At 72.8% G+C, this 115,343-nt stretch carries 83 protein-coding genes, 1 pseudogene and 1 riboswitch (2 of these 85 cut by a window edge); of the genes and pseudogenes, 47 read left to right on the forward strand and 37 right to left on the reverse strand.

Annotated elements, in window-relative coordinates; translation table 11 throughout:
- Together PZB77_RS24605 and PZB77_RS24610 are read left to right on the forward strand one after the other, a co-directional pair.
- On the forward strand, positions 1–1,897 hold the 3' portion of the coding sequence (locus PZB77_RS24605; protein WP_275494797.1) for a phospholipase C, phosphocholine-specific. The gene continues 128 nt to the left of window position 1, outside the view; only the last 1,897 of its 2,025 coding nucleotides appear in the window; the start codon falls outside the window, past its left edge; its stop codon occupies positions 1,895–1,897.
- Positions 1,898–2,019: 122 nt separating this feature from the next.
- Positions 2,020–2,385 (forward strand): VOC family protein, encoded by a 366-nt coding sequence (locus PZB77_RS24610; RefSeq protein ID WP_275494798.1) that lies wholly within the window; start codon positions 2,020–2,022, stop codon positions 2,383–2,385.
- Positions 2,386–2,418: 33 nt separating this feature from the next.
- On the opposite strand, the gene PZB77_RS24615 is transcribed toward PZB77_RS24610, so the two are convergent.
- Entirely contained in the window at positions 2,419–3,567 is a 1,149-nt protein-coding gene (locus PZB77_RS24615; RefSeq protein ID WP_275494799.1) for a hypothetical protein, read from the reverse strand.
- A gap of 312 nt (positions 3,568–3,879) precedes the next feature.
- On the opposite strand from PZB77_RS24615, the gene dapD reads away from it, so the two are divergent.
- Together dapD and PZB77_RS24625 are read left to right on the forward strand one after the other, a co-directional pair.
- Positions 3,880–4,881, forward strand: coding sequence for a 2,3,4,5-tetrahydropyridine-2,6-dicarboxylate N-succinyltransferase (gene dapD, locus PZB77_RS24620; RefSeq protein ID WP_275494800.1), 1,002 nt, complete (start codon positions 3,880–3,882; stop codon positions 4,879–4,881).
- 148 nt (positions 4,882–5,029) lie between these two features.
- The gene (locus tag PZB77_RS24625; protein ID WP_275494801.1) at positions 5,030–6,220 is read left to right on the forward strand and encodes a zinc-dependent alcohol dehydrogenase; all 1,191 of its coding nucleotides are present in this window, start codon (positions 5,030–5,032) and stop codon (positions 6,218–6,220) included.
- Positions 6,221–6,246: 26 nt separating this feature from the next.
- Here PZB77_RS24625 and PZB77_RS24630 read toward each other — a convergent pair whose 3' ends face one another.
- The 4 genes from PZB77_RS24630 to dapA form a co-directional block, all read right to left on the reverse strand.
- Positions 6,247–7,437, reverse strand: coding sequence for a PP2C family protein-serine/threonine phosphatase (locus PZB77_RS24630; protein WP_275494802.1), 1,191 nt, complete (start codon positions 7,435–7,437; stop codon positions 6,247–6,249).
- Positions 7,438–7,679: 242 nt separating this feature from the next.
- Positions 7,680–8,435 (reverse strand): ZIP family zinc transporter, encoded by a 756-nt coding sequence (locus PZB77_RS24635; RefSeq protein WP_275494803.1) that lies wholly within the window; start codon positions 8,433–8,435, stop codon positions 7,680–7,682.
- A 58-nt stretch (positions 8,436–8,493) separates the two neighbouring features.
- Entirely contained in the window at positions 8,494–9,639 is a 1,146-nt protein-coding gene (locus PZB77_RS24640) for an aromatic acid exporter family protein (RefSeq protein ID WP_275494804.1), read from the reverse strand.
- Positions 9,640–9,754: 115 nt separating this feature from the next.
- Positions 9,755–10,642 (reverse strand): 4-hydroxy-tetrahydrodipicolinate synthase, encoded by an 888-nt coding sequence (dapA, locus tag PZB77_RS24645; protein WP_275494805.1) that lies wholly within the window; start codon positions 10,640–10,642, stop codon positions 9,755–9,757.
- Between the two features lie 256 nt (positions 10,643–10,898).
- Between dapA and PZB77_RS24650 the strand changes: the two genes are divergently transcribed.
- From PZB77_RS24650 to PZB77_RS24660, 3 genes are all read left to right on the forward strand, one after another.
- Positions 10,899–11,558, forward strand: coding sequence for a DUF4232 domain-containing protein (locus tag PZB77_RS24650; protein WP_275496204.1), 660 nt, complete (start codon positions 10,899–10,901; stop codon positions 11,556–11,558).
- A 140-nt stretch (positions 11,559–11,698) separates the two neighbouring features.
- Positions 11,699–13,183, forward strand: coding sequence for a hypothetical protein (locus PZB77_RS24655; protein ID WP_275494806.1), 1,485 nt, complete (start codon positions 11,699–11,701; stop codon positions 13,181–13,183).
- A 209-nt stretch (positions 13,184–13,392) separates the two neighbouring features.
- A complete protein-coding gene (locus PZB77_RS24660; protein WP_275494807.1) occupies positions 13,393–14,874 on the forward strand; it encodes an alkaline phosphatase PhoX in 1,482 nt (493 codons plus the stop codon).
- A 69-nt stretch (positions 14,875–14,943) separates the two neighbouring features.
- On the opposite strand, the gene PZB77_RS24665 is transcribed toward PZB77_RS24660, so the two are convergent.
- From PZB77_RS24665 to PZB77_RS24675, 3 genes are all read right to left on the reverse strand, one after another.
- A complete protein-coding gene (locus PZB77_RS24665; protein ID WP_275494808.1) occupies positions 14,944–18,285 on the reverse strand; it encodes an AAA family ATPase in 3,342 nt (1,113 codons plus the stop codon).
- An 84-nt stretch (positions 18,286–18,369) separates the two neighbouring features.
- A complete protein-coding gene (locus tag PZB77_RS24670; protein ID WP_275494809.1) occupies positions 18,370–21,324 on the reverse strand; it encodes an FG-GAP-like repeat-containing protein in 2,955 nt (984 codons plus the stop codon).
- Complete coding sequence (locus PZB77_RS24675; RefSeq protein WP_275494810.1) at positions 21,324–23,897, reverse strand: S8 family serine peptidase; 2,574 nt, start codon at positions 23,895–23,897, stop codon at positions 21,324–21,326. Before PZB77_RS24675 ends, PZB77_RS24670 begins: the two co-directional genes overlap by 1 nt.
- Positions 23,898–24,331: 434 nt before the next feature.
- Here PZB77_RS24675 and PZB77_RS24680 point away from each other — a divergent pair, with 434 nt between their 5' ends.
- A complete protein-coding gene (locus tag PZB77_RS24680) occupies positions 24,332–24,562 on the forward strand; it encodes a hypothetical protein (protein WP_266703095.1) in 231 nt (76 codons plus the stop codon).
- Positions 24,563–24,688: 126 nt separating this feature from the next.
- Here PZB77_RS24680 and PZB77_RS24685 read toward each other — a convergent pair whose 3' ends face one another.
- Both PZB77_RS24685 and PZB77_RS24690 read right to left on the reverse strand, forming a co-directional pair.
- On the reverse strand, positions 24,689–25,909 hold the full coding sequence (locus PZB77_RS24685; RefSeq protein WP_275494811.1) for a TerD family protein: 1,221 nt from the start codon (positions 25,907–25,909) through the stop codon (positions 24,689–24,691).
- Between the two features lie 143 nt (positions 25,910–26,052).
- Positions 26,053–26,862 carry an NAD(P)-dependent oxidoreductase gene (locus PZB77_RS24690; protein ID WP_275496205.1) on the reverse strand — a complete coding sequence of 270 codons (810 nt, stop codon included), beginning with the start codon at positions 26,860–26,862 and terminating at the stop codon, positions 26,053–26,055.
- A 252-nt stretch (positions 26,863–27,114) separates the two neighbouring features.
- Between PZB77_RS24690 and PZB77_RS24695 the strand changes: the two genes are divergently transcribed.
- The 14 genes from PZB77_RS24695 to PZB77_RS24760 all read left to right on the forward strand — a co-directional run bounded on the left by PZB77_RS24695 (position 27,115) and on the right by PZB77_RS24760 (position 44,202).
- Positions 27,115–28,074: a 5-dehydro-4-deoxyglucarate dehydratase gene (locus PZB77_RS24695; protein ID WP_275494812.1), complete on the forward strand. Its 960-nt coding sequence runs from the start codon at positions 27,115–27,117 to the stop codon at positions 28,072–28,074.
- Entirely contained in the window at positions 28,071–29,252 is a 1,182-nt protein-coding gene (locus tag PZB77_RS24700) for a hypothetical protein (RefSeq protein WP_275494813.1), read from the forward strand. Before PZB77_RS24695 ends, PZB77_RS24700 begins: the two co-directional genes overlap by 4 nt.
- Before the next feature lie 555 nt (positions 29,253–29,807).
- Positions 29,808–30,473, forward strand: a complete 666-nt coding sequence (locus PZB77_RS24705) for a GntR family transcriptional regulator (protein ID WP_275494814.1) — start codon at positions 29,808–29,810, stop codon at positions 30,471–30,473.
- A 26-nt stretch (positions 30,474–30,499) separates the two neighbouring features.
- Positions 30,500–31,402: a dihydrodipicolinate synthase family protein gene (locus PZB77_RS24710; RefSeq protein WP_275494815.1), complete on the forward strand. Its 903-nt coding sequence runs from the start codon at positions 30,500–30,502 to the stop codon at positions 31,400–31,402.
- A complete protein-coding gene (gene araD / locus PZB77_RS24715) occupies positions 31,399–33,126 on the forward strand; it encodes an L-arabinonate dehydratase (RefSeq protein WP_275494816.1) in 1,728 nt (575 codons plus the stop codon). Before PZB77_RS24710 ends, araD begins: the two co-directional genes overlap by 4 nt.
- A gap of 116 nt (positions 33,127–33,242) precedes the next feature.
- Entirely contained in the window at positions 33,243–34,172 is a 930-nt protein-coding gene (locus PZB77_RS24720; RefSeq protein ID WP_275494817.1) for a sugar ABC transporter permease, read from the forward strand.
- Positions 34,169–35,077: a carbohydrate ABC transporter permease gene (locus tag PZB77_RS24725; protein ID WP_275494818.1), complete on the forward strand. Its 909-nt coding sequence runs from the start codon at positions 34,169–34,171 to the stop codon at positions 35,075–35,077. Before PZB77_RS24720 ends, PZB77_RS24725 begins: the two co-directional genes overlap by 4 nt.
- A 6-nt stretch (positions 35,078–35,083) precedes the next feature.
- Positions 35,084–36,244 (forward strand): Gfo/Idh/MocA family oxidoreductase, encoded by a 1,161-nt coding sequence (locus PZB77_RS24730; RefSeq protein ID WP_275494819.1) that lies wholly within the window; start codon positions 35,084–35,086, stop codon positions 36,242–36,244.
- Complete coding sequence (locus tag PZB77_RS24735) at positions 36,241–37,068, forward strand: PmoA family protein (protein ID WP_275494820.1); 828 nt, start codon at positions 36,241–36,243, stop codon at positions 37,066–37,068. The genes PZB77_RS24730 and PZB77_RS24735 overlap by 4 nt, the downstream gene beginning before the upstream one ends.
- Positions 37,065–38,606 (forward strand): glycoside hydrolase 43 family protein, encoded by a 1,542-nt coding sequence (locus PZB77_RS24740; protein ID WP_275494821.1) that lies wholly within the window; start codon positions 37,065–37,067, stop codon positions 38,604–38,606. The genes PZB77_RS24735 and PZB77_RS24740 overlap by 4 nt, the downstream gene beginning before the upstream one ends.
- Positions 38,607–38,767: 161 nt before the next feature.
- On the forward strand, positions 38,768–40,450 hold the full coding sequence (locus tag PZB77_RS24745) for a pectinesterase family protein (RefSeq protein ID WP_275494822.1): 1,683 nt from the start codon (positions 38,768–38,770) through the stop codon (positions 40,448–40,450).
- A 68-nt stretch (positions 40,451–40,518) separates the two neighbouring features.
- Complete coding sequence (locus PZB77_RS24750) at positions 40,519–41,853, forward strand: sugar ABC transporter substrate-binding protein (RefSeq protein WP_275494823.1); 1,335 nt, start codon at positions 40,519–40,521, stop codon at positions 41,851–41,853.
- A gap of 121 nt (positions 41,854–41,974) precedes the next feature.
- Positions 41,975–42,799, forward strand: coding sequence for a rhamnogalacturonan acetylesterase (locus PZB77_RS24755; protein WP_275494824.1), 825 nt, complete (start codon positions 41,975–41,977; stop codon positions 42,797–42,799).
- A gap of 77 nt (positions 42,800–42,876) precedes the next feature.
- Positions 42,877–44,202, forward strand: coding sequence for a pectate lyase (locus PZB77_RS24760; RefSeq protein ID WP_275494825.1), 1,326 nt, complete (start codon positions 42,877–42,879; stop codon positions 44,200–44,202).
- 109 nt (positions 44,203–44,311) lie between these two features.
- Here PZB77_RS24760 and PZB77_RS24765 read toward each other — a convergent pair whose 3' ends face one another.
- Both PZB77_RS24765 and PZB77_RS24770 read right to left on the reverse strand, forming a co-directional pair.
- The gene (locus PZB77_RS24765) at positions 44,312–45,028 is read right to left on the reverse strand and encodes a hypothetical protein (RefSeq protein ID WP_275494826.1); all 717 of its coding nucleotides are present in this window, start codon (positions 45,026–45,028) and stop codon (positions 44,312–44,314) included.
- The gene (locus tag PZB77_RS24770; protein WP_275494827.1) at positions 45,025–45,597 is read right to left on the reverse strand and encodes a SigE family RNA polymerase sigma factor; all 573 of its coding nucleotides are present in this window, start codon (positions 45,595–45,597) and stop codon (positions 45,025–45,027) included. Before PZB77_RS24770 ends, PZB77_RS24765 begins: the two co-directional genes overlap by 4 nt.
- 233 nt (positions 45,598–45,830) lie before the next feature.
- Here PZB77_RS24770 and PZB77_RS24775 point away from each other — a divergent pair, with 233 nt between their 5' ends.
- Entirely contained in the window at positions 45,831–47,324 is a 1,494-nt protein-coding gene (locus tag PZB77_RS24775) for an NCS2 family permease (RefSeq protein ID WP_275494828.1), read from the forward strand.
- A 191-nt stretch (positions 47,325–47,515) separates the two neighbouring features.
- A complete protein-coding gene (locus tag PZB77_RS24780) occupies positions 47,516–48,346 on the forward strand; it encodes a glycoside hydrolase domain-containing protein (protein WP_275494829.1) in 831 nt (276 codons plus the stop codon).
- Between the two features lie 177 nt (positions 48,347–48,523).
- Here PZB77_RS24780 and PZB77_RS24785 read toward each other — a convergent pair whose 3' ends face one another.
- Positions 48,524–49,294, reverse strand: coding sequence for an IclR family transcriptional regulator (locus tag PZB77_RS24785; RefSeq protein WP_275494830.1), 771 nt, complete (start codon positions 49,292–49,294; stop codon positions 48,524–48,526).
- 180 nt (positions 49,295–49,474) lie between these two features.
- On the opposite strand from PZB77_RS24785, the gene PZB77_RS24790 reads away from it, so the two are divergent.
- From PZB77_RS24790 to PZB77_RS24800, 3 genes are all read left to right on the forward strand, one after another.
- On the forward strand, positions 49,475–50,986 hold the full coding sequence (locus tag PZB77_RS24790; protein ID WP_275494831.1) for an aldehyde dehydrogenase (NADP(+)): 1,512 nt from the start codon (positions 49,475–49,477) through the stop codon (positions 50,984–50,986).
- Positions 50,987–50,990: 4 nt separating this feature from the next.
- Positions 50,991–51,602 carry a DUF1349 domain-containing protein gene (locus PZB77_RS24795; RefSeq protein ID WP_275494832.1) on the forward strand — a complete coding sequence of 204 codons (612 nt, stop codon included), beginning with the start codon at positions 50,991–50,993 and terminating at the stop codon, positions 51,600–51,602.
- Positions 51,603–51,735: 133 nt separating this feature from the next.
- On the forward strand, positions 51,736–52,305 hold the full coding sequence (locus PZB77_RS24800) for a DinB family protein (RefSeq protein ID WP_275494833.1): 570 nt from the start codon (positions 51,736–51,738) through the stop codon (positions 52,303–52,305).
- A gap of 51 nt (positions 52,306–52,356) precedes the next feature.
- Here PZB77_RS24800 and PZB77_RS24805 read toward each other — a convergent pair whose 3' ends face one another.
- Entirely contained in the window at positions 52,357–52,893 is a 537-nt protein-coding gene (locus tag PZB77_RS24805) for a kinase (protein WP_275494834.1), read from the reverse strand.
- Positions 52,894–53,115: 222 nt separating this feature from the next.
- A complete protein-coding gene (locus tag PZB77_RS24810; RefSeq protein WP_275494835.1) occupies positions 53,116–53,817 on the reverse strand; it encodes a 2-phosphosulfolactate phosphatase in 702 nt (233 codons plus the stop codon).
- A gap of 214 nt (positions 53,818–54,031) precedes the next feature.
- Between PZB77_RS24810 and PZB77_RS24815 the strand changes: the two genes are divergently transcribed.
- Positions 54,032–54,763 (forward strand): DsbA family oxidoreductase, encoded by a 732-nt coding sequence (locus PZB77_RS24815; protein ID WP_275494836.1) that lies wholly within the window; start codon positions 54,032–54,034, stop codon positions 54,761–54,763.
- A 334-nt stretch (positions 54,764–55,097) separates the two neighbouring features.
- Here the strand turns inward: PZB77_RS24815 and PZB77_RS24820 are convergent, their stop codons facing one another.
- Positions 55,098–56,165, reverse strand: coding sequence for a hypothetical protein (locus tag PZB77_RS24820; RefSeq protein WP_275494837.1), 1,068 nt, complete (start codon positions 56,163–56,165; stop codon positions 55,098–55,100).
- Between the two features lie 446 nt (positions 56,166–56,611).
- Between PZB77_RS24820 and PZB77_RS24825 the strand changes: the two genes are divergently transcribed.
- Positions 56,612–57,520: a DUF4394 domain-containing protein gene (locus PZB77_RS24825; protein ID WP_275494838.1), complete on the forward strand. Its 909-nt coding sequence runs from the start codon at positions 56,612–56,614 to the stop codon at positions 57,518–57,520.
- A gap of 370 nt (positions 57,521–57,890) precedes the next feature.
- Here PZB77_RS24825 and PZB77_RS24830 read toward each other — a convergent pair whose 3' ends face one another.
- The gene (locus tag PZB77_RS24830) at positions 57,891–58,208 is read right to left on the reverse strand and encodes a chaplin (protein ID WP_275494839.1); all 318 of its coding nucleotides are present in this window, start codon (positions 58,206–58,208) and stop codon (positions 57,891–57,893) included.
- 553 nt (positions 58,209–58,761) lie between these two features.
- Between PZB77_RS24830 and PZB77_RS24835 the strand changes: the two genes are divergently transcribed.
- Entirely contained in the window at positions 58,762–60,390 is a 1,629-nt protein-coding gene (locus PZB77_RS24835; protein WP_275494840.1) for a hypothetical protein, read from the forward strand.
- 201 nt (positions 60,391–60,591) lie between these two features.
- Positions 60,592–61,686: an aminotransferase class V-fold PLP-dependent enzyme gene (locus PZB77_RS24840; RefSeq protein WP_275494841.1), complete on the forward strand. Its 1,095-nt coding sequence runs from the start codon at positions 60,592–60,594 to the stop codon at positions 61,684–61,686.
- 59 nt (positions 61,687–61,745) lie between these two features.
- Here PZB77_RS24840 and PZB77_RS24845 read toward each other — a convergent pair whose 3' ends face one another.
- The 4 genes from PZB77_RS24845 to PZB77_RS24860 form a co-directional block, all read right to left on the reverse strand.
- A complete protein-coding gene (locus tag PZB77_RS24845) occupies positions 61,746–62,798 on the reverse strand; it encodes a LacI family DNA-binding transcriptional regulator (protein WP_275494842.1) in 1,053 nt (350 codons plus the stop codon).
- 68 nt (positions 62,799–62,866) lie between these two features.
- Positions 62,867–63,769: a carbohydrate ABC transporter permease gene (locus PZB77_RS24850; RefSeq protein WP_275494843.1), complete on the reverse strand. Its 903-nt coding sequence runs from the start codon at positions 63,767–63,769 to the stop codon at positions 62,867–62,869.
- Positions 63,766–64,692, reverse strand: coding sequence for a sugar ABC transporter permease (locus tag PZB77_RS24855; RefSeq protein ID WP_275494844.1), 927 nt, complete (start codon positions 64,690–64,692; stop codon positions 63,766–63,768). Before PZB77_RS24855 ends, PZB77_RS24850 begins: the two co-directional genes overlap by 4 nt.
- Positions 64,689–66,008 (reverse strand): extracellular solute-binding protein, encoded by a 1,320-nt coding sequence (locus PZB77_RS24860; protein WP_275494845.1) that lies wholly within the window; start codon positions 66,006–66,008, stop codon positions 64,689–64,691. Before PZB77_RS24860 ends, PZB77_RS24855 begins: the two co-directional genes overlap by 4 nt.
- Positions 66,009–66,313: 305 nt before the next feature.
- Between PZB77_RS24860 and PZB77_RS24865 the strand changes: the two genes are divergently transcribed.
- The 3 genes from PZB77_RS24865 (at position 66,314) to PZB77_RS24875 (ending at position 71,092) form a co-directional block, all read left to right on the forward strand.
- On the forward strand, positions 66,314–68,335 hold the full coding sequence (locus PZB77_RS24865; RefSeq protein ID WP_275494846.1) for a beta-galactosidase: 2,022 nt from the start codon (positions 66,314–66,316) through the stop codon (positions 68,333–68,335).
- 75 nt (positions 68,336–68,410) lie between these two features.
- A complete protein-coding gene (locus PZB77_RS24870; RefSeq protein WP_275494847.1) occupies positions 68,411–70,024 on the forward strand; it encodes an arabinogalactan endo-1,4-beta-galactosidase in 1,614 nt (537 codons plus the stop codon).
- A gap of 84 nt (positions 70,025–70,108) precedes the next feature.
- Positions 70,109–71,092: a tetratricopeptide repeat protein gene (locus PZB77_RS24875; protein WP_275494848.1), complete on the forward strand. Its 984-nt coding sequence runs from the start codon at positions 70,109–70,111 to the stop codon at positions 71,090–71,092.
- Between the two features lie 94 nt (positions 71,093–71,186).
- Here the strand turns inward: PZB77_RS24875 and PZB77_RS24880 are convergent, their stop codons facing one another.
- The 3 genes from PZB77_RS24880 to eccCa all read right to left on the reverse strand — a co-directional run bounded on the left by PZB77_RS24880 (position 71,187) and on the right by eccCa (position 79,719).
- Entirely contained in the window at positions 71,187–72,413 is a 1,227-nt protein-coding gene (locus tag PZB77_RS24880; RefSeq protein ID WP_275494849.1) for a S8 family serine peptidase, read from the reverse strand.
- The gene (locus PZB77_RS24885) at positions 72,407–75,685 is read right to left on the reverse strand and encodes an AAA family ATPase (protein ID WP_275494850.1); all 3,279 of its coding nucleotides are present in this window, start codon (positions 75,683–75,685) and stop codon (positions 72,407–72,409) included. The genes PZB77_RS24880 and PZB77_RS24885 overlap by 7 nt, the downstream gene beginning before the upstream one ends.
- Positions 75,686–75,750: 65 nt before the next feature.
- Positions 75,751–79,719, reverse strand: a complete 3,969-nt coding sequence (gene eccCa, locus PZB77_RS24890; protein ID WP_275494851.1) for a type VII secretion protein EccCa — start codon at positions 79,717–79,719, stop codon at positions 75,751–75,753.
- A 180-nt stretch (positions 79,720–79,899) separates the two neighbouring features.
- On the opposite strand from eccCa, the gene eccD reads away from it, so the two are divergent.
- The 11 genes from eccD (at position 79,900) to PZB77_RS24945 (ending at position 98,075) form a co-directional block, all read left to right on the forward strand.
- The gene (gene eccD / locus PZB77_RS24895) at positions 79,900–81,288 is read left to right on the forward strand and encodes a type VII secretion integral membrane protein EccD (protein ID WP_275494852.1); all 1,389 of its coding nucleotides are present in this window, start codon (positions 79,900–79,902) and stop codon (positions 81,286–81,288) included.
- Positions 81,289–81,295: 7 nt separating this feature from the next.
- Entirely contained in the window at positions 81,296–82,795 is a 1,500-nt protein-coding gene (gene eccB, locus PZB77_RS24900) for a type VII secretion protein EccB (protein WP_275494853.1), read from the forward strand.
- 114 nt (positions 82,796–82,909) lie between these two features.
- The gene (locus PZB77_RS24905) at positions 82,910–83,296 is read left to right on the forward strand and encodes a hypothetical protein (protein ID WP_275494854.1); all 387 of its coding nucleotides are present in this window, start codon (positions 82,910–82,912) and stop codon (positions 83,294–83,296) included.
- 86 nt (positions 83,297–83,382) lie between these two features.
- A complete protein-coding gene (locus PZB77_RS24910; RefSeq protein ID WP_275494855.1) occupies positions 83,383–83,676 on the forward strand; it encodes a hypothetical protein in 294 nt (97 codons plus the stop codon).
- Positions 83,673–84,128, forward strand: a complete 456-nt coding sequence (locus PZB77_RS24915; protein ID WP_275494856.1) for a hypothetical protein — start codon at positions 83,673–83,675, stop codon at positions 84,126–84,128. Before PZB77_RS24910 ends, PZB77_RS24915 begins: the two co-directional genes overlap by 4 nt.
- A gap of 47 nt (positions 84,129–84,175) precedes the next feature.
- Positions 84,176–86,131 (forward strand): hypothetical protein, encoded by a 1,956-nt coding sequence (locus PZB77_RS24920; RefSeq protein ID WP_275494857.1) that lies wholly within the window; start codon positions 84,176–84,178, stop codon positions 86,129–86,131.
- Complete coding sequence (locus PZB77_RS24925; RefSeq protein ID WP_275494858.1) at positions 86,131–86,613, forward strand: YbaB/EbfC family nucleoid-associated protein; 483 nt, start codon at positions 86,131–86,133, stop codon at positions 86,611–86,613. The genes PZB77_RS24920 and PZB77_RS24925 overlap by 1 nt, the downstream gene beginning before the upstream one ends.
- Positions 86,606–86,932 carry a hypothetical protein gene (locus tag PZB77_RS24930; protein WP_275494859.1) on the forward strand — a complete coding sequence of 109 codons (327 nt, stop codon included), beginning with the start codon at positions 86,606–86,608 and terminating at the stop codon, positions 86,930–86,932. The genes PZB77_RS24925 and PZB77_RS24930 overlap by 8 nt, the downstream gene beginning before the upstream one ends.
- A gap of 24 nt (positions 86,933–86,956) precedes the next feature.
- Entirely contained in the window at positions 86,957–95,326 is an 8,370-nt protein-coding gene (locus PZB77_RS24935; protein ID WP_275494860.1) for a hypothetical protein, read from the forward strand.
- Positions 95,327–96,073: 747 nt separating this feature from the next.
- A complete protein-coding gene (locus PZB77_RS24940; protein ID WP_275494861.1) occupies positions 96,074–97,066 on the forward strand; it encodes a hypothetical protein in 993 nt (330 codons plus the stop codon).
- Positions 97,067–97,220: 154 nt separating this feature from the next.
- Positions 97,221–98,075 (forward strand): sulfurtransferase, encoded by an 855-nt coding sequence (locus PZB77_RS24945; protein ID WP_275494862.1) that lies wholly within the window; start codon positions 97,221–97,223, stop codon positions 98,073–98,075.
- 93 nt (positions 98,076–98,168) lie between these two features.
- Here the strand turns inward: PZB77_RS24945 and thpD are convergent, their stop codons facing one another.
- From thpD to PZB77_RS24970, 5 genes and pseudogenes are all read right to left on the reverse strand, one after another.
- Positions 98,169–99,062: an ectoine hydroxylase gene (gene thpD / locus PZB77_RS24950; protein ID WP_275494863.1), complete on the reverse strand. Its 894-nt coding sequence runs from the start codon at positions 99,060–99,062 to the stop codon at positions 98,169–98,171.
- Between the two features lie 3 nt (positions 99,063–99,065).
- On the reverse strand, positions 99,066–99,464 hold the full coding sequence (locus PZB77_RS24955) for an ectoine synthase (protein WP_275494864.1): 399 nt from the start codon (positions 99,462–99,464) through the stop codon (positions 99,066–99,068).
- A gap of 166 nt (positions 99,465–99,630) precedes the next feature.
- Positions 99,631–100,890: pseudogene (ectB, locus tag PZB77_RS24960) on the reverse strand (diaminobutyrate--2-oxoglutarate transaminase); the annotation flags it as partial.
- A gap of 123 nt (positions 100,891–101,013) precedes the next feature.
- Positions 101,014–101,478, reverse strand: a complete 465-nt coding sequence (gene ectA, locus PZB77_RS24965; RefSeq protein WP_327270709.1) for a diaminobutyrate acetyltransferase — start codon at positions 101,476–101,478, stop codon at positions 101,014–101,016.
- Positions 101,479–101,941: 463 nt separating this feature from the next.
- Positions 101,942–103,048: an aminotransferase class V-fold PLP-dependent enzyme gene (locus tag PZB77_RS24970; protein WP_275496207.1), complete on the reverse strand. Its 1,107-nt coding sequence runs from the start codon at positions 103,046–103,048 to the stop codon at positions 101,942–101,944.
- Between the two features lie 95 nt (positions 103,049–103,143).
- Here PZB77_RS24970 and PZB77_RS24975 point away from each other — a divergent pair, with 95 nt between their 5' ends.
- Complete coding sequence (locus tag PZB77_RS24975; protein WP_275494866.1) at positions 103,144–104,271, forward strand: amidohydrolase family protein; 1,128 nt, start codon at positions 103,144–103,146, stop codon at positions 104,269–104,271.
- A 371-nt stretch (positions 104,272–104,642) separates the two neighbouring features.
- Here PZB77_RS24975 and cobC read toward each other — a convergent pair whose 3' ends face one another.
- Positions 104,643–106,232, reverse strand: a complete 1,590-nt coding sequence (cobC, locus tag PZB77_RS24980) for an Rv2231c family pyridoxal phosphate-dependent protein CobC (protein ID WP_275494867.1) — start codon at positions 106,230–106,232, stop codon at positions 104,643–104,645.
- Between the two features lie 110 nt (positions 106,233–106,342).
- Here cobC and PZB77_RS24985 point away from each other — a divergent pair, with 110 nt between their 5' ends.
- Positions 106,343–107,065: a ZIP family metal transporter gene (locus PZB77_RS24985; protein ID WP_275494868.1), complete on the forward strand. Its 723-nt coding sequence runs from the start codon at positions 106,343–106,345 to the stop codon at positions 107,063–107,065.
- 57 nt (positions 107,066–107,122) lie between these two features.
- Here PZB77_RS24985 and PZB77_RS24990 read toward each other — a convergent pair whose 3' ends face one another.
- The 7 genes from PZB77_RS24990 to PZB77_RS25020 all read right to left on the reverse strand — a co-directional run.
- Positions 107,123–108,484: a cobyrinate a,c-diamide synthase gene (locus tag PZB77_RS24990; RefSeq protein WP_275494869.1), complete on the reverse strand. Its 1,362-nt coding sequence runs from the start codon at positions 108,482–108,484 to the stop codon at positions 107,123–107,125.
- Entirely contained in the window at positions 108,481–109,095 is a 615-nt protein-coding gene (gene cobO / locus PZB77_RS24995) for a cob(I)yrinic acid a,c-diamide adenosyltransferase (RefSeq protein WP_275494870.1), read from the reverse strand. Before cobO ends, PZB77_RS24990 begins: the two co-directional genes overlap by 4 nt.
- Positions 109,095–111,185 carry a putative cobaltochelatase gene (locus PZB77_RS25000; protein ID WP_275494871.1) on the reverse strand — a complete coding sequence of 697 codons (2,091 nt, stop codon included), beginning with the start codon at positions 111,183–111,185 and terminating at the stop codon, positions 109,095–109,097. The genes cobO and PZB77_RS25000 overlap by 1 nt, the downstream gene beginning before the upstream one ends.
- Positions 111,182–112,867 carry a cobyric acid synthase gene (locus tag PZB77_RS25005; RefSeq protein WP_275494872.1) on the reverse strand — a complete coding sequence of 562 codons (1,686 nt, stop codon included), beginning with the start codon at positions 112,865–112,867 and terminating at the stop codon, positions 111,182–111,184. The genes PZB77_RS25000 and PZB77_RS25005 overlap by 4 nt, the downstream gene beginning before the upstream one ends.
- Complete coding sequence (locus PZB77_RS25010; RefSeq protein WP_275494873.1) at positions 112,864–113,856, reverse strand: cobalamin biosynthesis protein; 993 nt, start codon at positions 113,854–113,856, stop codon at positions 112,864–112,866. Before PZB77_RS25010 ends, PZB77_RS25005 begins: the two co-directional genes overlap by 4 nt.
- Before the next feature lie 124 nt (positions 113,857–113,980).
- Positions 113,981–114,115: riboswitch (cobalamin riboswitch) on the reverse strand.
- Positions 114,116–114,276: 161 nt separating this feature from the next.
- Positions 114,277–114,507 carry a hypothetical protein gene (locus tag PZB77_RS25015; RefSeq protein WP_275494874.1) on the reverse strand — a complete coding sequence of 77 codons (231 nt, stop codon included), beginning with the start codon at positions 114,505–114,507 and terminating at the stop codon, positions 114,277–114,279.
- Positions 114,508–114,519: 12 nt separating this feature from the next.
- Positions 114,520–115,343, reverse strand: partial view of an inorganic phosphate transporter gene (locus PZB77_RS25020; protein WP_275494875.1) — the 3' portion only. The gene runs 457 nt beyond the window's last position; 824 of the gene's 1,281 nt are visible here — the last part of the coding sequence; its start codon lies beyond the right edge, outside the window; it ends in the stop codon at positions 114,520–114,522.

Genomic DNA, 115,343 nt, shown 5'->3' on the forward strand with positions numbered 1-115,343 from the left:
GCGGCACGTGGTGATCCTGATGCAGGAGAACCGCAGCTTCGACCACTACTTCGGACGGCTGAGGGGGGTCCGCGGCTTCGACGACCGCAGCGGTATCACCCTCGCGGGCAACCGCTCCGTCTTCGACCAGCCCAACGGCACGGGCCGCCAGTACCCCTGGAAGCTGAGCGCGACCCCGGCCGCGGGCGGGCAGGACGGCAGGACGCTGGCCCAGTGCACCGGAGACCTGCCGCACTCCTGGTCCTCCCAGCACTCCGCGTGGAACAAGGGCCGCTTGGACAACTGGGTCCCGGCCGTCGGCAGCGTCCGCTCCCTGGGCTACCTCGACCGCTCGGACCTGCCCTTCCACTACGCGCTCGCCGACGCCTACACGGTGTGCGACGCCTACTTCTCCTCCACCCTCAGCGCCACCGGGCCGAACCGCACCTACCTGTGGAGCGGCAAGGTCGACGCCGCCAGCTACGACGGTGGCGACGAGTCCGGCCTGACCTGGCAGAACTACGCCCAGGCGCTCCAGAGCGCCGGAGTGAGCTGGAAGGTCTACCAGAACGCGCAGGACAACTACGGCGACAACGGCTGCGCCTACTTCAAGGCCTTCACGAGCGCCAGGGCCGGAGACCCGCTGTACGACCGGGGCATGTCCTCCGTCCCCAGGCGCACGGGCTCCACACCGGACGACATCGCTGCCGCCATCAGGGCCGACGTCGTCGCCGGCACCCTGCCGCAGGTCTCCTGGGTCGTCCCGAACCAGGCGTTCTCCGAGCACCCGTACGCCCCGCCCGGCGACGGAGCGCACTTCGTCGACCTGGTCTACCGGGCCCTCGCGGCGGACCCGGACGTCTTCGACTCCACCGTGCTCTTCCTCACCTACGACGAGAACGACGGCTTCTTCGACCACGTGCCCCCTCCGGCCCCGCCCGCCGGAACCCCCGGCGAGTTCCTCGACGGCGTGCCGTACGGCTTCGGCTTCCGCGTCCCGATGACGGTCGTCTCGCCGTGGACACGCGGAGGCTGGGTCTCCTCGGAGGTCTTCGAGCACACGTCCGTCCTGCGATTCCTGGAGACCTGGACGACCGCCCTCGGCAAGCCCGCCCGCTGCGCCAACATCAGCGAGTGGCGGCGCAAGGTCAGCGGGGACCTGACCGGTGTCTTCGACTTCGCCCACCCCGTTCCCGGCGCGGTCACCCTGCCGGCCACGAGCGTGATCGGCCTCTCGACGTGCGGCCCGCTGCCCAACCCCGTCCCCACGAACAACGCCCTGCCCGCGCAGGAGAGCGGTACCCGCCCGTCCCGGGCGCTGCCCTACCAGCCGGGCGGGAACCTGGACCGGCTGGAGTTCGGGAGCTCTGGAAAGATCCTCGCCTGGTTCACGATGACCAACCAGGGCGCACCCGCCACCCGGGCGGCCCACTTCTCCCTCCACCCGAACGCCTACCGCGACACCACGCCGTGGCAGTACACGGTGGACGCGGGGGGCAGCGCCACGGACTACTTCAACATCGGCTCGGGGTACGGCTCCGGCGCGTACGACTTCACCATGACCGGCCCTCACCGCTTCCTGCGCCGCTTCCGGGGCGACGCCACGAAGGCGGGCAGGACGGCGGAGGCCGGCACCCGCTACGCCACCGAGCCCGGCACGGGCAAGCTCGCCCTCTACTTCTCGCTGGCCAACTCCGGTACCGCGCCGGTGAAGTTCACCATCGCCCCGAACCAGTACCGCGGTGACGGCCCGTGGACCCACACCGTCGCGGCGGGGTCCGCCGCGGAGACCTTCTTCAACGTGGTCGCCCACCAGAACGGCTGGTACGACTTCACCGTCACGGTCGATTCCGACACCACGTGGTCCCGCAGGTTCACCGGACGCCTGGAGACGGGTTCGGCCGGCGTCAGCGGCTGACCCGGGCCGCCCGCGCCGACCGTCGTGACGAAGCGCCAACTCCCGTCGGTCCGGCACCCTTTACCGGGGCCCGGCCGGGAATGTCCTGGAGACGGCCCGCTCCGTCTGGCAGAGTCGCGGCCATGGCCTCTTCTTGGTACACCCTCGTCGTGGACGCCCACGACATGTCCTCGCTCGCCCGCTTCTGGTGCGGGGTGCTGGACTGGAAGGTCGTCTACGAGGACGAGAACGAGGTGACGATCGGGGCGGACGCACGGGCCCTGCCCGGCCTCTGCTTCGTCTCCGTACCCGACTCCAAGACCGTCAAGAACCGCCTGCACATCGACCTCAGCCCCGACGACCAGGCGGCCGAGGTCGAGCGGATCGTCGCACTCGGTGCCACCCGGGCCGACGTCGGCCAGACGGACGACGTCGGCTGGGTGGTGCTGGCCGACCCCGAGGGCAACGAGTTCTGCGTACTCCGCCCGAAGGGGACGCTCCTGGACTGAGAGCCGGTCCCCCCGGGGGGCGTTCACACCGGGTCAGGGCGCCGTGTCGCCGCCGTCACGGGGGGAGTCTTCCCCGGGCGGCTGCGGCTGCGGCGCCGGTCCGGCCGGTGGCGTGGGAGCGGGACCCGGGGCGCCGTGGTACGGGGGAGCCGGAGGACCGTACGGCGCCGGCCCGTACCCGCGGGAAGGCCCGTACCCGTAGGAAGGCCCGTACCCGTAGGAAGGCATCGTCAGCCCCGCCGCCTCCGTCAGACCCTGGGCGAGGTTCTCCGTGCGCATGCGGCGGTCGACGTAGACCAGTCCCAGCAGCAGCGGTGGGAAGGTGCCCACGAAGGTCTGCCCGATCAGCTGACCGGCGATCACGATGCCGGCGACGCTGCCGAGGGTGACGAGAACGGAAGTGAGGGTCGGGTTGCTGCCGAGGTCCCCGGTGGTCAGCGCGGAGGAGAACACGCCGAGGAGCGAGAAGGGGAGCTGGACGAAGTAGGAGGCCACCCCGGCGACCAGGTAGCCCAGCATCCCTATGCCGAAGACGCGCCACCAGTCGCCGCGCACCAGGTGCGAGGAGCGGCGCAGCGCGTCGACCGGACCCTGATCCTCCAGGACCACCGCCGTCGGCGCCAGCGAGAACTTCACCCAGAGCCAGAGGGCGAGCGGTGCGGACGCGAGCAGCAGCAGGATGCTGAGCGCCATGGCCACCGCGGCACCGCCCCGGTGCCCGTCCGACAGGACGAGCAGGAGCGCCGTCGCCTCGCCGACCGCCATCAGGACGACGGGCACCACTCCGATCAGGCTGGTCAGGAGCACGGTGCCCACCATGGCCCTCAGCCGGGAGCCGGCGGTCCGCCCGACCGAGCGGAACGTCACCGGGCGGCCCAGCACGGCTTCCCGGAGCACCGCGGGCACCGCCGCCTGCACCAGGGCCATGGCGACGACGGCGACGACCATCCCGACCAGCGTCACGGCACCGAGCGCCACGATCACCGGGGTGATGTCGTCCCCGTCCACGGTGTCCGTGTCCAGGGAGGACGCCTTGATGCGTTCGAGCTGTTCGTGGACGGCGGAGAGGGCGACGAGCAGGGCGGCCACGACCACGACCGCCGCCGTGCCGTAAACCGCGGCGGTGAAGCCGAACAGCTGCTTCCAGTAACGGCCCATCGTGGTGAAGGCGCCGTTGAACATGTCCGAGAGCCGCAGGGGAGCGAGGGGTATGACCCCCGGTTCCGGGGGTGGCGGGACCCGCCGGCCGCCCCACCCCCCGTAGGCTCCCCCGCCGTACGGTGCGCCACCGTGCGCCCCGCCGCCCCACCCCGTGCCGTGCGCCACTGTCGCTCCGTGAAGTCGTCCGGTCGTCCGGCCGACGAGGCCGGACCGGCACACGGTAGCGTCCCGTCCACCGCGCTCCCCGGGGCGGTGCCCCGAAGAGCGCGACCCATCCGGCCGGTTGCTGAGACCGGTTCGCCCGGGCGGGTCCCGGCCGGTTAGGTTTCGGTCATGACCGACACGACTTCCCAGGGCTCGTCCCGCACCACCGGCGCCGTCGCCGCCGGCCTCGCCACCATCGCCGGGAACGGCGCCGTCCTCGACACGTGGTTCCCCGCTCCCGGGCTCGCCGCCGACGAGGCCGGCCCGGCCGGCACCCGGCGGCTCACCGCCGACGAGGCCGTCAACCTCCTCGGCGAAGGCGCCGCCAAGGCCGTCGGCGTGGACGCCCGGCGCGGGGTCGAGGTCGTCGCCGTCCGCACGGTCATCTCCTCGCTCGACGACAAGCCGCTGGACGCGCACGACGCCTACCTGCGTCTGCACCTGCTCTCGCACCGGCTCGTCCAGCCGCACGGCCAGAACCTCGACGGGATCTTCGGCCTCCTCGCCAACGTCGCCTGGACCTCGCTCGGCCCGGTCGCCGTGGACGATCTGGAGAAGGTCCGGCTGAACGCCCGGGCCGAGGGCCTGCACCTCCAGGTCACGTCGGTCGACAAGTTCCCGCGGATGACCGATTACGTCGCCCCCCAGGGCGTCCGCATCGCCGACGCCGACCGGGTCCGCCTCGGTGCGCACCTGGCGTCCGGCACGACCGTCATGCACGAGGGATTCGTCAACTTCAACGCCGGGACGCTCGGCACCTCGATGGTCGAGGGCCGCATCTCCGCCGGTGTCGTGGTCGGCGACGGCTCGGACATCGGCGGCGGCGCCTCCACGATGGGCACCCTCTCCGGCGGCGGCAAGGAGCGCATCGTGATCGGTGAGCGCTGCCTCATCGGCGCGGAGGCGGGCATCGGCATCGCGCTCGGCGACGAGTGCGTCGTCGAAGCCGGCCTGTACGTCACCGCCGGCACCCGCGTCACGCTGCCGGACGGCCAGATCGTCAAGGCCCGCGACCTCTCGGGCGCCTCGCACATCCTCTTCCGCCGCAACTCCGTCACGGGCGCCGTCGAGGCCCGCCCGAACAACGCGGTCTGGGGCGGGCTCAACGACATCCTGCACGCGCACAACTGAAGCCCCCACGAACCCAGCGAACAGCCCCCGGCGCCCCCGGGGGCTGTTCCGGTTCCGGGCCGGCCGCGCCGGGGGCCGACGCGACAGGGGCGCGCGGAGCGCGGAGAGTGGAAGGGGAACCTGCCCGTCCACTGGAAGGGGATGCGTCGTGCGCGCGCTCACGTACCACGGGAAGCGGGATGTCCGGGTCGAGACGGTGCCCGATCCGCGGATCGAGAAGCCGGACGACGTGATCGTCCGCATCACCTCGACCGGGATCTGTGGCTCCGACCTCCATCTCTACGAGGTGCTCGGCCCCTACCTCGACGCGGGCGACATCCTGGGACACGAACCGATGGGGATCGTCGAGGAGACCGGCCCCGAGGTCACCTCGGTGTCGCCGGGCGACCGGGTGGTCGTCCCGTTCAACATCAACTGCGGCCACTGCTTCATGTGCGGGCAGGGCCTCCAGTCCCAGTGCGAGACGACCCAGGTGCGCTCCCGCGGCATGGGTGCCTCGCTCTTCGGCTACACCAAGCTGTACGGCCAAGTCCCCGGTGGGCAGGCCGAATTCCTCCGGGTCCCGTTCGGGAACACCCTGCCGATCAAGGTCCCGCAGGGGCCGGCGGACGACCGGTTCGTCTACCTCTCCGACGTCCTGCCCACCGCGTGGCAGGCGGTGGAGTACGCGGCGATCCCTCCCGGCGGCACGGTCACCGTCCTCGGCCTCGGCCCGATCGGCGCGATGGCCGCCCGCATCGCGCGCCACCGGGGCGCCGAGCTGGTCGTGGGCGTGGACCTGGTCCCCGACCGCCTGTCCCGTGCGAGCGCCCACGGCGCCACCTGCCTGGATCTGCGCCGGTACGACAAGGGTCCCGGCGACGCGATCCGTGACCTCACCCAGGGCCGCGGCACGGACGCGGTCATCGACGCCGTCGGCATGGAGGCGCACGGTGCCCCGACGGCCAAGGCGGCCCACTGGGCGGTCGGGCTGCTGCCGGACGCCGTGGCCGAACGCCTCATGGAGACCGCGGGCATCGACCGGCTGGCGGCGGTGTACACCGCCGTCGACGTGGTGCGCCGCGGGGGCACGGTCTCCCTCTCCGGTGTCTACGGCGGCGCCGTCGACCCGCTGCCCCTGCTGAAGATGTTCGACAAGCAGATCCAGCTCCGGATGGGCCAGGCGAACGTGTGGCGCTGGGTCGAGGACATCCTGCCGCTGCTCACGGACGCGGACCCGCTCGGCGTCGACTCCTTCGCCACGCACCACCTGCCGCTGGAGGAGGGGCCGCAGGCGTACCGCACCTTCCAGCAGAAGGAGGACGGGATGATCAAGACGCTGCTGACGCCCCAGCGGTGACACCCCTCCGCCGCGTCAGCCGCCCGTCACACGCGGTGCGGCTGACGCCACTCGATCATGAGGATGGTGGCGTCGTCCGTCAGCTTGTCGTTCTGGTGGTCGAGGAGGGCGTGGATGAGCTGCCGGAGCGCCTCGGAGGCGAGCTCTCCGGCGGCGGTGGCGCGGATGATGGAGGTGGTGAAGCCGTCGAGGCCGAACTGCGAGCCACCGGGCATCCGCGCCTCCGTCACGCCGTCGGTGTAGAGGATCACGCGGTCCCCCGGCCGCAACGACACCTCGTGCACCGTCCGGGGGTGGCCGCCGAGCGTTCCGGGCGTTCCCATGGGGGGCTCGCCCGGATGTTCGAGGGCGTTCTCCAGGACCTGGTCGTCGCGGATCAGGAGGGGCGGCGGATGACCGCTGTTGACCCAGCTCAGGATGCCGCTGGCCAGGTCGAGTTGCATGGCGACGCCGGTGCAGAACTGCTCGGGGAGCCACTCCGCCAGCGCCTCGTCGATGGTCCTGACCATCTCCCTGAGGCCCGAGCCCCTGCGCCGGGCACTCCGGCAGCCGGCCATCGCGATCGCCGTGGTCAGCCCGGACGCCAGGTTGTGCCCCATCGCGTCGAGGATGACGGCGTGCAGGGTCGACTCCGTCAGCGCGTGGTCGAAGGCGTCCCCGCCGAGTGCGTAGGCCGGTTCGAGGACCGCGGTGGAGACGGCCCGGTCGTCGCCGATGGTGCGGGGCGGCAGCAGGGCCCGCAGCATCTCCGCGGGCAGTGTCATCGTGCCGGTACGAGCCTGCTGCACGAGCCGGTCACTGAACGCGCGCTTGGAGGTGATGGCCATGGCGAGGACGGAGGCGAGCGTCCTGCAGCGCTCCAGCCGGGTGCTGTCCAGCGTCTCCATGTGGATGCCGACCACGCCCAGCCGCTCCTCGCCGTCGATGAGGGGGAGCCAGACGATCAGCGTGCGGGCATCGGTGTTCTGCACCCGCAGGGACATCGCGCGGTAGGCCCACCCCGCCAGGGACCCGTCCACCGGCAGCCGGTCCTCACCGGAGAGGAGCGTCAGCTGTCGTTGCTGGAGATCCACCAGGTAGATCTCCGCGTGGCCGAGGCCGAGCCGCACGGCGTACCGGTTGACGAGGACGGACAGGTTGGTCGGGGCCGTGGTGTGCACCTCGGCGAGGAGCGCGTGCAGGACGTGTTCGCTGTCGCTGCCGGTGACGTCCTTCACCGGACTCTCCTCCGCGCCACCGGTCCGCGCGCCCCCGGGGCGCCGGTGCGGGGTGCTGTGCCGCAGGACATGGCAGGACTCCAAGGCTGGGGAAGTGCACCGGCCCGCGCGGCACCGGGCCGGAGCGGGCGGTCGTCCGTCCAGCCAAACCCCGGGGCGGCGCCCCCGCCACTTCTCCGCGCCGTCCGGTGCGGCGGACGGCGCGCCCGACGGGGCCCGCCCGTGCGCGGCCCGGCCGCGGTTCACCCGTGCGAGAGGGCGAACGACAGCAGGAAGCCGCTGGTGGTGACCAGGCCGCTCGCCAGGTGGGCGTCCTCGAACGCCTCCGGGATCATCGTGTCCGCGATCATCGCCAGGATGGCTCCGGCCGCCACGGCGGTGACGTACGCCGTCACCAGGGGGGAGAGCCCGCCGACCACGACGTAGCCGATGACCGCCGACACGGTGCAGGCCGCGGCGATGGCGCTCCACACCCCGAAGACGTACGTCCTGCCGCGGCCCGCCTCGCGCATCCCGGCCGAACTCGACAGGCCCTCCGGGATGTTGCTGATGAAGACGGCGGCCACGGTCACCAGGCTCACCGTCCCGCCGTCCGTCAGCCCGACGCCGATGACCGCCGACTCCGGTACGCCGTCCAGCAGCGCACCGAGCGCCAGCGCCATGCCGGAGCCGGCCTGCTGGGACTCGCCCGGTTGGGAGCGGACGAGCCCGGACCGCTTGCGGTGCCGGGCTCCCCGCCGGGCCAGCGCGATGTTCCCCACCGTGTAGAGCACCGCCCCCGCGGCGGTCCCGAGCACGGCCGGCGTCAGCCCCGACTGCTCGTACGCCTCGCCCACCAGCTCGAAGGAGACGGCGGACAGGAGAACCCCGGCCCCGAACGCCATCACCGAGGCGACCAGCCAGTGCGGCAACCGCCACGCGTACCCGACCCCGGCTCCCAGGAGGAGCGCCGAACCGGCCAGGAGACCCCAGCCACCTGCTTCCACGACTTCGATCATGACCCGCGCCTACCCGGTCCCGTCGCGCCGTACGACCATGGGCGCGTAAAGCGGGTCCTCAGGGCGACCGGGTCAGTTCGTTGAGCAACTGCCGTGTCTCCACCAGGAGTTCCCCGCTCACGGCTGCCGCCTCGCCCTTCTGGAGGTGGAAGGTGCCGGCCAGGGAGCGCATGGAGTCCCACGCCCCGTCGGCCGCCGTCGTGTCGCGCTCGCCGGCGCGGCCGCTGCCCGGGAAGAGCGGCGCGGCCGCCTGTTCGCAGACCCGCGCCGTACCGTCCAGCACGTCCGCCAGGTCGGCGAGGTAGCGCGGGGACGGACCCGGGAGCTCCGCGTCGTCGCCACCGACGCCGCTCAGCGTCCGCGTGACGGCGAGGACGCGCGAGGACACCCGCCCCCACCGCATGTCCTCCGAGACGGGCGGAGGCGGTGGGCCCGTGCGCCGCAGTCGCCTGGCGGGATTCAGCCGGGCTCCCTCCATCGCCCAGGAGCGGGCCTCCGCCACCCCCTGGAGGGACAGCGCGAGGCGCGTGGCCTCGCCGTGCCAGCTCGCCGCCCCGTCGAGTCCGTCCTCCTCGCGCAGACCGCGCGCCATGGTGTCGAGCAGCTCCGAGGTGCCCCGGGCGAAGCGGCCGAGCCGGTCGCGGACGCTGCGCAGATGGACGGGAGGCAGCACCAGCGCGTTGACCGAGATGCCCACCACCGCTCCGATCACGGTCTCCAGCAGCCGGTGTCCCACCGTGGCGGCACTGGACGAACCGGCGGTGATCACGAAGAGCGCCGTGGTGGCCCCGAAGAGGCCCTGCTCGCCGAACCGGCGGTAGGTCCCGATCAGGGTCATGAACGGCACGGTGAGCAGCATCGCCGCCATGGTCTGGTCCCGGGTGATCGCCATCGCCGCCGACGCCCACACCGTGCCGAGGGCGATGACCGCGCACTGCTGCAGACCCGTCCGCAGCGACCGGTACACCGTGCCGCAGACCAGGGCGACCGCCGTCCAGGGGGCCAGCAGGGCCATCGGGGCGTGCAGCCACCACCCCGTCAGCGCCCAGGCGACGATGGCCGCCCCGGCGGCCTTGAGGGACCGGACGAGTGTGTCCCGCTCCGGCCCCGCCTCCTCGAACGCGCTGTGCACGGACCGGCGCACCGCCGCCCACTCCCGGCCCGCCCACCGCCCCGCCGCCGACCTCCGTACGTCCCACGCCAACGGGTCCACTCTCCCCTCGGGCCGGCCGCCCCGGGGCCGTCCCGGGGCTCGTGCCTCTCGCTTCCGGAGCGTTGCCCCGGGAGTGAGGAGGAAACCCGTGCCCGCCGCTCCGGGTTCAGCCGTGCGGGAGCCGGAGCCCGGCGAGGGCCTTCCGCAGCTCGTCGACGGTGCCGCGGTCCGCGGCGAGCAGCGGTTCCCGCACCGGGCCCAGGTCGAGCAGCGCCTTGGCCGTGACGGTGCCCGGCAGCCCGGACGCCATCATCAGCGCGGTCAGCCGCGCGGTACGGGCGTTCAGCCGGGCGGCCTCACCGGTGCGCCCCGCGTCGAAGGCGTCGAGCGGCGCCCGCATCGGACGGGGCGCCACGTTGGCGACCGTGCTCACGTACCCGGCGCCCCCGATCGCGTACAGGGGCAGGTTGAGCTCCTCGCAGCCGGAGTAGTACGCCAGCCCCGTGCGCGAGAGCACCTCGGTGGTGCCGAGCATGTCGTACGCGCAGTCCTTCACCGCCACCACGCGGGGATGCTCCGCGAGCCGGAGCAGACTCCCGGTCCCGATCCTGGTGCCGGTGCGACCGGGGATGTCGTACAGCATCAGCGGCAGCCCGGTCGACTCGGCGACGCGCAGGAAGTGCGCCTCCACGGCCTCCCGCGGGGGCCTGCTGTAGTAGGGGGTCACGACGAGCAGTCCGTCCGCGCCCGCCTTCTCGGCGTCGCGGGCCAGCTCCACGGTGTGGCGGGTGTCGGCGCTGCCCACGCCCGCCAGGACCGGCACCCCCTCGCCCACCGCCTCCCGCACGGCCCGCACCAGCGCCGACTTCTCGGCGTCCGTCGTGGTGGGTGACTCCCCGGTGGTACCGCTGAGGACGAGACCGTCGCACCCCTCGCGGACCAGGGCGGCGGCGTGGGCGCCGGCCGCGTCCGGATCGAGGGCGCCGGAAGCCGTGAACGGGGTGACCATCGCGCAGAGCGCACGGCCGAAGGGCCGGATCGTGTCGGTCGTCATGGTGGCAGTCTCGGGAGCTCCCGCCGCCGGGTCCAGCACGGAGTGCTTGCCGCGACGATGTAGCGGAGCTGAACGATGGGCGGCACCGGCCGTGCAGGCGCCGCACCCGCGCGGTGGCGCCCCGTCCCGGGGGCGCCGAACCAGCGGGGGCGTGGCTGCGTCTCACCTGGTCCGGAAGGATCGCGGCAGACCGTCGGGGGAGTGCGTGCGCACACGTGCGGGTGAACGGATACGGCGGGGGAGCGGCGCGGCGGCGCTGCTCGGGGCGGGGACCTGGGTCCTGGCGGGGGCGTGCGCCCTGACCGGGTGCGCGGGGGCTTTCGTACCTGCGGGGGAGGGCGAGCCGGGACGGCCGCCGGCCGCCACCCGCGCGCCGGAGACGGGGCAGCCGTCGGGTGGGCCCGTCGCGGCTGAGACCCCCGGCCCCTCCGCCGTCCCGTACGGCGCCACACCGTCCTCCGCCACGCCGCCCTCCGCCACGCCGGCCCCGGCCGGCGACTGCCCCGCCTCCGGCGGCCGGGTGGAGATGGGGCCGGTGGAGACCGCCCTGTTCGCCCGGGCCGTCGTGCTGACCCTCGTCAACTGCGGTACCGCGCCCTACCCGGTCGACGGATACCCCTCGGTCCGGGTGCTGGACGAGGACGGCGACCGGCTGCCGGTACCGGTCAACCCGGGCCGTTCGATGTTCGGAGACGACCTCGGACCCGAGGCGGTGACGCTGGAGCCCGGCGGGACCCTGAAGGCCGTCCTCGCCTGGGTGTCGACCGCGGAGGGCGGCGAGCTGATCGAGAGCGACGCACTGGAACTCGCCGCCGCCCCGGACGCCGGAGCGCGCACCTTCCCACTGGTGGGACACGACCTCCGGCTGATGGACGAGCTGAACATGACCGCCTGGCGCCGGACCGTACCGGGCTGAGCGAAGGGGGCTCCCCCTGCGTGAGGCGCCCGGCGGGGGCGGTGAAGCGTCCGAGGGCCGTCCCGGACACCCCTTAGGCTTGGGCGGCCTGAACCGTGTACGCACCCGTACACCCGAGCACGCGCCGAGGAGAACCCCCGATGTCCGCAGAGCGTCCCACCCTGCCGCCGGTGCGGCTCCCCGCCGAGGCCGAACTGGCCAGGGACGCCCTGGTCGCGCCGCTGCTCGTGCGGGCCGTACGCCTCGCCCGCTGGGCCGGGCCCGCCACGCGCGTCGGCGCCGGGGGCGAGCTCGCCGAGGCGCAGCTCCCCGAGGCCGCCGCTCACCTCGGCCTCCCCGCCGACGAGGACGGGGCCGCCCTCGCCAGCGAGGCCTGGCGCCTCGCCGTCGACACCGGACTGGTGGAGGTCACCGACCCCGCGGACGGTGACGGTGAGGCCGCGGAGGGCACGGACACGGCCGAGGGCACGGCCACCCAGGGGGAGAGCCTCGCCCTGCTGACCGCGGGATCCCCCGGGGACGTCCTCGCCATCTGGCTCGACGGCCTGGAGGCCGCCTTCGCCGACGCCACCGCCCCGGTCTTCGACGACTTCGCCGACCTGGTCGGGGAGGACGGATCGGTCGACTTCGGCGCCCTGGACTGGGACCCCGAGGCGGAGGCCGAGTTCCTCGAGGGCGTTCTGGGCAACCTCTACCTGCTCACCCTCTCCGAGGGGGGACCGGGGGACGGGCCCGTCCCGCTGCCCGCCCTCGCCGCCTCCATGATCGTCCCGGACGACATGGGCGAGCCCACCGACGACATCCTGGAGCAGGTGTCGGAGGCGATGATGCGGTTGGACGACCAGTTCCGGGTGCTGGAGCCGATCGGCCTCGTGGAGTACCACCCGGTCGACGAGACGCTGATGACCGAGGAGGGCGAGACGACGGCCGCCGGTCCCGGGGACGAGGAGGACGTCAGCCGGTACGGCATGGTCAGGCTCACCCCGCTCGGCCTGTACGGCATCCGGTCCCGGATGCTGGAGGCGGGCGTGGACGCGCCCGCCGTCGGCGACCTCGCGGACAAGGACGCCGCCACCCTCCTGGACGGCATCGCGTACTACCCCGAAGCCGCCGCCCAGACGGAGATCGGGCTGTGGATCGCCGGACGCGGGGACGCGGACACCGTCGCCACCGCCGCCGACCTCCTCGCCGCGGCCCGGGGCGGCGATCAGGGCGCCCCGCTGCGCCGGCTCCACTGCCAGCAGGCGCTCGCCCTGACCGGCCCCGGATCGGAACCGGCCCTGCGCGCGGTGCTCGACGACCCTGAGCTGGGCGGACTCGCCCGGGTCTGGCTCGCGGAGCACGGCGCCGAAGACGTCCCGGCGCCGCCGGAGTCCATGATCTTCTGGCTGGCCGTGGACACGCTCGCCGCCCAGTTGGACGCGGACGGCGAGCTGGCGGAGCTGCAAGGGCTCGTGGAAGGCCTCTCCGGCCGGCACAGCGGTTTCTTCGACGAGGTCTGGCGGGTCGACCACCCGGCGACCGCCGAGGTGCTGGACGCCATGGGCCGGCTGCACAGTGACAAGAAGAAGGCGAAGGAGGCGCGCAAGGCCGCCTTCAAGGCCCGCTCCCGCGCGTACTCCTGACGGACCGTCGGATGCCGTCCCGCCGTGGGGACGGCATCCGACGAGGCCGCGGGGGGTGCGCCCGGTGTGCGGAGCGGCCGGCCGGGGCGAGCGGTGCCGTCCGTTGCACCGCAAGGATGTGGCTGTACGTCGCCCGGAGTTCACCTGCCGTTGTCCCTGGCCCGCGACGGTGGGCGCGCCAACCACAGGACACCGCGCAGGAGCCCGCCATGTCGTTCACCCGCAGGGAATTCACCCGACAGTCCGCCCTCACCGGCGCCGGAATCGCCCTCACCGGCGTGGTCGGGACCCTCGCCACCGCCCCCGGCGCTCTCGCCGCCGAGCACGACGGGCAGCGTCACGGCGGACACGACGACCACGACGGCCGTGGTGACCACGGCCACCACCACTCCAAGGCCCCCGGCTACGGCCCGCTGATCGCCGACCCGAAGGGCATCCTGGCGCTGCCCGCCGGATTCTCGTACCGGATCATCACGCACAGCGGTGTCACCAAGCTGGAGTCCGGGGAGACCACCCCCTCCAACCACGACGGCACCGCCGCCTTCGCGGGCCCGCGCGGCGTCACCCTCCTCGTCAACAACCACGAGCTGAGCGGTACCCGTGCCGGCTGGGCGCACCCCGTCCCGCTCACCGAGGGCCTCGTCTACGACCCGGTCGCCGCCGGTGGCTGCACCGTCGTCGAGACCCGCACCGGCGGCCACACCGCCGAGTGGGTCGGCATCGCCGGCACCTCCACCAACTGCGCGGGCGGCGCGACCCCGTGGGGGACCTGGCTGACCTGCGAGGAGACCGAGGACCGGGCGGGCAAGAACGGCCTCCTCAAGGACCACGGCTACGTCTTCGAGGTCGACCCGTACGACAAGCGCGCCAACCGCGACCCGCGCCCGATCAAGGCATTCGGCCGGTACGCCCACGAGGCGGTCGTCATCGACCCGCAGCGCGGCCACGCCTACCTCACCGAGGACGCCTCCACCCCCAACGGGCTGCTCTACCGCTGGGTGCCGCCGCAGGGCTTCAAGCACGGCCGCGGCAAGCTGCGCACCCTCGCCGACGACGCCGGTGTCCTCCAGGCCACCAAGTGCTTCGACAAGAACGGCGTCTTCGTCGACGACCTCTCCCGCGCCACCAGGATCGGCACCGTGTACGGCGTCGACTGGGTCGACGTGCCGGACCGTGACGCCAGGACCGTCTCCGTGCGCAAGCAGTTCACCGACACCGAGGTCACCCGCGCCCGCAAGCTCGAAGGCATGTGGTGGAGCGACGGCGGCGTCTACATCGTCTCCTCGTTCGCCCGCTCGGAGAGCCCCGTCCAGCACGACGGCCAGGTCTGGTTCTACGACACCAAGCGCCGCACGCTGACGCTGAAGGTGCTCCTCGGCGTCAACGCCGACCCCTCGAAGGACGGCGCCTTCGACGGCCCGGACAACATCACCGTCTCGCCCTACGGCGGCCTCGTCATCGCCGAGGACGGCGAGGGGGTCCAGCACCTCTTCGGGGCGACCGACAGCGGGGTCACCTACCCCATCGCCCGCAACGAGCTGAACGACGGCACCCCCGAGGCGCCGGTGTACAGCGAGTTCACCGGGGTCACCTTCTCGCCCGACGGCAAGACCCTCTTCGCCAACATCCAGACCCCCGGCATCATGCTCGCCATCACGGGCCCCTGGAAGCGTCAGCCGAACAAGCACTGACCCCGGCGCCGAGCCCGTCACCCCTCCGGGGGCGCCGACCGTTCCGGCGCCCCCGTGCGGCCCGGCCCGTCACCCGCGTCCCGCCTCGCGCAGCAACGCCCGCGCCCGCTCCGCCCGGCGTGCACCCGCCGGGTACGGCAGGGTCCCGGCGAGGGTTTCGGCGCGGGCGAGCTCCCTGGCACCCTCCCTCTCCAGGGCGAGGCGGGAGAGGGAGACGCCGAGGGCGATCCGGGCCTCCACCTCGGCGAGGCGCTCTCCGGTGCGCTCGGACCGTGCCACCTCGGCGCGGGCGAGGCGCAGCGCGCTCTCGGGGCGGCCCGACAGGAGTTCGGCCCAGGCCACCAGGACCGGGGCGTCGCCGGTGTGGCCGGAGAGGGCGCGCAACGCGTCGTCGGGGCGGCGGGCGCGCAGGGCGAACTCGGCGCGGGCGGTGCGTACCTCGTACGCGGCCTGGCGGTCGCCGCCCGCGGCGGCGGCCGCCCCCGCGCGGTCCAGCAGCGCCGTCGCCTCCGCCGGGTGGCCGAGGAACGCCCGTACCCGGGCCATCGTGGCCAGCGCGTACGGAAGACACCAGGCTTCGTACGCCTCCGCGCCCGCCACGGCCTGTTCGGCGAGGGCGCGGGCCTGTTCGGGTTCTTCGAGGAGCAGACGCAGTTCGGCGAGGTTCCCCCGTTCGAACGCGGCGGCCGTGGGATCGCCGGACTGCTTGGCCAGCCCGAGGGCGCGGGAGCCGATCTCGACGGCCTCGCGCAGCCGGCCGGCCCGCCGTGCGTTCTCCCGCAGCGTCGACAGGACCGTACCGAGCAGCGTGGGGTCCCCGTAGGCCTCGGCCGGTGCCAGGGCCCGGTCGCCCGCCGCGCGCGCCCGGTCGAGGTGGCCGGCGAGCCCGAGGTTGGCGGCCCGCAGGCCGAACGCGCGGGCCGCCAGGCCCTGTCCGCGGATCCCGGTCACGTTCCGGGCGGCCGACAGAGCGTCGAGGGCGGCCTGGGCTCCCGCCGTGTACCGGCCCTGGACGCAGCGGACGAGGGCCAGGGCGAGGAAGTGGCCGGCTGCCGGCTCCGGCGCGGTGTCCGCCGCCACCGGATGGTCCCGCAGGGTACGCAGGGCGGTGTCCGGGCCGCTCGTCTTCGCCAGCGTCTCGGCGAGCAGCGCCGCCGCGAGGACCGCGTCGTCGTGATCGCCGCGCCGCTCGAACTCGGCCAGGGCGAGCCGTACCGCGTCGGCGGCCTGTTCGAAGTGACCCATCCTGCGCAGGACGCGGGCGTGCGCGACCCGGGCGCGGGCCGCGTCGACGTCCAGGCGGGCCACCAGGTCGCGGTAGTAGCGGTCGGCGGCGTCGTTGGCGTACAGCGCGGCGGCCCGCTCGGCTGCCCGGCGCAGGTACTCGGCGGCGCGCGGGTCGTCGGCGCGCGCGAAGTGGGAGGCGAGGGTGTCGACGGCGTCGGGCCGCCGCCGCTGGACCGCCTGCGCGAACGCGGCGTGCAACTGCCTGCGCCGGACCACGGCCAACTGCTCGTAACAGGTCAGCCGGACGAGCGGATGGCGGAAGGCGACCCCTGCCTCGGGGCGTCCGGCCACCACCACCTGGCGTTCCTCGACGAGCGAGGCGGCGATGGCGCGCTCCAGGGCGTCCGCCGCCGCAGCGCCGGAGACCGGCGGATTCAGTCCGTGCCCGGCGACGTCGAGCAGTTCGGAGAGGGCGGTGTCACCGCCGGCCACCGAGAGCGCCTCGACCACGCGGCGCGCGTCCGTGTCGAGCCGTTCGAGCCGCTCGGCCACCAGGTCCCGCACCCCCTCGGGGGCGAAGTCACCGCTGTTGCCACGAGGCAGGTCGCGGGCGAGTTCGAGGGCGAAGAGCGGATTGCCGAGGGAGAGTTCCCACACCCGGTGCGCTCCACCGTCCTGCTGCGCCCCGCCACCGGCGTCCCGTACCACCGCCAGGCACGCTTCCTTGTCCAAGCGCCCCAACTCCTCCCGCACGGCCAGACGCTGGCGTGTCAGTGAGGCGACGGACGAGCGGCGCGCGTCGCCGTCGAGAAGCTCCTCCTCGCGATAGGTCGCCAGGAAGCGCAGCGCCGTACCCCGCTGTACGGCCCGCCGGGCCAGATGGCCGAGGAGTTGGTAGGAACCGGAGTCGGCGCTGTGCAGATCGTCCAGCACCACCAGCACCGGGCGGACCGCCGCCAGATCGCCGAGGAGAGCCGTGCTCGCCCGGAACAATCGGTCCCGCTCCTCCTCGGGACTGCGTTCCCCCGTCGGCCCCACCTGCCCCAGGGACGGCAGGAACGCGGCCAGTTCCGGGTACTCGGCGCCGACCCGGGCCCGCTCCGCCGGGCTGTGCTCGGCGAGCCAGCCGTCGAGCGCCTCCGCGAACACCCCGTACGGCGTGTGCGCTCCGGCGTCCTGGCCGCCGCCCCAGAGCACGGCCGTACCCGCTGAGGTGGCCCGCCGCGCCACCTCGCCGACCAGGCGGGTCTTCCCCACCCCCGCCTCGCCGGTGAGCAGGACGACCGGTGGTCCCTGAGCCGCGAGGAGGCGGCCGAGCACCGCGTCCCGGCCCCGCAACGGGGGCGCGGCCGCGGCCCGCAGCGGGGCCGGCAGGAGGGGGGTGGCGGGTACGGGCGCGGGTGCGGCGGCCAGCGCGGCCCGGTGCAGACGCTCCGTCTCCGGCGCTGGACGCACTCCGAGTTCGGTGTCGAGCGCCTCGCGGCACACGTGGTACTGGTGCACGGCCCGACGCCGGAGCCCTTGGCGCAGCCACGCCTCGATGAGGACGCGGTGGGCCAGTTCCTCGGCAGGGCTGCCGGCGAGCACCTGCTCGGCGGCGGCCGCCGCGTCGGCCGCCGCGCCCCGTTCCAGGTGTTGCCGGGCGAGCCGGAGCAGCAGTTGTTCGCGCAGCAGGGTGAGTCGTCCGCGCCGGTCGTCGGCCCAGCGCGCGTACCTGTCCTCCGGAAGCAGTTCGCCGGTGAACCTGCGGAGCGCGGCGGACAGTTCGTTCACCCCGCCGTCGCCGAGGGCGGTGCGGGCCGAGGACTCCGCCTCGTCGGCGTCGATCCACACGGTGGCCGGATCGAGATGGAGGAGCGCCCCGTCGGAGACCAGGTAGGAGGAGGTGGAGCGCGGGGCGAGTTCGGGTTCCAGGGCGCGGCGGGCGGCGTGCAGGGCGACGCGCAGGCTGCCGGCGGCGGCCTTCTGATCGGCGTCGGGCCAGCAGACGGCCACGGCCTCCTCGCGGTGGAGACGGTGGCCGGGGACGACGGCGAGCAGCTTCACCAGCGCGCGGGCGCCGGGGCGCGGCCACCGGTCGGCGAGCGCGGGACCGCCGTCGCGGGTGACCCTGAACCCGCCGAGCAGGTGCAGGCGCAGCAACGGCGCCGCGGAAGCGGTGCTGTCCGGTCGTCGCGCGTTCATCAGGATGCACTGTAATCGAACACGTTGTGGACCCCCCGGGCGAGGCCCGGGGGGTCCGTGCACGTCAGGGCGTCAGCCCGTGGGTCAGGAGAGCTTGTACGTGGCGACCTGGTGGATGCCGTTGTCGTCGACCAGGTAGCGACCGCCGAGGTCCTCGGCGAGCCGGTCCGAGCCGTAGTCGTCACCCTGGAGCGAGAGCACCTCGTCGGTGCCGTCGCCGTCGAGGTCGGCCGCGAGGAAGTTCCGGGCGCCGATCAGGTCCGCGTCGCCGAGGGACGACTGGAAGGACTGGCCGCTCTCGAAGAAGTACGCGTCCCCGGCGTAGGCGGCGATGGAGCCCTCACTGCCGGCGATCAGCAGCTTCCGGCCACCGGGTCCGGTGGCGAACGCGCCGTTGTAGGTCTGCCCGATCACCGAGGCCAGAGCGTCCTCGGTGCCCTCGCCGGAGAACCTCCGGAAGGACGAGGTGCCCGCCTGGTAGAGGCTGCCGTTGTCGGTGAAGAAGCCGCCGTGCGTCCACAGGCCGCCCATGGTCGTGGCGTGCACGACCTTGCCGGTACGGCCGTCGCGGATCTCCATGTAGGTGTGCGGGGAGCTGGAATCGGTGGAGCCGACGCCGGCCTGCGACTGGATGTCCCAGGTGTAGACGACCGCGTGGCCGTCCGCGTACGGGATCTCCGGGGAGGCGAAGGTGCCCTTGTACGTCAGCGCGGCGTGGATGACCCCGTCGGTCGACACGGCCGGTACCTCCGGAGCGATGCTCCACTTGGTCCTGCCGGTCTTGGCGTTGAGCGCGACCGCGTTCGCCCCCGGGTCGGCCAGGCCGAGCGAGCCGGCCTTGGAGTACGAGGTGTAGACCTTGCCGTCCTGGACCGACGCATCGGAGAAGACCACGTCGCCCAGGTCCTTGGGCGCTGTGTAGGACCAGATCCTGTGCCCGTCGCCGTAGTAGGCGTTCAGGGTGTTCGTCGGGACGACGATGTCCTGCTCGCCGTCACCGTCGAGGTCGGCGAGCTTCACCGAGTGGACGAACCGGCCGCCGCTGTCGATCGTGGCCAGCGTCTTGCCGGTCCTGGCGTTGAGGACGACCACGGCGGAGTCGGCGGCGACGACGATCTCGTCCTTGCCGTCCCCGTCGACGTCACCCTTCTGCATGTCGTGCACCGCACCGGGAACCGTGGCACGCCACAGCTTCTCGGGCTTGCCGGAGACGAGCGACGGACCGGAGTAGGCCCACACGCCGTTCGACGAACCGGCCATCACCACGTCGGACGTGCCGTCCTTGTCCACGTCGGCGGTCTGTGCGTAGGAGATGTCCGCCCGGAGCGGCGTGATGCTCTGCTGGTTGCCGTTGCCGAGCTTGAACGTACGGATGTTCTGGCTCTGGTCGACGACACGGACGTGGGTGCCCGTGGCGTCGGTGAAGACGTCCTGGTACATCGGCGCGCCGGCGAGACCCTTGTTCTGCCAGACGAGGGCACCCTTGCCCGAGTACACGGTCGTCGAGGCGAAGCGTCCGCCACCGGCGTTCTGCGACCCGGCGATCATGCGGTCGTCGTCACCCGCGACGACGAGCTTGCCGTCGGCGACCTGGAGACGCCAGACGCTCGGCCCGTCCTGGTTGTTCCCGGCGTCGCGCTTGGTCGTCTGCGACCAGAGCGGCTTGCCGGGGGCGTCCCCGCTCACCACACGTACCGTGTTGGCGTTCACCTGGAGGTAGTTGTCCAGGGAGGACTCGGCGACCGCGTACTCGTCGCCCGCCTTGGCGGTGAGGTCACCGACCGTCAGGGCGGTGGGCAGCACGTTGACCCGGCTGTCCAGCGTCGTACGGTTGCCGGTCTTCAGGTCGTACGCGGCGACCTCGTACGTCACCGCGTCGTTGACGTCGGACTGCTCGACGGCGACGAGCCGCTTGCGGCCGGCGTCGACGCGCAGCTGACGGCTGTAGAGCAGGCTGTCGGTCCGCCAGGTGACCGAGCCGTCCGCCACGTTCAGGGCGAGGGTGTGACCCCGGCCCTCCACCGTGCTGGACATCGCGCGGTCCCAGGAGACGGCGACCTTGCCCTTGCCGAGGTCCTGGATGTCGCCCCAGGCGGCGTCGCCCGCCTCACCGGTGTCGTACGTCCACGTGGACGACGGGGTCAGCTTGCCGTCCGCCGGGGAGAAGCGGATGCCGTACAGCTTCGCCGTGTCGGACGCCGGCGCGTTCATGTTCATCCGGGGCGCGTCGGCGACGAGCAGCGTACCGTCGACGATCTTGACCATGGTCGCGTAGTCGTACAGCTTCGACCACACCGTCCTGCCGGTCTTTCCGTCGAGGATGGTCACGAAAGTGCCGTTGGGCAGCGACGAGCCCGGCGAGGTGAACGGCCGGTAGGACGCGATGCCGACGCTTGCCGAGAAGACGATGTCGTCGACGCCGTCACCCGTCAGGTCACCCGTGGAGTAACCGGAGTCGGACGACGGAGTGAACGGCGAGACCGCGTTGTACCCCATCATGATCCGCACCGGGAACGGCTCGGGCTGCCACGGTCGCAGCGGCTTGACCTGCCAGTCCGCGTAGTACGAGGTGTTGGTGCGCTCCCACACGGACTCGCCGTCGGCGGCGTGCAGCTGCACGTTGCCCCGGCTGTGGACGGTGAAGTAGTCGCCGTTCTCGCCGACGGGCACGGTCGCGCCCATGCCCCGTACGCCCTCCAGGGAGGAGGTGCCGGTGAAGGTGACCGGGGCGACGGAGTCGGTGGCGGCGTCGGTGGACGCGCCGTCCAGCGAGGAACCGGAGCCGGAGGGCGTCGCGTCCGTGCCGGCGCCGGACGCGGGCGCGTCCTCGGCCTGGGGGCTGACCTGGTTCCCGGCCGCGTCACCGTACGGGTCGAGGGCGACATCGGCGGTCAGCTGCTGCGCCTGGGCGGCCGTCAGCTTCAGGACGCCGTCGCCGTCGTCGGCGGCCAGGGCCTGCGGGGCGATGCTCAGGCAGAGCCCGGCGGCGACCAGGGCGGAGGCGAGCTGGACGCCCCGCCGCGAGTGGAGGGTTCTCATCACTTGGCTCCCTGCGTGAAGCGGATGGCCGAACCGGCGGTGAGGACCGACTGGTTGCAGGCGTACTGGAGGGCGTCGGTGCCGGCCTGGTTCTGGATGCCGACGGTGGCACCCGCACCCAGGTCCGCGACCGACTTGTACTGGAGGGTCACCGCGCCGGTGGCCTCGTCGAAGACCGCCTCGAAGGTGGCGCGCCCGGTGGTGCCGTTCGCGTAGGCCGCGTCGTTCCAGACGACGGCGAACCTGCGGCTGCCCCTGGTGCCGGTGGTGGCGGTCTGGACGGACGACTTCCTGTCGAGCGTCAGGTCGTCCCAGAGCGGGGCGATGAAGCCGTTGGGGTTGTACTCGGTCGGCAGCGTGGTGTTCGCGTAGTCACCGATGCGCGGAGCCAGGAAGTTGAGCATGCCGTCGGTGGTGACGGAGGTCGTGGAGTACGAGACCCCGTACAGCTTCACCGGGAAGGGCAGCGGAATCGTCGCGGCGTCCTCGTCACCGGTCAGGGCGACTTTCTTCGCACCGGCGATCCACGAGTACGCGACCGGGGCGCAGCTGTTGCCGGCGGCGTCGGTACGGGCCGGGACCCGGACGTCCTTGGTCAGGTCGGCGGCGGCGACGGTGGCGGAGCCGGTGAAGACGCCGTTGCACAGGACCGGAGCGGTCGGCTTCACGGTCAGGGTGTAGGAGCCCTCGGCGACCTTCGGCAGGGTGTACGTGCCCTTGGCGTTGGTGACCACCGAGGGGACCGGGGAACCGGTCAGCTCGACGGTCGCGCCGGGCAGGGCCTTGCCGGTGACGTCCAGGACGGTACCGGTGACCTTGTGCGAGGCGACGGCGGAGAGCGAGACGTCCTGCGCCAGGGTCTGGTTCTCGGTGATCCCGACACCGGCGACGTGGGCGGTCGCGTAGCCGTAACCGCTGAGCGCGAAGTCGTAACGGCCCGGGTTGAGCGACAGGCGGTACGTGCCCTCGGGGCCGGTGGTGACCGTGCGGGTGCCGTAGGTGGCGTTGGTGGCCTTGACGACCACGCCGGAGAGCGCGGCGCCGGTTGCCTTGTCGGTGACCTTGCCGCTGACGGTGCCGGCGGTGTGCGGGGCCCTGTCGACGGAGGCGAGGATGTCGAGCTTGCCCTCGCCCCAGACGTTGTTCATGCCGGCGGTGCCACCGCAGTGGGTGTCGTCGACGTCACGGGCGCCCTGGTCGAGCAGGTCCCGCGTGCCCTGGATGTCACCGATCAGCGAGGGTGCCGCCGACCAGAGCAGGGCGGCCGCCCCCGCGACGTGCGGAGTGGCCATCGAGGTGCCGTTCTCCGTGTTGTACGAGGAACCCGGCCACGTCGACTCGACGTTCACGCCCGGCGCCGAGATGTTCGGCTTCTGCGACCCGTCGACCAGCGACGGGCCGAAGCCGGAGAAGGACGCGATCCTGCCCTGAGCGTCGTAGGCGCCGACGCCGTAGGAGGTCACCTGGGAACCGGGGGCGTGCGCGGTGGAGCAGGTGGTGCCGTCGCCGTCGTTGCCGGCCGCGAACGCCTCGAAGATGCCCGCGGAGTTCCAGGCCTCGACGATGTCCTGGTAGAACGTCGTGTCGTCGCCGCCCCAGGAGTTGTTGACGATGTTCGGCGCCATGTCCGGGCGAGGGTTCTGCCCGTTGTGGTCGGTCGGGGCGAGAATCCACTGACCGGCGGCGAGCAGGTACTCGTCCGAGCACTGGCTCGACTCGCACCCCTTGGCGGCGATCCACGTGGCGTCCGGTGCGACGCCGATGCCGTTCTTGCCGACCATCGTGCCCATGGTGTGGGTGCCGTGGCCGTTGTTGTCGCACGGGGTGCCGTCGGCGGCGCACGTCCCGGAGGGGTCGTAGAAGTTGTAGTCGTGCGTGAACGTGCCGTCGCCGTTGTTGCCCCGGTACTGGGCTACCAGGTCGGGGTGGTCGTACTGCACGCCCGAGTCGACGCTGGCGATGACGATGCCCTCGCCCCGGTCGCCGTACTGGTTCCACACGTCGTCGGCGTTGATGTCGGCGACGCCCCACTCGGGCGCGGTGTCACCGTTCGCGGAGGAGTCCGTGGCGCCCTTGACCGAGGAGCCGGTGCGCGCCTCGGTGATCTTCGCGTCCGACGTCTCGGTGTCGTCCAGCCGGTAGTGCCGCTCCGGGACGATGCTCGCGACGTCCGAGCGCTCGGCCAGCTGATTGATCAGGTTCTGGTCACCGGTGACCTTGACGGTGTTCGCGATCCAGTAACCTTCGTGGCTCACCTTTTCCTCGTCGAGGAAAGAGCTGAGCGACTTCTGGCTGGACTTGGCGTGCGCGCGCAGCTTGCCGTAGGCGGCCTCGGCCCGAGCGGCGTGGGACTTCTGCTTCTTGGCGGAGGACAGGTCCGCCCGGTCCTTCAGCATGACGAAGAAGGTCGCCTCGCCACCACCGTCGACGGCGTTCAGCAGGGCGGAGTCGATCTTCGGGGACGGCGCGGCGTCGGCGGCGGCCGCCGGGGGGCCGATCAGCAGACCGGCGGTGGTGAGCGCGGCGGCCACCAGCGCGGCGGATCTGCGCCGGGACGATCGGGGCAGGTGCATCGGGGGTGCTCCTCCAAGGACGGTACGGGGGAGCCCGGACGTTAGAGAGGCACCGTTACTCAGGCATTACAGCTCGCGGTGGCGTCCGGCCGGGCGTGACACCGGGCAGGGCGCGGCGCCCGGCCGGGTGGGCACCGCGCGAGGGGCGGCACGCCCGACCGGGTACGCGCGGCCGGGCGTTCTCGCGGGCCGCCGGCCGTCTGCCCGGACCCGGTGCCCCTGCCGCCGGCGATCCGCCGGACGCACCCGGGCGCGGGCGAACCGCCACACCTTCGGGTTCGTTTCGGGCCCGGTCTCCGGAGCCGCGGGGCGCTCGGAAGCGCGCCGCGGCGGCTACCGGCCCTGGTCGCGGCCGCATCACGAATGCGGCACTACTCGGCCGAGGGCGGGAACGGGCATGGCGCCGGGCGGCCGGGTGGCGCATACTCAAGGTAATGAAACAGTCAGCCGGATCCCGGCGTCACCTGCCTTCCAGTCCCTTCAACCGCCCGGCCCAGGCGGCCCCACCGGTCGAATGCTTCGACGTGGGCGACCGGGTGTCACACGACCAGTTCGGCCTCGGACGGGTTCTCGCTGTCGAGGGCGACAACGACGCAGTCCTCATCGACTTCGCCGGGCGTCAGGGGAGGATCCTGAGCCCGTACTCCAAGCTGACCAAGCTCTGAGGGTGCCAGGGCGTGTCGGACGGACATGCCCTCGGGCACGAGCCGCCGTCCCGCCGGAGGGCATCCGGAACCGGGGCACCTGAGAGTCTCAGGTGCCCCGGAGCCGTGTCCGGGGCGGGACAGGGGTCAGAGAGCGGCGGAGGCCGGCTTCACCATGCCGCGCACGGTGCGTGACTTCACGTACTCGCCCATGGCGGTCATCTCCCACTCGCCGGAGAACTGCCGGATGAGCTTGGCCATCATCACGCCGGTCTGCGGCTCCGTGTTGCTGAGCTCGAACCGGACCAGCTCCTCGCCCGTCGCCGCGTCGATGAGGCGGCAGTACGCCTTCGCCACCTCGGTGAACTTCTGGCCGGTGAAGCTGTTCACCGTGAAGACGAGTCCCGAGGCTTCGGCGGGGATACGGCCGAGGTCGACGACGATCACCTCGTCGTCCCCGGCGCCCTCACCGGTGAGGTTGTCCCCGGAGTGCTTGATCGCTCCGTTGAGGATGGAGAGCTTGCCGAAGTAGCAGCTGTCCAGGTGCTTGCGGTCGGGGCCGTAGGCGATCACCGAGGCGTCCAGGTCGATGTCCTTGCCCCGGAACGCGGGCTCCCAGCCGAGGCCCATCTTGACCTGGGAGAGCAGCGGGCGGCCGCCCTTGACCAGCGAGACCGTCTGGTTCTTCTGGAGGCTGACCCGGCCCTTGTCGAGGTTGATCTTGCCGGAGGACGCCGCGGGCGCCGCTGCGGGCGGGGCGGGCGGCATCGGCGGGAGCGGAGGCGCGGTCCTCGGGTCCACCGCCGCCGGCTGCGGGTGGGCCCGCGGGGTCTGCCGGGCCGGCGGGGCGGCCCGGGCGGCGGGCTCCTCCTCCACCGTCACACCGAAGTCCGTGGCGATGCCCGCCAGGCCGTTGGCGTACCCCTGGCCGACCGCACGGGCCTTCCAGGCGCCCTGCCGGCGGTAGACCTCGATGACCACGAGTGCCGTCTCGGAGCCGAGACGCGGCGGGGTGAAGGTCGCGAGGGGGCTGCCGGTGTCGGCGTCCCGCACGGTGGCGGTGGGCTCGATTCCCTGGAAGGACTGGCCCGCCGCGTCGGGGCTCGCGGTGACGACGATCTTCTCGATGCCCGGCGGTACCGCGGAGGTGTCCACCACGATCGCGTCCGGCGCCGTGCCGCCACCGGAGCGGTAGGTCACACCGGGGCCCGAGGGCTGGTTGTAGAAGATGAAGTCGTCGTCGGAACGGACCTTGCCGTCGGCGGAGAGCAGCAGGCCCGAGACGTCGAGCCGCACCGGGGCGGTGACGTCCACCGCCACGCGGACGGCGGAGAGAGGGATGTTCGAGCCGGGGGTCATTGCGGTCATGACCGGGGTAACGAACGACCCCGCTTTGCCGTTCCCTTACCTTCCGCGGCCGTTCACCCGTCCGGGGGAGCGCATCGGGCAGGCCCTTCGCGTGCCCCTCCCCGGCGGAGGCCCACCGGGGAGGGGAGGGGGCCTGCGGGCCCTCAGTACGGCCAGATCGGCGGGTCGTTGACGAAGGGGCCGCCGACGTGCGTCTGGGCGGGGTCGTCCGGGTCCAGCTCGCCGAATTCGGCGATCAGCTTCTCCGCGAACCGTTCCGAATCGTCCCTGGGCTCGTATCCCAGCGCCCGCGCGCTCGACAGGTCCCACCAGAGGCGGGTGTTGGCGGAGGAGCCGTAGACCACGGTGTGGGCGACGTCGGGGGCGGTGAGGGCCGCGTGGAAGAGGCGGGCGCCGTCCTCGGGGCTCATCCAGACCGACAGCATCCGTACCGAGGTCGGCTCGCGGAAGCAGGAGCCGATGCGGACCGACACGGTCTCGATGCCGTGCTGGTCCTGGTAGAGCTGGGCCAGGTCCTCGCCGAAGGACTTGGAGAGGCCGTAGAAGGTGTCGGGGCGCCGGGGGGTGGAAACCGGGATGAGCGGCTCGCCGGCGGCCGGGGCGGGGGTCCAGCCGATCGCGTGGTTGGAGGAGGCGAACACGATCCGGCGCACCCCCTCCTCCCGGGCCGCCTCGTAGAGGTGGTGGGTCCCCTCGATGTTGGCGCGCAGGATCTTCTCGAAGGAGGACTCCAGCGAGATGCCCGCGAGGTGGATGATCGCGTCGACCCCGCGTACCGCTTCGCGCAGCGCCTCCCGGTCGGCGAGGTCGGCGACGATCGCGTCCGGCTCGCCCTCGATCGGGTGGAGGTCGAAGAGGCGCAGTTCGTAGCCGTACGCGGGGAGCAGTTCACGCATCAGGGTGCCGAGGCCGCCGGCGGCTCCGGTGAGCAGGACGGTGCGGGGAGCGGTCATACCGGACATAAGGTCTCCTCGGCGCGCGGGCTGAGCCACGAAACGCCAGGTCCATGGACGACATTCACATGCGTGGACAAGCTAGGGAAGGGGGGTGGTTCGCGTCAAGGGGAGTGGCGCGGGGCGAACTCCCGCGGGGCGACACGACCTTCGCCTTGACCCGCCCCGCCGGGCTGCCCTAGCGTGACCCCGTTCATGAATATGGACATCGATCAGAATTGTGTACGCCTGGACCTCGCTCAGGGAGCGCCCGTGACCTCAGCCCCCCTCGCCGCCCGGCTCACCGAAGTCGCCGGGCCGCTCTTCTTCCCCGTCACCGCGTACGGCCCGGACGGCGACGTGGACCTCGTCGCGTTCCGCCGGCACGTCCGGACCGGCATCGACGCCGGTGCCGCCGCGGTCTTCGCCTGCTGCGGCACCGGCGAGTTCCACGCACTGACGCCCGCCGAATTCGGACGGGTCGTCGCGGCCGCGGTCGAGGAGACCGCCGGAGCGGTGCCGGTCGTCGCCGGGGCCGGTTACGGCACGGCGCTCGCGGTGGAGTACGCCCGGATCGCCGAGGAGGCGGGTGCGGACGGGCTCCTCGCCATGCCCCCGTACCTCGTCGTCGCCGACCAGCGGGGACTGCTGGCCCACTACACCGCGCTCGCCGCGGCGACCGGCCTGGAGACGATCGTCTACCAGCGCGACAACGCCGTCTTCACTCCCGAGACCGTCGTCGCCCTGGCGCGGACGCCCGGCATCATCGGCCTCAAGGACGGCGTCGGCGACCTCGACCTGATGCAGCGCATCGTCAGCGCCGTCCGCACCGCGCAGCCCGGCAGCGACTTCCTCTACTTCAACGGACTGCCCACCGCCGAACTCACCGGGCTCGCCTACCGGGGCATCGGCATCACGCTCTACTCCTCCGCCGTCTTCGCCTTCGCCCCCGACATCGCGCTCGCCTTCTACCGGGCGCTCGCATCGGGGGACGACGCGCTGGCCGACGCCCTGCTGGACCGCTTCTACCGACCGCTGGTCGAACTGCGCGCCAAGGGCCGCGGTTACGCCGTCTCCCTGGTCAAGGCCGCCGTACGGCTCCAGGGGCTCGACGTCGGCGAGGTCCGCACCCCGCTCACCGAGCCGCCCGCCGCGCACGTCGAGGAGCTGGCGCGGATCATCGACGACGGCCGGGCCCTGCTGGCCGAGCGCGCCGCGGGGGGTGGGGAGTGAAGACCTCGGCCTTCCTCTACCCCTGGGACGTCGTCGGCGACCCGGACGCCGCCGGCCGGATCGCGGGACTCGGTGTCCAGCAGGTGACCCTCGCCTCGGCGTACCACTCCACCCGCGCACTCACCCCCCGCCACCCCACGACCCGGATCGTCACCGCCCCGTACGCGGCGGTGCTCTATCCGCCCGACGAGAAGCGCTGGTCCGGGCGGGAGAGGGCGCCCCGGGTGCAGAACTGGACGCCCGGGGCGGACCCTTGGGCGGTCGCCGCCGAAGCGCTGGCGGACGCCGGTCTCCAGGTGCACAGTTGGGTCGTCCTCGCCCACGACTCGCGTACGGGGGAGGAGTTCCCCGGCCTATCGGTGGTCAACGCCTACGGTGACCGCTATCCGTGGGCGCCGTGCATCGGACGGCCCGACGTCCGTGCCCACCTCGTGGAGCTGGCGGCCGAGGCGGCGACGCGTCCCGGGGCGGCCGGCACGGAGCTGGAGAGCTGCGGCTGGTACGGCTTCGCGCACCTGCACGGCCACGACAAGGTCCAGGGGGTACCCCTCGGCGAGGCGGCCCAGTACCTCATGTCGCTCTGCTTCTGCGCGGAGTGCGCCGAGGGGTACGCCCGGCACGGCCTTGACCCGGACGGACTGCGCGCGGCCGTGCGCCGCGCGCTGGAACCCGTGTGGGCGGGCGGCGGACCCGGCGCGGCCGGCTGGGCCGGGGTGGAGGAACTGCTCGGCGCGGAGCGGGCGGCGGCCACCCTGACATGGCGCCGTGAAGCCGCCCGCACTCTCCAGGAAGCGGTCGTCACGGCCGTGCGGGAAGAGGCCGCGGCCCCCGGCTTCCAGGTCCTGCTCCACGCGGACCCGGCGTTCCACCGCACCGGCGCCAACGTCGGCGTCGACCCCGGGCACATCCTCTCCGTCGCCGACGGGGTGGTGCTGCCGTGCACCGGCGGCGACACGGCGAGGGAGGCGGTCCTCGGGCCGTTCGGCGGCCGCGGGGGCGTGGTGGCCGCCAACTTCGGCGTGGTCTCCGGCATGGGTGGCAGCCCCACCACGCTGGAGCGCGACGCCGCCCACGCGGCGTCCCTGGGCGCCACCGAACTCCGGCTCTACCACGCGGGTCTGGCCTCGGACGCCGACCTGACCGCGGTCTCGGACGCGCTGGGCCGTATCGCGGGATGAGATGAGGCGTACCGGGACTTGAGACGACCCGTACCGGACTCCGGTACGGGCAGCACCGCCCGGACTCCGGTACGGGCGGCACCGGCGACGGCCGGGGCGCGACGACCGGCGGGAGATCCCACACCTCCCGCCGGTCGTCGCCGTGCCCGCCACCCAGGCCGTCCGCTCTCCTGCCTCCGCCCGCCGACAGCCCTTCCCGGCCCGCCGACGCCGCCGGTGCGGCCGGTGCGGCCCGCTGCCGGGGCCCCGGCCCGGAACCTGCCCGCCTCCGGTCCCTGCCCGGCCCGGGGTCCCGCGCCCCCTCCCCGGGCGGTCTCCGGGCGCACTCCGATGGATCAGGACGGGGCCGCGACGACCGGTCCCACCTGCGCCGCAGGGGTCGGCGGCTTCCCGCACCGCCCCCGCCCCCGCCCTCCGTGCGGCACGGCGCCGGGCAAGCCGAACGAACTTCTTCTGTCCGAAGCGTTGACGAAACATCGCGCCCGCTCTAGCTTCATCGCGTCGTACTTCGTACGTCATATATGAGACGCGATACGCGAGATGCGAGAGCCCTTCATGACGTTTGCGCCCACCCCGATCCCGTCCAGGACGCAGTTCGTGCTGGAAGCGGTCAAGCACGCCATCCTGACGGGTCAGTTGCTGCCGGGGCAGGCGCTGGTGGAGACGGAACTCGCGGCACGGTTCGGGGTGTCGAAGACGCCGGTGCGCGAGGCGCTCAAGACCCTCGCGGGCACCGGGCTGGTGGTCATGAGCCAGTACAAGGGCGCCGCCGTCCGGCTGGTGGACGCGGAGATGGCGCGCGAGGTCTACGACGTGCGCCTGCTGCTGGAGCCGGAGGCGCTGCGCCGCACGATCACCTGCGGGGCCTCCCTGGACGCGGCGCGGGAGGCGCTGGAGCGGGCGGACTCGTCCACCGACAAGGCCGACCGCTCGCTCGCCAACCGGGACTTCCACCGGGCCCTTTACCTGCCCTGCGGGAACCCGCTGCTGGGCCGGATGCTCGACGAGGTCCGCGACCAGGCGGCTCTCGTCTCCACCGTGGCCTGGGCGGCCGACCCGTCCTGGGAACGGGAGGCCGCCGAGCACCGGGAGATCCTGCGGCTCGCACTCGCCCCGGACCCGGCCGGCGCGGCGGCGGCCCTCCACGACCACATCGCGTCCTTCCTCCGCCGCGCCTTCCCTGACGGCTCCGCCGGCACCGCCGAGGGCGGTCAGGCGTGAACCACATCGACGAAAGGCCAGTTGGCATGGACCTCATCCCGCTCAAGGCGGCCCTCGCCGACGTCGTGGCGATCCCCGTGACGCCGTTCGCACCGGACGGGACGATCGACAAGGACACCCACCGGGCGCTGCTGCGGCGGCTCCTCGACGGCGGAGTCCGCATCGTCACCCCCAACGGCAACACCGGGGAGTTCTACGCGCTCACCCCCAAGGAGCGGCGCGCGGTCACCGAGCTGACCATCGACGAGGTGCGGGGCCGGGCCACCGTCCTGGTGGGCGTCGGACACGACGTGCCCACCGCCGTCGCCGCCGCCGAGCACGCCCGGGAGTCGGGCGCCGAGCTGGTGATGGTGCACCAGCCGGTCCACCCGTACGTCTCCCAGGACGGCTGGATCGACTACCACCGGGCGATCGCCGAGGCCGTGCCGGAGCTCGGCGTCGTGCCCTACATCCGCAACCCGCTGCTCGCCGGTGAGAAGCTCGCCGAACTCGCCGATCTCTGCCCCAACGTCATCGGCGTCAAGTACGCCGTACCGGACGCCGCCCGTTTCGGCGCCTTCGCCCGGGACGCGGGACTCGACCGGTTCGTCTGGATCGCCGGCCTCGCCGAGCTGTACGCGCCCTCCTACTTCGCGACCGGCGCCACCGGGTTCACCTCCGGCCTGGTCAATGTCGCCCCCGCCGTCTCGCTCGCCATGCTGGAGGCGCTGCGGGCCGGTGACTACACCGCCGCCATGAAGGTCTGGGAGCGCATCCGCCGCTTCGAGGAGCTGCGCGCCGACCGGCAGTCCGCCAACAACGTCACCGTGGTGAAGGAAGCCCTCGCGGTCCTCGGCCTCTGCCGCCGCGACGTCCGCGCGCCCAGCCGGGTGCTGCCGGAGGCGCAGCGCGCCGAGGTCGCCGACGAGATCGCCGGGTGGTCGGTGTGAACGCCCGCATCGCCCCGGAGGAGCTCCGCAGCCACCAGTGGTACGGCACCGACGGACTCCGCTCCTTCAGCCACAAGGCGCGTACCCGGCAGCTCGGTTACCTCCCCGAGGAGCACCTCGGCAAGCCGGTGATCGCGATCCTCAACACCTGGTCCGACATCAACCCCTGCCACGTCCACCTCCGGGACCGGGCGCAGGCCGTCAAGCGCGGGGTCTGGCAGGCGGGCGGCTTCCCGCTGGAGTTCCCCGTCTCCACCCTGTCGGAGACGTTCCAGAAGCCGACCCCGATGCTCTACCGCAACATGCTCGCCATGGAGACCGAGGAGCTGCTGCGCTCCTATCCGGTCGACGGGGCCGTGCTGATGGGCGGCTGCGACAAGTCGACGCCGGCCCTGCTGATGGGCGCCGCCTCCGTCGACCTGCCGGCCGTCTTCGTGCCGGCCGGGCCGATGCTGCCGGGCCACTGGCGCAACGAGGTCCTCGGCTCCGGCACCGACATGTGGAAGTACTGGGACGACAAGCGGGCGGGACTCATCGGCGACTGCGAGATGGCCGAACTGGAGAATGGGCTCGCCCGCTCACCCGGCCACTGCATGACGATGGGCACCGCCTCCACCCTGACGGCCGCCGCCGAGGCGCTGGGCGTCACCGTCCCCGGTGCCTCCTCGATCCCGGCCGTCGACTCCGGCCACGACCGGATGGCCGCGCAGTCCGGTCTCCGTATCGTCGAACTGGTGTGGCAGCAACGAACGTTGTCGCAGATCCTCACCCCGGACGCGTACGAGGACGCCGTCGCCACCGTGCTCGCGCTCGGCGGCTCCACCAACGCGGTCATCCACCTCATCGCGATGGCCGGCCGCTCCGGCATCAAGCTCACCCTCGACGACTTCGACCGGATCGCCCGCACCGTGCCGGTGCTCGCCAACCTCCGCCCCGGCGGGAAGTACCTCATGGAGGACTTCCACTTCGCCGGCGGGCTCCCCGGGTTCCTCTCCCGGCTCACCGACGTCCTCCACCTGGACCGGCCCACCGTCGGCCACGACACCCTGCGCGAACAGCTCGACGGGGCGCTCGTGCACAACGACGACGTCATCCGCGACCGGGAGAAACCGCTTGCCGACGAGGGTGGCGTGGCGGTGCTGCGCGGCAACCTCTGCCCGGACGGCGCGGTCATCAAGCACATCGCGGCCGAACCCCGGCTGCTGCGCCACACCGGCCCCGCCGTCGTCTTCGACGACTACCGGGAGATGCAGCGCACCATCAACGACCCGGCCCTGGCCCTCACCCCGGACCACGTGCTGGTGCTCCGCAACGCCGGCCCCAAGGGCGGCCCCGGGATGCCCGAGTACGGCATGCTGCCGATCCCGGACTACCTGCTCAAGCAGGGCGTCCGCGACATGGTCCGGATCTCCGACGCCCGGATGAGCGGCACGAGTTACGGGGCGTGCGTCCTGCACATCGCGCCCGAGTCGTTCGTCGGCGGCCCGCTCGCCCTCGTCCGCACCGGTGACACGATCACCCTGGACGTGGCGGCCCGCCGCCTCACCCTCGACGTGGACGACGAGGAACTGGAGCGGCGCCGGGCCGCCTGGACCCCGCCGCCGCCCCGGTACGGCCGCGGCTACGGGGCCCTCTACCAGGACCAGATCACGCAGGCCGACACCGGCTGCGACTTCGCCTTCCTGGCCCGCGAGGGTGACGTGCCCGATCCGTACGCCGGCTGACACCGGCACCCAGGCATTCCGGCGCACCCGCCTCGTCCGGCCTTGTCGAACGCCGCGGGGAAAGCGCTTGCAGTACACGCAACACGACCGGAAACACGAGAGAACGGAGAGGTGTCATGGCCCAAGCCGCCGCCGTGGCCAAACCGCCCAAGGTGCCCAGGCGCCGTTCGGCGACCCCCCGCAAGCTGCCGTATCTGCTGATCGCGCCCGCCGGTCTGCTGATGGTGGGGTTCATCGCCTATCCGGTCATCAGCGTCTTCTACTACAGCCTGCAGAACTACAACGTCACCAAGCCCTGGCGGAACGGCTTCGCCGGCTTCGACAACTACACCAAGATCTTCACCGACGACGACCAGTTCTGGTCGACCCTCGGTTTCAGCGCCCAGTGGGTCGTCACCCAGGTCAGCCTCCAGCTCGTGCTGGGCCTCGCCCTGGCGCTGATCGTCAACCAGTCCTTCATCGGCCGCGGCATCTCCCGCGCCATGGTCTTCTCGCCCTGGGCCGTCTCGGGTGTGCTGACCAGCACCATCTGGATCCTGCTCTACAACTCCTCGACCGGATTCAGCCGCTACCTCGCGGACGCGGGGATCGGCGACTACGGCACCTCGGTCCTTTCCGACACCGGCACCGTCTTCTGGGCCGCCACCGTCTCCGAACTCTGGCGCGGCGTCCCCTTCTTCGCCATCCTCATCCTCGCCGACCTCCAGTCCGTCTCCAAGGAGCTCTACGAGGCGGCCTCGGTGGACGGCGCCGGACGGATGCGGCAGTTCTTCCACATCACCCTGCCCCACCTGCGGGACGCGATCATCCTCTCCACGCTGCTCCGCGCGGTCTGGGAGTTCAACAACGTGGACCTGCTCTACACCCTCACGGGCGGCGGTCCGGCGGGCGTGACCACCACACTCCCGCTCTACGTCGCCAACACCGGCATCGAGGGCCACGACTTCGGGTACGCGTCCGCGCTCACCACCGTCGCCTTCGCGATCCTGCTCTTCTGCTCGATCGTCTATCTGCGCCTGAGCAAGTTCGGAGGCGACCACAAGTGACTGCCGCACTCGCCGAGAAGACCCCCGCCACCCCGCCTCCGGCCGCGGACGTCAGGCCCCCGGCCCGCAACCGCCGGCCCGGACGCGAGCGTTCGTTCGACGACGTACCGCGCTGGCAGATCTACCTGCCGCTCGGCGTCTACCTCCTCTTCACCCTCATCCCGTTCTACTGGATGTTCCTCTTCGCCGTCCGCCCCGCGGGCTCCACCTCGCTGGTGCCCTGGCCGATGACCGGTGAGCACTTCGACAAGGTGTGGACGGAACGCAGCTTCGCCGTCTTCTTCCAGAACAGCATGATCGTCGGCGTCGGCACCCTGATCGCCACGACCACCGTCGCCCTGGCCGGCGGCTACGCCCTGGCCCGCTTCGACTTCAAGATCAAGGGCGCCTTCATGCTGGCGCTGCTCTGCTCGCAGTTCATCCCGGGCGCGCTGATGCTCGTACCGCTCTTCGAGATCTTCAAGAACCTCCAGATGATCAACTCGCTGGGCAGCGTGGTCATCGCGGAGACCGTCTTCCAGCTCCCCCTGTCGATCATCCTCATCAGCGGGTTCATCAAGAATGTGCCCGTCACGCTGGAGGAAGCCGCCTGGGTGGACGGATGCTCGCGCTTCCGCGCCTTCTGCGCCGTCGTCCTCCCGCTCCTGCGGCCCGGGCTGATCGCCGTCGGTTCCTTCGCCTTCGTGCACAGCTGGAACCACTTCCTCTTCGCCCTGATGTTCCTCAGCGAGCAGGACAAGCAGACGATCCCGGTCGGCCTGAACACCCTCATCGGCGCGGACAGCGTCGACCTGGGCGCACTGGCCGCGGGCGGAGTCATCGCCGCGGTCCCCGTGGTGATCGTCTTCGCCTTCATCCAGAAGTGGCTGATCACCGGCTTCAGCGCCGGTGCGGTGAAGGGCTGACCCGCGATGACCACCCCCCTCCCGATCGTCCTGGCCGGTGCCCGGGGCCACGGCCGCTGGCACCTCGCCAACATCGAACGTCTCCAGCGCAAGGGGATCGTCCGGCTCGCCGGGATCTGCGAACTGACCCCGCTCGACCAGAGCGAACTCGCCCCCTTCACCGGTGAACTCCCCGAGCAGTCGTCCGACTTCGGCGCGCTGCTCGACTCCACCGGCGCCCGTGCGGCCGTCGTCTGCACCCCGATCCCGACCCACACCGATCTCGCCCTGACCGCCGCCCGGCGCGGCGTCCACCTCCTCCTGGAGAAGCCCCCGGCGGCCACCTTCGCCGACTTCACCCGGATGAGCGACGGCGTACGGGAAGCGGGCACCGCCTGCCAGATCGGCTTCCAGTCCTTCGGCTCGCACGCCGTGCCCGCCATCCGCGAGCTCGTCGCGGACGGTGCCGTCGGCGCGCTCCGCGGGATCGGCGCGGCCGGCGCCTGGGTGCGCGAGGAGGCCTACTTCCGGCGCGCACCCTGGGCCGGGCGCCGCAGGCTCGGCGGCACCGACGTGGTCGACGGGGTGCTCACCAACCCGCTCGCCCACGCCGTGGCCACCTCCCTCGAACTCGCCGGCAGCGGTACCGCCGAGGACGTCGCCCGCATCGAGACCGAGCTCTTCCGGGCCCACGACATCGAGGCCGACGACACCAGCAGCCTCCGGGTGACCACCACCGACGGCCTCCCCGTCGCGGTCTGCGTCACCCTCTGCGCCGAGCGGGCCGCCGAACCCTACGTCGTCGTGCACGGCGACCGGGGGCGCATCACCTTCTGGTACAAGCAGGACCGCGTCCTGCTCCAGCGCGCCGGACACGGCCCCGAGGAGACCGTGCACGGCCGTACCGACCTGCTGGAGAACCTCGCCGACCACCTCACCGACGGCACCCCCCTACTGGTGCCCCCGCACCGCACCGGCGCCTTCATGCGCGTGGTCGAAGCGGTACGCACCGGAGCCGAGCCCACCGCGCTGCCCGCCGACGCCTGGTACAGCGAGGCCGCCACCCAGGGGTCCCGGCGGGTGGTCAAGGGGATCGACGCCGTGGTCGACGCGGGAGCCGAATCCCTCGCCCTCTTCTCCGAACTCGGCGCCCCCTGGGCCCGCTCCCGCGAGGTGAGCGCCTCGTGAACGAGCTCCGCCTCAGCTGCGCGGGCCGCCCCGTCGGCCGCTACGGCTACCTCCCCGACGACCGGGCGGGCCGCCCGTGCCTGCATCCCCTCACCACCCTCGCCGGCACCCCCGTCACCGAGCTGCGCCCCGCCGACCACCCGCACCACCTCGGCGCCGCCGTGGCCGTGCCCGACGTCGCCGGGTACAACTTCTGGGGCGGGCGCACCTTCGTCCGCGGTCAGGGGCCCACCGCGCTCGACAACCACGGAGTCCAGCGCCACCTCGGCTGGAAGCTCCGCGACCCCGACGGCTTCGTGGAGGAGCTCGCCTGGGAGGCGGGCGGAACCGAACTGCTCCGCGAGCACCGCACGGTGGCCGTCATCCCGCTGACGGGTACCGCCTGGGCCCTCGACTTCTCCTTCTCGCTGACCAACCGGGCCACCACCGGCCTGTCCATCGGCAGCCCGGCCACCAACGGGCGGCCGGGGGCCGGGTACGGCGGCTTCTTCTGGCGGGCACCCAAGGAGGACCGGGCGCCCGAGGTGTTCAGCGCCGGCGGCGAGGGTGAGCGGGCCGTACACGGAGACCGGGCCGACTGGCTGGCGATGGCCGGCGACGGCTGGACCCTGGTCTTCGCCGGGGCCACCGGGGACACCCGGCAGGACCCCTGGTTCGTCCGCGCCGAGGAGTACCCGGGCGTCGGCTCGTCCCTCGCGGCCGAGGAACGGCTCCCGGTGCCGGCCGGTGCCACCGTCGTCCGGCGGGTCGTCACCATCGTCGCGGACGGACGGCTGGACCGCGACGAGGCCGCCGCCCTGGTCCGCAAGGTGGTGACCGCGTGAACAGGCCCTGGACCGCCGACCTCGGCGACGGCACCTACCGCAACCCGGTGCTGAACGCCGACTGGTCCGACCCCGACGTCGTACGTGTCGGCGGCGACGACTACTACCTCACCGCGTCCAGCTTCGGCCGCGCCCCCGGGCTGCCGCTGCTGCACTCCCGGGACCTGGTCAACTGGTCGCTGATCGGCCACGCCCTCGACACCCTGGAACCCGCCGCCGACTTCGCGGTCCCACGCCACGACCGGGGCGTCTGGGCACCCTCGATCCGCCACCACGCGGGCCGGTTCTGGATCTTCTGGGGCGACCCCGACCACGGCATCCAGCAGGTCAACGCCGAGGACGTACGCGGTCCGTGGAGCGCACCGCACCTGGTGAAGGGCGGCCAGGGCCTGATCGACGCCTGTCCGCTGTGGGACGAGCAGACCGGCGAGGCCTATCTCGTCCACGCCTGGGCGAAGTCCCGCTCCGGGATCAAGAACCGGCTCACCGGCCACCGGATGAGCGCGGACGGCCGCGAACTGCTCGACGAGGGAACGACCCTGGTCGACGGGGACCTGATCCCCGGCTGGTTCACCCTCGAAGGGCCCAAGGTCTACCGGCACGAGGGCGAGTTCTGGATCTTCGCCCCGGCGGGCGGGGTGACCACGGGCTGGCAGGGCGCGTTCCGGGCGAAGGAGTTCACCGGCCCGTACGAGGAGCGCGTGGTCCTGGCCCAGGGCCGCACCGGGGTCAACGGCCCCCACCAGGGCGGCTGGGTGCGCACCCCGGCGGGCGAGGACTGGTTCCTGCACTTCCAGGAGCGGGGCGCGTACGGGAGGGTGGTCCACCTCCAGCCGATGCGCTGGGACGAGGAGGGGTGGCCCGTCCTCGGTGACCGGGGCGAACCCGTCGCGGTGCACGCCAAGCCCGTCGCGCCCGAACAGCCGGTGGACGCGCCGGCGTTCGCGGACGGCTTCGCCGGCGGCCGGTACGGCAGGCAGTGGCAGTGGACCGCCAACCCGCGCCCGGGATGGACCGTCGAGCACGCCGGGGACGGGCTGCGGCTCGCCTGCGTCCGCACCTCGCACGCGCACGACCTGCGGACCCTGCCGAACGTGCTGGTCCAGCGGCTGCCGGCCGAGGAGTTCACCGTGGAGGTGTCACTCGCCCTCGGCAGCGACGTACCCGGGGCGAAGGCCGGACTGGCCGTGCTCGGCGACGCGTTCAGCTGGATCGGCCTCGAACGGGGCGAGGACGGGGGCGTGTCGCTCGTGCACCGGTACGCGGAAGGCGTCGCCGAGCACGAACGGGACGCGGCACCGGGGCGTCCCGCCCCCGACGCGTCGGCCACGCTCCGCATCGAGGTGAGCGCGGGCGCCCGGTGCCGCTTCCACGCCGACACCGGGGACGGATTCCGTCCCTCGGGCCAGGTCTTCGCCGCGGAACCGTGGCGCTGGGTCGGCGCGCTGCTCGGCCTCTTCGCCACGGCACCCGCCGGGACGGGGCCGGCGGGCACCGCCGGGTTCACCGCCTTCCACTCCCCGCCGGGGCCCGGGTAACCGCCCGCACCACCGCCCCGCCCGCCCCGTACGCGCACCGCCGCCCGTACGGACACCCGCCCCGCACGTCACGCACCGCCCGCACGGCCACACCTGTACCGCACGCACGGCACGTCGCACCGCAGCACGGACACATCTGTACCGCTCGTATGGGAGCCGCAATGACGCACCTCCGTACCCCGCGCACCCGGAGAAGCACGCCGGTCGCGGCACTCGCCCTGGCCGGGGCCTTCCTCCTGCCCACGGGCCCCGCCGCCGGCGCGGCCGGGCCCTTCGACCCGCCCACCGCCACGGTGGTGGAGTCCGGCTCGCACGCCACCCGGTCCGACACCCCGTACGGCGCCGCCGCCCTGGCCGGCGGGACCACCGGGGGCGCCGGCGGCCGTGTCGTCACCGTCACCACCCGGGCCGGCCTGGCCGCGTACGCCGGCGCCGAGGGGCCCTGGATCATCCGGGTCGCCGGAGTCCTGGCGGCGGACCCCGTCGCCGGCGCCGTCACCGTGACCTCCGACAAGACCGTCGTCGGCGTCGGCGACACCGCCGGCATCGCCGGGGGCGGCCTCCGCCTGGACCCGGGCACCCACAACGTGATCGTCCGCAACCTGACCCTCCGGGGCACGGATGCGGCCGCCCTCCGGGCGGACGCCGCCGACCACGTCTGGATTGACCACAACCGCTTCACGGGTACGGGCACCGGGCTCGACCTCGGTGGCGGCAGCCGGTACGTCACCGTCTCCCACAACCTGCTCGGGTACCGCGACGGGGCGTCGGGCCCCCGCGGGACGGCAGGCACCTTTGACCGGATCACCTACGACCACAACCGGTCCGCCGGTGACCGGCCCGGACCGGCCGGCGGCCTCGCCGGTCCGCGGAAGGAGATCGGCACCGACACCGTGCTGCGGGTCCCCGCCGAGTACCCCACCGTGCAGGCGGCCGTCGACGCGGTGCCCCAGGGCAACGACGGCCGGATCACCGTGCGCCTGGCGCCCGGCACGTACCGCGAACACGTGCGCATCGGCAAGAGCCAGCCGTACGTCTCCCTCGTCGGCACCGGCCGGCGGCGCTCGGACACCCTGATCGTCTTCAACACCCCGCAGGGCGAGCCCAAGCCCGACGGCACGGGGACGCAGGGGTCCACCGGCAGCGCCACCGTCCTCGTGGAGGGCCACGACTTCACGGCCCGTAACCTCACCTTCTCCAACGACTTCGACGAGGCCGCCGTGGAGATCAGCGGTGAGCAGGCGCTCGCCGTGAAGACCACCGGCGACCGGCTGACCTTCGAGAACACCGGATTCCTCGGCAACCAGGACACCCTGATGACCGACACCCCGGCCCTCACCCAGAAGGCCCGCGTCTACGTCACCGGCTCCTACATCGAAGGTGACGTCGACTTCCTCTACGGCCGCGCCACCACCGTCGTCGAAAAGTCCGTGATCAAGGCGCTCAGCCGCGGCTCGGACACCAACAACGGCTACATCACGGCCGCTTCGACCTGGAAGGAGAACCCGTACGGCATCCTGATCACCCGCAGCCGGATCATCAGCGACGCTCCCGCGGACACCTTCCACCTCGGCCGCCCCTGGCACCCGAGCGGCAACCCCGACGCCATCGGCCAGGTCCTGGTCCGCGAGACGTCGCTGCCCGCCGCCGTCAAGGCGAGCCCCTGGTCCGACATGAGCGGCTTCCCCTGGCGGGAAGCCCGGTTCAGCGAGTACCGGACCTACGGTCCCGGCGCCGCGGCCACTGCGGACCGCCCCCAGATGTCCCCGGCCGACGCCGCGCTCCACGAGGTGGGCGACTACCTCGCGGGCGAGGACGGCTGGGCACCGCACCGCCGGCACTGACGCCCCCCACATACACGGCGTACACGGCACATCCACACCCCTCTCCATCCACAGAGAAGAGCCGAACCATGACCATCTCCAAGAAGTCCCGGGGGCGTACCGCCGCGGCGGTCTCGCTGACCGCGATGCTCGCCCTGACCGCCACCGCCTGCGGCGACGACGGCAGCGGCTCCGGCACCGAGGGCAGCGGCAAGGGCGAGATCACCTTCTGGGACAACAACGGTGGCCCGCGCACCGAGGTCTGGACCGAGATCATCAAGGATTTCGAGAAGGAGAACCCGAACATCAAGGTCAAGTACGTCCCGATCCCGATCGCCGACGTGCAGTCCAAGTACGACACCGCCATCGCGGGCGGCGGCCTGCCGGACGTCGGGGGTGTCGGCACCGCGTACCTCGCCAACATCGTCTCCCAGGAGGCGCTGGAGCCGGTCCAGGACCGGATCGAGAAGTCCTCGCTGAAGGGCAAGCTCGTCGAGGGCATGGTCGCGAGCGTCAAGGACGCCGGCGGCCGGGGCGACGACATGTACTCCGTCCCGACCTCCGCGAACAACGGAACGCTCTGGTACCGCACCGACCTGTTCAAGGCCGCGGGCCTCCAGGCGCCCTCGACCTGGGCGCAGTTCTACGAGGCGGCCGAGAAGCTGACCGACTCCAAGCACAACGAGTTCGGCTACACCATCAGGGGCGGCGCGGGCTCCATAGCCCAGGCGCTGGACGCCTCCTACGGGCAGTCGGGCATCACGGAGTTCTGGAACGGCGACACCACCACGGTCAACGACCCGAAGAACGTGGCCGCGCTGGAGAAGTACGTCGGCCTCTTCAAGAAGGCGACACCCTCCGCCGACGTCAACAACGACTTCACCAAGATGGTCGCGCAGTGGGACACCGGCACGATCGGGATGCTGAGCCACAACCTCGGCTCCTACCAGGACCACGTGAAGGCGCTCGGCGACGACAAGTTCGCCGGCATCCCGAACCCGATCGGTGACAGCGGCACCCGCGTCCAGGTCTCCAACCCGGTCGACGGACTCGGGCTCTTCCGCAGCAGCAAGAACAAGACCGCCGCCTGGAAGTTCATCGAGTTCGCCGCCTCGCACGCCTCGAACAGCAAGTGGAACGAGTCGGCCGGCGCCATCCCCGCCAACACCGAGGCGGCCGCGGACCCGTGGATCACCGCGTCCGAGCCGACCGCGCTCGCGGCCAAGGCCCTCACCGACGGCTCCACCAAGATCGTGAACCTGCCCTACTACCTGCCCGACTGGAACAACATCAGCAAGGCCGACAACGAGCCGGAGTTCCAGAAGCTGCTGCTCGGCAAGGTCTCCGCGAAGGACTTCCTGGACAAGATCGCCGGCGAGCTGAACGCCGCCCAGAAGGAGTGGAAGGAGCTGGGCAACGGCTGACCGGCCGGACACCAGCCACTCCACCCGCACCACCGGCGACGACCGGGAGCCGGCGGCGGCACGGAACGCGCCCCGCCGCCGGCTCCCCTCCACCCCGTACGACCTGGGAGGCAGGTACCTCGTGTCACTCACCCGCAGACGAACCGTGGCCGCGCTCGCGGCCCTGCCCCTCGCCCTCGCCGCCACCCCGGCGGTGGCGAAGGACGGGGGGCGGCGGCCCCGTCCTCGCACCGTGCACATCGCGGGCGACTCGACGGCCGCCCAGAAGTACGCCGACGCGGCACCCGAAACGGGGTGGGGGACGGCCCTGCCCTTCTTCCTCGGCCGAGGGCTGCGGGTCGCCAACCACGCGATGAACGGGCGCAGTTCGAAGAGCTTCATCGACGAAGGACTCCTCGCCGCCCTGCTCCCCGACGTCCGCGCCGGCGACCTCCTGCTCATCCAGTTCGGGCACAACGACGAGAAGACGGCCGATCCGCTCCGCGGCACCGACCCCTGGACGACCTACCAGGACCACCTGCGCCGTTACGTCACGGCGGCCCGCGCACGCCACGCCCGGCCCGTCCTGCTCACCCCCGTCGAGCGCCGCCGCTTCGCCGAGGACGGCACCGCCCGACCGAGCCACGGTGAGTACCCGGCCGCGATGCGCGCCCTGGCGGCCGAGGAGCGCGTACCGCTGATCGACACCCAGGCGCTCACCCTCGCCCGCTGGCAGCAGCTGGGACCGGTCGCCACCCAGGGGTACTTCAACTGGCTGCCGCCGGGGGAGTCCCCCAACTACCCGGACGGAGTGCAGGACAACACGCACTTCCAGCCGCGCGGCGCGATCGACGTCGCCCGGACGACCGCCCGCGCCCTGGTGGACGCCCGCGTGCTCGCCCCGGGCGAGACGCGCCGGCTCACCACCCCCGTTCCGGCCGAGTGGATCACCTGGCCGCGGGCCTGAGGCCGGCCCGGAACCAGCCCGCCCGAACCCCCGCGCCCCCGCTCTCCCCTTCCGACGCAACGAACCGAAGGAACCCCATGTCCGCACGCATGCGCCACCTCCGTGCCATCACCGTGGTGATGGGCTGCGCCTCCGTCGCCCTCGCCGTGTCGCTGCCCGCCCAGGCGGCCCCCCGGCCGCACGCCAAGCCGATCGAGCGCGCCGTGCTGCCCGCCCACGACGGCTGGGCCTCCGCGGACGGCTCGACCACCGGCGGCGCCGCGGCCACCCGCGACCACGTCTACACGGTCACCAACCGCGCCGAGCTGATCGCCGCCTTCGAGGACGCCGGCGACGCTCCCAAGATCGTCCGGATCGTGGGGACCGTCCACGGCAACTCCGACGTCAACGGCACCCCCATCGGCTGCGAGGACTACTACACCGGCGGCTACACCCTCGAGAAGTACCTCGCCGCCTACGACCCGGCGGTCTGGGGCACCGACGCGGTGCCCAGCGGCCCGCTGGAGGACGCCCGCGCCGCCTCCGCCGCCCTCCAGGCGGCGGCCGTCAACGTGCCGGTCCCCTCGAACACCACCCTGATCGGTGTCGGCGACGACGCCACCGTCATCGGTGCCAGCCTCCAGGTCAAGAACGTCTCGAACGTCATCGTCCGCAACCTGAGCTTCGAGGACACCTACGACTGCTTCCCGCAGTGGGACCCGACCGACACCGCGACCGGGGCCTGGAACTCCGAGTACGACAACCTCGTGGTCACCAACTCCACCCACGTCTGGGTCGACCACAACACCTTCAGCGACGGGGACCGCCCCGACGCCGCCCAGCCGCACTACTTCGGCACGGTCTACCAGCAGCACGACGGGCTCTTCGACATCGTGCGCGGCGCCGACCTGGTCACCGTCTCGTGGAACGTCCTCAAGGACCACGACAAGACGATGCTCATCGGCAACAGCGACAGCGCGGGCGCGACCGACCGCGGCAAGCTCCGGGTGACCCTGCACCACAACCTCTTCCAGGACGTTAAGGAGCGTGCCCCGCGCGTCCGCTTCGGCCAGGTCGACTCGTACAACAACCACTTCGTGGTGAAGGCCGGCAGCGCGTACGGGTACACCTACGGCATCGGCATCGAGTCCCGGCTCGTCGCCGAGCACAACGCGTTCACGCTCCCGGCGGGGTACGACCCGGCGCTCATCCTGAAGAAGTGGAAGGAGTCCCCGCTGACGGCCGCCGACAACTACGTCAACGGCAAGAAGACCGACCTGATCGCCGTGCACAACGCCGGCGTCCCCGCCGAGCAGCTCACGTCGGGCGCCGGCTGGACCCCGGTGCTGCGGACCAAGGTCGACTCCCCGCGTGCCGTTCCGGCGCTCGTGGACCGCCGGGCCGGAGCCGGCGGCCACTGCTGACCCCGTCCGCCCTCCCGCGGGGGCGGACCTCCACGGGCGGGAGAGGGTGCGGACTGTGCGGGTCCGCGCCCTCTCCCGCTCCCTTTCCGTCCCGTGCCACCGCGCCGGCTCAGCCGGCGGACGAGAAGTCGCCGCCGCTCGCGGACACACCGCCCTCGAAGGCGCTGCGCACGGTGAAGTCGTCGCCGCTCACGTCCCGCTCGCCCTCCGCGTGGTTGTACTGCCCCGCGAAGGTGAGGGTGGCCGCCGGAACGGTGCGGCCCGGCAGCAGCGTCCACCGGAACACGAGGAAACCGCCCTCCTCGCGCACGGCGACCGCGTAGTCCTCCGTGTGGCCGGACGTCCACGAACCGGTCTGGCTCACCCCGTCGGTCCGGGCGATCCGCAGCTCCACCGTGAGGGCGGAGAGCGGCCGCGCCGCGGTCACCAGCACCTGGCTCTGCGCCCAGAAGGCGTTGCCGCCCGGGTCCACCACACCGTCCGTGGAGACCGGGCCGTTCGAGGCGGGCAGCCGGCTGCCGCGCTCCCCGGAGAGAGCGGGCACCGTCGGGGTACGACTCGGCGAGGCCGCGACCGGATCGCCGGTGCCACCGCCTCGGCCCGTCATCGCGACGCCGAGCGAGACGGCCACGAGCACCCCGCAGACCGCCACCGTCGCCGCCGCGATCCGCAGCCTCGGCATCGGCGCGCGCGGCGGGCGTGCCGCACGTGGGGGCGGCGTGTCCCGCGCCATCCCGCGCTCGACCCGGGCCCACATCCGTTCGCGGTCCGGGCGGTGCTCCAGCGCCGCACCGCGAAGGCGCTCCCGCAGCTCTTCGTCCATCATTGCCTTCCTCCGCCGGGCTGCCCCGCCACGGCCACCCGTGCCGGAGCCGGGCCCGCCCCGGGACCGAGCAGCCGCTGCAACTCCGCCAAGCCCCGGGAAGTCTGGCTCTTGACCGTGCCGACCGATATCCCGAGGACCAGCGACGTGTCCCGCTCGGACAGATCGAACGCGTGCCGCAGCACCACGCAGGCCCGTTTCCTGAACGGCAGCTTACGCAGGGCCTCTTGCACGTCCACCACGGTCGGTACGTCGGGATCGTCGACGGCGAACCCGTCGCCGCCGGAACGTGGAGCCCAGAAGAGCGCGACCCTGCGGCGCTCGCGCACCGCACCGCGGATCCGGGTGCGCGCCAGGTTGGCGACGACCCCGCGCGCGTACGCGACGGGATGATCGGCCTCCCTCATCCGGTCCCAGCGGTGCCACAGAGCCATCAGAGCGTCGGCGGCCAGATCATCGGCCGCATCCGCCTCGCCCGTCAACAGGTAGGCGAGGCGCGCCAGTTCGGCGTAGTGCGCTTCGAAGAACTGATGGAACTCGGCGGCAGCGGCAGCGTCGACCACAGTGCCCACGGGTACCTCTCCCTGCTCTCGAATCCCTGTACGCGAACCGCGGCGGCTGTGTACGTTCCCTCAGCGGCACCCAGGGGTGCGAGCGGTGCGAGAGCGTACCAGCGCACCGCGGCAGCGCCGCGAATCGGGTGTCACCCCAAGTAAGGCGTAACACGGCGAAAACCTGAACCCCCCTTCCACGGGGGAACATGCAGTCACCCGCCCCGCAGATCACACACTTCCCCAGGAGCGTCATGCCCGACACACCGGAAGCACCGGAAGCACCAGAGACGGCGAAGGCCGCGCCGGACGCCGTACCGGATACCGCCCCGGCCGCGGCCCACCGGAACGCGCTGGACCGCTACTTCGCCATCAGCGCCCGCGGATCGAACCTCGGCCGCGAGATACGCGGCGGCTTCGCGACCTTCTTCACGATGGCGTACATCCTGGTCCTCAACCCCATCATCCTGGGCTCGGCCGAGGACAAGTTCGGCGCCCACCTCTCCACCCCCCAACTCGTCACCGTCACCGCGCTGGTGGCCGCCGTGATGACAGCGATCATGGGACTGGGCGGCAACCTCCCGCTCGCCATCGCGGCCGGCCTCGGCCTCAACGCGGTCGTCGCCTTCCAGATCGCGCCGCTGATGAGCTGGCCCGACGCGATGGGCCTGGTCGTCCTCGAAGGGCTCATCATCTGCGTCCTGGTCGTCACCGGACTGCGCGAGGCGGTGATGCGCGCGATCCCGCCCGCCCTCAAGCAGGCCATCAGTGTCGGCATCGGGCTCTTCATCGCGTTCATCGGCTTCGTCGACGCCGGTTTCGTCACCCGCATCCCCGGTGAGACCGGCTCGACGCCCGTACAGCTCGGCTCGACGGGCCACCTCACCGGCTGGCCGGTGCTGGTCTTCTGCGTCGGCGTGCTGCTCACCGTCGCCCTGATGGTCCGCAAGGTGAAGGGCGCCATCCTCATCAGCATCGTGGTCAGCACCGTGCTGGCGATCGTCGTCAACGAGATCGCCGACATCGCGCCGGCCGCCTGGGGCCTGACCGTCCCGTCCGTCCCCGACGACATCGTCGCCGCCCCCGACTTCGGGCTCGTCGGCTCCTTCAGCCTCTTCGGCGCCTTCCAGCAGGTCGGCGTGGTGACCATCGTCCTGCTGATCTTCACCCTGATCCTCAGCGACTTCTTCGACACCATGGGCACGGTCGTCGGTGTCTCCCAGGAGGCCGGACTCCTCGACGAGAAGGGCGACGTGCCGAACATCGGGCGTGTCCTCCTCATCGACGGAGCGGCCGCCGCCGTGGGCGGAGCCGCCTCGGCCAGCTCCAACACCGCCTACATCGAGTCGGCGGCAGGCGTCGGCGAGGGCGCCCGCACCGGCTTCGCCTCCCTGGTCACCGGCGCCCTCTTCGCCGTCGCGCTCTTCCTCACCCCGCTGGCCACCGTCGTCCCGGCCCAGGCCGCCGCGCCCGCGCTCATCGCGGTCGGCTTCCTGCTCATGTCCCAGGTCCGCCACATCGAGTGGGAGAGCTGGGAGATCGCCATCCCGGCGTTCCTGACGATCGCCGTCATGCCGTTCACGTACTCGATCACCAACGGCATCGGCGCGGGGTTCCTCGCCTACGTCGTGATCAAGGCCGCCCTCGGCAAGGCACGGGAGGTGCACTGGCTGCTCTGGGGCACCTCGGCCCTCTTCGCCGTCTACTTCGCGATCGACCCGATCGAGCAGGTGCTCGGCGTGAAGTGAGGACCGCCCGCTGACCGGGCGGGTGTACGGGCACCGCCCCGGGCACCCGCCCGCCGCAGGAGCCGGCGGAGTCGGATAGGGTGCCACCCGCTCCGGACGCCCGTCCACGGGCGCCGTCCTCCGTGCCACCGCCGCGCTCCGACCGAGCCGGGCACGGCAGCGGCCGGAGGCAAGATCCGAACGGGGTGGGGATGTCCAGACACCGGTTGTCCAAGAAGGGCCGCTACATCGCGTGGGGGACGGCGGCCGCGGTCGCCGTCGTGAGTTCGGGGGTGGTGGCCCAGACGTCGATGGCGGCCACCACCTGGCCCGCGCAGAAGACCTTCACCGGGCAGGCGTTCGACACCTGCACCGCGCCGTCGCTCGCCGCGATGAAGGCGTGGAAGTCCGACGCGTTCTACGGCGGCGCCGCCGTCTACATCGGGGGCAAGAACCGGGGCTGCGCCCAGCCCAACCTGACCTCGTCCTGGGTGAAGTCGGTCAACTCCGCCGGCTGGAAGCTCATTCCGCTCTACGTCGGTGCCCAGCCGCCGTGCCAGAAGAGCGCGAACCCCGAGAAGCTGACCGCCTCCACGGCGGCCTCCCTCGGCGTCAAGGACGGCAACGACGCGGTGGCCAGGGCCGCGGCGCTGGGCATGAAGGCCGGCAGCCCGGTCTACCTCGACATCGAGCCGTACACGATCACGGACAAGGCGTGCAACGACGCGGTCCTGAGTTACGTCCGCTCGTTCACCAGGACGTTGCGCGCCAAGACCTACCGGGCCGGGTTCTACGGCTTCAGCAGCTCCAGCGCCAAGGCCGTCGCCACGGCGGTGAACAGGACCGACCTGCCGGGCAACCTCTGGTACGCGCTCTGGGACGGCAAGCCCACCACCACGACCGACTGGCCGTGGAGCAAGACGCTCTACACCGACCACAGCCGGGCCCACCAGTACAAGGTCAACAGCAAGGAGACGCGCGGGGGACACACCCTCACCGTCGACCGCGACGCCTGGGACGCCCCCGTCGCCCTCGTCGGCTGACCCGCGCGCAGTCGCGGGCACGGGCCGGCTTCCCCTTCCCGGGAGCCGGCCCTCTCGCATTACGCGAGCGCCGCCTCCATCATCTTCCGCGCGACCGGCGCTGCCGGGCCGTTGCCGCCGACCTCGGAGCGGGCCGCGCCGGAGTCCTCCACGACCTCGCGGCCGCCCGGCACGCGGTCAGAGGCGGCGGGTCGCCAGCGTCAGCCGGTCGCGGGCGTCGAAGAGGGCGTCCTTCACCGTCTGCTCGTGGGCGGGGGTGAGCCGGGCGACCGGCACCGAGCAGCTGATGGCGTCGCGCGAGGGCGTGCGGTACGGGATCGCCACGCCGAAACAGCGCAGCCCCAGGGTGTTCTCCTCGCGGTCCACCGCGTACCCCTGCTCGCGGATGGTGTGCAGCTCCTCGATGAGCTGCTCGCGGTCGGTCAGGGTGTGCTCGGTCAGCGCCGGAAGCGTCTCGGGCAGCAACTTGCGCACCTGCTCGTCGCTGCAGGTCGCCAGCAGCGCCTTGCCGAGCGAGGTCGAGTGGGCGGGCAGGCGGCGGCCGACCCGGGTGAAGGGGCGCAGGTAGTGCTGGGACTGCCGGGTCGCGAGGTAGACCACGTTGGTGCCGTCGAGCCGGGCCAGGTGGATGGTCTCCGTGGTGTCGTCGGAGAGCCGGTCGAGGGTGGGGCGGGCGGCGGCCACCACCTCGTCGCCGTCGATGTACGAGGTGCCGACCAGCAGGGCGCGCACCCCGATGCCGTACCGCGTGCCGGTGGCGTCGGTCTCCACCCAGCCGAGCTCGACGAGGGTGCGCAGCAGCATGTAGAGGCTGGACTTGGGGTACCCCACCGCCTCCTGCACCGCCGCGAGGGAGTGCATCCCGGGGCGCCCCGCGAAGTATTCGAGGAGCTCCACCGTCCGCACCGCGGACTTGACCTGTGCCCCACCAGACTCGGCAGCCGACATCGCCCTCGCCCCTTCCAACCTTCTCCGGAAACCCGTGACTTCGCTGTGACTTCTTGCCAGTGACTTCTTGCCAACGCGGAACGCCCGGAAATAGAGTTCCAGGACATTCACGATGAGGAACGTTGTTCAGAATACCGAACAACGTCCTGACGTGTGGCAGAGAGTACGGAAGGGAAAACGGTGGCAGCAGCACCAGTCTGGAGCGTCGACCCCCGCACCGGGAACCCGCGCGAGCAGGTTGCGGTGGAGGCTACAGCGCAGGACGTCGACCGTGTGGTCCGGGCGGCGCACGCCGTCCGCGACGCACTCGCCGACCGCACCGTGCGCGCCGCCTTCCTGCGCACCGCGGCCGACCTGCTCGCCGGGGCCGAGGAATCCGTCGTGGCGACCGCCGATGCCGAGACCGCGCTCGGTACAGCCCGCCTGACCGGCGAACTCGCCCGCACGGCGGCCCAGTTGCGGGCCTTCGCGGAGGTCGTCGAGGAGGGTGCCTTCCTCGACATCCACATCGACCACGAGGACGGCAGCCGCACCCCCCCGTGGCCGGACCTGCGCCGCTGGAAGATCCCGCTCGGCGTCGTCGCCGTCTACGCAGCCAGCAACTTCCCGCTCGCCTTCTCCGTACCCGGCGGCGACACCGCGAGCGCGCTGGCCGCGGGCTGCCCGGTCGTCGTCAAGTCGCACCCCGCCCACCCGGCCACCTCCGAGCTGAGCGCCTCCCTGCTCCGCCGGGCCGCCGCCGAGCACGGACTGCCCGAGGAGATCATCGGCCTGGTGCACGGCTTCGAGGCCGGCGTGGAACTGGTCCGCCACCCGCTGATCTCCGCCGCGGGCTTCACCGGCTCGATCCGCGGCGGCCGCGCCCTCTTCGACGCGGCCGCGGCCCGTCCCGCCCCCATCCCGTTCCACGGCGAGCTGGGCTCCCTCAACCCCGTCGTCGTCACCGAGGCCGCCGCCGCCGAGCGCGGCGAACAGATCGGCGCCGGACTCGGCGCCTCCATGACGATGGGCGCCGGACAGTTCTGCACCAAGCCCGGACTGGTCCTGGTCCCGGCGGGCGAGCCCGGTGACGGACTGGTCAAGACCCTCACCGCGACCGTCGGCGACACCACGCCCGCCGTCATGCTCGACCACCGGATGCGGGACGCCTTCGTCGCCGGCGTACGCGAGCGCGCCGCCCTCCCCGACGTGGAAGCGCCCGTCACCCCCGGCGACGGCGGCGAACACGCCGTCGCCCCCGGCTTCCTCACCGTCCCCGCCTCCCGCCTCGCCGAGGACGGCCCGCACGAGGCGCTCCTGGAGGAGTGCTTCGGCCCGGTCACCGTCGTCGCCCGGTACGGCTCCCCGGACGAGGTCGCCGCCGTGCTCGGCCGCCTCCCCGGCAACCTCACCGCCGCCCTGCACATCTCGGGCGAGGAAGCGGCGGGCGGTGCCGCCGGGCTCCTCGCCTCCCTCATCCCGCTCGCCGGGCGCGTACTCGTCAACGGCTGGCCGACCGGTGTCGCCGTCGCCCCCGCCCAGCACCACGGCGGCCCGTACCCGTCGACCACGTCCACCTCGACCTCGGTCGGCGCCACCGCCATCGAACGCTGGCTGCGCCCGGTGACGTACCAGTCGACCCCCGAAGGCCTCCTCCCTCCCGAACTGCGCGACGACAACCCGCTGGGCCTGCCCCGCCGGGTGAACGGATGACGACATGACCGTGCGACTTCCCGAACTCCCCTTCGAGCTGGAGCCGTTCGGCCCCGAAGGCAAGTGGACCTACGAGGGCGGTGTTCTGACCGGCCGCGCCGGGGCCCGGCAGGACCGCTTCGTGCCCCCGGGCGGCGACTCCCTCGAACCGGCGAGCGACGCCCCCCGCCTGCTGGGCACCCCGCCCCCCGGCGACTTCCAGCTCCTCGCCCGGGTGAAGGTCGGCTTCGCGGGCGCTTACGACGCCGGCGTCCTCTACCTCCACGTCGGGGAGCGCGACTGGGCGAAGGTCTGCCTGGAGCTCTCACCGGCCGTGCCCACCGTCTGCACGGTGGTCACCCGGGGCGTCTCCGACGACGTCAACTCCTTCACCGTGGACGGCGACACCTTCTGGCTGCGGCTCAGCCGCACCGGGGGCGCCTTCGCCTTCCATGCCTCGCCGGACGGCGTCACCTGGACCTTCGTCCGGGTCTTCGCCCTCGGTGACGCGGAGGCCGCGGCGTCGGCCTCGGCCGGCTTCCTCGTCCAGGCACCCGTCGGCGACGGCTGCGAGGCCGCCTTCGACCGGATCGCCTTCCGCCAGGAAGGCGTTGCCGACCTGCGCGACGGCAGCTGAGGACCGCGCCCCGCGCCTGCCCCGCCCGCCATCTCCGTCCGGCGGGCGGGGTGGGCCCGGTCCAACGACGTACCGGCCCGGTGCCGCGCACTCCGTGAGAAAGCCGTTGCGCGTCGGGGCCGCTTCTCCGATCATGCGGTCCATGAGCGACGAACCCGAGCGATGGACCCAGGCCACCGTCTACCCCGACATGTGGACCGACCCGGACAAGGACCCCCGCGAGAACGAGGGAGCGAGCCCGGAGGGCGAGCTCGCCACGCTGGTCGACTACCTGACGAACTACCGCCTCACCCTCACCATGAAGTGCGAGGGTCTGGGACCGGAGCAGCTCGCCCGCCGCGCCGTCCCGCCGTCGACGATGTCGCTGCTCGGCCTGGTCCGCCACCTCGCCGAGGTCGAGCGCGACTGGCGCAATTGGATCAGCGACGGCGAACCGCTGCCGAAGCTCTACGGCGTGCGGGACGGCGACTTCGACGGAGCCCTCGCCGAACAGGCCGCGGTGGACGGTGCGTACCAGGACCTCGCCCGCGAACAGGCGGCCACCGACGCCGCGTTGGCACGCCACACCGACCTCGGCGAGCGCCTCGGAAAGGACGGCATCGCGGTCCGGGAGCTGCTGGTGCACCGGATCGAGGAGTACGCCCGCCACTGCGGCCACGCCGACCTGCTGCGCGAGTGCGTCGACGGCCGGGTGGGACAGTGAGGCGCGCCTGAGGACCCCCGCCCCCACGGGGGAGCCCCCCCGTGCGGCCGGTCAGCGGTCCATGGCCGGGAGCCGGTCCAGGCCCGTCTCCCGCAGGACCCGCGCGACGGTGTCGGCGAGGGCGCTGTCCGCCCCGATCACGGTCTCGGTGCCGCCGGGCAGCAGATCGAGAGGGCGGTACCAGGAGCGCAGGTCGTCCTCCCCGACCACCTCGGCGATCGGCTTGGTCGCGTGCCGCAGCAGCGTCTCTTCGAACGGCACGTCCAGGTAGTAGCCGTACGTCGGACCGCGGTGGTCCGCGCGGAGCCGGGCCAGCATGTCGCCGTAGTGGTCGGCGTACAGGATGCCTTCCAGCACGACGTGGAAGCCGGCGTCGAGGGAGTAGCGGGCGACGGTGTCGATCAGACCGATGTTCGCCGCCCCCGGGCGGTCCCGGTCGCGCAACACGGTCCGCCGCAGGTTGTCCTGCCCCACCAATGCCACCCCGCGGCCGAAGCCGTCCCGCACCCCGGACGCGACGGCCGACTTGCCGGAAGCGGAGTTGCCGCGCACCACGACGAGACGGGTCTGGGCGGTGCCGGTTCTCATCCCGGGAGCCTACGGGGCGCGGCACCCCGACGCGCGGTGGTACCGCGAGGCGTACGGCGGCCCGGCGCGCCGGCGTCCGGCGCCGGTGCGCGCCCGCGCGGAACCGGACCCCCGCGTCCCCGCGTCCCCTCCGTCACGTCCCTCCGTTCTACGCCCACCACGGCTGGACCGCCGACCCGGACACCCCGCGCCGCGCCACCCGCCTGGTGCTGTGCCTCGTGGTCAGCGACGACGACTGAGGTCCGTCGGAGGCACGGTGCGCGGACGCAGGACCATGAGCGAGCCCTCCGGGGCCGCCACCATCGCGAACGGGAACCGGTCGAGTTCGAGGCAGAGCGCCACGTCGTCGGGGTGCACGCCTTCGCGCACCCCTTCCCTCAGCTCGGTGGCGGCGAGCGACTCGTCTCCCCGGCGCAGGAACTCGGCAGCGTCCGTCCCGGAGCCCGCCGCCCGCTGGGCGATGTACTGCGCGCACGCCAGGTCCTCGTCGGCCTTGCCGTCCTCGCCGGTGACCACGAAGGTGACGCTGCCGCTCCCACCGGCCCGCAGCACGTCGGCCGTCGCCTGCGCCACCACGAAGCTCGCGCACAGCACCAGCGGCGCGTCCTTCACGGCGAGGGCGCCGACGGTGCCCGCCGTGGTCTTCTGCACCACGGTCCGCCCGCCGAGGTCGACCGAGCGCAGCAGGCCCGGCGAGTTGACGGCGTCGAACCCGGGAGCGGGCGGACCGTCCTTCAGCGTCACCCACTCGGGGTGCCGGGCCTTGAGCGCCAGGGACTCGTCCAGCGACCCGGAGAGCACGATCTTCTCCGCCCCGCGGGCGAAGGCCCACGCGGCCACGGTGAAGGCGCGCATCACGTCGACCACGACCGCCACCTGCGGGGTCCGGGTCACGTCATCGATACCGAGAAATGAGGCGTCCATGGCGGTCATGATCGTGCATGCCCGTACCGCGGCGCCCGAGGAGTGGCGTGGATCACGCGCACCGACGGAGCGCGACCGCCGACGGGCCGGGGCCGGTCGCCCCGGCGGGAATCCGCGCGGGCCCTCCCGTGTTGTCCCGCTCGGGTGCGGAGGGTCCTCCGCGCGACTCACCGAGCCCGTGCCCGTCACGGGAAGAGCTGGAGAGAAGCAAGACATGCGCGTCGAGATCTGGTCGGACATCGCTTGTCCCTGGTGCTACATAGGGAAGGCCCGCTTCGAGAAGGGGCTGGCGGGGTTCGCCCACCGTGATCAGGTCGAGGTGGTTCACCGCTCCTTCGAGCTGGATCCGGGGCGCGCCAAGGGCGACACCGACCTGGTCGTGGACATGCTCGCGCAGAAGTACGGCCGCACCCGCGAGGAGGCCGTCGCGATGGAGGGCAACGTCGCCGCGAACGCGCAGGCCGAAGGGCTCGGCTACCGAAGTGAGGGCCGCGACCACGGCAGCACCTTCGACATCCACCGGCTGCTCCACCTCGCCAAGGCCCGCGGCCGCCAGGACGAGCTGCTGACCCTCGCCTACCGGGCCAACTTCGCCGAGGAGCGCTCCGTCTACGACGACGCGGTGCTCGTCGAGCTGGCGGTCGAGGCCGGTCTCGACGAGGCGGAGGCCCGCTCGGTGCTCGCCGACCCGGCCGCCTACGCCGACGACGTACGCGCCGACGAGCGCGAGGCGTCCGAACTCGGCGCCAACGCCGTCCCGTTCTTCGTCCTCGACCGGCGGTACGGCATCTCCGGCGGCCAGCCCTCCGAGGTCTTCGCGCAGGCGCTGGAGCAGGCGTGGAAGGACCGCGAGGTCACCGCCCTCACCCCGATCGGCGACGACGCGGCGGCGTGCGACGCCGACGGCGCCTGCGAGGTCCCGCAGCCGGGCGCCGCGACCGCCTGACCTCCGTAGGGCGCCGACCGTACGGCCCGGAGCCCTCGGGCTTCCTCCCACCCGGGCCGTACGAGGGACACGCCCCGCACCCCCGACGCCGACGTATGGCGTCGGAAGGTGCGGGGCGTGTCCGGTCTCCCCGTCCGGGAGGGGGAGCGGTCTTCGACCTCCCGCGCCCCGGCTCCCTCCCCGCTCCGGCCCTCTGTACGGACGCGACGACGGCGGAGAGTGCGAACGGCCCCGACACCGCGCCTCCTGAGGCCGTTCCGCGTGTTGCCCGCACCGTCCCCGTGGCGTCCGTGGCCGTTCGTCCCCGAGGCGGTGTCCGATCTGCCGGCGTCATTCAGTTGATGCGTTTGCCCACGATGGAGTTGTCGGGGAAGGCTCCGCTCCGTGTTCCGTCCCATCTGATGTTGATGGTGAAGGAGTTGGCCGTGGCGTTGACGGCCGGCGTCACCTGGGAGGGTGCCGGGGAGCCCGCCGGACGTGTCCACGCGCCGAAGTGGAGGCCGCCGTCGGTGGAGAGGCTCTCCCAGACGTATCCGTCACTTCCGATGCAGGAAATCAACACGCGTTGCTGACCGGCGTACCCGGACTGACCCGGAGAGACGACGGTGTTGGGGTTGCCCTGCCGGGCGGCACCGACGCCGCTGTCGCAGACGGCGGCTCCGTCCACCTGTGTCACGGTGGTATTGCCGCCGCTCGCGTCACTCGTGATCATCCACACGTGATGGTCGGTTCCCGTGATGAAGGAGCGCATCACGGTGTTGTACCGCTCCGTGCCGTAGACGGCGATCTGACTGTCGCCCTCGATGTCCCGCGCGTTCGTGGAAAGTACGGCATGGCTGCTCACCCTCCAGCCGCCGACAGGCGTCACCACGCCGTTCGCCATGTACAGCGACAGGACGCTGATCTGCCGGTACTGGTTCGGTGTGTCGATGAAGAGACCCCCCGCGACGACAGTCGGCAGCGGAGCGCCGATGGCGGCGGCGCCGGCCGGGAGACGTACCCAGGGTGCCCAGAAGTTGGCGGACCCGCTGTTGACCTGGCTGTACCAGATCTCGCCGTCAAGCCCCCTGACGAGCACCATGGCACGTCCTGCGGGCCATTCGATGATGCGCGGTGGGGACGTGGTCCTGCTCGACTGGTCGCCACCGAGGGGATTCCAGTTTCCGCCGTTGTAGCGGAACCACACGTTGTTGTCGGTGCCCCTGGTGACCTCGTACGTAGCGCCATTGATGGTCACCGAGTAAATGCCGGAATAGGCTCTGGCGCTGCCGCCGACGTTCGACCAGTCCGTTTCGGCGGCCGCCGCAGGACTGGCCGTTCCCGCCAGGAGGACGAGGCTTCCGATGATGGCGGCGAGGGTCGCACCCCAGCCGCGGGCAAGTCGCCCGATGGTGAATAGCAAGGTGACTCTTTCTCTCACGCGAGCGGTGTGCGGAAGGAGCCGCATCGACAAAGTGCGAAGATCCCGCGCTCCGGTGCTTCCGTGACAGCTCGCAGGCCTCTGTCGGAGAAGAATTCGATCTCTGCGTACGCGGGTCAACGTATCGACCACGCGGCAGGCCCTCTTGACTCAGCGTGCACGGCCCCTGGCCCGTGCGTGCTCATCCCTCTCCGCCCGGGCCGGGGCCCCGCTCCGGCTCCCGGCTTCGGGTGGGGCGGCCGGGCAGGTGCGGCCGAGGGCCTCACCCGATGCCCCACATTCGCAGCTGCCGCGCCTCGGCGGGCCACGGGGCAGAAACGCCGGCTGCTCCAATGGCTTCCGCGACGTGCTGTGGCAGGGGTGCCGTGTTTGGGTCACAGGGTGACGCCCTGGCGTTCGGTCCGGGCGTGTCCCTCTGGGAGAATCGTATGCGTACAGCCATGCTCGTCCCCGCCCTCGCGCTCACGCTGACCGGAGTCTGCGGGTCCGCCGCTGCGGCGGACGAGAAGTACTCCGACGGCCTGCGGGCCGTCGGTCTCACGATCGACCAGCAGCTCGTCAGCTTCTCCGTGGACGCGCCGTCATCGACGCGCTCGGCCGCCCGGGTGCGGGGTCTCGACGGTGACCGTGCGCTGGTCGGGATCGACTTCCGGGTCCAGAACGGCACGTTGTACGGCGTCGGCGACAAGGGGGGCATCTACGCCCTCGGCGGTGACGCGAAGGCGAGCAAGGTCTCCCAGCTGACGGTGGCGCTGCAGGGCGAGAACTTCGGGGTCGACTTCAACCCTGCCGCCAACCGGCTCCGCGTCATCAGCGACACCGGTCAGAACCTGCGCCACAACATCGACGACCCCGCGGCCCCGCGCACCACCACCGTCGACGGCACGCTGACCAACCCCGCCGTCCCGCCGGCCACCACGCCCACCACCGCCCTGGGCGTCACCGGCGCCGCGTACACCAACAACGACCTCGACACGACGACCGCGACGACGCTGTTCGACATCGACACCACCAACGACCGTGTCTCCCTGCAGTCTCCCGCCAACGCCGGCACCCTCGCCCCCACCGGCGCCCTCGGTGTCAACGCCGGCCCGTCCGCCGGCTTCGACATCTACTACTCGCCCAAGGCGGGAACCAACCAGGGCTTTGCCGCCCTCAGGACCAACAGCGCTTACGGCCTGTACCGCGTCAACGTCCTGAACGGAGCAACCGAGCGCCTGGGCGCCTTCCCCGGCAGCCGGCAGGTCTTCGACATCGCCCTTCCCCTCGACCAGGGCGGTACCGCCCCGCGCGGCGGCATGGACACCGGCGGCGGCACGACCGGCAGCCGCAAGTAGGTCAGGCGCGGTCCGACGGCCTCGTCGGACCGAAACCGGGGGAGTCCTCGCGCACGTGAGGGCAGGGACGCACGGGGACGGGCGGTGGTGCCCGTGGTCACCACCGCCCCGCCCACCAGCATCGTCCTCGCTCGCCGACTCGTTCACGGTCTGCCGCCAGGTCGTCGACGTCGCACTGCGGCAGAACGGCAACCGAGCCCGACTGCGCCGGGGCCGACAGGAAAACCTGTCGGCACCGGCGCAGTCGGGCTCGGCCACGGACGGATCCTCGGGGCCGAGGATGCGGATCACCGCTGCCCCGGCCAGGCGCGTGCGGTCGGCACCACCTGACCGGGGCCCCCGAGCACCTCGGCCCGTCAAAGCCGGGGACCTACTTGCCGTAGTCGCCCATGTGGCCCTCGTGGCCGTTCTGCTTCTCGTCGTGGCCGCCGTAACCGCGGTCGTAGCCGCCGCCGTTGACGCAGGTGTTCCCGAAGCTCGGGTTCAGCAGGCCGACGATGTTGAGGGAGTTCCCGCACGCGTTGACGGGGATGTGGATCGGGATCTGGACGACGTTGCCTGACAGCACCCCCGGCGAGCCGAAGGCGGCGCCCTGCGCTCCGGCGTCCGCGCCGGCCGTGCCCGCACCGGCGAACATCAGCGCGCCCGCGGCCGCTGCCAGAACCACCGTGCTTCTCAGCTTCAACATTGAGCTCTCCGCACTTCCAGTGCCGCCGCTCGGTCGCGACAGCTCCTTCCACGATGCGGGCCCGCCGGCCGCCTGCCCGCCGACACGCCTGGCCACCGCTCGGAGCCCCCCGTACGGCCGCCCTCCCGTGCGCCGTCGGACTCGGCCGGCTACCCCGCGGCACTTCCGCCCGGCGCTGTGCGAAGCCCTCGACGGCATGACGACCCCCAGGAGCGCCATCCGGCCCTCACCCTCGAACGTGCTGCGGACGCGGAGCGGCGGGGTGGACACCGGCGGCCGACCACCTGACGACGTGGACGGCCCGTCGGACGCGACGGGGCCCCGGTGACGGGCCGCGCGCGGGACCACGGCGCGACGCCCGGTGCACGAGGCTCACCGGCGCGATGCTGGTGCCGCCCGCACGGGGCGCTCGGCCCCCTCGACCCGTGCGCCCACCGGCAGGACCGGTGGCCATGGCACGAATGTGCGGCGCGGGCACAACCTTCTGTCGGACCGGCTCGTCACACCAGGCAACCGGAGCCACAACTCCGGCTGACGAAAGGGAAAACCACCGATGTCATCCGCCTTCCGGCGTTCCTGGCCGGCGGCTCTCACCGCCGCGCTCACCGTGGTGCTCGGCACCGTCGTGGTGAGTCCGTCCGCCCACGCCGAGGACGCGCCCACGCTGAAGCTGTCGGTCGCCCGCAGCGAGGTCGGGTTGCCGCTGCCCCCCTATCCCGAGGACTCCCAGCAGATCAGCTGGGGAGTGGAGAACACGGCGGCCGACGTCGCGGCCGAGGACGTCGTCGTCAGCTTCGACATCTCCGGTGTCAGTGCGTTCGCCGACTTCGACTCCACCTGCGTCGACGACCTGTGCGCCTGGGATCCCAAGGAGATCGTCCCCGGTGACGAGGCCCGCGGGCTCCTCGACCTGGACGCCAAGCCGGACGCCGCGCTCGGCGCCACGGGCACCGTCCGCTTCTTCGTCACCTCGTCGAACGCCGCTCCGGCGGAGATGACCGTCAAGGTCACCGTCGGAGCGCTGGGGCTGGGCGTCACCAGGATTCCGGACTTGAAGGGAGCCGAACCCGGCTCGACGCTGGACGCGCCGATCGCGGTGTACAACGCCGGTTCGCTCACCGCGGACGGCGTCGACCTGACCCTTGCCGCCACTCCCGGCCTGGATTTCGCCCAGCAGTTCGCCAACTGCACCTATGAACAAACGACCGGCGTTCCCTCGTCGGGCGGCCAGCCGCTGGCCGGCGCGGTCTGCCACCTCGCCACTCCGGTCGCACCGGGCAAGCGCTACCGGCTCTCCACCCCCGTGGGCGTGACCGTGAAGTCCACGGCTCTCTACGAGTTCGTCGACTACAGGGTCGCGGCGGCCACCGCCTCCGCACCCGCGGACCCCTCCGGCGGACAGGTACTGGGACTCGTCGAGGACGGAAGCGCGCCGAAGCCGGCGAACGATCACGCGGCGTGGCAGATCGAGGCGGACAACACCGCCGACACCGTGCTCACCGGCGCCACCGCGGACGCCACCCCCGGTCATGAGGCCGTGCTGGCCGCGAAGGTGCGCAACGACGGGCCCGCCGTCTTCAATCTGCTGAACTCGGACGCGCAGGTCGGCGTCCTGGTCGAGATCCCCGAGGGCACCACGGCGGTGAAGATCCCCCCGAAGTGCGGGGTGTGGACGGGCGGCGGTACGAACGGCTCCGAACCCGGCGCACCGGCGTACATGTGCGCGGTGGAGTCGCCGTTCACCGTCGGGGAGACGGTGACGTTCCCGTTCACCGTGAAGGTCGAGCAGGGCGCTCCCGCCACCACCTCGGGCGAGCTCACCGTGGGCACGGTGTGGGGAAGTGAGCTGGACGCCGACGCCCACCGGGCGAACAACACCGCACGGTTCACGGTGCGGACGACCTCCTCGGCCGACGGTGCCGCACCGACACCGACACCGACGGCGACGGCATCGGACGCGGACCCGGACGCGGGTAAGGCCGGGGGACGGGCCACGTCCGTACAGACCGGAACCGGAGCCCCGGCCGCGGGGCCGACCACCTCGGGAACCATGGCCGCGACGGGGAGCGGCGCCACACCGGCCATCGCCGCGGCCGGCGCCCTGGCCCTGGTGGCCGGCGGAGGGGTCGCGTTCCTGGCCCGCAGGCGGCGTACCCGTACCGGCACCGGCGGCACGGCCTGATCCGCCGGTCCGATGCGCCGGTCCGATGCGCGCGCCGTGACCCGTCGGCCGTGATTCGCGAGCAGTGATCGGCCCGCCCGGGCGGCCCCCGGGCGGGCCCTGGCGCACCCCGGGCGCACGCCGGGCGGGCCCTGGCGCACCCCGGGCGCGCGCTGGCCCCGCCTCATTGACGCGGCGGGGCGGGCGGCCGAGGGTGGACGTATGGAGACCACGCCGCTGATCCCGACCGCTCCCGTGACCGACTTCGCCACGCTGCGCCGCGCGGCCGCCGACGAGTTCGCGCCGTCCACCACCTACCTGAACACCGCCTTCGCGGGTCTGCTGCCCCGCCGCACCGTCGACGCGGTCACCGGACTGGCCCGGGCCAACGCCGAGGGCGGACCGCTCGGCGCCGGTGACTTGGAGGTGGTGGACTCCGCGCGGGCCGGGTACGCCCGGCTCGTCGGCGTCGGCGCCGACCGGGTCGCCGTCGGGAGCGCGGTCGCGGTGCACGTGGGGCTGATCGCCGCCTCGCTGCCCGCCGGTTCCGAAGTGCTCTGCCCGGAGGGCGATTTCAGCTCGGTCGTCGCGCCCTTCGCGCACCGGGGGGATCTGCGGGTGCGGTACGCCCCGCTCACCGGGCTGCCCGACGCGGTGCGGCCCACCACGGCGCTCGTCGCGCTCTCCGCCGTGCAGTCCTCGGACGGCCGGGTCGCCGACCTCGCGGCCGTACGGGCCGCCGCCACCGCGCACGGGGCCCGGGTGCTGCTCGACACCACGCAGGCGGCGGGATGGCTGCCGCTGGACGCGGGGGAGTGCGACTACACGGTGGCCGGCGGGTTCAAGTTCCTGCTCTGTCCGCGTGGTGCCTCGTTCCTCACGGTGACCGAGGAAGCGCAGGACTCGCTGACGCCGGTCTTCGCCGGCTGGGTCGCCGGCGCGGACACGGAGAACAGCACCTACGGTCCCGTCGAGCGGCTCGCCTCCTCGGCACGCAGGTTCGACACGCCGCCGGCCTTCCTCTCCTACTACGGGGCGGAGCGGTCGCTGGCCCTGCTCGCGGAGATCGGCCCCGACGCGCTGTACGCGCACGCCACCGGACTCGCCGCCCGCTTCCGGGCGGGGCTGGCGCGCCTCGGTCACGACACGGTCCCCGGCGATTCGGCGATCGTCGCCGCCCCCGGACTGGGCGGGCGCCGGGCGGAGTTGGACCGGGCCGGCATCAGCGTGTCCGACCGCGCGGGCAACCTGCGGGCCGCCTTCCACCTCTACAACACCGAGGCGGACGTGGACCGGGCGCTCGACGTGATCGGCTGAGACCTCCGGCGTCCGGCTCTCCCGGCGTACCGCGCCGACGTCATGGCGCCGAGGTACTGCTACGCCGATTCCCGCCGCACCAGTTCGGTGGGGAGGATCACCGCGGCCGGGTCCTCGCCGCCGATCTGGGCCAGCAGCACCCGCACCATCTCGGCGCTGATGCGGTCCCAGGGCTGGCGGATCGTGGTCAGTGCGGGCCGGGAGTCGAGCGCCGCCGGGGAGTCGTCGAAGCCGCCGACCGCGATGTCCTCGGGCACCCGCCGCCCGGCCCGCTCCAGCGAGGTCAGCACGCCCTGTGCCATCAGGTCCGAGGCGACGAAGACGGCGTCCAGGTCGGGGGCGCGGTCCAGCAGCAGCGTCCCGGCGGCCTCGCCCCCGGCCCGGCTGTAGTCGCCCGCGACGACCAGGTCGTCGTCGTAGGGGAGCCCGCACTCGGCCAGCATCTCCCGGTAGCCGGCCAGCCGCTCCACGCCGCCCGGGGTGTCCAGGGGACCGCTGACCGTACCGATCCGGCGGCGCCCCGACGCGTGGAGGTAGCGCACCATGTCCCGGGCGCCGTCCCGGTCGTCGGCCGCCACGTAGCTGACCTTCGAGCCCTGCCCGAGCGGCTTCCCGCAGGTCACGACCGGTACTCCGGCGTCGTGGAGCTGGGCGACCACCGGATCGCCGGAGTGGCTGGAGACCAGCAGGACGCCGTCCACGTGGCCGGCGATGTAGCGCATGTTCCGGCGCCGCTCGGCCTCCGTGCCCGCGATCATCAGCAGCAGCGGTACGTCGTGGGCGGCGAGGGCGCTCGTACAACCCCGCAGCAGCACGTTGAAGTTGGGGTCTTCGAAAAACCGTTCCTGAGGCTCCGTCAGCAGGAAAGCCACCGAGTCGGAGCGGCCGGTGATCAGTGACCTGGCATGCCGGTTGACCGTGTAACCGGTCTTGCGGATAGCCGAGTTGACCGCTTCGAGGGCGGACGGACTGACGTTGTGGCCACCGTTCAGCACCCGGGACACGGTCCCGCGCGACACCCCCGCCTCGCGGGCCACGTCGTGGATCGTCGGCGGCCGGCGGCGTCCCCTTCCCGGCTGCCCGGAGGACGGGGGCGGTTCGGTGCGGCTCATGGTGCGTGTTCTTTCGTTTTCGGGGCCCCCGGGAGAAGGACGGTTCCGGTGGGCCCCGGAGGGGATGGTCAGGACTTTACGGCGCCGCTGAGCAGGTCGAGGCTCCAGAACCGCTGGACGACCAGGAAGAGCGCGATCAGCGGAACGATCGCCAGCAGCGCGCCGGTGATCACCAGGGTATAGAGGGCCGGCGTGTTCGCGCCCTGCTGGAGGAGGGTGAAGAGCCCCAGGGTGACCGGGAACTTCTCGTCGTCGCTCAGCATGATGTAGGGCAGCAGGAAGTTGTTCCAGATCGCGACGAACTGGAAGAGGAAGACCGTCACCAGCCCCGGCAGCATCATCGGCAGCGCGATCGCGCGGAAGATCCGCCACTCTCCCGTGCCGTCCATCCGGCCGGCCTCGATGACGTCCGGCGGTACGGCGGCCGCCGCGTAGATCCGGGCGAGATAGACGCCGTACGGGGAGAGGAGGACGGGCAGCAGCACCGAGAGGTACGAGTCCGTGAGGTCGGCCTCGGCCAGCAGCAGGTACTGCGGGACCGCGAGGATCACCGGCGGCATGAGCACCCCGGCGAGCAGGATGTTGAAGATCGTCTCCCGGCCCCGGAAGCGGTACACGGCCAGCGCGTACCCGGAGACCGCCGACACCGCCGTGGAGAGCAGGGCGCCCACCCCGGCGTAGAAGGCGGAGTTCCCCATCCACTTCCAGTAGACGCCGTCCCGGTAGGCCGAGAGGTCCGAGACGTTGTCGGTGAACCCGGAGCCGGGCAGGAAGGTGAAGGTGGAGAAGAGCTCGCTGCCGGACTTGGTCGACGCCACGACGACCCAGAGCACCGGCAGCAGGCAGTAGACGGCACCGAGCAGGAGCGCGGCCGTCGGTATCGCCGCGAAGCGGCGCGGCGGGCGGCCGGCGCGGGGGGTGCGGGCGGATCGGGAGGTTCCGGTGTCGGCCGGGAGGGTCTGCGTGCTCATCGTGCGTCACCCTGCTTGCTGCGGGAGTTGGCCGCCCGGAGGAAGCCGAAGGACAGGGCCAGGGTGGCGACGGCGATGATGACCGCCTGGGCCGCCGCCGCATAGATGTCGTTGTTGACGAAGGCGTCCTGGTACACCTTCATCAGCGGACTCCACGTGCTGGAGAGGGAGTTGGTGAGCGGCTTGAGCGTGGTGGGCTCGCTGAACACCTGGAGCGTGGCGATGATGGAGAAGAAGAACGTCAGCACCAGCGAGGGCGCCACCATCGGGATCTTGATCCGCAGGGCGGTCTGCCACGGTGAGCAACCGTCCAGCCGGGCCGCCTCGAAGACCTCGGCGGGGATCGCCCGGAGCGAGGTGTAGATGACGATCATGTTGAAGCCGGTGCCGCCCCAGACGGCGATGTTGGCGAGGGCGCCGTAGAGCGGTCCGCCGTCCAGCAGATCCGGCTGCGGCAGCCCGAGGCGGTCCAGCGCGTAGAAGAACGGGCTGACGTCGGGCAGGTAGAGGAAGCCCCACATCAGCGCGGCCACCACACCCGGGATGGCGTACGGCAGGAAGATCGCCAGCCGGGTGAAGCCGCGCAGCCGGACCCGCTCGGTGTCCAGGAGCAGGGCGAAGACGAGTGCGAGGCCGAGCATCACGGGCACGACGATCAGTCCGTACCCCAGGATGCGCAGCGCGCCGTGCAGCAGTTCGGAGTCGGAGAGGGCGTCGGTGTAGTTGGCGAGGCCGGCCCAGACCTCGTCGCGGGCACCCTTTCCGAGGCCCAGGCCCGTGACCTCGGTACGGCGGAAGCTGAGGAAGAGGGCGTAGCCGATGGGCAGGGCGAAGAAGAGCAGGAAGAGCAGGGCGGCGGGGGCCAGGAAGCCGTACGGGGCGCTCTTGACCCCGTACGACCCCCTGCGGCGTGCGGGTGTCACTCGGAGACTCCGAAACCCTGCTTCTCGAGGTCCGCGACGGTGGCGTCCTGCATCGCGGTCAGCGCCGCGCCGAAGTCGGACCTGTCCTTCGCGGCCCTGGCGAAGTTGTCCTTGAAGGCGGTGTACGCCACGTTGACGTTCGGGCCCCAGGCGGCGGGGGCGGTGCCCTTCGCGATCTCGGAGGCCTTGGTGTAGAAGTCGGGCTGGTTGGAGAAGTACGCCGGCGGCTCGGCGAGCGCGCCCCCGGTCTGTGCGGCGGTCGCGGCGGGGTAGATGCCGGACTCCTTCACCAGCGCGGCGAGGGCCGCGGGGTCGGTGTTGAGCCACTTGGCGAACGTCGCCGCCGCGCCCTTGTTCTTCGAGTCGTTGGTGACGGCGGTGGAGGAGCCGCCCCAGCTGCCGGTGACGTTCGCGCCCGCCGTCCACTGGGGGAGCGGGGCCATCGCCCACTTGCCCGCGGTGTCCGGGGCCGCCGTGGTGAGAGTGCCGGGGGCCCAGACCGCGCTGACCCAGGCGATCTGCTTGCCGGTGTTCAGCGCCTTGTTCCAGGCGGGGGTGTACATCGGCTGGTTGTCGATCGCCCCCTCCTTCACCAGGCCGCCCCAGAAGTCGGCGACCTTGCGCGTCGCCGGGTCGTCGACGGCGACCTTCCACGTGTCGTCACCGGTGGTCCACCACTGGGCGCCGGCCTGCTGGGCGAGGCCCGCGAAGAGCCCGGAGTCGTTGGAGGAGAAGGTCGTCAGGTCGGTGCCGGGTGACTTCTTCTTCAGCGCGCGGGCCGTCTCGGCGAACTCGTCCCAGGTGGTCGGGACGGTCAGGCCGTACTTCTCGAACAGGTCCTGGCGGTAGTAGAACATCAGCGGACCGGAGTCCTGCGGCAGCGCGTAGAGGGCGTCCGTCCCCAGCGTCGCCTGCTGCCAGATCCCGTCCGCGAAGGCACCCTTGGCGTCGCCCGCCTCCTTCGAGATGTCCGCGAGGACGTCGTTGGAGACGAGCGTGGGCAGCGCCTGGTACTCCGCCTGCACCAGGTCGGGGGCCTTGTGCGCCTTGGCCGCGGTGATGATCTTGGTGACCAGGTCGTCGCCCGACGCCTGCTTCTTCACCGTGACCGTGATGCCGGTCCTCTTGCCCTCGCCCCTGTTCCAGATGTCCGCGACCTTGTCGAGGCCGGGCGCCCAGGACCAGTACGTGAGGTGGGCCGGGCTCGCGGCGGCGGGCGCGTCGTCGGCGCCGTCGTCCGACGAGCCGCAGCCGGTGAGGAGGGCCGAGGCGGCGAGGACGACGGCCGTGGACAACGCGACGTTGCGGTGCTTCATGGTTTTCCCCTGACGAGAACCGAGGGTTCAGCGCGATTGGTGCGCTGTGAGCGTTCACAGTAGAGAAACGGAACCGCCTCTTGTCAATGGTTGTAACTCTGCGGTTATCTTGGCTTCACACCGCCGACCGGCTCTGTGCACGTTCCCAGAATGGTGCACAGAGAGGATCCACGGGCCCCGTCACGGAGTGGCGGTGCCACCGCAGGACCGACCGGTCGGGGTAATCCGTACCGTCCGGCGGCGCGCCGCCGCCGGACACGGCGACGGGCGACCACCGTCACCGCTGAGAACGCCAGGAGACCCCCATGTCCCACACCGCTCCTCGAGGTCTGGACCGGCTCGCCTTCGGCGGCGACTACAACCCGGAGCAGTGGCCGCAAGAGGTCTGGCCCGAGGACGTCGGACTCATGCGCGAGGCCGGCGTGACCATGGTCAGCGTCGGGATCTTCTCCTGGGCGCTCCTGGAACCCGAGCCCGGCGTTCACGACTTCGGCTGGCTCGACCGCGTACTCGACCTGCTCCACGAGGGCGGCATCCGCGTCGACCTCGGTACCCCGACCGTCGCCCCGCCCGCCTGGTTCTACCGCGCGCACCCCGAAGCGCTTCCGGTGAACCGCGACGGCGTGCGGTACGCCTTCGGCTCACGCGGCGCCATCTGCCACAGCAACCCCGACTACCGCGCCGCCGCCGCCCGCATCACCGAGGAGATCGGCCGCCGCTACGCCGGCCACCCCGCACTCGCCCTCTGGCACGTCCACAACGAGTACGGCGTCCCCGTCTCCGCCTGCTACTGCGACACCTGCGCCGCCCACTTCCGCCGCTGGCTCACCGCCCGTCACGGATCGGTCGAAGCGGTCAACAAGGCCTGGGGCACCGCCTTCTGGGGCCAGCGCTACCGCACCCTCGACGAGATCGACCCGCCGCGCACCACCCCCACCGCCGGCAACCCCTCCCAGCAGCTCGACTACCGCCGCTTCGCCGACGCCACCCTGCGCGAGAACTTCACCGCCGAACGCGACATCCTGCACCGGCTCGCCCCGGGCATCCCCGTCACCACCAACTTCATGACCGCGCTCAGCCAGTGCGACTCCATCGACTACTGGGCGTGGGGCCGCGAGGTGGACCTCGTCACCAACGACCACTACCTGATCACCGACGGCCGCCGCACCCACGTCAACCTCGCCATGGCCGCCGACCTCACCCGCTCCGTCGCAGGCGGCGCCCCCTGGCTGCTCCTCGAACACTCCACCGGCGGCGTCAACTGGCAACCCCGCAACCCCGCCAAGCGCCCCGGAGAGATGGCCCGCAACAGCCTCGCGCACGTGGCCCGCGGCTCGGACGGGGCGATGTTCTTCCAGTGGCGGCAGTCCCTCTCCGGCGCCGAGAAGTTCCACTCGGCGATGCTCCCGCACGCCGGCACCGACAGCCGGATCTGGCGCGAGGTCAGCCGGCTCGGCGCCGACCTCGGCCTCCTCGACGGCATCCGGGGCACCCGCACCGTCGCCGACGCCGCGATGGTCTGGGACTGGCAGTCCTGGTGGGCGCAGTCCCTGGAATGGCGCCCCAGCCAGGACCACGACGCCCGCGAGCGCGCGGACACCTACTACCTCTCGCTCTACGACCGCCACCTCACCGTGGACTTCGCCCACCCCGAGGCCGACCTCTCGGTCTACCCGCTGGTCGTCGTACCCGCCCTCTACCTCGCCACCGAGCAGGCCGGCGAGAACCTGCGCCGGTACGTCGAAGGGGGCGGCACCCTCGTCGTCTCGTACTTCTCCGGCATCGTGGACTCCGACGACAACGTCCACCCCGGCGCCTACCCCGGTGTCCTGCGGGACGTACTCGGCCTGACCGTCGAGGAGTTCTCCCCGCTCGGCGAGGGCGACACCGTCCGCCTCGTCACCCCCGAGGGCCCTTCGCTCACCGGCGACCTCTGGTCGGACGTGGTGGTTCCGCGCGGCGCCGAGACCGTCTGGTCGTACGCCGACGGGATCGCCGGAGGCCGCCCCGCCGTCACCCGCAACCGCCTCGGCGCCGGCACCGCCTGGTACGTCTCCACCCGGCTCTCCGGCCCCGACCTCGACGCCGTGCTCGACCGCGCCTGCGCCGACGCCCGGATCGCCCCGCGCACCTCGCTCCCGCACGACGTGGAGGTGGTCCTGCGCACCGGGGAGCGGGACAGCTACCTCTTCGTCATCAACCACACCGACGGCGACACGAAGATCCCCCTCGACGCCCCCGGCACCGAACTCCTCACCGGCGAGCCCGCCACCGGACACCTCGCCGTCCCGGCGGGCGCGGTCCGGGTCGTACGGCTCGACGCCTGAGGCGCGCCACCGCTCCAGCCGCACCACCGGTAAGCCCCCGTATCCCGCACCACGGTCGAAGGGACATCGACGACGATGCACGGTAAGACGCTGTTCGACAGGACCACCACACACGGACGGGGCGCGGGCGGCCGCCGCACCCCGCGCGGCCGACGCCGGGCCGCCGCCGCGCTGACCGCCCTCGGCGGGCTGCTGCTCGCGGCGCTCCCCGCCCAGGCGGCCCACGCGGCGGCCACCGTCACCGACCCGGGCTTCGAATCGGGGGCCACCGGGTGGAGCACCTACTCCGCCGGCGGCCAGAACGCCGCCTCCTTCACCGAGGCCGGCGGCCGCACGGGCACCACCCGGCTCAGCCACTGGTCGGCCTCCGCCTACAAGGTGGAGACCTACCAGTACCTCTCCGGGCTGACCAACGGCACGTACACCCTCAGCGCGTGGGTCCGCTCCAGCGGCGGCCAGAACTCCGCGTACCTCGCGCTGCGCAACTGCGGCTCCGCCGAACAGCGCACCGACCTGCCCCCCACCGCCAACGGCGCCTGGATCCGCCTGGTGACCTCCGTCAAGGTCACCGGGGGCGCCTGCACCATCAGTCTCCACTCCGACGCCCACGCGGGGGAGTGGGCCAACTTCGACGACATCTCCTTCACCTCGGGCACCACCGGTCTCAGCGTCAAGGGCGGCGACCTCTCCACCCTCCCGAAGAACGAGGCCCACGGCGCCGTCTACCGCAACGCGAGCGGCACCGCCGGCGACGGCATGGCCCTGCTGCACTCCGCCGGAATGAACTACGTACGCCTCAAGGTGTGGGTGAACCCCGCGGACGGCTACAACGACAAGGCGCACGTCCTCGCCATGGCCAAGCGCGCCAAGGCCCTCGGCATGAAGGTCCTCGTCGACTTCCACTACTCCGACGCCTGGGCCGACCCCGGCAAGCAGAACAAGCCCGCCGCCTGGGCCGGCCACGGGTACAGCCAGTTGAGGACCGACGTCTACACCCACACGTACGACGTACTGAACGCCCTCAAGGCCCAGGGCACCACGGCCGACATGGTGCAGATCGGCAACGAGACCAACGCCGGGATGCTCTGGCCCGAGGGCTCCACCGACAACTGGTCCCAGCTCGCCGGCCTCCTCACCTCCGGCGCCAACGCCGCCAAGGCCGTCTCCTCCACCACGAAGGTCGCCCTCCACCTCGCCAAGGGCGGCGACAACGCCGGTACCCGCTGGTGGTTCGACAACGCCGTCGCCCGCGGCGTGCCCTTCGACGTCGTCGCCCTCTCCTACTACGGCTACTGGCACGGAGCCCTCTCCGACCTCCAGACCAACCTCGACGACGCCGCCTCCCGCTACGGCAAACCGGTCCTCGTCGCCGAGACCGCGTACGCCCACACCCTCGCCGACGAGGACGGCCTGGAGAACAACATCGCCACCGCCGACCAGCTCGTCACCGGCTACCCCGCCACCCCGGCGGGCCAGGCCGCCAACTTCCGCGACGTACTGAACGTCGTCGAAGCCGTCCCGAACGGCCGCGGCCTCGGCGCCGTCTACTGGGAGCCCGGCTGGACCGCCGTCACCGGCAGCGGCTGGGACCCGGCCGACCCCTCCTCCGGCAACGCGTGGGAGAACCAGGCCCTCTTCGACTACGCCGACAAGCTGCTCCCGGCCGCCGGCTGGTACGCGCACCGGTAGGCGGCGCCCCGCACGTGACGCACCCCCTGCCGTTCCTCCCGGTCCTGGAGGCACGGCAGGGGGCCCGCCGGATATCCTCCGCAGATGTCGAATCAGTCGGTGGCGGCGGGGATCGGACTCGCCCGCGTCATGGCGCACTGCGGGGGAGACCCGGTCCGTGCGGTGGAGTCGCTGGTGGGAGCGGTAGCCTCGGCACCGTCCGCCCCGGAGCCGTACGCGGCCCTCGCCGAGCTGTGGCACGACCGGCGCCCGGAGCTGGAGAAGGGCCTGGAGGGGGCCGGGTCCCTGAGCGCCGTGCTGGCACAGTCGTACTTCTTCTTCCTGCGGGGGGAGATGGACGACGCGGTGATGTCCCTGGGTTCGGTCACGGGCGCGCGGCCCGACGTCGCCTGGGGCGGCGCACCCTGGTTCGGCGATCCCGGCTTCCTCGGTGCGGTGAGCGCCGAGGCGCTGGCCGAGGCGTGCCTGCGCACCCTGGACCACGGCCCGGACCTGGACGGCGACGAGGCGCGGGAGCGGTTCGCGCCCTGGTTCCACGCCCTCGAGGTGGTGTCCACCCGCAGCCCCGTCCCGGAGTCGCTGGCCGCCATGGCCCGGCTGCCCCGTGCCTGCGGCCGCTACGATCTGGCCTTCGCCCTGTGCGACCGCGCCGACGCCGTCGAGCGGGTCATGTGGACAGCGGTGGCGCGAGCGGTGACCTGGCGCGCCACCGGCGACCTGGACCGGGCCGCGGCGGCCTTCGAGGACGCCCTGATCCTCGACCCCGCCAACTGGTCCCTCCACCTGGACCTGGCGGACCTACGAGCCGAGCAGGGCGACTTCGCCGCCGCCGTGAGCCTCGTCGGACAGGGCCTGGACCACGAACCCCACGAGCCCTCCCTGCGCGCGGCGTCCGCCGCGTACCGCGCACGTCTGACCGGTTCGTCCGACGAGCTGACGGCCCTGATCACCCTGGCACCCCAACTCGTGGACACCACCTACCGGAACCTGCTGATCGACCACGCGTGCGCGGGGCCCGGTCTTCCGCCGGACCTCGTGGCCGGGGCCCGTCGTGTCCGCGCGGGCTGAACGCGCCGGACCCGGTGGGCCCCCGGGGCGGGGGCCGGGAGGACGGCCCGTGTACCCGCAGGGCTGAGAACCCGCCGTTCCCGGCCTCTCCGGCTCACTGCCCCGTGCCGGAACGCCATCCCCGCCGACGGGCCCGGGTCACCGTGAAGAGGGTGTACCCCAGGGCCGCCAGAGCCACCACCACGCCGGCGGCCACGGCGACCGCGGTGTCGTGCGCACGGCTCGCCGGGGTCGGTGGCAGCACCACGGGCCGGACCGGTGCCACGGGGGCGGCGGGCGACCAGGGGGCGGTGACCGCGGCCACCGGATCGACCGTGCCCGCGCCGACGAGCCCCGTTTCCACCGCCGGCATCCGGTAGGCGGACGCGACGATCCTGGCCGTGATCTCGGGCGCCTTCGCGTCGGGACGGGCGGCGGCCACGAGCGCCGCCGTCCCGGCCACGAAGCCCGTGGCCAGGTCCGCCCCGCTGCCGGTGACATGGCCGCCGCCGGGTCCCACGCTCATCACCGAACCGCCCGGCGCCGCGATGCCGGGGGCGGTGCGTGGGAGGACCGTCAGGTCGGGCGAGCCGCCCGGTACGACCGCCGCGACGGCGAGCACCCCCGGCAGCGCGGCCGGGAAGGCGGCGGGCGCGGCCTTCTCCTCGGTCCCCGGGCTCGCCGGGGCCGCGTAGGCGGGTGCGACGACGACGCTGCCGGCCTTCCGGGCCGCCGCGACGGCCGAGGTCAGCGCGCCGCTGCCGCGCGGCAGGGCGAGGGGCACGGCGACGACCCGGGCGCCGCCTGCCACGGCGGCCCGGATTCCGGCCGCCAGCCGGTCCGCCGGTACCACGCCGTCGTCGCCGGTGACCCGGATGGCCAGGACCCGCGCCCCGGGCGCCACCCCGACGAAGCCCGTCCCCGCGCGGGGGGCTGCGGCGATCAGGCCCGCGACGAACGTCCCGTGCCCGGCGCAGTCCTCGCCGCCGCCCCGGTCCGTCCCGCCGTCCAGATCCGGGCCCGCCTGGACCCGGCCCGCGAGGGCGGGGGAACGGGTGGCGTCCACCCCGGTGTCCACCACGGCGACCAGGACTCCCTCGCCCCGGGTGTGGGCCCAGGCACGGGGGTAGCCGAGGTAACCCTGCGGCCAGGGGGTGCTCTCCACCTTCCGGCGGGACGGCTGCACGCAGCCGCCGCCCTCGGGCGTCAGCGAACTCACCACGGGCAGGGGCTCGTCGCCCGCGCCGTCCGCGAGGGCGGGGGCCGCCCCCGCCGCGGCAAGGAGGAGGCCGGCGCCGAGGAGGACCGCGTGTGCCGTCAGGCGGAGTCGCAGGCTCAGCACACGAGGTCCTCGGGGAGCAGGGTGGTGAGGTCTTCCACCGACGCCTCCGGCATCGCGCTGAGGCGTCCCGCCTGACGTGTCATCATGCGCTCCAGCACGGTGCGCGCGTACCGTGCGTTGCCGAAGGCGGGCCCGCGCTCCACCGTGCCGAAGTGGTCGCGCAGCCGCTCCAGCGTCCCCGGTGGGCAGGTGTACTTCTCCCGTGCGCACATGCCCACGACGATGTCGACGAGTTCTCCGGCGTCGTACGAGGTGAAGGGCACCGTCCGGCCGAAGCGCGAGGCCAGGCCGGGGTTGGAGGACAGGAAGCGGTCCATCTCCGGGCCGTAGCCGGCGACCACCACCGCCGTGTCCTTGCGGTGGTCCTCCATGAGTTTCAGCAGGGTGTCCACCGCCTCCCGGCCGAAGTCCGAGCCACCGGCCCCCTCGGGCGTCAGGGTGTACGCCTCGTCGACGAACAGCACCCCGCCGCGCGCCCGTCCGAAAGCCTCCGCGGTGAGCCGCGCGGTGTGGCCGACGTACCGTCCGACCAGGTCGGCGCGGGCGACCTCCACCAACTGCCCCCGCGGCAGTACGTCGAGCGCGCCGAGCAGTTCCCCGTACAGGCGGGCCACCGAGGTCTTGCCCGTGCCGGGAGGCCCGGTGAACACCAGGTGGTGGCCGATCGCCGGGGCGGGCAGTCCGTTCTCCCGGCGCCTGCGGGCAGTGGTCAGAAGGTTCACCAGGTCCTGGACCTCACTCTTCACGCCGGCCAGCCCGGTCAGTGCGGACAGCCGGCCCAGGGCGGCCTCCAGGCGTCCGGCGTCGCCGCCGGGCCCACCGCAGCCCCCGGCGGCGGCCGTCGCCGCCTCCCCGACGTCCGAGGGCAGCAACAGCGACAGCTCCTCCTCCGAGACCGTCTCGTTCCCCGCGAGCCGGAGTGCTTGCCGGTCCACCATCTCCTCGAAGGTCCGCCTCGCCTCCCGGGCGTTGCCGAAGGACTCGTCACGCGTCATCCGGGCGAAGTGCGGCACGAGGGCGCGCCGGGTGTCCTCCGCGAGCGTCAGCCGGCTGCGCGCACAGAGCGCTTCGACGATCGTCACCAACTCGTCCACCTCGTAGTTCTCGAACTCCACGGTCCGCCCGAACCGGGAGCCGAGGCCCGGGTTGGACTCCAGGAACGACCGCATCCGGCCCGAGTAGCCCGCGACGATCACCACCACGTCGTCGCGGTGGTCCTCCATGAGTTTCACCAGGGTGTCGATGGCCTCCTGGCCGAAGTCGGCCCCGCCCGAGCCGGCCTCGGCGGACAGGGTGTATGCCTCGTCGATGAACAGGACCCCGCCCAGGGCCCGTTCGAACAGCTTCGTCGTCCGCTGCGCCGTGCTGCCCACGTACTCGCCCACCAGGTCCGCGCGGGCGGCCTCCACCAGATGGCCCGAGCGCAGCACGCCGAGCCCTGCGAGGATCGAGGCGTACAGCCGGGCGACAGTCGTCTTGCCCGTACCGGGGGGGCCCGCGAAGACCAGGTGGCGGACGGTGGCGGGGACGGGGAGTCCCATCTCGCGCCGTCGCCGTGCCAGCTTGCTCAGGTTCACCAGGGTCGCGACCTGCTCCTTGACCTGCCGGAGCCCCACGAGCTCGTCGAGCACGGCGAGGGACCTGGCGGCAGCGTCCTGCGAAGGCGCCTCGTCCCGGCCGGCACCGTCGCCGCGTGCGCCGAGCACGTCGGGCTCGCCGTTCTCCCTGCTGTCCAGGTCGTCGGCGGACACCCGCCCGTCGGCGGCGGTCTGCCGCACACCGGCGGCACGGTTGCCCGTGATCGCGCACCGGGTGACGCGGACGGGCCTCTCGCTCGCCACCCGCAGGCCGTCGCCTCCGGAGCCGCCGAGGTCGCAGTCGGTCAGTTGAGCGGCCGCCCCCGGGCCGATCAGCACGCCGTGGGTCCGGCTTCCGCTCACCCGGCTGCCGACGGCGACCAGTTCGGCGGGACCTTCCACCGAGATGCCCTCCGACCCGGCGTTGTCGACCGTCACCCCGGTCAGCGTGACGGCCGCCTCGCCGGTCACCCGCAGACCCGGCGCGGAGCTGTCGCGGAGCACCGTGCCCTGGAGCGTCGGGCGGGACGCCTCAACCACCGCTCCGCAGCCGCCCGCCCCGGTGACGGTGCCGTCCTCGACGGTGCCCCGCGCGCCGTCGCGGAAGAACAGTCCGTGGCCGCCGCTGAGGACGACGTCCACCCCGCGCAGTGAGGGGTCGGCGCCGGCGACCACGACGCCGTGCCCGGCGGGCCGCTCCACGGTGACGGCTTCCAGCCGGGGTGCGGCCCCGCCCTCGACGACGGCGCCCTCGGACCGCCCTCCGGCGATCGTGGTACGGACCAGAGCGGGCGCGGAGTCGTCCCGTACGAGCAGCCCTGCGGCGGTCGAGCCGGTGACCCGGCAGTCGGTGAACGTACCGCGCGAGCGGTCGGTGGCGGCGATGCCGTGGCCCCCCGAGCCGGCCGCCAGGAACCGGTCCACCCGGGGGTCGGCGGCACCGGAGAGCAGCATGCCGTGGGTGGTGCTGCGCTGCGCGACGCAGTCGTCGAGCACGGGGCCCGCGCCGGAGGAGAGGTGGAAGCCGATGACGCACTCCTCGGTGCGGACCTCGCTCAGCCGGGTCGAGCACCGCTCCTCCAGGGCGACGCCCGGTTTGAGGGTACGGACGACGGTGAGCCGTTCGACCGAGCCGGCGGCCCGGTCGCCGGCCAGCAGGCCGTTGCCGCGCGCGTCGCGCACGGTGCAGCCGCGCACGGTGGTCACCGCGCTCTCGCCCAGCACCAGCCCGGAGCTTCCCAGGTGTTCGAAGAGGCAGTCCTCGACGACGCTGCGACGGGGCGAGAGATCCACGAGTCCGGCACCGCGGCCGTTGGTGACCACGCAGTCCCGCATCGCGAGGGAACCGGTGTCGCGGGCGAGCAGCGCGGTCCAGCCGTTGCCGTGGACGGTGCAGTTCTCCAGTTCGGCCTGGCCACGCGGCACGTCGACGACGGGGGCGTCCTCGTCCGCGCCGCGCAGCACCAGCCCGGACAGTTTCACCGCTTCCGCGAGGACCTGGACCGCGCTGCCGTCCCGGGGGGCTATCTCGGGGGGCGAGGCCGGATCGTCGGCGATCAGGGTGAGCATCTTGGTGATGGAGAGGCTTTCGTCGTAGCGGCCGGGCCGCACCCGCACCACGCTGCCGGGGCGGGCGGCGCCGAGGGCCGCCGCCAGGGTGGTCCCGGGCGTGGCGACGAGGGTCTGGCGGGCCATGGAGTTCCTTCCGCGGTACGTGGTCGTGGGCCGGTCCGGACCGGGCGGTGGGCGGCGCGGCGGGGTCAGTCGCGCAGCGCGGTCTGGATCTGGGTGGTACGCCGTCGGGTGATGTAGAGCCCGCGGCCCGGCGGCAGCGCACGGGGCCGCGTCCCGGGCACCACCTGTCCTTCGGAGGGCGGGCAGGAGAGCATCAGGACGGGGGTGTTGGCCTCCACCAGGCGGCGGAGCAGAGGGTCGGAGCCAACCGCGCGGCCCGCGCCGTTGGCGCCGCGCGCCACGATCAGGTGGAATCCGGTCTCGGTTCCCTGGGTGAGGAGGTCGTGGAGCGGGGCGAAGGGGTCGTTGGCGCCGAAGCCGCCGCCGGAGACGAGCTCATGGTCGTCGACCACCACGAAGAGACGTGGCCCCGTCCACCAGTCCCGCAGGGCCAGACGCCCGGGAGCGATGTCCGCGCCGGGCACCCTCTCGCGCAGGGCGCGGGCCGCTCCGTCGACCATCCTGCGCAGCGGGTCGGGTCCCACGGCGTAGCCCAGCCGGTGCGCGTCGGGGACGGTCCCGGCCATGCCACGCCGGAAGTCGACGAGGAGCACCCGGGCCTCGTCGGGCGTGTAGCGGGCGGTGACCGCCTCGGCGACGTGGGCCAGCAGGTTCGTCTTGCCCGACTCCACGTCTCCGATCACCACGAGGTGCGGGTGCGCCTCGAAGTCGTGCCGGAACACCCCGAGGCCCAGGTCCTCCAGGCCCAGCGGAACGCGCAGGTCGCCGTCGGCCGCCGGGAGCCGCGACGCGGCGAGGGTGGCCGGCAGCATCCGTACGGCCGGGGCGGGTTCGCCGTCCCAGCCGGCCGCCACCTGGCGTACCAGCGCGGCGACCCCGGTGGGGAGCGTGTCCGCCGACGGGTCGCCGTCGGTCCGGGGCAGCGCGGTGAGGAAGTGGCTGCGGTCCGCGTCGAGTCCCCGCCCGGGGACCGCCGGGACGGTTCCCGCGGCGCGCATGTTGACCATGGAGTCCACCGGGTCGCCGAGCCGGAGTTCGAACCGGGTGCCGAGCTGGTCGCGGAGCGCGGCTCCGATCTCCGACCAGCGGCCGGAGGCGACGATCAGGTGGACTCCGAAGTTGAGGCCGCGTGAGGCGATCATCCCGAAGGTCGGAACCAGGTCCATGAAGTCCTGGCGCACCGTGTTCCAGCCGTCGACCACGAGGAACACGTCGCCGTGCCGTTCCGCCGGGAACTCGCCCGCCGCACGCCGGGCACGGAAGTCCGCCATCGACTCGACGCCGTGGGCGGCGAAGAGCCGCTCGCGGTGGGCCACGACGGCGGTGACCTCGGCGACGGTACGGGTCATCCGTTCGGGGTCCAGTCTGCCGGTGACGCCCCCCACGTGCGGGAGCCCGGCCAGTGCGCCGAGCGTGCCCCCGCCGAAGTCGAGGCAGTAGAACTGCACGTCCTTCGGGGTGTGAGTGAGTGCCAGCGCGCAGATCAGGGTGCGTACCAGCGTCGACTTGCCCGACTGCGGGCCCCCCGCGATGCCGATGTGGCCGCCCGCGCCGGAGAGGTCGGCGGTCAGCTCCTCGCGCCGCTGGTCGAACGGCCGGTCCACGACGCCCACGGGCACGCGCAGGTACGGGGTGGTCTCGCCGGGCGGCGGCAACAGGAGGTCCAGGGTGGGAGGGTCACCCAGGGGCGGCAGCCAGACCTGGTGGGCGGGTGGTCCGCAACCCTCCAGTTTCTCCACGGCGACGTCCAGCAGGCTGCGCGCGGGGACCTCCTCCTCGTCGGGCTCCGTCACGGGCCCGGGGTCCTCGGAGGATCCCGACAGGGCGCGCGGCGGGACCCAGCCCGCCTCGAAGGGGACGACCTGCCCGGCCACGACCGCGCGGCGCATGGCGCCGGGACGGGCGGGTCGGTAGTCCCCGGAGACGTACGCCGCCTTGAAGCGGGTGAGGGTGCCGACGTCGTTCTTGAGAAGCCCGCTGCCGGGGAGCGGGGGGAGTTCGTACGCGTCGGGTACTCCGAGGACGCCGCGGCTCTCCATCGCGGAGAACGTCCGCAGGCCGATCCGGTACGAGAGGTGCGACTCCAACTGCTGGCTGCGGCCCTCGTCGAGTCGCTGGGAGGCCAGCAGCAGGTGGACGGAGAGCGACCGGCCCAGGCGGCCGATCATGACGAAGAGGTCGAGGAACTCCCGGTGGGCGGCGAGCAGTTCGCTGAACTCGTCCACCACCACCAGCAGGGTCGGCAGCGGGTCGAGCGGAGCACCGCCCGCCCTGGCCTCCTCATAGGCGCGTACGGACGTGAAGTTGCCCGCTCTGCGCAGGAGTTCCTGGCGGCGGACGAGCTCTCCGTGCAGGGCGTCCTGCATCCGTTCGACGAGCGCGGCCTCGTCGGCCAGGTTGGTGATGACCGCCGAGGTGTGCGGCAGCCGGTCCAGCCCGAGGAAGGTGGCCCCGCCCTTGAAGTCGGTCAGGACGAAGTTCAGCGTCTCGCTGCTGTGCGTGAGGGCCAGCGCGAGCACGAGGGTGCGCAACAGCTCGGACTTGCCGGAACCGGTGGCGCCCACCAGCATGCCGTGCGGGCCCATGCCGCCCTGGGCCGACTCCTTGAGGTCCAGCATCAGATGGGAGCCGTCCGCGGCGATGCCGAGTGGCACCCGCAGCCGTTCTCCCTCGGTGCGCGGTCGGTGCAGCTGCTCCGGCCGCGCCGCGGCGAGGTCGCGGATGCCCAGCAGGTCGGTGAGTTCGCGGTCCTCCTGGAGCGGTTGCTCGGATCGGGCGGCCGCGCCGAGCCGGAAGCGGGCCAGGCGCATGGCGAGTGCGCGGGCCGCGCCGGCGCCGAGCGTGTCCGGCCGGCCGATCCTGGTCTCGGCCGGTCCGCCTCCGGGGCCGGGGCCGAGCAGCACGAGATCCTCGGGGGTGACGCGCAGCCGCAGGGTCCCCCGGTCGTCGGCGGTCGCCGCGAGGGTGCCCCGTACGTCGACGACGGTCGTGTTGCGGTACCCGTCCCCGGCCAGCCGGGCGCCGGGCGGCACCGTGGAGAGGTCCAGCACGACCACGGTGAACGGCTCGTCGCGGTCGGGCGCCGCACCGGCCAGGAACGGCCCCCGCGCCGTGAACTCCTCGCCGAGCAGCGGTTCCAGTTCGGAGACGGACTGGGCGGCCAGCCGGGCCGGTCCCACCCCGTCGGTGTCCGTCGGGTGCTGGGTGTGCGGGAGCCACTTGGTCCACGCCCAGGCGTCCCAGCCCTCCCCGTCCGCGAGGACCACGATGTTCAGCTCGTCCGGCGCGTGGAGGGCAGCCAGTTGCGCCACCACCGCCCGTGCCGTCGCCCGTGCCGAGCCGACCGCGACGGACCCGGCGCCGGGCTCGCCCGCCGGGGCGAGCAGCACCCGCGCGAAGGAACGGAGCCGTACGGAGACGGGCTGCCCGTCCACCGTCGCGTACGTGTGGATGAAACGCCTCAGCGCATGGGCGCACAGCGGTTCGAGGTCCTCGACCGGGCGCGTCGCCAGCGGCGTCAGGGTGAGGGCGAGAGGCTGCTCGCCGGTGGCGAACCGCACCTCGGCGAAGTCCTCGTGCGACGCCCGGCGCTCCCACAGACGGCCGCTGCGGGTCACCGACCACAGCGCGTCCGGCTCCGGATGGTGCCATGCCTGGGCCCGGCGCTGCTGGTCGACGACGGAGCGGATGCGGCGCCGACTGGTCGCGAGGTACCGGAGGTAGTCGCGGCGTTCGCCGCGCAGGGCCCGCTTGCGTTCCCCCGCCGCGCGGAAGAACTGGGCGACGAGCATGACGACCGCGGACAGCGTCATCATGCCGACGGCCACCCACATGAGCACGCCGTTGCCCTCGCCCGGCCGGAGAAAGACCAGCACCATGCCCAGGGAACTCAGGGCCATCGGCAGGTAGGTGACCACGCCGCCCATGGCGCTCTGTGGCTCGGGCAGCGCCGGCGGCTCCTGGAGGGCCAGTTCGCCCTGCGGCATCTGCGGACCCACCCGGCGCGGAGGGCGACGGAACGTGACGGTGGTCAAACCGGCTCCCGGTTGGTGCGGCGGCCATTCCCCGTCACGAGGACGTCAGCAGCCCTCCAAGGGCGGCGAAGAAGGCTGTTTGACGGGTGATCATACTGTTGGCCGGGAGTCACGATAGTGTGCCCCCGTTTCCCGAGTCGGACCGCCGCCGAATTCACGGCGGGAGTGAATCGAGCTGCCGTGAGCGACAAGACAGGCGAACTCTGTCGAATATCCGTCAGAGCTCCTTCCCGGGCCTTCGAATTGGGGATACCGTCCGATGTTCCGCTCGCCGATCTGCTTCCCGTGCTCGTCGAGTACGCGGGAGCCGAACCTCACGAGCAGGAACCCGGCCCCGGAGGCTGGTCCGTCCAGCGGCTGGGGGGCGCGCCTCTCGACGAGGAGGGCACCGCCGCGTCCTTCGGCCTCGTGGACGGGGAGACGCTGTACCTGAGGCCACGCGGTGAGACCCTTCCCGAGGTGGCGTTCGACGACCTCGTCGAAGGGATCGGCGAGACCCTGCGCGCCCGCGACGACACCTGGCGGCCCGCGCTGACCCGGCGGCTCCTGCTGGGCTTGAGCACCGCAGCCCTGCTGGCCGCCCTGGTGGTCCTCGTCCTGCCCGGCGCCGACGCCTGGCGGGCGGGCACGGCCGGCGCACTGGCCGTGCTCCTGATCGCCGGCTCCCTCACGGCTTCCCGGGCAGTCGGCGACTCCGGCGCGGGGGCGGTCCTGGGCATGCTGGCCGTACCGCATCTCGCCCTGGCCGGAGCGCTGCTCCCGCAGGCGGGGGCGGGCGAGGACGGTCTGGGACCCCGCCTCCTGGCGGGCGGGGCCGCCGCGGCGGGTGCCGCCGTCGTCGCGCTGGCCGCCGTGGGAGCGTTCGTCCCGCTGTTCCTCGGGGCGTTCACCGTCGCGCTGTTCGCGGCGCTCGCCGGCGGCGTCACCGCCGCCGGCCTTCCCCCCGCCCAGGCCGCCGGCTGGCTGGCGGTCCTGACGGTCGTTTCCGCCGTGTTCGTGCCCGGCCTGGCCTTCCGCTTCGCCGGAATGCGGCTGCCTCCGCTGCCCACGGGGGCGGACGACCTCCAGGAAGGCATCGACCCCTTCCCCGCGGAGCGGGTCCGGGCGCGCGCCGCGCTCGCCGACACGTACCTCACCAGCATCTACGCCGCGCTTGGGGTGGTGGCGATGGGCAGCCAGACGGCACTGCTGACGGCCGCGGGGTCGGACGAGCGGACGGGACCCGCCCTCACCGTCGCCCTCAGCCTGCTGCTGCTCCTGCACGTGCGGCTCGTCGGCGCGCTCTGGCACCGGCTGGCGCTCGCCGTTCCCGGCGCGTACGGCCTGACCGCCACGGCGGTCGTCATCGCCGCGGGCGCGCCCCTGCCGGGTCGGCTGGAGGCGGTGGCGGTCCTGCTGGTGGCGGGCGCGGCGGCGGCCGTCGCCGCGTGGACGGTACCCGGTCGCCGGCTCGTCCCGTACTGGGGCAGGGCCGCGGACGTCCTCCACCTGGTGACGGCCCTGGCTCTGCTGCCGCTGGCCGCGCTGCTGTCCGGGGTCTTCGGGGCGCTGCGCGGGATCAGGGGCTGAGCGGCGGATGAGCACCCAGAACCGCAAGGACCAGGTCCAGGCCCACCTGTTCGTCATGGGGCGGCTCTCCGGAGGTCTGCTGCGCGCCGACCCCGACGCCGCCGAGACCCCTTCCACCCGCACCTGGCGCGGGCTGGTGTGGGGCGTTCTGCTGGTGGTCCTGGCCTGCCTGGTCACCACCTTGTACGGACTGATCCGCCCCGGCGGCGCCACCTCCTGGAAGGAGCCGGGGACCTTGGTCCTCGTCCGGGAGACCGGCGCCCGGTATCTGTTCGTCGACGGCGCTCTGCACCCGGTCCTCAACGAGGCGTCGGCGCGGCTGATCGCCGGTGACCGGCTGCGTGTGACCGACGTGGCCGAGAACTCCCTCGCCGGTACGGAGCGTGGCCCGGCGCTGGGAATCGTGGGCGCCCCCGACGGCCTGCCCGCCGCCGGTCTGCCGCGCGAGACGTGGTCGGTGTGCGCCCTCCCCGGCTCTTCCTCACCGGACGGTCCGCCGCTGACCAGCATCGCCGTCGGAGTGGCCGGTACGGTCACCGGACTGGACGAGAGTCGCGGGGTGCTGGTCTCCGCACCCGATGAGGGTCTTCAACTGGTCTGGAACGGACGCCGGTTCGCCGTCGACGGCGAGCACGGCACCAAGGCCGCACTCGGCTGGGCGGGCGTCGTGGCGACGCGGGTCGCACCCTCCTTCCTCCAGTCGCTGGACGCCGGCCCGCCGCTGGCTCCGCCGGAGGTCGCCCGGCGGGGCGCCGCCGGGCCCCGGCTGTCCGGCGCGGCCACCCGGATCGGGCAGCTGTTCACGGCCTCCGGCCAGCACTACCTGCTCACCGAGGAGGGCCTGGTGCCTCTCGGGGTACTGGACCGTCTCCTCCTGAGCGGCGACCCGCGTACCCAACGGGACGCCTACAAGGGCGCGGAGGTGCGCGAACTCTCCCTGGGGCCCGCGGACTTGGCGGCGCACACGGCGCCCGCCTCGGTGACCGTGGGCAACCCGGCGCTGCCGCGCACGGCGCCCGGGGTGTCGTCGGTCGATCCGGACGAGTCCGTGGTGTGCGTCCGTACGGCCCCGACGGACGACGGCTGGTTGACGACGGTGGCGCTGGCCGCCCGGGGGTCCGTGCCGGGCACCGTGCCCGCCGTCCAGGTGTCCGTCTCGGCCTCCTGTACCCCGGCGGACCGCGTCTGGGTGCGGCCGGGATCCGGCGCGCTGGTCCGCGCCCGATCCGGCGCGGGGACCGGCTCCTCCGAGTACCTGGTGACGGATGCCGGGGTGTCCTACCCGCTGGCACCGCGGGCCGCGCAGCAACTGGGGTACCAGGCGTCGTCGGCCGTGCGCCTCCCGTACCGCCTGCTGCGGCTCTTTCCGCAAGGCCCGCTCCTCGATCCGGCGGCGGCGAATCGGGCCGGCCCGGAAACGGCCGGCGGCCCGAATGCCGGCGGCGCCGAGCGCCCGCGGCCGGATCGTTCGTATACGGCCGCACGGAAATGCGGGACGGAGGATTGAGGACCGGGAATTCTCTGAGCTTTATTTGAGGTTGTTTCCCTCCACAACTATCAGTTCGCGCGGCTAGGGTGACGTTCCATCAGGTGCGGTCCGCCCGGCGAAGGAGAACGTGACATGAGTGACTCCACGGACACCGTGGGTGGTTCGGACCACTACAACAGGGAACAGGCGGCGATCGACCTCGCCCGCCAGGCGCTGGAGGACAACGTCGCCGCCATGGCGAAAGCCGCCAACACCGTGCGGCAGATCCACGACAACGTGCGCGTCTCGTACGTCGCCGCCTCCGCCACCACGTTCACCAACAAGCTCGACGAGTGGCTGGAGATCTACAACACCGTGAAGCAGCGCGTGGACAGCCTGCACCAGGCCCTCACCGCGGCCGACCGCACCCACAACGCCGGTGAGATGGACGCCCAGCAGTTCTCCGCCGCGTGGAGCCCGTCCGGAGGAACCTTCTCCGACGAGGGCGAGAGCGCGTACGCGGCGCTCAGCGGCAAGTAACCGTCCCAGTCAGCCCGTCACGGCGGGAACGTACGGCCCGGAGCCCGACAGGGACCGGGACACATCAGCGGATCGAGGAGAGCGACATGGCGGACGTCGAACTGAAGAAGGCCGCGGCCAACGCCGTGATCGACGACATGGGGCAGGCCAACGCCGCCATGACGGCGGCGCTCCAGGACATGCTGGACCGCATCCGTCCGCTCCAGCAGTCGTTCTCCGGTGACTCCGCGCAGGCGTGGGCCGAGTTCCAGGGCACGGTGAACGCGGCGATCAACAAGATGAACACGACCTTCACCCAGGGCACGCAGGCCCTCACCACCATGGTGGACCTCCAGATCCAGGCCGACCTGGCCGGCGGCCGCCAGTTGTCGGCGCAGTGACGGCCGACGAGAAGACCGGCGACGGCACGGGTACGTACAAGGTCGACCAGGCGGCGATCGACCGGACGGTCGCCCAGCTCGGCGGCGTCATCGAGGCGCTGATGAAGGAGCCTTCGCGGCTGACCCTGCAGACCTTCGCCGGTAAGGGCGGCAACGGCGTCTACCCGCACATCTTCACCGGTTCGGGCAAGGGCGCGGTGAGCGCCACGGCCCTGCGGGACACGTTCGAGGAGTTCGCGGTCGCCATGGAGACACAGCTGACGTCGATGGAGACCAAGCTCGGCGGCCTCGTCAAGGACCTCAAGCTCGCCCACCAGTTCCAGCGGGAAGGCGAGGAAGGTGCGGCGCTGACCGCAGCCGAGATGATGGCCGATCTCCGGGACGCCCTGGCGGCTTTCGGCGGATCGACGAGCACGACGGCAACCACCCCGGCCGGGGCCACTACCGCCTAGCGGCGGGTACCACGAAGAACACGGCCCCCGCGAGAGGAGCACGACGGATGGCGGACGGGTCCTGGGAGGACGCGCTCTCCTTGTACACCGGGCAGGAACCCACCACCAGGGAGCAGGTGGCGGGCAGCGGGGAGGGCCACGCGAGCTGGTTCGCCGAACACCTGGTGGAACCGGCGAGCCGGCAGAGCGGTCCGCCGGACGGCTGGGACCTGGCCGTCTCGATCCCGTGGGTCCTCACCGACGCGCTCTTCCCCCCGGCGGTGTACTACTACCGCGTCGGCCTCCGTCTCTCGCCCGACATCGGTTCCAACGAGGGGGACACCCCCCTCCACCGGTTCATGAGCGAGCCGATCGACCGGCTGTACGGGGGCGCTTCCGACGCGGGCACCGACATGGTGAAACTCCTCAGCTTCGACTCGGCGGTGATGGCGGCCCGCGGCGTCCACGACCACCTCATGGCCACCCACGAGCTGATCACGGGCATGGCCCGCGACATCGACGTGCCCGAAGCGGAACTCCAGGGCAGTGCGGCCGGTGCGCTCAAGGACGCACTCACCGGTATCGCCAACGAGTTCGAGGACCTCGCGGTGCAGATGACGACACCCCGGGAGTTCACCGGAGAGATCGACCGGGCCCGCAGTCAGCTGCGCGATTCCACCATGGCACTCAGCCGCGCCTACGAGACCTGGCGGAACAGTCCCGGCGCGTGGCCCGCCCAGCGGGTCATCCATCTGTTCCACCAGACCTTCGATCCCTTCGTCGGGCGGGCCGCCCAGACGGTGAGCGGGGCGGCGGGGCCCGTCATCCAGACCCCCCTCGGCGCGCCCGCCGACCAGGGCTTCTGGGACCGTATGGAGGACCGCGCCAAGCAGGACTGGAAGACCGGCGTAGTGGACAACCTGGACGCCGCCGCGCGCACCCAACTGCCCGCCATCGACGGGGCGTACAGCACGGCCGCCGCTCTCATCCCGGGCGTGACCGCACCGAGCTGGCGCACACCGGACAACGCCGGGACCGCCGGCGCGAGTCCTTACGCCACCGGGGCGGACGGCACCCCCACCGGCGCGGCCGCGCGAGCCGCCGAGGCAGCGCGGGCCCGGGCCGAGGAGGCCCTCACCGACGGCGGCGCCGCGACGGGCGACAGCGGCCTCGCGGCCCGGTCCTTCGCCGCGACCCCGGGATCCGCACAGGCCGACGACGGCACGGCGGCGTACTCCGACGACCTCGCGGACACCGCCGCCCTGCGCGAGCAGGCCCTCCGGAACGCGGTCGAGCAGGCGGGCTCCGGAGCGCTCAGCACCGACGGCGTCGGCACGGGCGGTCTCACCGCCACGGACGGCGGGACCGGATACGACGGCGGAGCGTACCCGAGTGGCTCGCTCGTCAACGCCGACGGTACGGTGACCGCTCCGGGCGGTGGCCTCCTGAGGAACGCCAACGGGAGCCCGGTCAAGGCCCCGGCGGGCGCCTACCAGACCCAGCAGGCGCGGATCCGCCGGTCCCAGGCCCTGGAGGACGCCGCCAAGGCGCAGGACAAGGCGTATCAGGAGCAGCTGAGACGGCAGCAGCAGTCCTCCGCGCAGAGCGCCGCGCAGCAGCGCTCACTCGAACAGTCCCTCCAGCGTGCCCGGTCCTCCGCGCGCACCACCGGCCTCGACGCCCATGCCCTCGAAACCGCCCGCAGCGCCGGGGCGACCCTGCGCGTGAAGCAGCCGGACGGCAGCTACACCGACTACACCAAGGCCGCCGGGGAGACCGCGGCGCCCCGGGCGACCCGGGTGCGCACGTCCTCCGTCGAGCCGGTCACCGGTGCGGCCGAGGAGGCGGCGCTCAGCGGCCGGCGTTCCACCGCGTCCAGCGGTCCCGCGACTCCCCCCATGGGCGGCGGTATGTCGCCGGGCGGGGCCGGACAGGGGCAGGACAGGGAACGCAAGAGCTACCTCGACGAGGACGAGGACACCTGGGGAACACGGCGTACCGGCGGCACAGGAGTGATCGGCTGATGGACGAACGACGGTCACGGGGTCCGGCTCCGGCCATCGCCTCCGTGCTCCAGGAGCAGATCGGGGAGATGACCGAAAGCCTGCGCGCCCAGCGGGACAGGCTCCTGGAGACCCAGCGGGAACTGGAGGCGCGGACCATCACCGTACGGTCGAAGGACCGTTCCGTCAGCGTGACCGTCGGGGCGCGCGGGGACGTCCGTGAGATCAGGTTCCACACCGAGGACCACCGCCGGCTGGACGCGGCCCGGATGGGCAAGGTCGTGCTCGACGTGGTCACCAAGGCCCAGGAGCAGGCGGGCCGGGAGGCGTACGAGGCGTTCGCGCCGTTGAGGGGCGCCGGTGCCGCGATGCGGCGCTCCATGGAGTCCGGCAGTGCGCTGGAGGAGCTGCTGGCGCCGCTGCGTGCCGCCACGGCCGACCCGATGGCGGGCGAAGCGCGGCAGGACGGCCCAGCCGCACGGAAGGGCTGGGCCGATGAGTGAGGACCTGCGTACCACCGAGCAGCTCAAGGCACTGTTCGCGCAGTACCCCGGCGCGGCCGACGCGCTGCGCCGTGTCAACCGGAACGTCGCCCGGATCAACGAGATCAACGCGCGGGGCGGCGGCGACGGCGAGGACGAGGCGTCGAAGCAGTACCGCGAGGCCATCACCGCCGGCATGCCCCCGATCACCCAGACCCTCGACCTGCTGAACGTGCTCGTCGACCAGCTCGGCGTGGACGGCACCGACGCCATGAAGATCTTCGACAAGGCCGAGGCCGAGGCCCAGCAGATCGGCGCGGCCTGGACCGAGGACTCCTGAGATGGGGAGTTCCCGGCGGCGCCCGTGCTGACCCCCAGCCCGCAGGCGCAGGAGCTGATGAAGGCACTCACCGGCATGGAGTGGCCGTCGATCAACGAGGACGAACTGCGCGAGGCCGCCGACCTGTACGAGTCCACGGCCGAGGACTTCGACACCATGCGGGACGAGCTCGCCGAGCTGGCCCGGTACATCAGGGAGAACTTCTCGGGCGAGGCGGCCCAGGCGTTCGTCCGCTACGCCGAGCTGCTCACCGGCGGCGAGGCACCCGCACTCTCCGGGGTGAAGGACCAGGCGGCCAACCTCGCGCACATCGCCGACGACACCGCGACCGACGCCGAATACGTCAAGTGGATGATCCTCGCGCAGATGATCGAGCTCATCGCGGAGATGATCTTCGAGGCGGCGGTCTGGTGGGTGCCGGGCCTCGGTCAGGCCGTCACCGCCCACGTGTCGCTGCTGACCATGCTGGTCAGGCTGCTGGTGCCCCGGTTGATCCGGGCGCTCGTCCGGAGCATCGCCGTACACACGGCGATCAGCGTCGCGATGGGGCTGGCGATGGACGCACTCATCCAGGGCGTCCAGATGGCCATGGGCAACCGTGAAACCTGGAGTACGGACGCCACGATCCAGGCGCTCGCCTACGGCGCGGTCCAAGGGCTGGTGGGCGGTGCGACGAGTTTCGCCGGCGCGGCGGCCGGCGCGCGGATCGGCCGGACGCTGGGCAGCGACTTCACCAAGATCCTCACCCAGGAGGCCGGCGGGAAGATCGCCTCGCTCGCCGGCTCAGCCCGCGAGGGGAGACGTCTGGCGGACGGCCTCGCCGGCACGCTGGGCGGAATGAACGCGGACCTGGCCAAGGGTCTGAACAAGTCCGCCAACGAGTCACTGGCGGAGGCGTTCGTGCGCGGCACCGGCGACCAGTTCGCCCGCTCGGCACTGAGAGGGATGTCCAGGGAGCGGGCCCGGGAGGTCGGGACCACCTGGGCGAGGACGGTCCTCAGGGAGTGGACGGGGCCGGGATCGGCGACCGCGGTGAGCGGGGTCCTCCGCGAGGAGCTCGCGGGCCTGGTGCGGGGGCCGGCCCTGCGGGTGCTGGCCGACGATCTCCCCGACGCCATGTCGAAGGCCGGGATCGGCCCGTCGAAGGGCTTCCTGCTCGGGCAGTACGGCACCGACATGCTGTTCGAGGGGGTGTCGCAGAACCTGTCGGAGGGCGCGTACAACGTCCTGACGACGGGGCAGTTCACCACCACGGGCCAGACGTTCCTCTCGGGCTTCCTCACGACCGGCGTCAGCCATGCGGGGCGGCACTTCGTGGTACGGCCGCTGATGCACGAACTGGGCCAGGACCACGCGTGGGTCCAGAAACTCAACGACCGGCTGGCGGCCCTGGACGGGCCCGAGCACGGGTGGCCGGTCAACGGGGCGGGCCCGCCGGCTTCGGGAACGGACGCCCTCGGTACTGGCTCACAGCCGCCGGCCGGGTACACGGCGGACGGACGGCAGGACATGGCCCACGGGATCCCGCCCGGGGACGACGGCACGGAGAGGGCCCCGTACCAGGAGCCGGTCGCTCCGCGCCGCACGGCCGCCGGCAACGACGGCGTTCCGGCGCCGCCCGGACCCGCCCCGGTCCTCCCGCACACGTCCCCGACGGTGCTCGCCGCCACTCCCGCTCCCGCCCCGGTGGCCGGACCACCGCAGCCACGGGCCACCTCCGGCGTGTCCGTCGGCGAATCCGCACCCGTGACGGGGCGGTCCACCGAACCGGCACCGCCCGCACCCCAGCAGCCGAAGTCCGTACCGACGTCTTCCGGCCGACGGATCACCGAGAGCGTCGTCCCGTCCGTGGAGCGGGCGCCCGTACCGCGGCCACTGCCGCTCCTCCCCCCGCCGGCCGACGCGGACCGGACGTTCAACCCGAACGCGCCGGTCTTCGGCGGCGGCCCGGACGACGCCGGAGGCCCTCACGACATCCCGGAACCCCTCGGGCAGCCCTCCCAGGTGTTCACGGAGGACGGGGCGCGAGCGGAAGGCGTCCTCTCTCCCTCCGCGCCGCAGAACACGAACACACCGGACACGGTCGAATCGGACCCGCCCGTCACGGACGCCAGGACCTCGCCCGCCCCGTCCGTCGAGCCCGACGGCACCCCCTTCGTCCCCGCAGCGCCCGACGAGAACGGCCCGCCGCACCATCTCTTCGACGTCGCACGGTACGAGACCTCCTCGCCGCACACGTCGCAGGAGCCATCCGCCGACCGGCACGGACCCACCAGCTCCGCCGCCCAGGCACCGCGGGACGACGCGACGTCGACCGTCACCCCTCTCCACCCGGGCGGGTCAGGGGCGAGCGCCGGGATGGCGAGGATCATCCTGAACGTCCCCGGGCAGCGTGCCGGCATTCCCCTCGCCGCACAGTCGACGGACCACGTTCCCCTGGTCGCCCGGCTGCTCGACAGGCTGCCCCGGCCGATCGCGACCCTGCTCGCCGACAGGACCCCTCAGCTCGCGGCGCTTCTCGGGAGCGACACGGAGAGCCTCCTCGGTGACGGTCGCACTCTGTTCTTCGGCGATCCGCTCGACCCGTACGTCGCCACCCTCACGCTCCGCCTCGGAGAGTGGCGTCGCATCGATCCGGGGGCCCTGCCCCAGCCCTACAAGTTCGACACGATCGACCAGCACGTGAAGTCCCGGAGCGTCACCGCCACGGAGAGCCGGGGTGTCACGGGTGCGCTGACCGTGCCGCTGGCCGGTTCCGTCACACCCACGGGCACCGGCCAGGTCTCGGTGTCCCTGGCGACGAGTGAGACCAGGGCGGTCGAGCTCGGCCAGGCACACATGCTCCAGCGCGAGACCAGGGCCGCCGAGGCCACGGAGACGTACGTCATGACAGCGCGGCTGGAGCTGGAGGTCGAGCGGCTGCGCGAGGACGGCTCCCCGTCCCCGGAGTCCGCGACGTCACGGCTGACCGTGAGGGACGGCGCGACGGTCGAAGTCCCCGTCGGCGCCCGGCAGAAGCCGACGAGCGACCTCATGACGGCCGAACTGCCGCACGGGGTGGCGCTGGGATCGGGTCACGTCGAAGGATTCGGACCGGTGGGTGACCTGCCGCGCTGGGCGGCGCGGGGGGCGGGCGAGGGGCAGACTCCCGAGCAGATCCACCACTTCTTCTCCTCCCACTCTCTCAGAGCGGGAGGTACGGAACTGCTCAAGGGGACTCTCGACGCACCCCGGGGCTACACCGTCGGCGGTCTCCGCCTCGGTGCGTACCACCCCCTGTCCCTCTCCACCACGCACGAGATGCGGGACAGCGATCAGTTCACCCAGAGTGAGTCGGTCAACCGGGCGACCAGCAACAAAGTCGGAGCGGGCGCCCTGGTGGGAGTATCGGCGTCCGCCGGGCCGGCGAGGATGACGGGAGGACTCGCGGCCACGGCCTCACTGAACACCTCGCACACCGACAGCCACGGCTCCTCGTCCGGTACGAAGACCGTCGCACGCATCAAGAACTCGCGGACGGTGCTGGGACTCCAGGAGATCAGCTTCGTCGTCACCCGCCCGGACAGCGGGACGGCCGGCGTCTCGACCTGGGTCCTGGTGCGCCAGCCCCTCGACGACGTCCGCGCCGCGGCGGGACTGCCCACGGACCGGATCGTCCTCACCGGGGACCGGGTGCCCGACCCCGAACAGCTCCGCCGGGGCGGGGACCGGGCGTACGACCTCACCTTCACCCGGACGGAGAACCTCGTGTTCCGCGGAGCGGACGGAGGACCGCTGACCGCCGACGCGTTCGTGGACCACGTCCTGGCCTCGCTGCGGACGAAGGGGAGCGGCGACGTCCCTTTCATGTCCCGCGAGGAATGGAAGGCGTTCCGCCCCGCCCCTTGGTACAAGCCGCCCAGCGACCGGCAGCGTGCCTTCCACAACACCCAGGCCGTCATGAACGCGGTGCGGCCCGGCCTGCTCGCCGACCGGGCGGACCAACTGCACAACGGCGGCGTACGTGTACCCCTGTTCGGCCGGTCCTTCCTCAACCGTCACTTCCACACGCTGGTCCTGCGGATGCCCGGTCCGGCCTGGACCTACCGTCACACCGATCCCCATCAGCTGCTCCGGTTCAACACCCCCGGCCAGGTGAAGACGAGCCACGGGCGGACCGTCACCGGAGAAGCGTCCGTCGGGCTGGAGTTCGCGCCCCGCGTCTCCCTCTTCGGACTCTCCCTCGGCGGCTCGGCAGGCGGCCGGGCCCAGGCGAGCCGCACGGTGTCCACCGAGGTGGCCACCTCCTCCGGACGTGACAACGCCCTGGTCACCACGACCCTGACCGGGACCCACGTGTTCGAGGTCGTGGGCGCCCTCGAAGCGGAACTGGTCGGCAACCGGGTCTCCCAGCCCGGACTGTCGTGGCTGGGGAGCCTCGGACTTCCCCCTCTCGCGCTGCGCAGGCTCCCGAAGTCCGCGCCCATCGTGCTGGGCGGCTTCGACGCGCTCGTCCACGTGCCCGAGCAACGGCTCCCGGGCGGGAGACGGAGTGCCGACGAGGTCGACGGTGACGTCGGCAACCGGGAGCCCGGAAACGGCCGGCGGACCGTCCTGCCCGAGCGCGACCTCAGCGGCGCCCCCCTGCTCACCTCGAAGGTCCGCACCGGCGGCACGCTTCTCGCGGGGATTCTGACCTCGATCGCCGAGGCGGCGGGCAACCCGAGCGGGTTCACCGACGAGGGTGGTCTCGTCCACAGCCGGGTGCACCAGTGGCTCGCCGGCCTCACCAGCCACCCCGAGCTGTTCTTCTCCCCCGACGGGGTGCTGCTGAGCGGCGTGAGCGACTCCAGCCTGGTGCGGGGGTTCGAGGGATCCGTACGCCTCCGGGCGCGGCGTACGCGCCTGAGCGTGTCCGGGCCCACCATGACGCTGGAGCCCGAGCAGAACACCAACCACTCGACGGCCGTTTCGGAAAGCTCGTCGACGGCGAGGAAGGCGACGCTGGGCGCGGCGTTCTCACCCATCGCCCGGCAGAGTGCCGGTTCGAGCGGTACGTACGCGGCCCATGCCGAGACGACCCTCCTCTCGAGGGAGAGGAACGCCGCACAGTCGCGGACCACCACCAGCGACACCAACCTGGTGCAGACGGACGAGGAGTTCGTGCTGCTCGACGGCGACATCGAGGTCGAGTGGGCCGTGGAGGGCCGACCGACGGGCGCGGCCTCCGCGTTCATGTCCGACGTCCGTACGCCCTCCGGGACCGTCCCGTGGACGGGCCGGGCGAGCAGTCCGGTCCATCTCACCGGCTCGGTGACCATCGCCGACGGTTACCAGGGGCTCATGACCCCTCGCGACCTGCACGCCCTCGGACTCGTCGATGACGGCTTGGGTGCCTGGCCGGGGCGCGGTCTCGCGGGGCTCGTCGAGGTCCCCGGCTGGATGCACGACGACAGCATCGACTTCTACCCACTGGCCACGTCGGTCGCGGCCACCCCGAGCACGCCGGCCCCCGGGGCACCGCCGTCCACCTCGGACGCGGACTCGGCCGCCGTGCGGCGGATCGACCAGGCGCTGGCGACGCTCGAGAAGCTGGGTGTGGGGCAGCGCGGCCGGGACACCCTCCACACACTGGTCAGCGACCAGTCCTTCCGGGCCGCCGTCCAGGCCGGGGTCGGACAGCTGGGCCGCGTCCGTGGGGGAGAGAAGCACTTCCTCGGAAAGATCTTCCACGGAGGAAGGAACCTCGAAGTGCGGGTCACCCACACCCGGGTCGGCGCGCACACCGTCGTCGCGGCAGCCGGGGTCGGCGACATCGAGAGTACGTTCACCACTGTCGCGGCGGACTCCTCCGCGTCCTCCTCCAGCAGCGGATTCAGCGCGGGAGCGGGTTCCAGCCGGCGGAGCGGCGCCGGAGCGGTGACGGGCGGAGCCGGACCGGACGGCACCGGCAGCGGCTCACTGACGAAGAAGACGGCCGCCTCCACCACTCGTTTCGTCAGCCACCTCAACGCGCTCACCAGCCCGATGGTCAGGGTGGAGAGCGAATGGGAGACGCGGATCGAGATCTTCGACGCGGACGGTACGGAACTCCTCGGCCCCCCCACGCCGCCGGCCGGGGAACGGAGCGGCGTCGCGTGGACCTCCTCCGCCACCAGCTACGTGCCGCTCATCCACCTCGATCCTCCGGGCACCGAATGGCCGGCGCTTCGACCCGCGGGGGCGACCGGCGCACCTCGTACCCGGGAACCGACCGTGGACTGGCTGAACCGGCTCAACGAGAAGGGGGCCGTGCCGGGCACCACGCACCACATCAAAGCCGTCAACGGTGCGGACAAGGTCCACAGCATGGTCTCCGGCCTGTTGGCCGAAGCCGCCGGCCAGGCACTGCCGGCAGCCGGAGCACCGCCCCTCTCCTCGCTGACGAAACCTGGCCGGTCCGCGGCCCAGGCGCTCGCCGCGGGGCTCAGCCCGGCCGGCCTGGCCGGTGCGCTCGCCGACGGAACGGCCCTGACGGGCGGTTACCGGCTTCCGGGGCTCAGCCATCGAGGATTCTTCGGCGGCACCAGCGCCGACGTGACCGTGCACATGGCGGTCCACTACAAGAAGGCGGTCATCCGGCGGATGAGTGACTCGGTGCGCCTGGAGACGTACACCGGCCAGGGCACCGGCCACGGGGGCGGCACCACGGAGAGCAGCTCGGCCGGTCTCAGCATCACCGGGGCAGTGGTGTCGACGCCCGGTGACGCCGCCGTCTCCGCGCTTCCCCGGACCGGCGCGGAAGCGTCGGCGGGTGTCAGCGCCACCGAAACCGAAACCGTCCAACGCCGTATCAACGAGAAGCCGTTGACCGGGCGCGCCCTACTGATCGGCGTCCCCGTCACGGCCCTGGCGGAGGTCACCGTCGAACGGCACTTCAAGGACGGCACGCTGGGGGGCCTGGCGCTGGGGAAGTCGCCCGCGACCGGGAGGCTCAGGGACACCGCGGACCTGACCGTGGACATGTGGATCACCGAAGCGCAGGCCAGGGAACTCGGCATCCTGGACGCCGAGGGAGCACACCCCCGGCTCAAGGATGCCTGGGACGCGGTCAACGAGGCGCAGAAGGCGGTCAAGGACAACTCCGTGGCGTACGAAAAGGCCCGCCTGCCCGTGTTCAAGAGAGCCTTGAGGCGGAGCGCCGACGGTACGGCCGGGCAGTCGGGCCCCGCGCACGTCACCGAGAGGGAGCGGCTCGAAGCCGACCGGATCCGGGTCCAGCTTCTCGCCGACAGGTTCGACGCATCCGTCAACCACTACCAGTCACTGCTCAAGCAGGCGATCGACGTCACGCAGAGGTACCAGCAGGCGTCGCGGGACGGGCGGTCGACCGGGCCGGCCGCCGAACCGCCCCTCGTCCCCTTCGACCGTGGTGTGCGCCACGACCACGAGCCGTCGGTGCCCCCGGACACGGTCGCTCCCGTACTCTCCCGCGGGCCCGTCACCCCGACCGTCATGGATCTCCCGATCGTGGCCGCCACGGACGCCGTCCACGTACTGGACGAGTCTCCCGAGGCGGGATTCCTGCTGGGCGCGCTCCAGGCCAAAGGTCTGGCGCCGTCCCTCGGCAACCTCAAGGAGGGGGGAACCCTGTACGTCATCGGCCACGACCGGCAGGTCGGTGCGGGCGGCGGGGCGATCGACGAGATCCGGGAGCGGTTGGGCGGCGCGGACAGGAAGGTGAAGGATTTCACGATCCACATGGTCGTGTGCAAGGCGGCGGCGCGGCAGGGCCGCACGCTCTCCCCCGCGGAGAACTTCGCGCTCACCCTGGGCAACGACACGCTCGCCTCCACCGTCGACGTGGCCCTGCACGCACGCGACCGCAACGGCGAGTGGGTCGACTTCTTCCCCCTGCCATACTCCGAAGCCGTCGAGCTCGGCAGGACGTCGAGCGGGGTCGTCCTGACGGGAGACGTCCGCACGGTGACGAGCGAGAGCGTGATGGACGAGCTGATCAGGCAGTTCCAGGCGCTCGGCCTCGAAGACCCCGCCGGGAAGACCGGCGTCCCGCCCGTCACCGGCCCGCCGGCCGGAGTGCCGGTCGAGCCGGCGGCCGGGACCCCGGACGGGACGACCGACCCGCTGTCGGACGAGGTCTACGACGTGTTGAGCCCGAGGACCGTCGCCGTGCCTTCTCCCGCCGCCGAGTTGGAGGTGCTCCTCGCCGAACGGGGCCGGGACGTCGCGGTGGCGTCCGACCCGGCGTCGCTGAAGAGGGCCGAGGACCGCTCCCTGGCGAAGCTGAAGACGCTCCTCGACACGGGCGGGCACACCAGGGAACAGATCGTGGCCGCACTCGGCGCGTTGCCGGAGCCGCCCTTCTCCTGGCTCCTGTTGCTCGATCCGCATCGGGTGGACGCCGTCCACGTATGAGGTGAGAGATGATCACTCCTCACTCCTCGATCGTGGAGCGGCACGCGGGCCCAGCACGAGATCCGAACGCCGGACCCCCGGTTCCCCGGTGGCAGCGGCACCGTGCGGGACCGCGCCCGGCCGTATCGCCCGCACTCCACCGCACCACACCCGTTGACCACGCACGAGCGACACCCACCCGACCACGACGAACCGGACAAGAGGGCAGAAGAGATGGCTGCGACGGAGAGCGGAAGCGCACACGGGGACGGTACGGAGGCGGTGCCGGATTCGCCCCCACCGCCGACCGGGGCCGCGGTGCCGCGTCCGAGCGGCGGAGTGATCGGCGCGCGAACGGCACCGGAGGGTGCCCAGGGCCCCCGTGAGGAGGAGGCGGGGGCCGAGGCGGTCGCCGGGGCCGGTGCCTCACGGGGCCGAGCCGCGGTCGTCCCGGTCGCGGAGGCGACTTCCCCGTCCGTCCGACGGTCTTCCTCCTCGTCCCCCGCCGCTGACGAGGTGGCGGCCGGCGGGGCGAAACCGGCGGAGACCGCGTCTGCCGCCCCGACCGGGGCCGCCGCGCCCGACCCGGCACCGCGAACGGCCGCCGCCTCCGCCGCTTCCCGCACCCGCCGATCCTGGCTGGGCGGCACCCGCACCGCGACGGAGACGGCCGCGGCAGCGGCGACAGCCACGTCCTCGGCGTCGGCCGCGACGACCGCCTCCCGGTCCTCCGACGACGGGGAGGCGCCCTGGAAACTTCCCCGGCCGATGGTCGCCGCCGCTGCGCTGGGCGGGGTTCTCCTGATCGCCGTGCCCTTCGTCCTCGCCGGGCTTCTCGGTGGCGACTCGAAGGAGACGGCCGGCCCGGAACGTGCACCGGCGGGGTACGCCGGCCCGGGCGATTCCCCCGACGGAGTCGTCCCGAGCGCGGAGGAGCGGCAGGCGGGAACGGCGGCGGGCAGGAGCCCGGGTGGCGACAGGAACACCTCCGACGTGCCGGCCCCCGGCACCGTACCGAGGGCCGACGGCGTCGAGCCCGGGCCCGGCGCCGTCGGGGCCGGCGCCGCCATACCCGCCGCACCGGGTGAGACCCCCGCGCCGGTCTCCGGAGCCGAGGCGACGGGTTCGGTGGCCGAGGGAGCCGGTGCGGGCAACAAGAGCCCCGGAACCGTGGCGTCCAGCGCCCCCGCAGCCGCGCGGACGACCGCCGCGGCGGCATTGGCCGCGCCGAAGGTGACCCACACCTACACCGCCTGGAACGGTCCGCACTGCTCGTCCGCCGGTGCCAGCTACCACGAATACGGCTCATCGGTCACCCCCAACGACGGTGACCAGTGGACGACCCACACCGGCGGATACTCCCAGCACGGCTGCACCGGGCGCTTCCGTTCACTGCCGATGAGCGGCGGTACCGGCGACGGCGACAACCGGGTGGTGTTCGCCTTCGCCACCGGGAAGGTGGCCTCGGGGACCTGCCGGGTCAGCGTGTACGTGCCGAAGGACAGCAACGTCGAGCACGTCGGCGGCAACCCGTCGTTCTACACGGTCCACAACGGCTCCTCCTCCTCGTCCTCCCAGGTGGGTTCGTTCTCCGTCGCCCAGGTCTCGAACCGTGGCCGGTGGGTCAGCGGCCCCACCGTCCGCTTCACCGGGGGCCACCTCGCCCTCGTCCTGCACGACCGGGGCAAGGACTACAACTCCAGCGGGCCGACCGACGCCCACCACGCGGTGGACGCCGTGGGAGTGAGCTGCAGCGGTTGACCCGGGCGGGGGCACCGGAGCAACCGGTCCCCGGCCCGCGGAGCACCGTGGCCAGGACCGGCCGACGCGATGACCCGCACGACTGCGAGCGTCCCGTGTCTCAGGGAATGGGACGATCCTGCTCGCATGGTGGACGAACGGCTACCGTCCGGCCATGGACGAGACTGTGGTGATCCCGCCGTTCCTGCGGGTCGAGGAGGTGGAAGCGCTGCCGGGGCGAGTGGTCCTCGCCGATGTGCGGTGGTACCTGGACGGCCGCTCCGGGCGGGCCGCGTACGAAGGGGGCCACCTGCCGGGAGCGGTCTTCGTGGACCTCGACCGCTGGCTCACGGGGCCCGCGACGCCGACGGGTGGCCGGAACCCGCTGCCCCGACCCGAGGTGTTCGCCGAGGGGATGCGGGCGCTGGGGATCGACGACGACTCCGTCGTCGTGGCCTACGACGACCAGGGCGGCGTCATCGCGGCCCGGCTGGTGTGGATGCTCCGCGTCACCGGGCGCCGCGCCGCGATCCTCGACGGCGGGCCGGACGCGTACACCGAGGCGCACCCCGACTCCCTCACGCCGGACGAACCGGAGCCCGCCCGCGAGGGCGACTTCTCCGTACGCGCCTGGCCGGCCGGAGCGCTGGCCGAGGCGGACGATCTCGCCGGGCCGGACGTCCTGACGGTCGACGCCCGCAACCGGGACCGTTTCGCCGGAGCGCAGGACCCGGTGGACCCCCGCCCCGGCCACGTACCCGGCGCGGTGAACGTGCCCTGCCGGGAGAACCTGGACGGGCTGGGCCGCCTGCTGCCCGTGCGAGCGGTCCGGGAGAACTTCGCCGCCGGGGGAGTGGTCGCCGCCACCGCGTCGCAGGTGGTCTCCTACTGCGGCTCGGGCGTGACGGCCTGCCACAACCTGCTGACCCTGGAGCACACGGGCCTCGGCAGCGGCCGGCTCTACGTCGGCGGCTGGTCCGCCTACAGCCGGGACGAGGCGCGTCCCGTGGAGACCGGACCCGGGCGCTGAGAGGCCGGGACGGCATGGGGGTGGGGTGGAACGGCCCGAGCCGTTCCACCCCACCACCGCTCCAGTCGGCTACCGCCCTACCGCCCCACCGCTCTAGCGCACCGGCGTGAAGTCGCGCGCTCCGATGAACTCGGGGCGGCGGACCGGCGCCGCGAAGGGCTCCTGGGCCGTGTTCTCCACGCTGTTGAAGACGATGAAGACGTTGCTGCGCGGGAACGGGGTGATGTTGTCGCCCGATCCGTGCATGGCGTTGCAGTCGAACCAGGTCGCCGAGCCCGCCTTGCCCGTGAAGAGCTTGATGCCGTGCGCCTCGGCCATCTCCGTCAGCGCCCCGTCGGACGGGATGCCCGCGTCCTGCATCTGGAGCGATTTCTTGTAGTTGTCCTCCGGCGTCTCGCCCGCGCAGCCGAGGAACGACCGGTGCGAGCCCGGCATGATCATCAGCCCGCCGTTGGTGTCGTGGTTCTCGGTCAGCGCGACGGAGACGGAGACGGTCCGCATGTTCGGCAGGCCGTCCTCGGCGTGCCAGGTCTCGAAGTCGGAGTGCCAGTAGAAGCCCGAGGCGCCGAAGCCCGGCTTCACGTTGATCCGGGACTGGTGGACGTACACGTCCGAGCCGAGGATCTGCCGGGCCGCGCCCACCAGCCGCTCGTCGGCGACCAGCCGCGCGAACACCTCGCTGATCCGGTGCACCTCGAAGACCGAGCGGACCTTCTGCGACGCCGGCTCGACGATCGAGCGCTCGTCCGCCCGGACCGACGGATCGGCGATCAGCCGCTCCATCTCGGCGTGGTACACGGCGACTTCGTCCGGGGTGAGCAGCTGGTCGACGGCGAGGAAGCCGTCCCGCTCGAAGGTGAGGAGACTCTGGGCGGGCACGGGGCCCGGGGCGCCCGGCGCGGACCAGACGACCGGGTCCCGGCGGGGAGTGATCGTCTCGGCGGCGCCGCGCGAGGGGTACAGGTCGGTGCGCGCGTACGTGGTCATGGTTCAGGCCTCCTCGGTCAGCAGCGGATAGACGCCGTTCTCGTCGTGATCCTCCCGTCCGGTGACGGGCGGATTGAAGACGCAGACGCAGTGGAAGTCGGTCTTCGGCCGGAGCGTGTGGTGCTCGTGGCCGTCGAGCAGGTACATGGTGCCCGGAGTGATCCAGTGCTTCTCGCCGGTGTCGTCGTTGGTCAGCTCGGCCTCCCCCTGGGTGCAGAGGACCGCCTCGATGTGGTTCGCGTACCACATCGACGTCTCCGTTCCGGCGTAGAGGATGGTCTCGTGGAGCGAGAAGCCGACCTTCTCCTTGGCGAGCACGATCCGCTTGCTCTCCCAGGTGCCGGAGGCGGACTTCACGTGCCGGTCGGTGTTCTCGATGTCGCGGAAGGAACGGACGATCACGGTGGTGGGTGCCTCTCTGTCGGCGGTGGCTGTCTTCTCTTCGCCTGCCCCGGACAGTGCCGGGGCAGACCGGCTGAGGTGAACGCCGGGGTCAGGCGGCGTTCTCTCCGGCCGGGCGAACCGGGCTGTCCGAGCGGATCCGCTGGGCCGGCCGAGCCGGCAGGGCGGCCGTCTCGTGGACGGAGCGGACCAGGGTGCGCAGTCCCTCGTCCAGTTCCTCGGGGGTGATGGTCAGCGGCGGCAGCAGCTTCACGACCTCGCTCCGCGGGCCCGAGGTCTCCACCAGCAGGCCGAGTTCGAAGGCCCGGGCGGTGACCGCCGAGGCGCGCGCCGGGTCGGCGAACTCCAGGCCCCACACCAGGCCCCGGCCCCGGAAGGAAGCGGTGGTCTCCTCGGCGCAGAGGGAGAGCAGGGTCCGCTCGACCTGCTCGCCGCGGGCCTTGGTCTGCTGCTCCATGTGGCCGTCGGCCCAGTAGGCGTCCAGGGCGGCGGCGGCGGTGACGAACGCCGGGTTGTTGCCCCGGAAGGTGCCGTTGTGCTCGCCCGGCTCCCAGATGTCCAGCTCCGGGGCGAAGAGGCAGAGCGACATGGGCAGTCCGTAGCCGCTGATGGACTTCGACAGGGTGACGATGTCCGGGACGATGCCGGCCTCCTCGAAGGAGAAGAAGGCGCCCGTACGCCCGCAGCCCATCTGGATGTCGTCCACGATCAACAGCATGTCCTGCCGGTGGCAGAGCTCCTGGAGCGCGCGCAGCCACTCGGCGCGGGCGACGTTGATGCCGCCCTCGCCCTGGACCGTCTCCACGATCACCGCGGCGGGCTTGTTCAGACCGGAGCCCTGGTCCTCCAACAGCCTCTCGAACCAGAGGAAGTCGGGCACCTGGCCGTCGAAGTAGTTGTCGAACGGCATCGGAGTGCCGTGCACCAGCGGGACCCCCGCACCGGCCCGCTTGAAGGCGTTGCCGGTCACGGCGAGCGAACCGAGCGACATCCCGTGGAAGGCGTTGGTGAAGGAGACCACGGACTCCCGGCCCTTCACCTTGCGCGCCAGCTTCAGCGCGGACTCGACGGCGTTGGTGCCGGTCGGGCCCGGGAACATCACCTTGTACGGCAGGTCGCGCGGGCGCAGGATCACGTTGTCGAACGTTTCCAGGAAGGCGCGCTTCGCCGTCGTCGCCATGTCCAGCCCGTGGGTGATGCCGTCCCGCTCGATGTAGTCGAGCAACGCCCGTTTCAGCACCGGGTTGTTGTGGCCGTAGTTGAGTGAACCGGCGCCGGCGAAGAAGTCCAGGTAGGTGTGGCCGTCCTCGTCGGTCAGCCGGGCGCCGCGCGCGTGGTCGAACACGGCGGGCCAGCTCCGGCAGTAGCTCCGGACCTCGGACTCCAAGGTCTCGAAGACGCTCAGGGCGGGCGGGGTGATGGTCACGACGGTCTCTCCTGAGGGGTGTTGAGCACGGGGGCCGGCGACGTGCCGCAGCCGCGCGCGTGCGGGGGATGGGGAGTGGATGCGGAATCGACGGGCGGGGCGGACCCGGTGGGTCCGCGGCCGTCAGCTGCCGAACGGGCCGATGCGGTACAGGACTTCCGGAAGATGCGTCTCCTCGGGGAACAACTCCCCGCCGAAGAGCACCTCGCGCTCCAGCCCCGCGCCGTGCCGCTCGGCGTACGAGGTGAACAGCCGGTTCGACGCGGTGTTGTCGGGCGTGACGGTCGTCTCCACCGCCACCAGCCCCTGTTCCGCGGCGACCCGTTCGGTCAGCGCGTCCAGCAGCGTGGCGGCGAGCCCGCGGCCCCGGTACGCGTCGTCGACCGCGACCTGCCACACGACGAGCGTCCGCGGGCGGTCCGGGCGGACGTAACCGGTCACGAAGGCGACCGGCCCGCCCTCCTCGTCGCGGGCGACCACGGAGGTCGCGGCGAAGTCACGGCACCAGAGCAGGTAGCTGTACGAGGAGTTGAGGTCGAGGACCTCGGAGTCGCGGGCGATGCGCCACAGCGCGGCCCCGTCCTCCACCCGCGGCGCGTCCACGGTGAGGAACGCGCTCCCCGGGTGCGGCGCACGGGGGGCCTGAGGTCGGGCTTCCTGGGATTCGATTCGGGCACGGGCAAGGTCTGCTGGTGCGGCGCTCATGCAAAGGAATTTACCCAGCAGATTGCAGAATTGCACCAGTGAAAAGGGTTGGGTGGTGACGCCACTCGTGTTATCACGCGAGTGGGAGAAGCACTGATCCTCAGGTGCTTTGGGGTGTTTTCATCGTCATTGATCCGACATAACGCCCGCCCGTGTGGAGTCCGTCACAGCTCCGTAACGTCTTCGCCGGGCGGATTTCCGCCCCTCCGGCGCCTTGCTGAATGGCGCGTTTACCCACGGGGAACCCGGGCAGAAGAATGCGGGGAGCTGCTTATCGATAAGCAGCTCCCCGCCTTTATGCAATTCGTCCCTCACGGGGCGCCGGACATGCACGGCGCCCCCTGTCTCACGCGCTCGGCCAGGTTTCCTGGACGGCCTCGCGGGCAGCTTCCAGATCGACCGGCCGACCGGTGCCGGCCAGCGCGGACCCGAGCGCCGCGAGGGAGGCGAGAACAGCTCCGCGCGTGGCGTCCACTCCGTAGTGGTTGACCCGGATCATCTCCCGGGACAGCGCCCCGCCGCCCGCGATCAGCGGCAGCGAGGGCTCCGCGAGGAGTGCCCGCGCCACCAGCGCGGAGGCGTCCACACCCTCCGGGACCCGCAGCGTCGTGGCGACCGGCGCGGCGTCGCGTGCCTCGTGGACGTACGGGGTCAGCCCGCCGCCCAGCGCGAGCGCGCCCGCCCGGGTGGCGGCCGCAGCAGCGGCGTGACGCGCCATGAGGGCCTCCAGGCCCTCCGACTCGATGCGCTCCACGCACGCCTCCAGCGCCAGCATCTCCAGCTGTGCCGGTGCGTGCAGCAGCGCCTTGCGGCCCCCGTCGATCCAGCGCTGCTTCCAGTCCAGCAGGGAGAGGTAGGAGTGGCGCGGAGCCTGCGGGTTGCCGGCCATCCGCTCCCAGGCGCGCCCGCTGACCGAGACCGCCGAGACACCCGCCGGGCCGCCCATCGCCTTCTGCGCGCCGATCACGCACAGGTCCACACCCCACGCGTCCGGCAGCAGCGGCTCGGCGCCCACCGAGGCGACCGCGTCCAGCATGAAGAGCGCGCCGTGGGCCCGGACCACCTCACCGATCTCCGCGACCGGGTTGGTGTTCCCGGTCGCCGCCTCGGCGTGCACCAGGGAGACGAAGTCGATCTCCGGGTGCTCGGCCAGGGCCGCGGCGACCTGCTCGGCGGTGACGGCCGTGTGGAACGGCACCGCGAGGTCGACGACCTCGGCGCCGCAGTCCCGCAGCCAGTTCCCGAAGGTTTGCCCGTACGGGCCGGTGACGACGTTGAGCGCGGTCGTGCCGGGCCGGGCGGCGCCCCGGATACAGCCCTCCAGGGGCAGCAGCGCCTCGCCCTGCGTGATGACCACGTCCTGCTCGGTGGCGAGGAGACCGGCCACCCGCTTCTCGATGGCCGCGAAGTGCGCGGCGGTGAGCGGGGCAAGGTCGAGGAAGGGGTGCGTCACGGTGGGGCTCTCTCCGGTTCGGTCAGCCATTCTGCGGGACTCTGTACGAACAGCGCCCGGTCCGAGAGTACCGACCGCCTCGTACAGTGCCGCACATGAGCGATCACAACGATCACCGCGACCGCCACGGCCACGAAGAGCGCGTGCTGCGGGTGAGGGGACGGGTGCTCGTCGGCCCGGACGAGGTACGCGACGAACTCTGGTCCGTGGACGGCCGGATCGCCTGGGAACGGCCCCCGGGCGCGGACCGCGCGGACACCCTGGAGGGATGGGCCCTGCCCGGACTGGTCGACGCGCACTGCCACGTCGGCCTCGACCGCCACGGCCCCGTCGACGCGGCCACCACGGAGCGGCAGGCGCTCACCGACCGGGAGGCTGGCGCCCTGCTGCTCCGGGACGCCGGATCGCCCTCCGACACCCGCTGGACCGACGACCGGGACGACCTCCCGAAGATCATCAGAGCCGGCCGCCACATCGCGAGGACCCGCCGCTACATCCGCGACTACGCCCACGAGATCGAACCCGGCGACCTCGTCGCCCATGTGGCGCGCGAAGCCCGGCGCGGTGACGGCTGGGTCAAGCTGGTCGGCGACTGGATCGACCGGGAGGTGGGAGACCTCACCCCCTGCTGGCCGCGCGGGGAGGTGGAGGCCGCGATCGCCGAGGCGCACCGGCTCGGTGCCCGGGTCACCGCCCACTGCTTCGCCGAGGACTCGCTGCGCGATCTGGTGGAGGCCGGCATCGACTGCGTCGAGCACGCCACGGGCCTCACCGAGGAGACCATTCCGCTCTTCGCCGAACGCGGGGTCGCGATCGTGCCGACCCTCGTCAACATCGCCACCTTCCCGAACCTCGCGGACGGCGGCGAGGCCAAGTTCCCCCGCTGGTCCGCACATCTGCGCCGGCTCCACGCACGCCGCTACGACACCGTGCGTGCCGCCCACGACGCGGGCATCGAGGTCTTCGTCGGTACGGACGCCGGCGGCTCGCTCGCCCACGGCCTGGTGGCCGCCGAGGTCGCCGAGCTGGTCAAGGCCGGTATCCCGCCCCTGGACGCGCTCTCCGCGACCACCTGGGGAGCGAGGCGCTGGCTGGGCCGCCCCGCCCTGGAGGAGGGCGCCCCGGCCGACCTGGTCGTGTACGACGAGGACCCGCGCGCCGACGTACGCGTCCTGGCGGCGCCCCGCCACGTGGTGCTGAACGGCCGGGTGGTGGGCGGCTGACCGCACCGTCCGGCCGACCGCAGCGGCCGGCCGATCCCAGCAGCCGGCCGATCGCAGCAGTCGGCTGACGCACCCCGGTCAGCGCGCCGGATGTCCGCTGACCGGGGCGGGCGGGAAGACCTCCTTCCCTGCGGCCCCGCCCCCCAGCGCCTCTCCCGGGTCGTCCGCCCGGTCGACTGGCCCCGGGCACCCGGCCGGTCCGCGCCCCGGCCGGGTGCCGGAACCAGGGCCGTACGGGCGGCCGCACGAGCTCCCCGGGCGGCCGGGCGAACCGGGACGCCACCAGCGACCCGGGCGGCATCAGCGGCCCGGGCGGCATCAGCGCCTCGGGCGCCACCAGCGACCCGGCCCGCCCGTAGCGCCCTCCCGCCTCACCCCACCGGTCTCCCGGACCCCACCGGCAGCGCCTGGAGCGCCAGGTCCAGCGCCTGGAGGAAGCGGTTGGTGGTCACCCGGTCCCGGACCGCGAGCCGCAGCCACTCGGGCCCGAGCCCGGGGAAGGTGTCCCCGCGCCGGGCGGCGAACCCCAGGGAGCGCAGCCCTTCCCGCAGCTCGGCCGCGCCCGCCAGCCGGATCAGCACGAACGGCCCCTCGGCCGGGGCCACCACCTCGATCTCGCCGAACTCCTCGATGCCCGCGAGGAGATGGGCCCGGTCCACCGCGATGTGCTCCGCCGCGCAGGCGGCCTCCGCCAGGGCCCGGGGCTCCATGCACGCCTCGGCGGCGGCCAGGGCGGGCGACGACACCGGCCACAGCGGCTGCGCCTCCTCCAGCAGGGCGATCACGGCCGGCTCGGCCAGTACGTAGCCGATCCGCAGCCCCGCCAGCCCCCACGTCTTGGTGAGGCTGCGCAGCACGACGAGGCCGGGGACGTCCGTACGCCCGCAGAGCGCCTCGCGCTCCCCGGGCACCGCGTCCATGAACGCCTCGTCCACCACGAGGGTCCGCCCCGGTCTCGCCAGCGCTTCGAGCACACCTGCGGGGTGCAGCACGGACGTCGGGTTGGTCGGATTGCCGACGATCACCAGATCGGCGTCCTCCGGCACGGCCGCCGGGTCGAGGCGGAAGCCGTCCTCCGCCCGCAGGACCACCCGCCGCACCTCGTGCCCCGCCGCGCGCAGCGCGGCCTCCGGTTCCGTGAACTGCGGGTGCACCACGACCGGCCGCCGGGCCGGCAGCGCCCGGGCGAGGAGCACGAACGCCTCGGCGGCCCCGGCGGTGAGCAGCACCCGGTCCGTCGGAAGTCCGTGCCGGGCGGCGACCGCGGCCCGCGCCGTGCGGCCGTCCGGGTAGGCGGCGAGCCCGCCGAGGGAAGCCGCTATGCGTTCCCGCAGCCAGTGCGGAGGGGTGTTCGTCCGGACGTTCACGGCGAGATCGGTCAGATGCCGGCCCCGTACCTCCACGTCGCCGTGGTGACGCAGGTCGGGCCCGCCGCTCTCGATGTACCGCGTGGGGGGAGTCATGGCAGCCATGGTGGTGGGCGCGGCGCCGTCCGTCACCGGCCCGGCGGAAGATTCCGCTGCCGGAAGAACCGTGCGTACCCCGCTCCGACGGGCCACCGCGCAGGTCGCCCGCGCCGACTTCGTCTTCGGCACGACCAGTTCGTCCGCCGCGCAGAGCGCCGCCGCCTCCGCCACCGACGGCGTGCCCACCACCGCGCCGACCTCCGCGGAGGGACCCGGCACCGGCACCCGGATCAGTTCCGCCACCGGCCGGCCGCGCAGCGGCACCCCCAGCCGCGCCGCCGCCGCCACGATGCCGGGCTCCGCCGTCTTCGCCTCCACGGTGGCCAGCTCGACCACGTCGGAGACGGCAAGCCCCGCCGTCCGCAACACCTGTTCGATCAACGCGGACACCTCCTCCGCGGGCACGCCCCGGCGGGCGCCGACGCCGACGACGAGCGCCGCACCGGCGGGCGGCGCGGCGGAGGGGTCCGGGGACCCTGCGGCTGTGGTCGTCACGGGAAGTCCTTTCGTACGGGCCGTCCGCGCCGGGTTTTCCGGACACCGGCGGGACGGGTGGCGCTCCTGCGGAGATGCGGGCATCGGGGCCGATCGGCTAGCAAGGGCCCATGGCGGTGTTCGTCGCGCTCGGCGCGTTCCTGATGACTCTGGCCGGCGGCTGGGTCGCGCAACGCGTCACCGACCGCCGGCACCTGGTGCTCGGCTTCGCCGGCGGACTGATGCTCGGCGTGGTCGGCCTCGACCTCCTGCCGGAGGCGATCGATGCGGCGGGGCGGACGGTGGCGGGGGTGCCCGCCGCCCTGCTGTTGTTCGTGGGAGGGTTCCTGGTGGCCCATCTGGTGGAGCGTCTGCTCGCCGTACGCCAAGCGGCACACGGGGCGGGTGAGGAACGCGTGCCCCAGGTGGGGCTGACGGCGGCGGCGGCGATGGTGGGCCACAGCCTGATGGACGGGGTCGCGCTCGGCGCCGCCTTCCAAGTCGGCGCCGGGATGGGGGCCGCCGTCGCACTCGCCGTCATCACCCACGACTTCGCCGACGGATTCAACACCTACACCCTTACCAGTCTCTACGGGAACAATCGCCGCAAGGCGTTCTTCATGCTCTTCGCGGACGCTATCGCCCCGATCGTGGGCGCGGCGACCACCCTCGTGTTCACTCTTCCGGAGGAACTGCTCGGCGCCTATCTCGGATTCTTCAGCGGGGCGCTCCTCTACCTCGCCGCCGCCGAGATCCTGCCCGAGGCCCACCACGACCACCCGGCCCGCTCCACCGTGCTCTGCACCGTCGCCGGGGTCGGCTTCATCTGGCTGGTCGTCGGCATCGCCGACTGAGCGGGGGGCGCCGCCCCTTCCGGCAGCCGCGCCCGCACCGGGCGGCGGGACCACCCCTCAGCGCACCGTGCCGCACCGCTCCACGAAGCGCCGGGCCATCTGCGGGGCCGCCGCCCAGTGGGTGTGCAGATAGCTCGCGTGCACCCCGCCCCGGACGAAGCCCTCCACCCGGCGTTCGGGCAGGTGCATGCCCCAGGCCGGTACCGCCCCCGCGCCCGGCTCCAGCACCGTCCGGTGGAACTCGTGGCCGCGCACCCGGGTCCCGGCCGCCGCGAGCGAGCTGTCCGCGACCGCCACCGCTTCCCGGTAACCGAGCGTCAGGCGCTCCGACATCCGGGCGCTCGCGTCCAGCACCCCGCACATCGGCCGGCCGTCCAGTTCGCGCGCCAGATAGAGCAGCCCCGCGCACTCCGCCGCGACCGGCGCCCCGCTCTCCGCGAGGGCCGTGACCGCCCGGCGCAGCGGCTCGTTGGCCGACAACTCGGGGGCGTACACCTCCGGGAAGCCGCCCCCCACGACCAGACCCGCCGTACCGTCGGGGAGCTTCTCGTCGTGGAGCGGGTCGAAGGAGACGACCTCCGCGCCCGCCGCCGTGAGCAGTTCGGCGTGTTCGGCGTACGCGAAGGTGAACGCCGCCCCGCCCGCCACGGCGACCACCGGCCGCGGTCCGGGGGACGCGTGCACCGGCGGTTCCCACGCATCGCCCAGGAGCGGGGGAGCGGTCCGGGCCAGCGCCAGCAGTGCGTCCAGGTCGCAGCCGGCCCGCACGCGTTCGCCCATCGCCGCCACCGCGTCCACGGCGTCCGTGCGCCGCTCGGCCACCGGCACCAGCCCCAGATGGCGCGACGGGGTCTCCACCCGCGCGGCCCGCCGCAGCACCCCGAGCACCGGCAGCCCGGACTCCTCCAGGGCGTCGCGGAGCAGCATCTCGTGCCGGTCGGACGCCACCTTGTTGAGGATCACCCCGCCGATCCGCACCATCGGGTCCCAGGCCGCAAAACCGTGCACCAGGGCCGCCACCGAACGCGACTGCGAGGAAGCGTCGACGACCAGGACCACCGGAGCCCGCAGCAACTTCGCGACCTGCGCCGTCGATGCCAGTTCGCCCTGGCCCGAGGCCCCGTCGAAGAGCCCCATCACGCCCTCCACGACCGCCAGTTCCGAGCCCGCCGACCCGTGCGCGAAGAGCGGCTCGACCAGAGAGGTCCCGCACATGTACGCGTCGAGGTTGCGGCCCGGCCGCCCGGTCGCCAGCGCGTGGTAGCCCGGATCTATGTAGTCGGGCCCCACCTTGTGCGGGGAGACGGCGAGTCCGCGCGCGGCGAAGGCGGCCATCAGCCCGGTGGCGACGGTGGTCTTGCCACTGCCGGAGGACGGCGCGGCGATCACCAGACGGGGAAGGGTGCGGGGGCCGTTCACCACTCGATGCCCCGCTGGCCCTTCTGGCCCGCGTCCATCGGGTGCTTCACCTTCGACATGTCGGTCACCAGGTCGGCAGCGTCCAGCAGCGCCTGCGGCGCGTTGCGGCCGGTGATCACCACGTGCTGGGTGCCGGGCCGGTTGCGGAGCGTCTCCACGACGTCCTCGGTGTCGATCCACCCCCAGTGCAGCGGATAGGCGAACTCGTCCAGCACGTACAGCTTGTACGTCTCCGCGGCGAGGTCACGCTTGACCTGCGCCCAGCCCTCCCGGGCCTTCTCCTCGTTCGCCGTGTTGTCGTTCTCCCCGGACGGCCCGCGCTGGACCCACGACCAGCCCTCGCCCATCTTGTGCCAGGCGACCGTGCCGCCCTCGCCGCTGGCCCCGAGGACCTTCAGCGCGTTCTCCTCGCCGACCTTCCACTTCGCCGACTTGACGAACTGGAACACCCCGATCGGCCATCCCTGGTTCCAGGCGCGCAGCGCCAGCCCGAAGGCCGCCGTCGACTTCCCCTTGCCGATCCCGGTGTGCACGAGAAGAAGCGGACGGTTGCGGCGCTGACGGGTGGTGAGCCCGTCCTCCGGTACCGAAGTCGGCTGTCCCTGCGGCATTACGCGGCCCTCCCGGCTGCTCGAACATCCTTGACCAGCCCGGCGATCGAGTCCGCGCGCAGCTCGTCGAGCGTGACGGCGGCGCCTCCCAGATCGCGGGCGAGCTGTGCGGCGAGCCCGAGGCGTACGATCCCCGACTCGCAGTCCACCACGACGGACGTGGTCCCCTCGGCGGCGTGCAGCCGGCCGGCCCGCGCGGCGAGCGCCACCGGCTCCGGACCGCCGGTCGCCCGGCCGTCCGTCACCACCACGAGCAGCGGACGCCGCGAGGGGTCGCGCATCCGCTCCACCCGCAGCACGTCGTGCGCCTTGAGCAGCCCGGCGGCGAGCGGGGTGCGCCCGCCGGTCGGCAGCGTCTCCAGCCGGGCCGCCGCCGCGTCCACCGACGAGGTCGGCGGCAGTACCAGCTCGGCGCCCCGCCCCCGGAACGTCACCAGACCCACCTTGTCCCGGCGTTGGTACGCGTCGAGCAGGAGCGACAGCACCGCGCCCTTCACGGCGCCCATCCGCTGCCGGGCCGCCATCGACCCGGAGGCGTCCACCACGAAGAGCACGAGGTTCCCCTCCCGCCCTTCCCGGGTCGCCTGCCGCAGATCGTCCCGGCGCACCACGAGACCCCGCCCCGACCGGCCGCGTGCCCGCTGGTGGGGTGCCGCCGCGTGAACGGTCGCCGCCATGTGCAGCTTGGTCAGCGCCCCCTCCGGACGCCGCGCCCCCGTCGTCCGCCCGTGCTCGGTACGGGCCCGGGACCGGCGGCCCGCCGCGCCCTCACCGAGACCGGGGACGCTCAGCGCCTTGGTCCGGAACGGCTCGGCCGCCGCGACCGGCTGCTGCTCGCCACCGGCCGGACCACCCCGGCCGTCCTGCCCGCCGTCCGGGGCGCCCGCGCTCTCCGGCGACGGCGACTGCTCCGACGGCGACGGTGGCGCGTCCTCGGGACCGCCCCCCTGCGGCGGCACCCCGCCTCCGTCGCCCGGCCCGTCCGGATCGGGATCGGGATCACGGTCGGAGTCGGAGTCGGAGTCCGAGTCGGGGCCGGGACCCCCGTCCCCGCGCCGCTCGTCCCGTCGGTCCTCCTCCTCGGCGGCCTGACGGAGCGTCTCGTCGAGCTTCTCCTCGTCGAGCCCCGGCGCGTCGAAGGGATTGCGCCGCCGCCGGTGCGGGAGAGCCAGCAGGGCGGCCTGCCGCACGTCGTCGGCGGTCACCTCCTCGCGGCCCGCCCAGGCGGCCAGCGCCGTCGCGGTCCGCGCCATCACGATGTCCGCACGCATCCCGTCCACCTCGAACGCGGCGCAAGTCGCGGCGATCCGCCGCAGCGCCCCGTCCCCGAGGACGACCCGGGGGAGCAGGGCGCGGGCGGCGGTGATCCGCGCGCGCAGCGCGTTCTCCTCGTCGGCCCACACCGCCGCGAAGGCCGCCGGATCGTCGTCGTACGCGAGACGCCGCCGCACGACCTCCACCCGCAGATCGGTGTCCCGGGAGGCGGCCACCTCCACCGTCAGCCCGAACCGGTCCAGCAACTGCGGCCGCAGCTCGCCCTCTTCGGGGTTCATCGTGCCGACCAGCAGGAATCGCGCCGCGTGCCGTACGGAGACGCCCTCACGCTCCACGTACGAGGCACCCATCGCCGCCGCGTCCAGCAGCAGGTCCACCAGGTGGTCGTGGAGGAGGTTGACCTCGTCCACGTAGAGGATGCCCCGGTGCGCGTCGGCGAGCAGACCCGGCTCGAAGGCCTTCACGCCCTCGGCGAGCGCCCGTTCGATGTCGAGCGCGCCGACCAGCCGGTCCTCGGAGGCCCCGACCGGCAGCTCCACCGTCCGCGCCGGCCGCGCGACGCCGGGCGCCGCCGGGTGCGGGCCGTCCGGGCACGCCGGGTCGGGGGAGACCGGATCGCAGGAGAACCGGCAGCCCTGCACGACCGCGACCCGCGGCATCAGCGCGGCCAGCGCGCGTACGGCGGTGGACTTCGCGGTCCCCTTCTCCCCGCGCACCAGCACCCCGCCGACCGCCGGCGACACGGCGTTCAGCAGCAGCCCGAGCCGCAGGTCGTCCTGACCGACGATCGCGGTGAACGGATACGGCGTGTTCACAAGGCCTCCAGAGAGATGTCCGGGACGGGGTCGGAAAGGTCCGTACGCAGGGCGACCGGCGGCTGTGCGGGCGCGGGTGCGGACCGGGATGCGGGTGCGGGTGGGGGTGCGGACGACGGCACGGACCCCACGTCCGCCCCCGCCCCCGGCAGCACCGGGGCGCCCGGTCCGACGAACGGCAGCCCCGCCGGGGCGCCCTCCTCGATCAGGCGCCACAGGGCATCGGTGTCCGCGTGCTCCTCGATCAGGTCGCCCAGCAGGTCCAGCTGCTCCTCACGGAGCGCGGCGAAGCTGGTGTCCGGGGCGGCGGTGAACCGCCGCCCGGCGGCCCGGGCGACCTCCGCCAGGAACGCCCGCCGGAACGCGTCGCTCTCCAGCGACCCGTGCCAGTGCGTCCCCCACACCTGGCCCACCCGGCACCCGTCCAGGAAGGGCTCGCCGCCCCGCACGTCGGCGACGCCGTGGTGGATCTCGTACCCCTCGACCGGCGCGCCGAGCGCCGTACCGACCGGCCGGGCCAGCGTCTTCTCCCGCGCGAACCGGACACGGACCGGCAGCAGGCCCAGACCCTCCACCACCCCCGCCCGGGACTCGACCTCGTCCTCGACGCGCTCGCCGAGCACCTGGAAGCCGCCGCAGATTCCCAGCACCGGACGGCCCTCGGCCGCCCGCCGGACCAGGGCGTCCGCGAGCCCCCGGGCGCGCAGCCACTCCAGCGCCTTCACGGTGCCCCGGGTACCGGGCACCACGACCAGGTCCGCGTCGGCCAGCTCCTCCGGCCGGTCCACGAACCGCACGATCACACCCGGTTCCGCGGCGAGCGCGTCCACGTCGGTGAAGTTCGACATCAGCGGCACCGCGCACACCGCGACCCGCAGCACGTCCTCCCCGTGCGGAGGGGCCACGACCGACTCGCGGACGCTGCCGCGCAGCGACACGCGCAGCCCGTCCTCCTCGTCGATGCCGAGGCCGCGGGTGAAGGGCAGTACTCCGTACGTCCGCCGCCCGGTCAGCCCCAGCAGCATGTCCAGACCCGGCTCCAGCAACGACACGTCACCGCGGAACTTGTTGACGAGGTACCCCGCGACCAGCTCCTGGTCCTCGGCGCTCAGCAGCGCCGTCGTACCGAAGAACGAGGCGAACACCCCGCCCCGGTCGATGTCGCCGACGACCAGCACCGGGAATCGCGCGGCCCTCGCCACCCCCATGTTGACGATGTCGGTGCGCCGCAGATTGATCTCGGCCGGACTGCCCGCCCCCTCGCAGATCACGGCGTCGTACGTACCCCGGAGCTGTTCCAGACACTCCACGACCGTCCCGAAGAGCGACTCCTGCCGGCCCCCGTGGTAGCCGCGCGCGCTCATCTCGCCCACCGGCCTGCCCATCAGCACGACCTGGCTGGAGCGGTCGCCACCGGGCTTGAGCAGCACCGGGTTCATCAGCGCGGACGGCTCCACCCGGGCGGCCTGCGCCTGCATGGCCTGAGCCCGCCCGATCTCGGCGCCCTCCCGGGTCACGAAGGAGTTCAGTGACATGTTCTGCGCCTTGAACGGGGCGACCCTCACCCCCTGGCGCACCAGCCACCGGCAGATCCCCGCCGTGACGACGCTCTTCCCGGCGTCCGAGGTGGTGCCCGCGACGAGCAGGCCGCCGCCCCGCCGTGTGCCGGTGCCGCCGCTCATGCCCGTCCCCGTTCCGTGCTCGCTCGTCCCGCCGGTCGCCCGGCCACCAGTCGCTCCGCGGCCAGCCGTCCGGCGGCGCAGACCACCAGGGCCAGCACACCGACCCGGCGCGACAGCCGTACCGCCCGTTCGATGTCGCCCCTCTCCACGCTCACGTCCCGTCCCCCCGCGCCGTTCAGCACCGGCCGGTGCTCGACCCGCCCGCCGTACGCGAGCGTCCCGCCCAGCCGTACGCCGAGCGCCCCGGCGAACGCGGCCTCCACCGGGCCCGCGTTCGGGCTCGGGTGGCGGCCGGCGTCGGCGCGCCAGGCCCGGACCGCCTGCGCCGGCCGCCCGCCGGCGGCCACCGCGAGGGCGGCGGTGAGCCGGGCACCCGGCCAGCCCGCGACGTCGTCCAGCCGGGCCGAGGCCCAGCCGAAACGGCGGTGGCGCGGCGAGCGGTGACCGACCATCGCGTCGAGCGTGTTCACCGCGCGGAAGCCGGCCAGCCCGGGGACCCCGGCCAGCGCACCCCACACCAGGGCGCCGACGACGGCGTCCGAGGTGTTCTCCGCGACGGACTCCACGACGGCACGGGCGATCCCCGGACCGTCGAGCGCCTGCGGATCGCGGCCGCACAGATGCGGCAGTCGCTTCCGGGCCGCCTCGACGTCCCCGGCGTCGAGCGCCGCGCCGATGGACCTGGCCTCGCGCCCCAGCGACGTACCGCCGACGACGGACCAGGTGACGGCGGCCGTCAGCGCGACGGCAGCGCCGGGAGTGCGGCGTACGGCACGGGCCGCGAGCGCGGCCGCCCCCACGGCGGCCCCGGCGCACACCAGGGTGTGCAACGCGCCCCGGCCCCGGTGGTCGCGCCACAGACGCCGCTCCACGGCGGCGGCGGCCCGGCCGAAGCCAGCGACCGGATGGCCCCGCCGGGGGTCGCCCAGCAGCCGGTCGGCGACCAGCCCCGCTGTGGCCCCGTACGCGAAGACGCGGGCTCCACGCACCGCTCAGCCCGCCGTGCGACGCAGGGTCCCCAGGGGGGTCGGCAGAGGGTCGGGCGCACGGCGGCCGGGCATGGCGTGTGTCCTCACTCAGGGTCCGCGCCCTGGTTCGACGAAACGGCGACGAGAGTGTCCTGGCTCCCGGAACGGCGGCGTTCCCTCGCCGGTCCGCGGGTCCGCGCTGCGGACCGTGACCAGGCTCTGGGGCGCCGCCTCCCGGTGACAGTGGCGGGACCGCGCCGGATTCGCACCGGCTTCCTCTGCTGTCGCCGAAATGGCTCCGGCAGTCCACCACGCAGCGCGAAGGCCAGTCAACTCGCCGTTGACCTGCGGGGCCGCAGTGTGCGCGGACACACATCGGGCCGGACACACGGGGTGTCCGGCCCGACGAGCGGAAAAGGGGGTGCCCCCGGGGGGAGCGGGTCAGGCGACGATCAGGTAGATGCCGTACACGACCGCCGCCGCGCACAGCGCGAAGGAGGCGTACGCGCCGGTGCGCACCAGTGCGGAGGCCGAGCCGGAGACACTGCCGCGGAGTTCGCCGGCCCGCTTGGCGAGGCCGACGACGCCGAGGCTGAAGAAGCCGACCAGCGCCACGGTGACCACGAGGCTGACACCGAAAACGGTGGCGAGTGCTGCCCAGTCGATTTTCATGGGGGCGAGTCCTTACACCGCTGCCGGACGGGCCGGGTCGGTGGTCGCGGGGAGGGGGGTCGGGAGCGGCGAGGGGATGGTGGCGGTGAGACCGGTGACCGGGAGACCGGCGGCCGGCACCGCGGCGGGCGGCGGGGAGACGGCGACGACGGCCGCGGCGACGACGTCCGCGGGCTCATGCTCCGCCCCGGCGATGTCCGCGTGGCCGACCGGCCGGCGCCGCGACAGCTGCCAGATGACCCCGGACCCCGCCACGAGCAGCACGGCGACCAGCACGATGCCCCAGGTGCCCTGCCGGGTCAGGAACTCGGCGCCCGCGCCGACCAGGCCCGCCGCCGGGAGCGTCAGGCCCCAGGCGACGAACATCCGGGTCGCGGTGGACCACTTGACCGTCCCGCCCTTGCGGCCGAGCCCGGCCCCCATCACCGCGCCGGAGCACGACTGCGTGGTGGAGAGCGAGAAGCCGAGGTGCGAGGAGGCGAGGATGACGGTCGCCGCGCTGGTCTGGGCGGCGAATCCCTGCTGCGGCTGGAGGTCCGTCAGCCCGGTGCCCATCGTGCGGATGATGCGCCAGCCGCCGAGGTACGTACCCAGCGCGATGGCCAGACCGGCCGAGAAGATCACCCAGACCGGCGGGTTCGAGCCGGGGGAGAGGACGCCACCGGTGACGAGCGCCAAGGTGATGATGCCCATCGTCTTCTGCGCGTCGTTGGTGCCGTGGGCGAGCGAGACGAGACCCGCGGACGCGATCTGTCCGGCCCGGTAGCCCTTGGCCGTCGACTTCAGCTGCGCCTCGTCGGTGATGTTCCGGTTGACGCGGTACGACAGTTTCGTCG

This window comes from Streptomyces sp. AM 2-1-1 (assembly GCF_029167645.1).
GTDB lineage: Bacteria > Actinomycetota > Actinomycetes > Streptomycetales > Streptomycetaceae > Streptomyces.

Excerpts from the sequence above, each read along its gene's own strand:
- PZB77_RS24610 (WP_275494798.1), top strand. The coding sequence starts at position 2,020 with ATGGCCTCTTCTTGGTACACCCTCGTCGTGGACGCCCACGACATGTCC.
- PZB77_RS24615 (WP_275494799.1), bottom strand. The coding sequence starts at position 3,567 with ATGTTCAACGGCGCCTTCACCACGATGGGCCGTTACTGGAAGCAGCTG.
- dapD (WP_275494800.1), top strand. The coding sequence starts at position 3,880 with ATGACCGACACGACTTCCCAGGGCTCGTCCCGCACCACCGGCGCCGTC.
- PZB77_RS24635 (WP_275494803.1), bottom strand. The coding sequence starts at position 8,435 with ATGATCGAAGTCGTGGAAGCAGGTGGCTGGGGTCTCCTGGCCGGTTCG.
- dapA (WP_275494805.1), bottom strand. The coding sequence starts at position 10,642 with ATGACGACCGACACGATCCGGCCCTTCGGCCGTGCGCTCTGCGCGATG.
- PZB77_RS24655 (WP_275494806.1), top strand. The coding sequence starts at position 11,699 with ATGTCCGCAGAGCGTCCCACCCTGCCGCCGGTGCGGCTCCCCGCCGAG.
- PZB77_RS24660 (WP_275494807.1), top strand. The coding sequence starts at position 13,393 with ATGTCGTTCACCCGCAGGGAATTCACCCGACAGTCCGCCCTCACCGGC.
- PZB77_RS24665 (WP_275494808.1), bottom strand. The coding sequence starts at position 18,285 with ATGAACGCGCGACGACCGGACAGCACCGCTTCCGCGGCGCCGTTGCTG.
- PZB77_RS24670 (WP_275494809.1), bottom strand. The coding sequence starts at position 21,324 with ATGAGAACCCTCCACTCGCGGCGGGGCGTCCAGCTCGCCTCCGCCCTG.
- PZB77_RS24675 (WP_275494810.1), bottom strand. The coding sequence starts at position 23,897 with ATGCACCTGCCCCGATCGTCCCGGCGCAGATCCGCCGCGCTGGTGGCC.
- PZB77_RS24680 (WP_266703095.1), top strand. The coding sequence starts at position 24,332 with ATGAAACAGTCAGCCGGATCCCGGCGTCACCTGCCTTCCAGTCCCTTC.
- PZB77_RS24685 (WP_275494811.1), bottom strand. The coding sequence starts at position 25,909 with ATGACCGCAATGACCCCCGGCTCGAACATCCCTCTCTCCGCCGTCCGC.
- PZB77_RS24690 (WP_275496205.1), bottom strand. The coding sequence starts at position 26,862 with ATGACCGCTCCCCGCACCGTCCTGCTCACCGGAGCCGCCGGCGGCCTC.
- PZB77_RS24705 (WP_275494814.1), top strand. The coding sequence starts at position 29,808 with ATGACGTTTGCGCCCACCCCGATCCCGTCCAGGACGCAGTTCGTGCTG.
- PZB77_RS24710 (WP_275494815.1), top strand. The coding sequence starts at position 30,500 with ATGGACCTCATCCCGCTCAAGGCGGCCCTCGCCGACGTCGTGGCGATC.
- PZB77_RS24720 (WP_275494817.1), top strand. The coding sequence starts at position 33,243 with ATGGCCCAAGCCGCCGCCGTGGCCAAACCGCCCAAGGTGCCCAGGCGC.
- PZB77_RS24730 (WP_275494819.1), top strand. The coding sequence starts at position 35,084 with ATGACCACCCCCCTCCCGATCGTCCTGGCCGGTGCCCGGGGCCACGGC.
- PZB77_RS24745 (WP_275494822.1), top strand. The coding sequence starts at position 38,768 with ATGACGCACCTCCGTACCCCGCGCACCCGGAGAAGCACGCCGGTCGCG.
- PZB77_RS24750 (WP_275494823.1), top strand. The coding sequence starts at position 40,519 with ATGACCATCTCCAAGAAGTCCCGGGGGCGTACCGCCGCGGCGGTCTCG.
- PZB77_RS24760 (WP_275494825.1), top strand. The coding sequence starts at position 42,877 with ATGTCCGCACGCATGCGCCACCTCCGTGCCATCACCGTGGTGATGGGC.
- PZB77_RS24765 (WP_275494826.1), bottom strand. The coding sequence starts at position 45,028 with ATGATGGACGAAGAGCTGCGGGAGCGCCTTCGCGGTGCGGCGCTGGAG.
- PZB77_RS24775 (WP_275494828.1), top strand. The coding sequence starts at position 45,831 with ATGCCCGACACACCGGAAGCACCGGAAGCACCAGAGACGGCGAAGGCC.
- PZB77_RS24780 (WP_275494829.1), top strand. The coding sequence starts at position 47,516 with ATGTCCAGACACCGGTTGTCCAAGAAGGGCCGCTACATCGCGTGGGGG.
- PZB77_RS24785 (WP_275494830.1), bottom strand. The coding sequence starts at position 49,294 with ATGTCGGCTGCCGAGTCTGGTGGGGCACAGGTCAAGTCCGCGGTGCGG.
- PZB77_RS24795 (WP_275494832.1), top strand. The coding sequence starts at position 50,991 with ATGACCGTGCGACTTCCCGAACTCCCCTTCGAGCTGGAGCCGTTCGGC.
- PZB77_RS24800 (WP_275494833.1), top strand. The coding sequence starts at position 51,736 with ATGCGGTCCATGAGCGACGAACCCGAGCGATGGACCCAGGCCACCGTC.
- PZB77_RS24805 (WP_275494834.1), bottom strand. The coding sequence starts at position 52,893 with ATGAGAACCGGCACCGCCCAGACCCGTCTCGTCGTGGTGCGCGGCAAC.
- PZB77_RS24810 (WP_275494835.1), bottom strand. The coding sequence starts at position 53,817 with ATGGACGCCTCATTTCTCGGTATCGATGACGTGACCCGGACCCCGCAG.
- PZB77_RS24815 (WP_275494836.1), top strand. The coding sequence starts at position 54,032 with ATGCGCGTCGAGATCTGGTCGGACATCGCTTGTCCCTGGTGCTACATA.
- PZB77_RS24825 (WP_275494838.1), top strand. The coding sequence starts at position 56,612 with ATGCGTACAGCCATGCTCGTCCCCGCCCTCGCGCTCACGCTGACCGGA.
- PZB77_RS24830 (WP_275494839.1), bottom strand. The coding sequence starts at position 58,208 with ATGTTGAAGCTGAGAAGCACGGTGGTTCTGGCAGCGGCCGCGGGCGCG.
- PZB77_RS24835 (WP_275494840.1), top strand. The coding sequence starts at position 58,762 with ATGTCATCCGCCTTCCGGCGTTCCTGGCCGGCGGCTCTCACCGCCGCG.
- PZB77_RS24840 (WP_275494841.1), top strand. The coding sequence starts at position 60,592 with ATGGAGACCACGCCGCTGATCCCGACCGCTCCCGTGACCGACTTCGCC.
- PZB77_RS24845 (WP_275494842.1), bottom strand. The coding sequence starts at position 62,798 with ATGAGCCGCACCGAACCGCCCCCGTCCTCCGGGCAGCCGGGAAGGGGA.
- PZB77_RS24850 (WP_275494843.1), bottom strand. The coding sequence starts at position 63,769 with ATGAGCACGCAGACCCTCCCGGCCGACACCGGAACCTCCCGATCCGCC.
- PZB77_RS24860 (WP_275494845.1), bottom strand. The coding sequence starts at position 66,008 with ATGAAGCACCGCAACGTCGCGTTGTCCACGGCCGTCGTCCTCGCCGCC.
- PZB77_RS24865 (WP_275494846.1), top strand. The coding sequence starts at position 66,314 with ATGTCCCACACCGCTCCTCGAGGTCTGGACCGGCTCGCCTTCGGCGGC.
- PZB77_RS24870 (WP_275494847.1), top strand. The coding sequence starts at position 68,411 with ATGCACGGTAAGACGCTGTTCGACAGGACCACCACACACGGACGGGGC.
- PZB77_RS24875 (WP_275494848.1), top strand. The coding sequence starts at position 70,109 with ATGTCGAATCAGTCGGTGGCGGCGGGGATCGGACTCGCCCGCGTCATG.
- PZB77_RS24885 (WP_275494850.1), bottom strand. The coding sequence starts at position 75,685 with ATGGCCCGCCAGACCCTCGTCGCCACGCCCGGGACCACCCTGGCGGCG.
- eccB (WP_275494853.1), top strand. The coding sequence starts at position 81,296 with ATGAGCACCCAGAACCGCAAGGACCAGGTCCAGGCCCACCTGTTCGTC.
- PZB77_RS24905 (WP_275494854.1), top strand. The coding sequence starts at position 82,910 with ATGAGTGACTCCACGGACACCGTGGGTGGTTCGGACCACTACAACAGG.
- PZB77_RS24910 (WP_275494855.1), top strand. The coding sequence starts at position 83,383 with ATGGCGGACGTCGAACTGAAGAAGGCCGCGGCCAACGCCGTGATCGAC.
- PZB77_RS24920 (WP_275494857.1), top strand. The coding sequence starts at position 84,176 with ATGGCGGACGGGTCCTGGGAGGACGCGCTCTCCTTGTACACCGGGCAG.
- PZB77_RS24925 (WP_275494858.1), top strand. The coding sequence starts at position 86,131 with ATGGACGAACGACGGTCACGGGGTCCGGCTCCGGCCATCGCCTCCGTG.
- PZB77_RS24930 (WP_275494859.1), top strand. The coding sequence starts at position 86,606 with ATGAGTGAGGACCTGCGTACCACCGAGCAGCTCAAGGCACTGTTCGCG.
- PZB77_RS24940 (WP_275494861.1), top strand. The coding sequence starts at position 96,074 with ATGGTCGCCGCCGCTGCGCTGGGCGGGGTTCTCCTGATCGCCGTGCCC.
- PZB77_RS24945 (WP_275494862.1), top strand. The coding sequence starts at position 97,221 with ATGGACGAGACTGTGGTGATCCCGCCGTTCCTGCGGGTCGAGGAGGTG.
- thpD (WP_275494863.1), bottom strand. The coding sequence starts at position 99,062 with ATGACCACGTACGCGCGCACCGACCTGTACCCCTCGCGCGGCGCCGCC.
- PZB77_RS24975 (WP_275494866.1), top strand. The coding sequence starts at position 103,144 with ATGAGCGATCACAACGATCACCGCGACCGCCACGGCCACGAAGAGCGC.
- PZB77_RS24985 (WP_275494868.1), top strand. The coding sequence starts at position 106,343 with ATGGCGGTGTTCGTCGCGCTCGGCGCGTTCCTGATGACTCTGGCCGGC.
- cobO (WP_275494870.1), bottom strand. The coding sequence starts at position 109,095 with ATGCCGCAGGGACAGCCGACTTCGGTACCGGAGGACGGGCTCACCACC.
- PZB77_RS25005 (WP_275494872.1), bottom strand. The coding sequence starts at position 112,867 with ATGAGCGGCGGCACCGGCACACGGCGGGGCGGCGGCCTGCTCGTCGCG.
- PZB77_RS25015 (WP_275494874.1), bottom strand. The coding sequence starts at position 114,507 with ATGAAAATCGACTGGGCAGCACTCGCCACCGTTTTCGGTGTCAGCCTC.